This window comes from Massilia jejuensis (assembly GCF_042656795.1).
GTDB lineage: Bacteria > Pseudomonadota > Gammaproteobacteria > Burkholderiales > Burkholderiaceae_D > Telluria > Telluria jejuensis.
Genome location: NZ_JBHSMS010000036.1, coordinates 229786 through 316510, shown reverse-complemented (window position 1 = coordinate 316510; position 86725 = coordinate 229786). Strand labels below are relative to the sequence as shown.

Here is an 86725-nt window from a genome sequence, read left to right as displayed (position 1 = left end):
GCGAGGACACGGGCCGAAACCCAACCGATCGCGGCAAACTCGGCTGCAAACACCATTTGCTGGTGGATGAGCGTGGGCTTCCCCTAGTGGCCCAGATCTCGGCGCGCAAGGTGCACGACTCTCGTTTCCTCATCCCGTTGGTAGAGTCAATCCCGGCAGTTAAGGGGCTGGCAGGCCGTGCCCGCAAACGCCCAGGTAAGCTGCATGCCGATCGAGCGTACGCTTCGAGAGCCCATCGGGCTTGGCTGCGCAGTCGGGGCATCGCGGCTCGTATCGCGCGCTACGGCGTGGAGTCGCGCGAAAGGCTTGGACGGTGGCGTTGGGTCGTCGAGCGAACTTTGGGTTGGCTACACCGCTTCCGCAGATTGCGCATCCGGCATGAGCGACGAGCAGACGTACACCAGGCGTTCCTAACGCTTGCCTGCTCGCTCATCTGTTGGCGGTATGTCGAGAGGTTTTGTTAGGTGCTCTTAGCCATGTTGTGAAGCGTCTTGCCTGCATGCCAGACTCCGCTCGATGGTCGAATAGCAGTTCGACCTCGCTAGAGCCCAGCAGTTCAATTTCTACACGTAGCGGTGACAGCGCCTGGTTTTTCTGTTCGCTTTGCTGAAAAACGCCGAATGCCCGGCAAAACTGTTGTTTCGGGGTGGCCGGGCACGGGGCTAACGGTTACACTTGCGTCAGTTTTGATTCCGGCCGAGAAAGCGCATGATCAACGTATTTGTCCTACAAAATGGCCGTCTGAACCAGGTTCCCATCGCCTCGCGCGCGGACCTGGAGAACGCCGCGCCTGTCTGGGTCGATCTCACCGATCCGGATGACGACGAACGCGCGTGGGTCAAGGCCATCTACGGGGTCATCCTGCCGGGCGAAGACGAAGTGTCGGACATCGAAGCCTCGGCCCGCTACTACGAAGCCGAAAACGGCGACCTGCACCTGCGCACCGATTTCCTGCGCGAGGAAGACGACGGCCCCTCGCGCGTGGTCACCGTCGCCTTCATTTTGTCGGGCAAGATGCTGTTTTCGGTGCACAACGACGACCTGCCGGTGTTTCGCCTGGTGCGCATGCGCGCCCGTTCGCGTCCCGGCTCGATCGCCGACTACATGGACGTGCTGCTCGACCTGTACGCGACCGACGCCGAATACTCGGCAGATGCCCTGGAAGGCATCTACGAGAGCCTGGAAGAAGTCTCGACGCGCGTGCTGCAAAAGGAATTCACCGACCAGGACGCGGCCGCCGCGCTGAACTCGATCGCGCACGAGGAAGACTTGAACGGCCGCATCCGCCGCAACATGATGGACACGCGGCGCGCCGTCAGTTTCCTGATGCGCGGCCGGCTGCTGAACTCGGAACAGTTCGACGAAGCGCGCCAGATCCTGCGCGACATCGAATCGCTCGACGGCCACACTTCTTTCCTGTTCGACAAGGTCAACTTCCTGATGGATGCCACCGTCGGCTTCATCAACATCAACCAGAACAAGGTCATCAAGATGTTTTCGGTGGCCTCGGTCGTGTTCCTGCCGCCGACGATGATCGCCAGTATCTACGGCATGAACTTCCAGAAGTGGTTCCCGGAGCTGAACTGGACCTATGGCTATCCATTCGCGCTGGGACTGATGGTGGCGAGCGCGATCGCGCCGCTGTGGTATTTCAGGAAGCGGGGCTGGCTGAAGCTGGCGTAAGGCCGGGGCCAAGATGCACCCAGTTAATGAAATAAAATTTCAAAATAGTAAAATAAATGAAATTTTATTTCGCCGCCATCGGCGTCACGGGTTCGCGGAATCCTTCGCCGCCATCCTCGCAGCGCATCTTGCTGACCACCTTGCCGCGCCGCGCGACGATCACGCCATCCTCGAAGGCCGGCGTCGTGCCATCCTCTTCGCGCGCCACCTTGCTGTAGACGGTATAGGTGTAGGCGCCGCGCCGGAACGCCACCGTCGTCTCGCCCCCGCCCACCAGCGGCGCCGACTTCACCGTGAACGCCGCGCCGGCATGGCGCCCGGGTTCGGGATAGCTCAGTTCGAGCTTTTCCGGTCCGCCGTAGCGGTAGCTGAGCATGCCGCGGTCGCCGGCGGGGCGGCACAGCGAGACCAGCTTGCTGCCGACATGGCAGGCGAATACGACCGGTTCGTTCGGCGCGCACAGCGACGCGGCGCGCGCCGGGGCCGCGCAGCAGCAGCTGGCCGCCACGATCAGGCTAGATACCCAGGGCTTTCTTGATGCTCGCAAGGCGTGCTCCGCGATCTTCCAGTCCGTTCAAGGCGCCGTTGACGGCGCGGGTGACTTGCTCGAGGTCGTCCAGGTCGGCAAGCGCATTGACTGTACGCGCATCCCAGTAATAGAAAGCCGATTCGATGGCGTATTTGAGTTCGGTCATGAGCAGGTCGGGTTCGGCGACGAAATCGCGTGGGTCCTGTGGCGTGCGCGCATTGTGCGCTTGCGTGAAGGCCGCGTAATTGGTCTTGCCGGTCAGCTGGATCAGGCCGCGCCCGCGGTAGCGGTAGCCGTCGCCCGAGGCTTCGTCGCCGTTGCCGAGGCGGTTGGCGTAGACATAGGCCAGCAGGCGCTCGGGGTTGCCGGCATAGCTGTCCGCTTCCAGCCAGAGTTTCGGCCGCAGGCGCGCCGGCTGGCCGTCCGGTCCGAGGCGGCAGTCGTCGGCGAGGCGGTCGTAGTGACGGCGTCCGCCGCGGCAGCCGAAAATCTCGCGCATGCGCGGCGCCGAATAATGGCCGTTTTCCTCGGCCGCCCGAAAACCGCTTTCATGCCCGATCTGGGCCAGGAAATGGGCCAGGCGCAGGGCGGTATCGACTTCATAGCGGCGCGCGTAATCGTTCAGGGTCTCGGCGATGGCGGCATAGTATGCGTCGGCGTTGGATGGATCGGCCGCGCGCAGCAGCGCGACCGTGACCACCGCCGGCCCGGTCTGGGGCAGCGGCTGCTGCGAGCGCGCCACCCGCGAACGGGGCGCGCCGGGAGGAGAGCGTCGGAGTCGTGCCATGATCAAACCCAGCCGGAGTTGGGTCATCATGGCACAAGGCGGGGACGGCGCCGCGCGCCCGACGACGCCCCGTTTGCTTTGCCTTAAGCGATGCGGGCGAAGACTTTCCGCGCAGCTGCGATCGTTTCCGCAATGACCGCATCGTCGTGCGCGGCGGACACGAAACCGGCTTCGAACATGGCCGGCGCGAAATACACGCCTTCGTCCAGCATGCCGTGGAAGAAGGCATTGAAGCGGTCCTTGTCGCCGGCCATCATCTGGCCATAGGTCATCGGCACCGTCGCGCTGAAGTACATGCCGAACATGCCGCCCACCGCATCGCCGCAGAAAGCGATGCCGGCTTCGTGCGCCGCTTGCGTCAGGCCCTCGACCAGCTTTTCGCCGGTCGCGCTCAGCTTCTCGTAGAAGCCCGGCTCCTGCACGATCTTCAGGGTCGTCATGCCGGCGGCGACCGCGACCGGATTGCCCGACAGGGTGCCGGCCTGGTAGACCGGGCCGAGCGGGGCCATCTGCTGCATCAGTTCGCGCTTGCCGCCGAAGGCCGCGACCGGCAAGCCGCCGCCGATGACCTTGCCGAGGGCGGTCAGGTCGGGGGCGATGCCGTACATTGCCTGGGCGCCGCCGAGGCCGACGCGAAAGCCGCACATGACTTCGTCGAAGATCAGCACGGCGCCGTGTTCGGTACACAGCTCGCGCATGCGCTGCAGGAATGCCGGCGTGGCGCGGATCAGGTTCATGTTGCCGGCGACCGGTTCCACGATCACGCAGGCGATGGTGTCGCCCATCGACGCGAACGCGTCTTCCAGCTGGGGCACGTTGTTATAGTCGAGCACCAGCGTGTGTTTCACGAAATCTTCCGGCACGCCGGCCGAGGTCGGGTTGCCGAACGTGAGCAGGCCGGAGCCGGCTTTCACCAGCAGCGAATCGGCGTGGCCGTGGTAGCAGCCTTCGAACTTGACGATCTTGTCGCGGCCGGTGGCGCCGCGCGCCAGGCGCAGGGCGCTCATGGTCGCTTCGGTGCCGGAGGAGACCAGGCGCACCTGCTCGATCGAGGGCATCAGCTTGCAGATTTCCTCGGCGATGTCGATTTCGCCTTCGGTCGGCGCGCCGAACGAGAGGCCATGCGCGGCCGCCTCCTGCACCGCCTTGATCACTGCCGGATGGGCGTGGCCGACGATGGCCGGCCCCCAGGAGCCGATGTAGTCGATGTAGCGCTTGCCGTCGGCATCCCAGAAATACGGTCCCTCGGCGCGCGTGATGAAACGCGGCGTGCCGCCGACCGAGCGGAAGGCGCGCACCGGCGAGTTTACGCCGCCGGGGGTGGTTTCCTGGGCGCGGGCGAACAGGGTTTCGTTTCTGGAAACGGTAGGCTCAATCTTCATGTCTAGGAAACTTTCTTGATGCCGGCCTGCGGCAAGAGGCGGTAAAAACGGTTGGGAACGAGCTTGCCCATGCCGAAGCGCTGGGCATGGAGCAGGGCGCCGTAGGTATAGTCCTGGGCCGCGCGCAGCGCTTCGACGGCATCCATGCCGCGCGCCATGGCGGCGGCCAGGGCGCCCGAGAGCGTGCAGCCGGCGCCGACGAAATGCCCAGGCAGGTGCTGCCAGTCGAGGGTGGTGACGCCTTCGTCGCGGTCGAACAGGGTGTTGGTGCGCTTGTGGCCGCTGCCGGCGGTGCCGGTCACGAGCACGTACTGGCAGCCGCGCGCGGTCAGTTCGGCCACGTCGCTTGCGAGCGAGCCTTCGGCGCCGCTGTCGTTGCCCGCTTCGCGCCAGAGTTCGGCCATGCGCCCCAGCTCCGATTGCGACAGTTGCAATACCGTCGCCTGGGGGGCGAGGATTTGCCGGATCGAGGCGACGATGTCCTCGTCCGACATGCCCGAGTCGGGCAGGGCGGTCAGGAAGGGATCGACGATCAGCGGCACCTCGGCATAGTCCGAGACGATCTCGGCGATCGCGGCGGCCTGCTCGATGCTGGCGATGGCGCCGATCTTGACGGCGGCGATCGGCATGTCCTCGAGCACCTGGCGCGCCTGGTCGGCCATGACGCCGGTATCGACTTCATGCCATTCCTCCACGCGTGCGCTGTCCGATACCAGCAGCGCGGTGCTGATGGAGAGGGCGTGGCAGCCGTGGGCGGCGAAGGTGGCGATGTCGGCCTGCACGCCAAGGGCGCCGACCGGATCGGATACACCAAATGTGAGAATCAGCGGAGACGGTTGGTTTTGCACGACGGGTAGATTAAGATACCTGATTCTGCATTTTACTAGATCGAAGGAAGACAACGTGAGTAAAGAGATGAGCGCGGATGCGACCGTGGCGGCCTACCAGACCTGGATGTGCCTGATCTGCGGCTGGGTCTACGACGAAGAAGCGGGCGCACCCGAGGATAATATCGCGCCCGGTACCCGCTGGGCCGATGTGCCGATGAACTGGACCTGCCCGGAATGCGGTGCGCGCAAGGACGATTTCGAGATGACCGCGATCTGACCGGGAAACCGCGACAAACGGGTGCGCATCGGAGCGTGTCGGGGCCGCCCAGGCTTGCGATGCGCGCCAGCCGGCGCCCGCAAGGCCCGACACGCCATTTTTATTGCCAATCAATCAATTAGGTTATCAAGCACACCCCACCCGATAACGTAATTTCTAGCTCTTCCAGCAAGCTTTTCCCCTCCCCATTCCCTCGTAGTTACCTTCGTGCAACACTTCGCGCACAAGCCGATCTCCCTATGCTATCGTGGCAATCCATGCTGAAGTGAAACGAAAATGACGACATCGCAGCACTCGACGGAGCCGGGCGGCCTGACCGTCATGGTGGTCGACGACAGCAACACGATCCGCCGTTCGGCCGAGATTTTCCTCACCCAGGCGGGCTACCGCGTGGTGCTGGCCGAGGACGGTTTCGACGCGCTGGCCAAGATCAACGACCACCATCCGGCGCTCGTATTCTGCGACATCCTCATGCCGCGCCTGGACGGTTACCAGACCTGCGCCCTGATCAAGAAAAGCGCGCGCTTCCATGCGACGCCGGTGGTCATGCTGTCCTCGAAAGACGGCCTGTTCGACCGCGCGCGCGGCGCGATGGTCGGTTCGAGCGCCTATCTCACCAAGCCGTTTTCCAAAGATACCCTGCTCGCGGCGGTGCGCGAGCACACGGCCCCGAAAGCCTGAACCCCTGAATTGCGGAGCCCCCGTGGCCATACACAAGATCCTGATCGTCGACGACTCTCCGACCGAACGCTACTACCTGACCGACATCCTGGTCAAAAACGGCTTTTCCGTCGCCACCGCCGACAATGGCGAGGACGCCCTGGCCCAGATGCGCGCCGACCGCCCGCAGCTGATCCTGATGGATGTCGTCATGCCCGGCGCGAACGGCTTCCAGGTGACGCGCTCGATCGCGCGCGATCCCGAGCTGGCCGCCGTCCCGGTCATCATCTGCAGCAGCAAGAACCAGGAAACCGACCGTATCTGGGGCATGCGCCAGGGCGCCAGGGATTATTTCGTCAAGCCGGTCGACCCGGCCCGGCTGCTGGCGCGCATCGCCGCGCTCGGCGCCTGATGAACGCGCCCGCCGATAGCGCCGCGCCCGCGCCGCAAGCGGCGCGCCGCACCCGCCTGCGCGACTACCAGGCGCAGCTGCTGGCGCGGATGCAGGCCGCGCAAAGCGGCGCCGCCCAGGCCCATCACCAGCTGGGCGTGGCCATCGGCGCGGCGCGCTACCTGCTCGAGCTCACCGAAGCCGGCGAGATCGTGCCTCCAGGCCTGCTGGCCGGCGTGCCGCTGACCCAGCCCTGGTACCTGGGCCTGGCCAACGTGCGCGGCAGCCTGCTCGGCGTGATCGACCTGGCGCGCTATTTCGACGCCGGCGCCAGCGCGGCCGGGCCGGACGCGCGCCTGGTGTCGCTGGCGCCGCGTCTGGGCTTGAATTGCGCGCTGCTGGTCACGCGCGTGTACGGCCTGCGCCGCGCCGGCGCGATGCAGGCCGAGGGCGCCACGCTGCGCGATGCCGACGGCCACGCATGGACGCCGCTGTCGCTGGCGGCGCTGGTGCGCGAAGAACGCTTCCTGCATGTCGCATCCGCAGCACGCTAACCAATTAAAACCGCAGCACCAGGAGCCGCAATGGGCATCGCGTCAAAGATGAGTCTGAATTTCCTCCCGAACGGGAAGGGCGACAACGATACCGTGCTGGCGTCGCCCGACACACGTTTCGGGGCCGATGTCCTGCCCGAAGCGCCAGCCGCACCGCCACCCGCGGGCGGCTCGGCCGAGGAAGCCATGCTGCGGCTCGGGAACGTGATGCGGCGCCGCGTGCCGGCCGCCGAGGACAGCGAGGACGAGGAAAACCTCAGCCTGCCGCTGATCGGCCACATGTCGCTGCCGCGCCAGCTGCGCATCCTGCTCGCCGCCTTCGCCGCCGGCATCTTGCTGACCATCCTGGCGATGTGGCAGAACGCCGCCGACAACGCCAGGGTCGCGGCGCAGATCCAGGTTGCCGGCGACATCCTGATGCACACCCAGCGCGCCGGCAAGGCCGCGCCGAACGCGCTGGCCGGCAATCCCGATTCCTTCGCCCAGCTCGACGAAAGCCGCGCCGAAGTCGACCGCAACATGCGCCTGCTGGCCCGGGGCGGCGAGCTCGGCGGCGTCAGCATTCCCGGCGCCGGCGGCCGCCAGGCCGCCCAGCTGGGACGGGTGCGCAATACCTGGAACGCGTCCGAGCAGGGCGCGGCCAACATCCTGAAAATGAAGCCGGCGCTGGTCGCCTTCGACAAGAGCGTGCGCCAGCTCGACGCGCTGGCCTCGGAAATGCTGGTCCTGACCGAAGACCTGATGGCGCAGAACGTCGAGCGCGGCGCCAGCGCGCGCGAGCTGGCCGCGATCGGCCGCATGATGATGCTGACCCAGCGCCTGGCGCGCGGCGCCAACCAGTTCTTCGCCATCGGCGTGCCGGGCGACGACGCCGCGGTGCGCATCGGCGCCGACAGCGCCGCCTTCGAGCATGCGCTCGGCACCCTGCTCGGCGGCGCCGCGGCCCAGCGCAATGCCGACCTGCGCGACAAGCTGGTGCAGGTGCAGACCCGCTTCAATGCCTTCCGCAAGGATTTCTCGCCCTTCCTCGACAATCCGGTCGCGTACTCGCAGGCACGCGCCGCGGCGCGCACCATCCACCGCGACAACGAAGTCGTCAAGAAGGAAGTGACGGCCTTGCAGGGCGGCTACCGCATGCAGCAGTCCTCGCAGAGCGGCTGGTTCTGGCTGCTGGTGGTGGCCTCGATCTTCACCCTGGCCACGGCCGGCTCGATCAGCCGCGTGATGCTGCAGGATTCGCGCAACCGCACCCGCGGCGCCGACGCGCGCCGCCGCGAAGCCGAGGCGATGCGCCAGCTGGCCCAGGCCAAGGAAGAAGAAGCCAAGGCCACCAACAACCAGAACCAGGCCGCGATCCTGCGCCTGATGAACGAACTGCAGGAAGTGGCCGACGGCGACCTGACCGTGCACGCCACCGTCTCGGAAGACATCACCGGCGCGATCGCCGACTCGGTCAACTACACGGTCGAGGAATTGCGCGGCCTGGTGCAGCGCGTGACCACCACCGCCGAGCAGGTGACGCTGGCCTCGAACGAAGCGCAGACGATTTCCACGGGCCTGCTGGGCGCGACCGAACAGCAGTCGCGCGAGATCGAGGATGCATCGAGCACCGTGCTGCGCATGGCCGGCGAGATCACGGACGTGTCGAAGTCGGCCAACGAATCGGCCGACGTGGCGCGCCAGTCGGTGCTTGCTGCCGAGCAGGGCGCGACCGCGGTGCAGAATGCGATCCTCGGCATGCACGAGATCCGCGAGCAGATCCAGGAAACCTCGAAGCGCATCAAGCGCCTGGGCGAATCGTCGCAGGAGATCGGCGAGATCACCGAACTCATTTCCGACATCACCGAACAGACCAACGTGCTGGCGCTGAACGCGGCGATCCAGGCGGCGTCGGCCGGCGAGGCCGGACGCGGCTTCTCGGTCGTGGCCGAAGAAGTGCAGCGCCTGGCCGAACGCTCGGGCGAGGCGGCCAAGCAGATCGGCGCGCTGGTGCGCACGATTCAGACCGATACCCACGACGCGGCGGCGGCGATGGAAAAATCGACCCAGGGCGTGGTCGAGGGCGCGCGCCTGTCGGACGCGGCGGGGGCGGCGCTGGCCGATATCTCGCGCGTGTCGAACCGCCTCGCGGAACTGATCCAGGGGATCTCGTTCGCGACCGGCCTGCAGGCGACGTCGGCCAACGGCGTGGCGCACAACATGCAGCACATCCTGTCGGTGACGGAGCATACCCAGGCCGGCACCGAGCAGACCGCGCAATCGATCCGCCAGCTGGCCATGCTGGCGCAGGAACTGAAAAACTCGGTGTCGCGCTTCCGCGTCGCCGCCTGAGCCGGATTTTTACCCGATAACGACGATGACTTCATCCCTGCCTGCGCCTGTTTTTGACACCGGTCCCCTGTCCTGGGTGATCGGCGAGATCCGCGGCGCGCTCGAGCGTTCCAGCGCCGCCCTGAACGACGCGGCCACGCGCTCGGCCGAAGCCCAGCCGACCCTGCTGCTGCATGCGAAGACGCACCTGCACCAGGCGCACGGCGCGCTGCAGATGGTCGATGTCGACGGCGTCGGCTTGCTCACCGCTTGCGCCGAGGAGGCGCTGGACCGCTTCAAGGAGCGCACGCTCGATTGCACGCCCGAGCATGCCAGGGCGGTGCGCGACGCATTCGGCGCGATCGGGGAGTACCTCGATGAACTGGTGGCGGGCAGCGCACCGCAGCCGCTGCGCCTGTTCCCCTATTACCGCGCGCTGCAGGAACTGCTGGGCGCCGAGCGCGTGCACCCGGCCGACCTGCTCGCCATCGACGCCGGCGTGACGCTGGCGCTGCCCGGCGCCGCCGTCCCCGACCATGCGGCCTGCCGCGCCCAGTTCGAAAAGGCGCTGCTGCCTTACCTGAAAAGCCCGGATGCGGCGGCCCAGCGCGCCAATGCGGGCCTGCTGGCCGAGGCCATCGCGCCGCTTGCGCGGGCCGGCGCCGACGCCGGGGCGCGCACCGCCTGGCGCGCGCTGCACACGGTCGCCACCCTGGTGGCCGACGGCACCCTGGCCGGCGACCTGTACGTGAAACAGCTGTTCGGCCAGATCAACCTGCAGCTGCGCCGCCTGGCGCAGGGCCAGCCCGGCCTGCCCGAATCGATGCTGCGCGACGCCCTGTTCTTCATCGCGGCGGCAAGCGAGGCCGGGGGCGAGGCCGCGCTGCTGCGGCGCGCGTTCCGTCTCGATGGCGCCGTGCCGCCCGATTACGCGGCGCGCCGCTACGGCAAGGTCGACCCGGCCGCGCTGAAGGAAGCGAAGGAGGCGCTGGCGCGCTCGAAGTCGGACTGGGACCAGCTGGCGCTGCACGCCGACCCGCTGCGCGAAGCCGGCTTCAATGCGGCCCTCGCGACCCTGGCCGGCGCCAGCGACAAGCTGGGCGCGCCGGCGCTGGCGCAGCTGCTGCGCGAACTCGGCCAGGCCGCGCAGGATTCGATCGCGCAAGGGCGCAACGACCAGTTCAAGCTCGAGATGGCGGCCGCCATGCTGTTCGTCGAACATGGCCTGGACCAGGTGCGCAAGCTGCCCGACGATTTCGGCCAGCATGCCGCGCAGGTCGGCCAACGCCTGCTGGCGCTGGCCGCCGGCGAAACCCCGCCCGCGGCGCCCGATTGGCAGAATGAATTGGCGCACCGGATCCAGCAGGGCCAGACCGTGGCCGTGCTGGCGGGCGAGATCAAGTCGGGCCTGCGCCAGGTCGAAAAGCTGCTCGACGAATACTACGAAGCGCCGCAGCACAAGCGCGGCGCGCTCGTCGCGGCCGGCCCGGTGCTGCACCAGATCCAGGGTGCGCTCTCCATCCTCGACCAGGAAGCGGCGGCGCGCACCGCGCACCATGTGCGCGAGGCGGTGGCCACGCTGGCCGAGGGCGACGGCGACGTCCAGGCCCAGGCCGGCGCCTTGCACAACATCGCGCGCAACATCGGCGCCCTCGGCTTCTTCTCCGACATGCTCGCCCAGGACAGCGATGGCGCGCGCAGCCGTTTCATGTTCGACGACGAAGCCGGCCTGCTGCGCGAACTGACGCCCGAGCAGGCCGGCGCGCGGGCGCCGGCGGCCGCCGCCGCGCCCGGGCCGGTGGAAACGCCCGCCGCGATGCCGGACGCGGGCGGCATCGACGCCGAACTGCTTGAGATTTTCGTTGCCGAAGCCGGTGAAGTACTGGCGACGGTCGCCGCCACGCTGCCCGGCCTGCGCCAGCAGCCGGATGCGCAGGATGCGCTGACGATCGTGCGGCGCGCCTTCCACACGCTCAAGGGCAGCGCGCGCATGGTCAGCCTCGACGAATTCGCGGCCGGCGCCGCGGCGGTCGAGAAGACCATGAATGCCTGGCTGGCCGACGGCCGCGCCGCCACGCCCGATCTGCTCGACCTGGCCGAGCACGCGCATGCGGCCTTGACGCCGTGGGTGGCCGAACTGGCCGCTCACGCAAGCTCGGCCCGCCTCGGCGCGGACTTGATCGCGGCGGCCGAGCGCGTGCAGGCCGGCGCCGTCTTCGCGCTCGACGAAACGCCGGCGCCGGCGCAACCCGCCGCAGCGGCACCGGCCGTCGCGCCTGAAACACAGGAACAACGCGAAACGGCGAGCAACGTGATCGCGCTGCCGACCGCCACCCGTCCGGCGCCTGCGGCCGACGAGAACATGCATCGCGTCGGCAGCATCGAGATCGCGCTGGCCCTGTACAACATCTATGTCGCCGAGACCGACGAGCTGGTGCGCCTGCTCGAACGCGATTTCGGCGAGTGGCGCCACGAGGCCGGCCGCCCGGTCAGCCCCGAGGCCCTGAAGGCCGTGCACACCTTGTGCGGCATCTCGGGCACGGTCGGTTTCCTGGCCCTGCGCGACCTGGCCCAGGCGCTGGAGACGGCGCTCGAGATGCTGGCCGCGCCGGCCCCGGCGCTGGCGCCGGAACAGCATGACGTGCTCGATGCCGTCCTGGCGCGCCTGCGCCAGATGCTGCAAGCCTTCGGGCGCGACGAACTGGCCGGCCAGCAGCCGGACATGCTGGCCCGCCTCGACACCCTGTGCCAGGCCCTGGCGCGGCAGCAGGCCGCCGCCGCGTACGGCGGGGCCGATCCGGACCTGGCGCACCGGCTCGACGACCTGTTCGCGCAAGCCTACGGCAGCCTGCTGGCCGCGCCGCCGCCGGCGCACGACGACATCGCCCCTGCCGGGCCGGAAGGAATCCAGGCGCCGCAAGCCGGGACCGAAGCCCTGGCGCCGCCGGAAGCGATCGCGCGTTCCCTGGCCCTGCCGGCGGCCGGCGCGCCGCCGGCGGCCGAACCGCTGCCGCACGACGAGCTCGATCCCGACCTGCTGCCCGTGTTCCTGGAAGAGGCGGCCGACTTGCTGCCGCAGATCGGCAATGCCCTGCGCCAGTGGCAGCACAATCGGTTCGATCCGGCGCCGGCGCAAGGCTTGCTGCGCACGCTGCACACCGTGAAAGGCAGCGCGCGCATGGCCGGCGCGATGCGCATCGGCCAGCACACGCACGAACTCGAGACGCAAGTCGAGAACATGGTGCACGCGGGGACCACCGCGCCGGCCGCCTTCGACGAGCTGATGGCCAGCTACGACACGGCGCTGGCCTTGTTCGAGCAACTGGTCGAGCCGGCGCCGGCGACCGGCCCGGAAGCGGCGGCCAGCGAGGCGGCACCGGTCCCCGAGTCGCCGGCTCCGGCCGAGGCGCGCACGCCGCTGGTACGGGTGCGCGCCGACATCCTGGACCGCCTGGTGACCCAGGCCGGCGAGGTCTCGATCACGCGCTCGAAACTGGAAAACCAGATGGGCGTGCTCAAGGGCGCGCTGTCCGATTTCTCGGACAACCTGGGCCGCCTGCGGCGCCAGCTGCGCGAAGTCGAGATGCAGGCCGAGTCGCAGATCGCCTCGCGCATGTCGATCGCCGGCGAGCGCGAATTCGATCCGCTCGAATTCGACCGGTTTACGCGCCTGCAGGAATTGACGCGCATGATGGCCGAGAGCGTCAACGACGTGGCGTCCTTCCATGAATCGCTCTCGCGCACGGTCGACGGCGCTGGCGAGGAACTGGCCGCGCAGTCGCGCATGACGCGCGACCTGCAGCGCGACCTGATGCGGGTGCGGATGGTGCCCTTCGCCAGCCTGTCCGAGCGCCTGTTCCGGGTGGCGCGCCAGACGGCGAAAGAGACCGACAAGCGCGTCAACCTCGACGTGCATGGCGGCGCCGTGGAAATCGACCGCAGCGTGCTGGAACAGATGGCCGCCCCCTTCGAGCACCTGCTGCGCAACGCCATCGTGCACGGCATCGAGCCGCGCGGCGAACGCCTGGCCGCGGGCAAGCCCGAGACCGGCGAATTGCTGGTGCAGGTGAGCCAGGTCGGCAACGAAGTCGTGCTGCAGTTCAGCGACGACGGCGCCGGCCTCGACCTGGAACGGATTCGCGCCAAGGCAGCCGCCCTGGGCCTGGCCGCCCAGGATGCGCAACTGCGCGACGAGGACGCGGCCGAGCTGATCTTCGCGCCCGGGTTCTCGACCGCCGACACGCTCACCGAACTGGCCGGGCGCGGCGTCGGCATGGACGTGGTGCGTTCCGAGGCCCAGGCCCTGGGCGGACGCGTGGCGGTCGCCACCGTGCCCGGCCAGGGCGCGCGCTTCACGATCCGCCTGCCGCTGACGCTGGCGGTGACGCAGGTGGTGCTGGTGGCCAGTGCCGGCACCACCTACGCGCTGCCGTCGACCCTGGTCGAGCAGGTGCTGCAGGTGCGCGAGCCGGACCTGGCCGCGGCCGCGCTGGCGGGCACCCTGGAAGCGGGCGGGCGCCCGCTGCCCTTCCATTACCTGCCGGCCTTGCTGGGCGAAGGCGAGCGCTGCGAGCCGGGCCTGCGTGCGCGTCCGGTGCTGGTGCTGCACAGCGCGGGCGAGCGCATCGCCTTGCAGGTCGACGAGGTGCTGGGCAACCGCGAGGTGGTCATCAAGAACCTCGGGCCGCAGCTGGCGCGCGTGCCGGGCATCGCCGGTGCCACCGTGCTCGGCACGGGCGACATTGTCCTGATCCTCAATCCGCTGGCGCTGGGCCGCAATGCCGGCATCGTGACGGCGGCGCCCGTGGCCGGCCAGCCGGCGCCGGTGCAGCGCCCGACGGTGATGGTGGTCGACGATTCGCTGACCGTGCGCCGCGTGACCCAGCGCCTGCTCGAGCGCGAGGGTTACCGCGTCGCGCTGGCCAAGGATGGCGTCGACGCGCTGGAGCAGCTGCCGCAGGTGCGGCCCGACCTGATGCTGGTCGATATCGAGATGCCGCGCATGGACGGCTTCGACCTCGTGCGCCACGTGCGCAGCGACACGGCCACGGCGGCGCTGCCGGTCATCATGATCACCTCGCGCACGGCGGACAAGCACCGCAACGTGGCGCTGGGGCTGGGCGTGAATGCGTATTTCGGCAAGCCGTTCCAGGAGCCGGTGCTGCTGGGGGCGATTGCGGGCTTGTTGCAGCGCGAGGTGCCGCAAGGATAGCGTCGACGGCCCCGTCCGCCCCGCGTCAGCCGCCCCGCGTCAGCTGCCCTGCCGTTGCGCGGCCTGGACCACCGCAAACCGTTCCAGCGTCCGCTGCCGTGCCTGCGCATGGTCCACGATCGGCGCCGGATAATTCTCCCCCAGCACCACCCCGCACGCCTTCAGCTCCTCTGCCGGCGCCAGCCACGGCGCATGGATAGCGCGCGCCTCCAGCCTGGCCAGTTGCGGCAGGTATTGGCGGATGAACTCCCCGTGCCGGTCGAAGCGCTGCGACTGCGTGGTCGGATTGAAAATCCGGAACCACGGCTGCGCGTCGCACCCGGTCGAGGCGGCCCACTGCCAGCCGCCGACGTTCGACGCCAGGTCGTAGTCGTTGAGCTGGCGCGCGAAATAGCGTTCGCCCAGGCGCCAGTCGATGCCGAGATCCTTGACCAGGAAGCTGGCCGTCACCATGCGCAGCCGGTTATGCATGAAGCCGGTCGTATTCAGCTGGGCCATGGCCGCGTCCACCAGCGGATAACCGGTGCGCCCGTCGCACCAGGCCGCGAACAGCGCGTCGGCCTCGATGCCCGCTTCCCAGGCGACGGCATCGAAGGCCGGCTTGAAGGATTGTTGCGCGATGTGCGGGTGCTGGAACAGGATCATCGCGTAGAAGTCGCGCCAGATCAGTTCCGACAGCCACACCGGCGCGCCCGCGCCGCCGGCGCCGTTGGCCGTCATCTGGCGCAGCGTGCGCACCAGGTGGCGCACCGAGGTGGTGCCGAAGCGCAGGTGGATCGACAGGCGCGAGGTCGCGTCGAGCTGCGGAAAATCGCGCGCCGTGCCATAGTCGGAAAGGCGCGGCAGGAAAGCCTCGAACGCTTCGGTGGCGCCGGACATGCCGGGCGGGGCGGGCAGGGGGCCGTCGTCGAAGCCGAGCGCGGCGAGGCTGGGCAGCGCCAGCGCGGGCGCGGCGGCGAAGCCGGCCGCATACGGTTCGATCATCCAGGGCGCGGCGGCCTCGGGCTGGGCATCGAGCCGCTTGAGCCAGGCATTTTTATAGGGCGTGAAGACGCCGTAGACGCCGCCACCGAGGGTCAGCACCTCGCTTTTCTCGAAGATGACCTGGTCCTTGAAGCGCAGCAGGGCGCGCCCGTCGGCCGCCAGGAGCGCCGCCACGTGCGCGTCGCGGGCGAGCGCGGCGGGCTCGTAGTCGTCGTTGACGTACACGCTCGCCGCCCCGAGTTCGGCCGCCAGCCGGGGAATGAGTTCGTGCGCCGCGCCGTGGCGCACGATCAAGCCGCCGCCGAGCTGCCGCAACTCGGCATCGAGCTCGCGCAGGCTGGCGTGGATGAAACGCACGCGGCGGTCCGGCCGCGGCAGGCCGGCCAGGATGTCGGTGTCGAACACGAACGCGCAGTGGACGGCGCCGCCGTCTTGCACGGCGTCGCGCAGCGCGTGGTGCAGCGCGGCATGGTCGAAAGTGCGCAGGTCGCGCCGGAACCAGACGAGGGACTTGCTTTTCGGAATCATCGTGTTGTCAGTCAACAGGGCTGGCCATTTTACGGGCTAGGATCGACGCAGTGCGCCAGGAAATCGATGCGCCGGCCGCGCGCGCAACGGCGTTTGCGATGGCCGGTCGCGCGTTTCAGTGTAAACTATTGAAAAGCCTGATGTTGTAGTCTGGATACTAGTAGCAAAACAGAGGGGCTTCGGGAAACCGCGGCGAGTGCAGCATCGGATGCGCGGCCGGTCGATCGAGGTTCTCCCAGAGATTGAGCCAACAGAGAGTCAGCGTATGAAGAAAAGCAAAATCGGCACCACTCTGCCTATGGCCGGCCTGCCGCAAGGAGGCGAAACACTCGGCAATATCGGTCCGGCACCATCAGGCTTAGATTTGGCCAATCATTTCCTCATCGCCATGCCATCCATGCAAGACCCGATCTTCGGCGGCGCGGTGGTCTATGTGTGCGAGCACAACGAAAAAGGCGTGCTCGGCGTCGTCATCAACAAGCCGACCGACATGACGATGGAGGTGCTGTTCGACCGCATCGACCTGAAGCTGGCCGAGGGCTTGCGTTCCAACGTGGTCGACGAGCCGATCATGTTCGGCGGCCCGGTCCAGGATGACCGCGGCTTCGTGCTGCACAGCCCGGGCGGACGCTATTCTTCCTCGCTGAACGTCACCGACGAAGTCGCCTTCACCACCTCGATCGACGTGCTCGAGGCGGTCGCCAGCGGCGCCGGTCCCGCGCGCATGCTGGTCTCGATCGGCTACGCCGGCTGGAGCCCCGGCCAGCTCGAAGAAGAAATCTCGCGCAACGGCTGGCTCACCGTCGGCGCCGATGCCCACGTGCTGTTCGACCTGCCGATCGAGGAGCGCTACAACGCCGCCATCAAACTGCTGGGTATCGACCCGATGATGCTCGCCTCCGAGGCCGGCCATGCGTGACGATGGTTGATATCGTTCTGGGGTTCGACTTCGGCATCAAGCGGATCGGCATTGCGATGGGCAATACCTTGACGGGCCAGGCCCAGCCCCTCGCGGTCGTGGACGCCATCGACAACGCCACCCGCTTCACCACCATCGGCAAGCTGATCGACGAGTGGCGTCCCGCGCGCCTGGTCGTCGGCGAGCCGCGCCATCCGGACGGCGCGGAGCACGACATGACCTTGCGCGCGCGCCGCTTCGCCAACCAGCTCCATGGACGCTTCGACCTCCCGGTCGAGCTGGTCGACGAGCGCTACTCGTCCGTCGTGATTCCCGCCAAGCGCGGCGAGATCATCGATGCCAAGGCCGCCGCCATCATTTTGCAACAGTACTTTGACGATCATGCCAACAACTAATCAAGACTTCGATGCCGAGGCGCTGTACCGTGCCCTGCTCGGACAGGTGCGCGCCGCTTTCGCCGGCCTGCCCGACGCCGCCATCGTCGGCATCCATTCGGGCGGCGCCTGGCTGGCCGAGCGGCTCGCCGCCGACCTCGACCTGAAAGGGCGCCTCGGCTTCATCGACGTCTCGTTCTACCGCGACGACTACGCCAGGAAGGGCCTGCATCCGGATGTGAAGCCGACCCACATCGGCTTCAACGTCGACGGCGCCACCATCCTGCTGGTCGACGACGTGCTCTACACGGGACGCACCACGCGCGCCGCGATCAACGTGCTGTTCGACTATGGCCGCCCGGCCTGCATCAAGCTGGCGGCGCTGGCCGACCGCGGCGGGCGCGAACTCCCCGTGGCGCCGGATTTCGTCGGCGTGACCACCTCGCTTCCCGGCCACCAGCTGCTGTCGCTGACGCGTGACGGCGCCGGCCAACTCTCGCTCACGATCGAAGAAGACAATGCCGATTCTGCACAATAACCCGCAACTGGACAAAAACGGCGAGCTGCAGCACTTGCTCACCATCGAAGGCCTGCCCAAGGCGATCGTCAACCACATCCTCGACACCGCACAGAGCTTCGTCGGCATCTCCGACCGCGAAGTCAAGAAGGTGCCGCTGATGCGCGGGAAAAGCGTGTTCAACCTGTTTTTCGAAAACAGCACGCGCACCCGCACCACCTTCGAGATCGCCTCGAAACGCCTGTCGGCCGATGTCATCAACCTCAACATCCAGGCCTCGTCGACCACCAAGGGCGAGTCGCTGCTCGATACGATCGACAACCTGGCGGCCATGCATGCCGACATGTTCGTGGTACGCCACGCGCAGTCGGGCGCGCCCTACCTGATCGCCAAGCATCTCAACGACAGCGGCCGCAAGGAGATCCACGTCGTCAACGCCGGCGACGGGCGCCATGCGCATCCGACCCAGGGCCTGCTCGACATGTACACGATCCGCCACTACAAGCAGGATTTCACCAACCTGCGCGTGGCCATCGTCGGCGACATCCTGCATAGCCGCGTGGCGCGCTCGGACATCCATGCGCTGACCACCCTGGGCGTGCCGGAAGTGCGCGCCATCGGTCCGCAGACGCTGCTGCCGGGCGGCCTGGAACACATGGGCGTGCGCGTGTTCAACGACATGGACGCAGGCTTGAAGGACGTCGATGTCATCATCATGCTGCGCCTGCAGAACGAGCGCATGTCGGGTGCGCTGCTGCCTTCGGCCCAGGAGTATTTCAAGAGCTACGGCCTGACGCCCGAGCGCCTGGCGCTGGCCAGGCCGGACGCGATCGTGATGCACCCGGGGCCGATGAACCGCGGCGTCGAGATCGACTCGGCGGTGGCCGATGGCAAGCAGGCCGTGATCCTGCCGCAGGTAACCTTCGGTATCGCGGTGCGCATGGCAGTGATGAGTATTTTGGCGGGAGGCAGGGCTTGAACTTCGCACGGATGAAACTACATATCAAGAACGGGCGTCTGATCGACCCCGCAAACGGCGTCGACAGCGTCACGGACCTGTTCGTTGCGGACGGCAAGGTGCAGGCCATCGGCGCGGCCCCGGCCGGCTTCGTGGCCGACACCACCCTCGACGCCAGTGGCCTGGTGGTCGCGCCCGGACTGGTCGACCTCTCGGCGCGCCTGCGCGAGCCGGGCTACGAATACAAGGCGACGCTCGAATCGGAAATGCGCGCGGCGGTGCAGGGCGGCGTGACCACCCTGGTCTGCCCGCCCGATACCGATCCGGTGCTCGACGAGCCGGGCCTGGTGGAGATGCTCAAGCACCGCGCCCGCAACCTCGATCTGGCCCATGTGCACCCGCTGGGCGCGCTGACCATCGGTTTGAGGGGCGAGGCCCTCACCGAGATGGCGGAATTGACCGAGGCCGGCTGCATCGGCTTCGCCCAGGCCGAGGTGCCGATCCTGGACACCAACGTCCTGCTGCGCGCGCTGCAGTATGCCAAAACCTTCGGCTACACGGTCTGGCTGCGTCCGCAGGATCCGCACATCGGCCGCGGCGGCGTCGCCCATAGCGGCCCGCTGGCCTCGCGCCTGGGCCTGTCCGGCGTGCCGGTGATGGCCGAGACGATCGCGCTGCACACGATTTTCGAGCTGGTGCGCGCGACCGGCGCCCGGGTCCACCTGTGCCGCATCTCGTCCGCCGCGGGCCTCGACCTGATCCGCGCCGCCAAGAAGGAAGGCTTGCCCGTCACCTGCGACGTCGGCGTGCACCACCTGCACCTGACGGATGCCGACATCGGCTTCTTCGACTCCAACGCGCGCCTGACGCCGCCGCTCAGGAGCGGGCGCGACCGCGATGCGATCACGGCCGGCCTGCTCGACGGCACCATCGACGCGGTCTGCTCGGACCATACCCCGGTCGACGACGACGAGAAGCTACTGCCCTTCGGCGAAGCCTCGCCGGGCGCGACCGGCCTGGAACTGCTGCTGTCCCTGACCCTGAAATGGGCCGAGGAACAGCGCGGCATGGATGCCTTGCCGCGTGCGCTGGCCAAGATCACGGCCGACGCGGCGCGTACCGCCGGCCTGCCGGCGGGCCAACTGGGCGTGGGTGCGCCGGCCGATATCGTGCTGTTCGATCCGAACCTGCGCTGGCTGGTCAACGGCGCGGCCCTGGCCAGCCAGGGCAAGCACACGCCTTTCCTCGGCTATGAACTGAGCGGCCAGGTACAGGCCACCGTCGTCGGCGGGCGCATCGCCTACCAGCGCTGATTCCTGCGCGGGGCTGCGGCCCCGCTTTTTTTTTCGCGACCATGATCCGACTTCGCCTCGCCTGGCGCTTCGCGCGCCTGATCGTCCACCTGCTCGCCGGCCTGGCGACCTGCGCGCTCGTGTTCCCGTGGGCCGGGCGCGGCCTGCGCGACGCCGCCACGCGCCGCTGGTCGCGCCGGCTGCTTGCCATCTGCAACGTGCGCGTGGAAGACGCAAGCGGCATCGCCGCGCTCGAGCACGCGCTGTTCGTGTCGAACCACATCTCCTGGCTCGACATCTTCGTCATCAATTCGCTGCATCCCTGCCGTTTCGTGGCCAAGGCCGAGATCCGCGCCTGGCCGGTGCTCGGCTGGCTGGCCGCCGCCGCCGGCACCGTGTTCATCGCGCGCGGCAACCGGCGCGAGCTGCGCCATATCTTCAAGGGCCTGGTGCTGGTGCTGGGGCAGGGCGAGCGCGTCGCCTTCTTCCCGGAAGGGACCGTCGGCCAGCAGGGCAGCGTGCTGCCCTTCCACGCCAACCTGTTCGAGGCGGCCGTCGATGCGCGGGTGCCGGTGCAGCCCTGCGCGGTGGCCTATCTCGACGCGGCCGGCGCCTGGCACCGCAGCGTCGACTACACGGGCGACGTCAGTTTCGGCGACAGCATCGCGGCCATCCTGCAAGGCCCGCCGGTACGGGCGCGGCTGGCTTGCCTGGCGCCGCTGGCGGGCAGCGGCGCGCACCGCAGGGAACTGGCGCAGGCGGCGCATGACGCGATCCAGGCGGCCCTGGGGCCGGTCGACGCGAACGCGGCAGCCGCGCCGGTGCTGATTTCCTAGAACCCGGCTCGGTAGGAAGGCGGAAGTCGATGACGATGCATGGCAAGCGGGAGCAACGCAGCGCCCGTTTGTCAGGCGCGTCAGCAACGACTCACTTCCTGCTGGGATAGGTTCTCAAGCCTTGCCGGCGTGCGGCCGGTATTCCGGACAGTCGACCTGCAGCAGGCCGCGATCGTCCAGGCAGACCGCGGTCAGCTTGCCGCCCCAGACGCAGCCGCTGTCCAGGCCCACCAGGTTAGGACGCATGATCAGGCCCAGCGCCGACCAGTGGCCGAACACCACCGTCACATCCATCGTGCGCCGGCCCGGCAAATCGAACCAGGGCAGCAGTCCCGAGCCGGCCGGCCCGCTCTCGCTTTCCTTGTGCGCGAAATCCATGGTCCCGTCGGGCAGGCACAGGCGCATGCGCGTCAGGGCGTTGACGATGCAGCGCAGGCGTTCCATGCCTTGCAGGCGGTCGTCCCAGCGGGCCGGCTGGTTGCCGTACATGTGGGTCAGGAAAGCGACCCAATTGTCCCCGCGCAGCACCTCCTCGACTTCGCCGGCCAGCGCCATCGTCTGCGCCGCGTCCCATTGGGGCGCCACGCCGGCATGCACCAGCAGGTGGGCGTCGACGAACATCGCCAGGGGGCGGCCGCGCAGCCAGGCCAGCAGTTCGTCGCGGTCGGGCGCGGCCAGGATCTCGTCGAGGGTATCCGATTTGCTGGCCTGCTGCGCACCGGCGGCGACGGCCAGCAAATGCAGGTCGTGGTTGCCGAGCAGGGCTTCGACCCGGCCGCCGCTCGTTTCCGCCAGCGCCTTCATGCGCCGCAAGGCCAGCAGCGATTCCGGACCACGGTTGATCAGGTCGCCTACAAAAAGAATGCGCGCGTGAACTTCGGCGCCGGCATCGATGGCGATTTTTTCAAGCAGGGCTTGCGCCTCGTGGGCGCAACCTTGCAGGTCGCCGATGACATAGGTTTTCATGGTGGTTTCTTGTTCGCCGTTGCCGCCAACGCAGCCGTGCGGATGATTTACTGTGGAGGGCATACTAAATGATTTTGCCGGGCGATGTAGTGCGATGGGCCCGCATGCGGCCGATTCCGATGTAATCCGGTCGCGCAGGAATCGATTATCCGCCGAGCACGCTTGTCGGGGTGGAATCGGGGCGGTCCGGATTATCTCGGCCGATTGGAACCGGCCTGCATCGGCGCGCTTGCAAAGCAATCGCGCAGCCGGCTGGCGGCATGGGCAGGCCGCCGCGATATGGCAGGGGCAAATCCGGTATCGAAGACCGTGTCATGTCGGCAGCCGGTAAAAGGGAATAGCGAAAACCCGGCGGGCGCGGTCGGAGGAGATATTGGCGCGCCGGCGCGGCAGGCGATATCGGGACTCGGGCATTGCCTGCGGATGGCGCGAAAATCACCGATATCGAGCAGGCTTATCGGTCGACGCGGCAAATGAAAAGTTTCTCATGTTTAGTGCGCGTAGCGCACTCCATGGCTTATTACCGAACGTACCGTAAAGCATCGCAATCATTAAAAACGCCCGGCGGACCGGGTATGCGCCGCGGAGAAGGCGTCCGCCGCGGCGAGAAACGCGTATTTTCGATACGCCCTTGCATACGCTCCGGCGCAATGTCGAACACGGTACATGCGCTCGAGCGGACATTCCCGTGACGAGGGCGCCGATCCGGTTAGAATGGCACCGGAGTGCCCGCCAAAACCCCCATCGCCGCGTTGCGCCGCGGCGCTGCATCCTCGACTGCTTTCTGCGCTGCGCCTTGCAAGCCACGCGCGGGGCGGCTGTTGCCGGGCGCTCTACGAACGGACACGTTCTGAACCTTATTGCAAGCCCGATGGCGCATTCTCCACCGCCGCAGTGCGGCTTAGGGGCGGCCGCCCGTCGGGCCATGAACCGCGGGATATCCATGTTTTCATTTTTTGTCAGCTTCGTCTGCTCGGCCCTGCTGACCTTATTGGTGATCAAGCAGGCAAGATTGCACAGGCCGGCGCTCGACCGCGATTTCAAGGGCGTCCAGCGCGTCCATACGCACTTGGTGGCCCGTATCGGCGGGCTGCCGATCTTCCTGTCGGTGGTGTTCGCCGCCGCGATCTCCATCTGGCGCCAGCCGGCGCTGCTGGAGTCGCTACCCACGCTGCTGCTGTGCGCCTTCGTCGCCTTCATCGGGGGCGTGCTCGAGGACTATACGGGCGCGGTGCGGCCTTCGCGCAGGCTGTTGCTGACGATGGCAGGCGCCATGCTGGCCTACCTGTTGCTCGACGCAAAGATCCAGCGCATCGACCTGCCGTTCGGCCTGGTCATACTGGCCGCAGGCTGGATTGCGCTGCCCCTGACCGTCCTGGCGGTGGCGGGCATTGCGAATGCGATCAATATCATCGACGGGTTCAATGGCCTGGCCAGCATGGTCACTATCTGCATGCTGCTTTCATTGGCCTATGTCGCGCTGCAGGTGGGGGACATGTTTCTTCTCGTTACCGCGCTGATGGTCGCCGGTGCGACCGCCGGCTTCCTGATCTGGAATTACCCGGTAGGCCTGATATTCCTCGGCGACGGCGGTGCCTATTTTATCGGATTCATGCTCGGCGAACTGGCCTTGCTGCTGGTAATGCGTAACCCGGAAGTGTCGACCTGGTATGCGGCACTGCTGCTCATTTATCCGGCTTTCGAAACGATTTTCTCCGCTTACCGGCGTATGTTTGTGCGCGGAAAATCACCGGCGGTACCTGACGGTATTCACTTGCATAGCCTTATTTTCAGGCGTATCGTCAGGTGGACTGTCGGTAAAAAAGAGGCACGTGCCCTGCTCCAGCGAAATGCGCGCACCTCGCCCTATTTGTGGCTGTTTTCACTGATGGCTGTCATCCCTGCCACATTGTTTTGGCAGAACACCACCGTCTTGATAGTATTCTGTTTATTGTTCGTAATCAGCTATGTCTGGTTGTATGCGCGTATCGTTCGATTCAAGTCTCCCAGATGGCTGATTTGGCGCAAGAAGGACTGGCAATAAATTGCCAATGTAGTATATTGCGACATTTGGTGAGAATTCACCTGAATTGGATTAACCCAACTTTCGAGGAACAATGATGGATCTGTCAAATATGTCGGTTGGCGATTTGCGCAACCTGCAGGAGCAAATCAAGCAGGAAATGAAACAGCGTGAGCATCAGGAAGTGCAACAGGCACGCGAGCAAATCCTGGCCATCGCTCAAAAGGTTGGCGTACCGCTGAAAGACCTGATCAACACGCCGGCACGTGGCAGCAAAACCGGTTCGGTCGCCGTGCGTTATCGCCATCCGGACAATTCGTCGCAACAGTGGACCGGCCGTGGCCGCCAGCCTAAATGGGTCAAGGAATGGGTCGAAGGCGGCAAATCCCTGGACAAGCTGCGCGTCTGAGCCGTTAATTTCGCTTGCCGGCGCTCGCCGGCAAGGCACTCCAGCCGGCCATCGGGACCACCCAATGGCCGCGCTTGCCGCTACAATACTCCCTGTTTTGTCACCCTCCCATCATTTGGCGTTGCCGCCCTCCGTATCGACGGACCGGGCCGTGCATGACGGCGCCCGACTCTTCAAGGTAGAACATGGTTGCTCTCTCAAAAACGATTTTCAAAGCGTATGACATTCGCGGCGTCATCGACAGCACGCTCGACGCCGGCGTGGCGCGCAGCATCGGCCAGGCCTTCGGCCAGGCCGCCTTGGCCAAGGGAGAGCGCAGCGTCGTGATCGGCCGCGACGGCCGCCTGTCCGGCCCGGCGCTGACGGCCGCGCTGGCCGAAGGCTTGCAGGCCGCCGGCGTCGACGTCATCGACCTCGGCATGGTCGCCACGCCCATGGTCTATTTCGCCACCAACGTCCTGCAAGGGACGCGCTCGGGCATCATGGTCACCGGCAGCCACAATCCGCCCGACTACAACGGCTTCAAGATGGTGCTGGCGAGCGAAGCGATCCACGGCGAAGCGATCACCGCCCTGTACGACAGCATCGTCGCGCACGACGGCAGCAGCGCAGCCGAGCCGGGCCGCTACAGCACCCATGACATCCGCGCCGCCTACCTCGAGCGCATCATCGGCGACGTGAAAGTGGCGCGTCCGATCAAGATCGCGGTCGACTGCGGCAACGGCGTGGCCGGCGCCTTCGCGGGCGACCTGTACCGCGGCATGGGCTGCGAAGTGATCGAGCTGTTCTGCGAAGTCGACGGCACTTTCCCGAACCACCACCCGGACCCGGCGCACCCGGAAAACCTGCAGGACCTGATCCGCGCGCTGGAATCGAGCGACGCCGAAATCGGTCTGGCCTTCGACGGCGACGGCGACCGCCTCGGCATCGTTACCAAGAATGGCGAGATCATTTATCCGGACCGCCAGATGATGCTGTTCGCGGCCGACGTCCTCGAGCGTAATCCCGGCGCCGAGATCCTGTACGACGTCAAGTGCACGCGCCATCTCGGTCCCTGGATCGAACAGCATGGCGGCCGTGCGCTGATGTACAAGACCGGCCACTCGCTGGTCAAGGCCAAGCTGCGCGAGACGGGTTCCCCGCTGGGCGGCGAAATGAGCGGCCACGTCTTCTTCAAGGACCGCTGGTACGGTTTCGACGACGGCCTGTATGCGGGCGCGCGCATGCTCGAGCTGCTGACCAGGACGAGCGATCCGTCGGCGCTGCTGAACGCGTTGCCGATGGCGATCAGCACGCCCGAGCTGCACCTGCACCTGAACGAAGGCGAGAACTTCGCCCTGATCGAGAAGCTGCGCACCGATGCGACCTTCCCCACCTGCGAGAAGATCAACGACATCGACGGCCTGCGCGTCGAGTACCCGGACGGCTTCGGCCTGGCCCGTTCCTCGAACACGACCCCGGTCGTGGTGCTGCGTTTCGAGGGCGAGAACCAAGAAGCGCTGGCGCGCATCCAGGACGAGTTCCGCAGCGTGATCCTGGCCGCCAAGCCCGACGCCAAGCTGCCGTTCTGACGCGAGGCCGCGGTGAAAATCCTGCTGGTGCGGGTATCGTCGCTGGGCGACGTGCTGCACAACCTGCCGATGGTGGCCGACCTGTTGCGCCACCAGCCCGGGGCGACGATCGACTGGGTAGTGGAGGAGGGCTATGTCAGCCTCGTGCGCCTGAACCCGCATGTCCGCAAGATCATCCCGTTCGCCTTGCGGCGCTGGCGCAAGGGCTTGCGCACGCCCGCGGTGCGTGCCGAAATCAGGGCCTTCTTCCGTAGCTTGCGCGAAGAGGAATACGACCTCGTGTTCGATACCCAGGGCTTGCTGAAAACCGGCATCGTCATGGGCGCCGCGCGTATCCGGCGCGGCGGGCGCAAGGTGGGGCTGGCCAACGGCAGCGAGGGCTCCGGCTACGAAGGCATCTCGCGCCTGTTCCATACCGAGAGCATCGCGCTCGATCCGCGCACCCATGCGGTCGCGCGCGGGCGCATGGTCGCGGGCGCCGCTCTCGGCTATGCGGTCGACACGCCGCCCGACTTCGGGCTGCCGCCGCCTGCTGCCGTCCCGCGTCCCGACTGGCTGCCGCGCGAGGACTATGCCGTCTTCTTCCACGGTACCGCGCGCGACGCCAAGAAGTGGGCGCCTGACAACTGGATCGCCACCGGCCGCGCGCTGGCGCCGATGCCGGTGCTGCTGCCCTGGGGTTCCGACGCCGAGAAGCGCGACGCCGACGCGCTGGCCGCGCGCCTGCCGAACGCGCGGGTGCTGCCGAAACTGTCGATGATGGATGCCGTGACGCTGGCGCAGCAGGCTGCGCTGGCCATCGGCGTCGACACGGGCCTGACCCACATCGCCGCCGCCTTCTACAGGCCCACGGTGGAAATCTACGCCGACTCGCCGAAATGGAAGACCGAGGGCAACTGGTCGCCACGCATCGTCAACCTGGGCGACAAGGGCGCGCCGCCTTCGAGCGGCGAGGTCATCGCCGCCGCGCGCGGCCTGCTGGACGCCCGATGAACCGCCCCCTGTATTCCTTCCTGTGGTGGCTGGCGCTGCCGCCCGTGCTGGCGCGCCTCTGGTGGCGCGGACGCAAGGAGCCCGGTTACCGTGCCCATATCGGCGAGCGCCTCGGCATCTATGGCCCGCCGCCTCCTGTACGACCCACCTTCATGGTGCATGCGGTCTCGGTGGGCGAGACGCGCGCGGCCGAACCGCTGGTCGAAGCCTTGCTGGCCAGGTGGCCCGACAGCCGCGTCCTGCTGACCCACATGACGCCCACCGGCCGCGCCACCGGCCGCGCGCTGTTCGCGCACCACGGCGAGCGCGTGATCCAGTCCTATCTCCCGTACGACACCGGCTTCATGGTAAGGCGCTTCCTGCATCATTTCGCGCCGCGCATCTGCATCCTGATGGAGACCGAAGTCTGGCCGAACCTGATCGCCGGCTGCGCGCGGCAAGCGGTGCCGGTGGCGCTGGTGAACGCGCGCCTGTCGGAACGGTCGCTGCGCCGCGGCCGGAAGTTCGGCAGCCTGATGGTGCAGGCGGCGCGCGCGATCACGACCGTCGCCGCGCAGACCGAGGCGGACGCCGCGCGCATCCGCTCGCTGGGCGCGCCGAAGGTGGCGGTCAGCGGCAGCATCAAGTTCGACGTCGTGCCGCCGCAGGCCGCCCTGGACACCGGCGCCTGGCTGCGCGCGCGCTTTGCGGACCGCCCGGTGCTGTTGTGCGCCAGCACGCGCGAAGGGGAAGAAGCGCTGATCCTGGACGCCTATGCACGCCTGCCGAACCGTCCGGCCGGCATGCTGCTGGCGATCGTGCCGCGCCATCCGCAGCGTTTCGACGACGTCGCGCAGCTGGTGCGCGCGCGCGGCCTGTCGCTGCAGCTGCGCTCGCAGATGAGCGGCGGCGCCGTCGCCGCCGACGTCCTGCTGGGCGATTCGATGGGCGAGATGTTCGCCTATTACGCGGCCTGCGATTGCGCCTTCATCGGCGGCAGCCTGCTGCCGCTCGGCGGACAGAACCTGATCGAGGCTTGCGCGCTGGGCAAGCCGGTGCTGGTGGGCGAGCACACCTTCAATTTTCTCGATGCGACGGACGAAGCGGTCGCGGCCGGCGCAGCCGTGCGCGCAGCCGATGCGCAGGCCTTGCTGGCGCAGGCCGTGCGGCTCCTGTGCGACGCCGGTGCACGCGCCGATATGGGCAGCAGGGCGGCCGAATTCGCAAGCCGTCACCGTGGCGCGACCCTGCGCACTGTTGAACTCCTGCAACAGGAATTTGAGTAGCTTTTGTTACCATTGTTTTTTGAGTTCGGCAGAAGAAGGGGATGCGCATGTCGTCATTAAATCATCCGGGACCGGCCGGTAGCGGCAAGCCGGTGGCCATGGTGGCGCATGGAGCAGCAGCCGATGGCGCCGTCGACAATTTCTACGGTTCCGCCGGTGCTTCCGGCGCGGCCTCGCTGCCCTCGGTGGTCAGCGCGCTAGGCGACCTGCATTTCTTCGTCCGCTATTCGCTGCGCGAGTACATCGGTTTCATGTGGCAGCACGGCGGCTTCCTGATCCGCCGCCGGCGCATCCGCTGGCCGGCCAGCCTCTACCTGCGCGTGAAGAGCACCGCCTCCGCGGCCCTCAATTTCGTCCTGCTCGGACGCGGCCGCCGCACCTACGAATTCACCATCGACCAGCACGGCATCGTGCGCACCAGCGGCGGCGTTACCCTGATCAACTGGTCGGACGTAATGGCCGTGCGCACCTATTCGCGCGGTTTCATGATGGTTCTCAAGCGCGGCACCTTGCCGATTCCGTATCGCTGCCTGGACGAGGCGCAGCATGGCGCCATGCGCATGCTGGCGGAGGCGCGCCGGGATCATGCGCTGAGATAGGTTGACAGGCTGGCGGCCGTTGCGGCTTGCGCGCGGCCGATCGAACGCTCACTGCGTGAACAACACCGGCATTTCATGCGACCTGCGCCGCAACTCGCGCCGCGCGCCGTCGTAATCCGCGAACACCGATCCCACGACCGCCCAGAAGCGCGGGCTGTGGTTCATCTCGCGCAGGTGCGCCAGTTCGTGCACGACCACGTAGTCCAGCAGCGGCAGCGCGTAGTGCACCAGGCGCCAGTTCAGGCGAATGCTGCCGCCGATCGTGCAGGACCCCCAGCGCGTGCCGGCCGAGGACAGCGTCAGCGCGCTGTATTGCACGCCCAGTTGCGGCGCGTAGAAATCGAGGCGCTCGACGAACAGGCGCTTCGCCTCGGCGTGGAACCACAGTTTCACGCGCTCCTTGATCTGCCACTCCGACAGCCCGGCCGTCACGCCGACATTGAGCTCGCGCGTGCCGGCGTCGAACATGCAGTGGCTGCGCGGCGCCGGCTGCAGGCGCAGGGTGATCTCGCCGCCCAGGTAGGGCAGGCGGGCGCCGTCTTCCCATACGAGCGGCGCGCGCTCGGCGCGTTTTGCGCGGCGTTCGCCCCGTTCGTGCAGCTTGGTCAGGATCCAGCGCTGCTTGGCGCGAATCGCGTTGTCGATGTCGGGCAAGATCGCGCGCCGCGGCGCGGTGACGTGCAGGCCGTCGTCGTCGATCATGAAGCCGATCGAGCGCCGCGCGGAGCGTTTCAGTTCGTAGTCGACCGCGTAGTGGCCCAGCACGATGCGGCGCAGGGGTGGATCGTCGGGCGTGCGGGGCGGGGAAGGAAGGTTGATGCGTGGCGGCGCGGGCGGCGCCTTGAACAGCGGTTGCGGCGGCTGCGGCAGCGGCTTTGCGGCCGGCGCGGGGGGAGCGTCCAGGACCCGGTGAAAAGGGTCCGGCGCGCTGGCCGCTTGTCCGAACAGGTCGAGTTGGGCGCCGTTGACCGTGGAGGAAGTCATGTCATGCCGCGCTGGTGCCTTGATCAGGGCGCCAACTTCGTTGAGCCATCGGTGTAGACGTGGGGCGAAATGACGCGCATTTCTGATTCTATCCAATTTTCGACCTCTTGCATCAGGCTTTCGGGAGTGTGGTGTTGCGGCGAGATCGGTTTGCCGATCGAGACCGTCACGAGTCCTGGCCGCTTGATGAACGAATTCTTCGGCCAGCATTCACCTGAATTATGCGCGATCGGCACGACCACGGCTTGGGTTTCTACAGCCAGGCGGGCGCCGCCGCTCTTGTACTTGCCCTTTTTTCCAACAGGGATGCGCGTCCCCTCGGGGAACATGATGATCCACTGGCCGTCGGCCAGGCGCCGCTTGCCATGGCGGACCACGTGGGCAAAGGCGTTCTTGCCTTCCTTGCGGTCGATCGGGATCATGCGCAGCAGCGCCATCGCCCAGCCGAAGAAGGGAATGTAGAGGATTTCCTTCTTGAAGACGAAGACCAGGGGACGGGTCAGGTTGGGCAGCAGGAAAATCGTTTCCCAGGCCGACTGGTGTTTCGACAGCACCACGGCCGGCGCGTCCGGCAGGTTCTCGTAGCCCTTGAACTGGTAGCGGATGCCGCAAATGACTTTCGCGCACCAGATGATGAAGACGTTCCAGCGCGAGGTCACCCAGAAGCGCTTGTTGTACGGGAGCGGCGCGGCGAGGAAGCAGACGCAGGCCCAGACCACGGTGGCGAGCACCATGACGATGGTAAACAGCAGGGAACGCAGGAACGGGACGACAGTAGGCAAGAAGGACTCTCTTTGTTATTGGTTGGGCTGCTGGCTGGACTACTGAACGAGCTGAACGCGGGACGCCGTTTTCAGCAGGGCCGTGACCATCGCCGCCAGGTCGGGATAGACCTGGGTGCCGGGCGGAAGTCCGCCAACTTCGTGGGTTTTCCCGCCCTTGCCGGTCAGGACCAGGTTGGGCAGGCAGCCCTTGATGAAGCCGGCCTGCAGGTCGCGCAGCGAGTCGCCGACCGTCGGCACGCCTTTCAGGCTGACCTTGAAGCGCTTGCTGATCTCCTCGAACATACCGGCCTTGGGCTTCCTGCAATCGCAGTTGTCGGCGGCGGCATGGGGGCAGAAGAACACCGCGTCGATGTCGGCGCCGACCTGCTGGGCGGCGTTGTGCATCTTCTGGTGGATCGCGTTCAGGGTCGGCATGTCGAACAGTTCGCGCGCGATGCCGGACTGGTTGGAAGCGATGATGACGCGGTAGCCCGCCTGGTTCAGGCGGGCGATCGCCTCGAGCGAGCCGGGGATCGGAATCCACTCGGCCGGACTTTTGATGAATTCCGGCGAGTCGTGGTTGATGACGCCGTCGCGGTCGAGGATGATCAGCTTCACGATCACTCCTTACGCGGCCAGCTTCGAGATGTCGGCCACGCGGTTCATCATCCCGTGCAGCGATGACAGCAGTGCCAGGCGGTTATTGCGCAGCGCCGGGTCCTCGGCCATCACCATCACGTCGTTGAAGAAACCGTCGACGTCGTCGCGCAGCTGGGCCAGCGTCTTGAGGGTGCCCGCGAAATCGCCGGCGGCAAAGGCTGCGTCCACCTGCGGACGCACGCGTTCGATGGCGGCGGCCAGCTTGCGCTCGGCTTCTTCCTGCAGGAGATCCTGCGAGACGGTGCCGATGGCGGCCTCCGTCTTTTTCAGGATGTTGGTGATGCGCTTGTTGGCGGCGGCCAGCGATGCGGACTGCGGCAGTGCGGCAAAGGCCTGCACCGCTTCCAGGCGGCCCACGACGTCGTCGACGCGCTCCGGATTCTGGGCCAGTACCGCCTCGACCTCGTTCGGCGTGAAACCGCGTTCGCGCAGCATGCCGCGCAGGCGCTCGAGCATGAAGGCGGCGACTTCGGCGCGCGGATCCCGCAGTGCTCCACCCATGGCGGCCTGGCCCTCGAAGACACCGGCCGCGTCGGCCAGCAGGTCCGGGATCGACAGCGGCAGGCGCTTCTCGACGAGCATGCGCATCACGCCCAGGGCGTGGCGGCGCAGCGCGAACGGATCCTTTTCGCCCGTCGGCTGCAGGCCGATGGCCCAGATGCCGACCAGGGTTTCGAGCTTGTCGGCCAGGGCCACGACGAGACCGGTGTTCGTCGACGGCAGCTTGTCGCCGGCAAAGCGCGGCTGATAATGCTCCGAGGCTGCCAGGGCCACCTCATCGGGTTCGCCGTCATGGCGCGCGTAATACGTGCCCATGATGCCTTGCAGCTCGGGGAATTCGCCGACCATGTCGGTCAGCAGGTCGGCCTTGGCCAGGCGCGCGCCGCGTTCGGCCAGCGCCACGTCGTAACCGAGGCGGGTCGCGATGGCGGCGGCCAGGCGCGTGACGCGCCCGGTGCGTTCGGCCTGCGTGCCCAGCTTGTTGTGATAGACGACATTGGCCAGCAGCGGCAGGCGCGATGCGAGGGTCTTCTTCTTGTCCTGCTCGAAGAAGAACTTGGCGTCGGACAGGCGCGGGCGCACGACGCGCTCGTTGCCGCCGACGATGTGCCGCGGATCGTCGGTCGCGATGTTCGAGACGATCAGGAAGCGCGAACGCAGCTTGCCCTGGGCATCGGTCAGCGCGAAATACTTCTGGTTCGTCTGCATCGTCAGGATCAGGCATTCCTGCGGCACGGCCAGGAAGGCTTCCTCGAAATGGCACTCGTAGACGACCGGCCATTCGACCAGGGCCGCGACTTCGTCGAGCAGCGCTTCGGGCATCAGGACCTGGTCGGCGCCGGCCTTCTCCAGCAGCTGGGCGCGGATGCTGTCCTTGCGCGCGGCGGCGCAGGCAATTACCTTGCCCTCGTTTTCGAGGAGGGCGGCGTAGTCGTCCGCATGGCCGACCGCGATCGGCCGGCCATGCGACAGGAAGCGGTGGCCCATGGTCTGGCGCCCCGCGTCCAGGCCCAGCACGGTCAGTGGCAGCACCTGTTCGCCGAACAGCGCCAGCAGCAGGTGCGCCGGACGCACGAACTGCACGGTGTCGCCGTCGGGGCGCTGGTAGCTCATCAGTTTCGGAATCGGCAGCTTGGCGAGCGTTTCGCCGAGCACGTCCTGCAGGCCGCCGGCCAGGGCGCTGCCCGCCGCCGTATAGGTGTGGAAGAAGCTCTCGGCCTTGCCGTCCTGGGCACGTTCGAGGTCGGCGATCGTCAAGTCGGGAAAGCCGAGGGCGGCCAGCTTCTTGGCCAGCGGCGCACTCGGGTTGCCGTCCTTGTCGAGGGCGACCGAGACCGGCAGCACCTTTTCGCGGATCGTCTTGTCGGGCGAGGTGGCGCGCACGTCGGTGATCGAGACGGCCAGGCGGCGCGCAGTGGCGTAGGGCGTGACGACGCTGCCCTGATCGAGGAAGCCGCGGGCTTTCAAACCGTCGGCGATGCCGCCGGCAAAGGCCGCGCCCAGTTTGACGAGCGCTTTCGGAGGCAGTTCTTCGGTTTGCAGTTCGACGAGTAATGTTTGATTCATGGGAGTCTGTTCTTGTCCGGTCCGGGGCGCTCAGGCGGCGGCTTGGGTGGCTGGCGAGTTGGCGTCCGCTGCCAGCATCGGGAAGCCGAGCTTTTCGCGCGAGTCGTAATAGGCCTGGGCGACCAGGCGCGACAGCGTGCGCACGCGCCCGATGTAGGCGGCGCGTTCGGTCACCGAAATGGCCCCTCTGGCGTCGAGCATGTTGAAGCTGTGCGAGGCCTTCATGATCTGCTCGTAGGCCGGCAGCGTCAGCGCCAGTTCGATCAGGCGCTTGGCTTCGGCCTCGTGGTTGGCGAAGGCCTGGAACAGCAGGTCGGTATTCGCATGCTCGAAGTTATAGGTCGACTGCTCGACTTCGTTCTGGTGAAAGACGTCGCCATACGACAGCTTTTTCCTGACCGGCTCGCCGGCCGCGCCCTGTTCTTCCCACTCGGTCCAGACCAGGTCGTAGACGTTTTCCACGCCCTGCAGGTACATCGCCAGGCGCTCGATGCCGTAGGTGATCTCGCCCAGCACCGGCTTGCAGTCGAGGCCGCCAACTTGCTGGAAATAGGTGAATTGCGTCACTTCCATGCCGTTCAGCCAGACTTCCCAACCCAGGCCCCAGGCGCCCAGCGTCGGGCTTTCCCAGTCGTCCTCGACGAAGCGCACATCGTTCTTTTTCAGGTCCAGGCCGAGCGCTTCGAGCGAGCCGAGATAGAGGTCGAGGATGTTTTCCGGCGCCGGCTTCAGGACGACCTGGTACTGGTAATAGTGCTGCAGGCGGTTGGGATTCTCGCCATACCGGCCATCCTTGGGACGGCGCGAGGGCTGCACATAGGCGGCGCGCCATGGCTCCGGGCCGATCGCGCGCAAGAAGGTGCCGGTGTGGAAGGTGCCCGCGCCCACTTCCATGTCGTAAGGCTGGAGCAGGGCGCAACCTTGCTTGTCCCAATAGGATTGCAAGGTCAGGATGATTTGTTGGAATGTGAGCATCTTGGAGTAGCGCCGCGCGTTGCGAGTGTGTGAAAAACCCTCCTGGCAGCCTTGCATCGTCGCGCCTGGAATTTTTCACAGGCTCGCGAGGCGCGAACACGGTGAGTTTGCTAAATGACCAATTCTAGCGGATTCTGCCCGGCCTCTGGGACCAAGATGAGCTCAACTAAGCGACATTGGCCTTTTTCTTACGGTAATTGCGCCCAGAAAACCAGGCGCCCAGCAAGGCGAGCGCGCCCAGCACCAGGAAGCCAAGGTTGCCGAAACGGATATACGGTGTCATGCCGGTCGTACCGCGCACCGTTGCCGTCAGGACGCCCTCGGCGTAGAAGGGCAGCACGTGGCTGAGCTGGCCGCGGCCGTCGATGATGGCGGTGGCGCCGTCGTTGGTCGAACGCAGCATCGGGCGGCCGGTTTCCAGCGTCCGCATGCGCGAAATCTGCAGGTGTTGCGGGATCGCGTAGGACTGGCCATACCAGGACAGGTTCGACATGTTCAGCAGCAGCGTGGCCGGACGCGGCGCATTGCGCAGCTGGTAGGCGATCTCTTCGCCGAACACGTCTTCATAGCAGATGTTCGGCAGCACCAGCTGGTCCTTGACCGCGAACGGCGCCTGCATGAACTGGCCGCGGGTGGCGTCGTTCAGTGGAATGTTGAGCATGTCGGTAAACCAGCGGAAGCCCGGCGGGATGAATTCGCCGAAGGGCACCAGGTGCGCCTTGTCGTAGCGGTAGGGCGCCGGTTGCGGCGAGAGGGCGATGACGCTGTTGGCATACTTGCGCGGACCGTCGAGCAGGGGAATGCCGACCGCGAGCGTGCTGCCGCTGGCGCCGGCGAAGCGTTGCAGGCTTTCCAGGTAGTCGGGCGGCAATTCCTGTGGAAAGCTGGGAATCGCCGTTTCCGGGGTAGCGATCAGGTCGGCGGGCGCCGCCGTGATCATCGCCTGGTAGCGTTGCAGGATGCTCGACAGGAAGGCATCGTCGAATTTGCGGTCCTGCGGGATATTCCCCTGTAACAAGCGCACGGTGATCGGCTGGCCTGTCGGCTGGGTCCATTCGATGGTGCGCAGTGCGCCGCCCGACAGCAGCACCGCGCCCAGCAGTCCGATGGCCCAGGGCCGGGCGCGCTGGGTCAGCATGACCAGGCAGGCGCCGCAGAAGGCCGCCAGCACGCCGATGCCGTAGACGCCGATCAGTGGCGCAAAGCCGGCCAGCGGCGCCGTATCGTGGGCATAGCCCGAGACCGACCAGGGGAAACCGGTAAACACCCAGCCGCGCATCCATTCGGACAGGCCCCAGGTCACCGGCAGGACCAGCAGCACGAAAGTGGCGAGCGGCAGCGACCAGCGCCGGCGCAGCCAGGCGGCGACGCCGGTGGCGAAGGCGCCGAACAGGCCCATGTAGAGGCCGAGCAGGACGATGCCGATGACCCCGAGGATCGCCGGCAAATGGGCGAAGCGGGTCATCAGGATGTATAGCCAGTGCATGGCGCCGACCGACCAGCCGAAGCCGAAGGCCCAGCCGAGCAAGCTCGCGCGTTTGACGCTGGTGCCGAGTCCGACCTGGTAAAACAGCCAGCCGAGCAGCAGGAACTGCAGCGGCCACCAGCCGAAGGGCTCGAACGAGAAGAGGGAAGCGCCGCCGGCGAGCGCGGCGAGCGCCAGTTCGCGCAGGGCGGGACGGGTTCCCCGCACGGCGATTTCGCGAGCACCGCGGGGCGCGCTGGCGGAACGGCGGCGCAGCATCAATCGTCGTCGTCGCGGGCGTGCTGCGCGGGCGGCAGCTTTTCGACCAGCAATACGTGGATCTGGCGCGCATCGGCGCGCAGGACTTCGAAGCGCAAATTGCCCAGGGTGAACTCTTCACCCTTGTGCGGCATGCGGCCCAGGTGACCGGCGACAAAACCGCCGATGGTATCGGCTTCGTCTTCGGGCAGGTCGACGCCGATTTCTTCGTTGAACTGGTCGATTTCCGTCAGCGCTTTCACGCGCCAGCGCGGGCCAAGCTGACCTTCCTTGACCGACAACACGTTGTCTTCTTCTTCGTCGAAATCGTATTCGTCTTCGATGTCGCCGACGATCTGCTCGAGCACGTCTTCGATCGTGATCAGGCCGGCCACGCCGCTGTACTCGTCGACGACGATGGCCATGTGGTTGTGGTTGGCGCGGAAGTCGCGCAGCAGCACGTTCAGGCGTTTCGACTCGGGGATGAAGATTGCCGGGCGCAGCATGGCGCGTACGTCGAAGCTTTCCTCAGCGTAATACCGCAGCAAATCCTTGGCCAGCAAGATGCCGACTACCTTGTCGCGCTCGCCTTCGATGGCGGGGAAGCGGGAGTGGGCGGTTTGCAGCACGATCGGCAGCCATTCTTCGATCGGATCGGTAATGTCGATCACATCCATCTGGGAACGGGGCACCATGATGTCGCGCGCCGACAGGTCGGAGACCTGGAACACGCCTTCGATCATCGACAAGGCGTCGGCATCGATCAGGTTGCGCTCGTGTGCTTCGTGCAGCACTTCAAGCAGCTCGGTGCGGTTTTCTGGCTCTGGGGAGATGAAGGCGGTCAGTCGTTCGAAGAGCGACCTGTGGGGTTTGGCGTCCGATCGGACGTCAGCGGGATACTCGGGCATAGTTGGCGTGAAGCCGTTGTTGCGATGGGCGTAGCATACACCAAAAGCGGACCCGCCAGAGCGCGCGCGCCCGCGCGGGGCTGCGCTCAGCGCGCCGGACCTGCTTGCTTTATCATATTTCGATTAGTTAAAAAGCAAAAAGGAAACTGCATGCCCTCCCTCACCATCAACGGCGCCACCACCAAGCTCGACGTGCCCGACGACATGCCTTTGCTGTGGGTGCTGCGCGACGTGGCCGGCCTGACCGGTACCAAGTTCGGCTGCGGCCAGGCCCTGTGCGGCGCCTGCACTGTCCACCTCGACGGCCAGCCAATCCGCTCGTGCATCACACCGGTGTCGAGCGCGGCCGGCAAGCAGATCGTGACGATCGAGGGGATCGGCAAGGATCCGGTCGGCGCCAGGGTGCAGGACGCCTGGCGCCAGATCGACGTGGTGCAGTGCGGTTATTGCCAGTCGGGCCAGATCATGTCGGCCACCGCCTTGCTGCAAGCGACGCCGAAACCCACCGACGCCGACATTGACAATGCAATGTCCGGCAACATCTGCCGCTGCGGCACCTATGGGCGTATCCGCCAGGCGATCAAGATCGCCGCTGCCAAATAAGGAACGCAGATGAACCAGGATAATAAAATCACGCACGTTCCCAATGCCCGCCGCCGTTTCATGCAGCTCGGCGCCACCGCCGGCGGCGGCTTGCTGTTCGGGTTTTCTCTGTTCGGCTGCAACAAGGACAGCGACCGCAAGGATGTGCCGTCCGAAAAGGCGGTCGGCGAGGCCAGTACCGCGCATTCCGACACCCCGCCAGGCCTGGCGCGTGACGCCTTCATCCGCATTGACCGCGCCGGCATCGTGACCCTGGTCATCCACAAGGTCGAGATGGGGCAGGGTACGTTTACATCGATGCCGATGCTGCTGGCCGAGGAGCTCGGCGCCGACCTCTCGAAAGTCAAGCTGGAGCAGGCGCCGGCGAACAACGAGCTGTATGCCGACCCCTTGCTCGGCGGCCAGGTCACCGGCGGCTCGACCTCGGTGCGCGGGGCCTGGAAGCCGCTGCGCGAAGCCGGCGCCATGGTGCGCAGCGTGCTCGTCGCTGCCGCGGCCAAGAACTGGGAGGTCGATGCGGACGAATTGCAGGTCGTGGCCGGTGCCGTGCGCCACCAGGCCTCGGGCCGCTCGGCCCACTTCGGCGAACTGGTCGACGCGGCCTCGAAGATGGCGCTGCCGAAGAACGTCAAATTGAAGGCGCCGGAGCAATACGTGCTGATCGGTACGCCGATGAAACGCCTCGATTCGCCGGCCAAGACGAATGGCGAAGCCTTGTTCGGGATCGATGCGCGCCTGCCGAACATGGGCATTGCCGCCGTTGCCGCTTCGCCCGTGACCGGCGGCAAGCTGGTTGGCGTGGACGAGGCGAAAGCGATGGCGGTGAAGGGCGTGCGCCAGGTGCTGCGCCTGGAGGGCGCGGTGGCTGTCGTGGCCGACCATTTCTGGGCCGCCAAGCAGGGTCTCGCCGCCGCCGCGCCACGCTGGGACGACGGCGCCAACGGCAATGTGTCCTTGCCCGGCATCGTCGCCGACATGATGAAAGTGTCGGAAGGCACGGGCGCGGTCGCGAAGAATACCGGCGACGCCATCCAGGCGCTCGACCGGCAAGGTGGGCGCAAGATCGAAGCGGTCTACGAAATGCCGTTCCTGGCCCACGCGACCATGGAGCCGGTCAATTGCACGGTCGACCTGCGCGCGGACGGCTGCGACCTCTGGGTCGGCACCCAGGTGCCGGCGCTGGCGCAGGGCGCGGCGGCCAAGGTGGCCGGCATTCCGGTCGAGAAGGTCAAGGTTCATAACTATTATATTGGGGGCGGTTTCGGACGCCGTCTCGAAGTCGACTACGTGATCCAGGCGGTTGCGTTCGCAAAACTGACCAAGGGCCCGGTCAAGTTCATCTGGACCCGCGAGGAAGATATCCAGCACGACATGTTCCGTCCGTATTACGTGGACCGGCTGGCGGCGCGCCTGGACGACAAGGGCCGCGTGGCGGCCTGGTTCCACCGTGTAACGGGCTCATCCGTCATGGCGCGTTTCGCACCGCCCTTGGTGAAGAACGGCGTCGATCCGGATGCGGTCGAGGGCGCGGCCGAGTTGCAGTACACGATCCCCGACATGCGCGTGGAATACGTGCGCCACGAACCGCCGGGCGTGCCGACGGCGTTCTGGCGTGGCGTCGGACCGACCCACAACGTGTTTGTGGTGGAAAGCTTCATCGACGAGCTGGCGCAGGCGGCGAAGCAGGATCCGCTGGCTTTCCGTCGTGCCTTGCTCGACAAATCGCCGCGCACGCTCGGCGTGCTGAACCTGGCGGCCCAGAAGGCCGGCTGGGGCAAGCCCCTGGCGCCGGTGGCCGGACGCAAGGTCGGACGCGGCATCTCGACCCAGTTCGCTTTCGGCAGCTATCTGGCGCAGGTGGCGGAAGTCTCGGTCGGACCGGACGGCGACGTGCGCGTGCACCGCGTCGTGTGCGCGGTCGACTGCGGCCAGGCGATCAATCCGGATACGATCATCGCGCAGATGGAAGGCGGCATCATCTTCGGCGCGACGGCGGCGCTGTGGAACGAGATCACGATCGACAAGGGCCGGGTGCAGCAGACCAATTTCGGCGACTATCGCATGATGCGCATCAATGAAGCGCCCAGGGTCGAGGTGCACATCGTGACCAGCCGCGACGAGCCGGGCGGCATTGGCGAGCCGGGCACGTCGGGCATTGCGCCGGCGCTGACGAATGCCGTGTTCGCGGCGACCGGCAAGCGGATTCGCAAGCTGCCGATCGGGGAGCAGTTAAAAGGCGCGTAAATAAGCTGCGGAAGCTGCACGGGGGAGCCGGTTTCGCCGGCGCCCCGCCCCCATCATTGCTCTGCGTAGGGGTCGGGGTAGCCGAGCACTTCCATGATGTCGCGCTCGAACTGCTCCATCTCCTCGGCTTCCTCGTCATGCTCATGGTCGTAACCCTGGGCATGCAGCACGCCGTGCACCACCAGGTGCGCCGCGTGCTCCTCGACCGTCTTGTTCTGTTCCTCGGCTTCGCGCTGCAGCACGTCCGTGCACAGGATGATGTCGGCCTGGGTCGGTTCGTCCTCTCCCAGTTCCTCGCCCTCGTTGTAGGCGAAAGTCAGCACATTGGTCGCATAGTCCTTGCCGCGGTAATCGCGGTTCAGGGTTTGCCCCTCGGCACTGTCGACGAAACGGATCGTCAGTTCGGCCGGTCCGAGCAGGGTGGCGCGCACCCAGCGCTCGACCAGTGCCGGCGTGAGGGACGATTCGAGGCGGGCGTCCGGGTACTGGACGTCCAGGTCAAGCGGATGGTTTTTTTCTTGCATTGCGTACAGGGGTTGGTTTCGGCAGGGCGCCCATTTCCTGGACGGCATTCGATTTTTCATAGGCATCGACGATGCGGCCCACCAGCGGGTGGCGCACGACGTCGGCGCTCGAGAACTGGGTGAAGGCGATGCCGCGCACGTCTTTCAGCACGTGCATGGCGTCGACCAGGCCGCTGCGCTGGGTCTTGTGCAGGTCGACCTGGGTGACGTCGCCCGTCACCACGGCCTTGCTGCCGAAACCGATACGCGTCAGGAACATTTTCATTTGCTCGACGGTCGTATTCTGCGCTTCGTCGAGAATCACGAAAGCATGGTTCAGCGTGCGGCCGCGCATGTAGGCCAGCGGGGCGATCTCGATCACCTGTTTCTCGAACAGCTTTTGCGTGCGGTCAAAGCCGAGCAGGTCGTAGAGCGCGTCGTACAGGGGACGCAGGTAAGGATCGACCTTCTGGCTCATGTCGCCAGGCAGGAAGCCGAGGCGTTCGCCTGCTTCCACCGCGGGACGGGTCAGGATGATGCGCTTGACCGCGTCGCGCTCGAGCGCGTCGACCGCGCAGGCCACGGCGAGATAGGTCTTGCCGGTACCGGCGGGGCCGATGCCGAAACTGATGTCGTGCTCGAGCACGGCCTTCAGGTACTGGATCTGGTGTGGCGTGCGTCCGCGCAAGTCGCTGCGGCGGGTTTTCAGCATCGGGCTGACGAGTTCGGATTCGTCGCCTTCGACGGCCTCGTCGGCAACGGCCGCCGCTTTCGGCTCGGCGCCCTCGATGCTCGGTTTGAGGCCGGCGCGTTGTTCGACCAGGGCCAGTTGCACTTCCTCGATCGGCACGATCTTGTTGGCCACCGCATAGAAACGCTCGAGCAGTTCGACCGCGCGTTCGGCATTGGCGCCGCTGACGATAAATTTTTCTCCGCGGCGGAAGATGGTGACGTCAAGCGCCGCGCCGATCTGGCGCAGGTTTTCGTCGAGCGGCCCGCACAAGTGGGCCAGGCGCGTATTGTCGAGCGGCTCGGGAATGAAGTAGAACGGCTGGGTCGGTTGTGTTTTCAACTGGCTTTGGCAATCGTATCGAGATTGGCGACGAGTTCGCCGCGCACGGAATAATCCAGGCTCTCGGTGACGCGTACCTCGACCAGTTGGCCGATCAGCGCGTCGCCCGGGGCGCCGGGAGCGAAAATGACCACCCGGTTGTTCTCGGTGCGGCCCTGCAATTCGGATGCATCTTTTTTCGACGGTCCCTCGACCAGTACGCGCTGGACCGTGCCGACCATGGCGGCAGTGAACTTGCGCGTATTGGCATCGATCAGGGCTTGCAGGCGCTGCAGGCGCGCCAGCTTGACCTCGTGCGGGGTAGCGTCTTCCAGGTTCGCGGCCGGCGTGCCGGGGCGCTTGCTGAAGATGAAACTGAAACTGTTATCGAAGCCGACATCCTGCACCAGCTTCATCATGGCCTCGAAATCGGCATCGGTTTCACCGGGGAAGCCCACGATGAAGTCCGACGAGATCGCGATGTCCGGGCGCACGGCGCGGATGCGGCGGATGATCGATTTATACTCCAGCCCAGTATAACCGCGCTTCATGGCGCCGAGGATGCGGTCGGAACCATGCTGGACAGGCAGGTACAAGTGGTTCACCAGCTGCGGGATCCTGGCATAGGCGTCGATCAGGCGCTGGGTAAATTCCTTCGGATGGCTGGTCACGAAACGCAGGCGCTCGATGCCGGGAATGTCGGCCACGTATTCGAGCAGCAGGGCGAAGTCGGCCATGTCTCCGCCTTCCATCGGCCCGCGGTAGGCATTCACGTTCTGGCCGAGCAGCATGATTTCCTTCACGCCCTGGGCGGCCAGGCCCGCCACTTCGGTCAGCACATCCTCGAAGCGGCGCGACACTTCCTCGCCGCGGGTGTAAGGCACCACACAGTAACTGCAATACTTGCTGCAGCCTTCCATGATCGAGACATAAGCCACCGGCCCCTCGATCTTGGCTGGCGGCAAATGGTCGAATTTCTCGATTTCCGGGAAACTGATGTCGACCTGGGCCGTGCCAGTACTGCGGCGCGCATGGATCATTTGCGGCAGGCGATGCAGGGTTTGCGGCCCGAACACCATGTCGACATGAGGCGCGCGCTTGACGATGGCGTCGCCTTCCTGCGAAGCGACACATCCGCCTACACCAATGATGAGGTCGGGACGCGCGCGTTTCAAGGCGCGCAGACGCCCCAGGTCGGAAAAAACTTTCTCTTGAGCCTTTTCGCGGACAGAACAAGTATTCAACAGGATAACGTCGGCATCGTCCGGAGTATCGGTGCGAACCAGGCCGTCGGACGCGCCGAGGACGTCTGCCATCTTGTCCGAGTCGTACTCGTTCATCTGACAGCCGAAGGTCTTGATAAATACTTTTTTCTGCATGGGTACTTGGAAGGAAAGAAAAGCAGGGGGCTTTGACAGGTCGACAAGCCAGTTTACCGTAATTCGACCTGCCTTACCAAAAAACGGCATGCAGACGAGCGAGATTAGATGCCATTTGGAACCAAATGTTACTTACGTCGAAACGATTGTCATTCTGGCCAGATTGTTAAATTGCAGTAGGGAATGAAAAGGCAGCGGCTAAGGTAGAGTCAGCGTTTGCTCAATATATTTCCTGTTGTAAATCAAGACCTTCGCTCCAAATTCTTTTACATAAATTAGTAAAAGAAATCTCTTGCGTGCGCCACAAATCATCCCCATGTGTTGAAATGCCTATGTGACAAGCTTTCCACACGATAGCTTGATTTCTAACAATGAATCATGTGCTCAGGACGGACACGAAAGGTTCGCAGGGGTCTGATAATTTGTTTGAAAGACAAGTGCGTTCGTGGGGCATCGAGCAGGACGCATGAAAGCCGGCATTGTTTTTAAGCTAGGACTCAGACTCGTTCTGTTTAATGGCCCAGGAGCGTGTCCGGGAACTTATGTTGACGAAAGGTAGTCAATCATTAACAAAGTTCGTAACGGAACTATTTCTTTCACTTTACGAGGTAAACCATCATGGCACACCATGCTTTGTCATCGCAGGAAAGCTACAACCCCAACCACCTGCTCGACATCTTGCTCGGCAAGATGCAGCTGAAGAATGACGCGGCCCTGTCGCGCATGCTCGAAGTGGCGCCACCGGTCATCAGCAAGATCCGCCACCACCGTCTCCCGGTCGGCGCCTCGCTCCTGATTCGCATGCACGAAGTCACCGGCATGAGCATTCGGGACCTGCGCGACCTGATGGGCGACCGCCGCACCAAGTATCGCCTGTCGGACGCCCAGGGTCGTCCGAAGCCAGAAGAGAAGGCAGCAGCGGCAGCCGCTCAACAGCAGCAACAACAGCAAGCACAGAGCAACGAGGCAACGCCTTCGTCCGGCAACTATGCGCACTAAGTCCGTCGGCATGGCAAGCTGTACTGCCGTGCCTTCGGTCATGCCAGGCAGCGGCCCGGCGTCCTGAACGACGCTGCGTCCGCTGCATTTTTTTTTGCGCGTCCCGTCGGCATCGGTCCGCCGGATGCGTCGTCATTTCCGTTTCACACAATGTCGGCCGTCGGCCTGTCCCAGGCGCGCCCGGTGCGTTCTTCCCATCGGCGAGCGGGTCGTCTTCCATCGCCACAGCACGGCTTTCCTGATCGCTCTCTCCCCGCAGCGGCCTGCCCGACCTGGTGACCGCCGCCCGCGCATTGCCGCGCGCCGTGCAGCAGCCCCGGCGAAGAAGGCCTGCTCGAGTAAGCGGACGCCGCCCGGTCGCCACGGACGCTACCATGCAACCATGACGAGTCAACGCTACATTGCCCTGATCCGCGGGATCAACGTCGGTCGCGCCAAGCGCGTGGCCATGGCCGACCTGCGCGCGCTGGTCGCCGAACTCGGTTTCCGCGACGTGCGCAGCGTCCTCAACAGCGGCAACCTCGTGTTCACGGCCGACGCTGCCGCACCCGGCGCCTTCGCTGCCGCCATCGAGGAGCAACTGGTGCTCAAGCTGGGTGTGGCGGCGCGCGTCATGGTGCTCGGCAGCGCGGACCTGGCCGCCGTGCTGGCCGAGAACACCCTGCTGGAGCAGGCGGTCGACCATGCCCGCTTGCTGGTGTTCGTCCTGGGCGACACGGCGATGCGGGCAGCCATTGCGCCGCTGTGCGAGCGCAGCTGGGGCGCCGAGGCGCTGGCGGTGGGGCAGCGCGCGGCTTATGTCTGGTGCCCGGATGGCGTCCTGGCCAGTGCCGCGGCCACGGCGCTTGGCAGGCAGTTGGGCGATAACACGACCGCGCGCAACTGGACTACCTTATGCAAGCTTTACGCACTGTGCAACGAACCGGCCGCGGTGGCGCCGGGCGCCTGACGGCTGCTGCACGCCAGTACCGCCTGCCTGTCTACTTGAACTTCTCGCTGCTGTCGCGGCGGGCCCGATAGCCAAGCAGGACCAGGCCGACCAGCATCATGGCAAAGACCTCGGGCTCAGGCAGTTCGGAAATGCCCGACGGCAGGGAAAATGGATGCCGGGGAGAAGGGACATCGGCGGCGCGGGCCTGGACCGGCACCGCGCCGGCCGCGGCTTCCGGTACCAGCTCGACGACCTTCGCCTGTGCGATGCTGCTTAGCCCAATGGCAAGCGCTGCTACGAGTGCGACACTGTTCACGATTCTTCCTTCCTTGCAAGCGTACCGGTACGAGGAAAGCGGGCAGGGCGTCTCGGGTGACGCCACCATGACCAGCATAGCAAAACGCTGCGTCGCTCCCATGTTCGATTCGTGTAGAAAAGGGCGGCAGGGCACGCACGCAGGCGCCAGCCAATACGCGGCCGCGCCGTGTGAAATAAATGCGACAGCGAGCCAATTCGACAATGCCAAAGCACCAAGCCTTTTGGCGCTGTTTGATGAAATAGTATTAACAGTTTTTCATATTCGCCAAGCTTGTACCTGCAATCTTTGCCAACCCTGCAACGAATTGCGTTGTCAGGTTTTCCAGCGATGAGAACAATCAAGAAATTTTAAGCCTGGCGTATACATCTGCGTTTTCTTTACAGGTATAGTCTCCCTATCCCTATTGCCTCAGAGCATCAAAATGATGTCGAACGTATACGTCCGGCATTGTCACGGCCTTCAAGAGCCGCCGCCTTTCCACACGCAGCATCCGGAACGGCACCAGCTGTTTGCACTGTCGCATACGCATCCAACTATTTGCAGGCTCGATAATGCCCAACTTTGCCAGACTTCAAATTGCCTTTAAGAACGTTTATGTGCGCATTGCCGCCGCTGTCCTGCTGGGCGCCGCAACCGGCGTAGCGATCTATTCGGCCGATGCGCCGCAGGATCCGAGCCCGGTCGTGCATTCGCAAGACATTTCCGAAATCACCCGCCTGGCTGGCCAGAAGGACAAGCTCGACTACCTGATGGTGGCCAAGCCGCTGTCGGAGTCGCCACGCTATGTCTTCAAATTCAAGGATGCGCCGGCGCTGCACGTGGTCAAGGTGCCAAGCACCTCGCACCTCTCGCTGGAGCGCGAAGTGCTGCTCAAGAACGCGATTCCCTATTCGATCGCCAAGGACGAGTTCCTCGCTTCGCACAAGGCCGTCATGGACGAAGGCGGGTCGGTGGGTGCCGACACGGCCGACTTCCTCAAGCGCCACGCCTTCGAGATCGTGCTGCTGCTCCTGGTCGTCTACTGCCTGAAGTTCGGCATCCCGGGAGTCGGTGCCAGCGCGACCATGATCATGCCCGACAAGCTCAAGGGCAGCATGGACGACCTGATCGGCATGGACGACATCAAGCAGGAAGTGCTGCACCTGGAAGACATGATCCGCAACCGCGATGAATATGCCTCGCACAACATCGACAAGCCATTCAACGTGATGCTGACCGGTCCTGCCGGTACCGGTAAAACCAAGCTGGTCGGCTACCTGGCCAAGCGCCTCGACATGCCGCTGATCCAGGCCTCCGGCTCGGCGCTCGAATCGGGCTATGTCGGCGGCGGCTCGAAAGCCCTGAACGCCCTCTACCGCAAGGCTTGCGCCAAGGGCAAATGCATCATCTTCCTCGATGAGGCGCAGAGCCTGTTCATGCCGCGCGGCCGCAGCGAAAAGAAATGGGAAGACGATACCGCCAACACCCTGCTGGGCCTGCTGGATGGCGTGAAGAGCGACAAGGGCCAGGGCGTGATCTGGGTGGTAGCCTCGAACTTCGACGACGCCTCGACCGACATGGACGAAGCGATGCTGCGCCGCTTCTCGGTGAAGATCAACTTCCGCCTGCCGAACAAGGCCGAGCGCCGCGAACTCCTGCGCAGCTTCCTGTCGCGCAAGAAGGATGGCCTCGTCGACTATGCCGATCTCGACCTGGACCAGGTGGCCGACATCACCCAGAACCTGAGCCCGGCGCTGCTGGAAACCGTGGTCGAGCGCGCATCGATGCTGTCGATCCAGGAAAAGACGATCATCAACACCGACTTGCTGTTCCGTGCTTACGAACGCGCCACGATCGGCCTGACCGACCGCGCCACCACGGCCGAGAAGCACAAGCAGCGCGAGCGCATTGCCCTGCACGAACTGGGCCACTTCTTCATGCAGATCGACCCGTACCTGCGCGCCGGCCTGTCGCTCGAAGAAGTGAAGGAAAAGTCGCACCTGCTGAAGATCAGCACCGAAGCGGTCTCGAAAATCGGCGCCCTCGGCTACGTGCTGCAGTCGGGTGACGACATGTCGCTGCGCACGCTGGAAGAACTCGAGCACGACGTGGTCGGCCTGTACGGCGGCATGGCGGCCGAAGAGCTGTTCTACGGTGCCCGCGGCATCTCGGTCGGCGCCCAGAACGACATCGAGAAAGTGACCAGGATGCTGAACCTGATGGTCAACCGCCTGTCGATGTACTCGCGCTCGAAGATCGATTACAGCCAGCTCAAGAACGATGCCAGCGGCGAGCACACGCTGCGCCAGATGGAAGAGAAGGCCGATGAACTCTACAGCTATACGCTGGGTGCGATGCGCGACTACCGCGCGCTGATCGAGTCGCTCAAGGACACGCTGCTCGAGCAGTACGTGCTGTCGAAAGATGCCGTCTTCGCGCTGCTCGAAGAGCGCAAGGACCTGCTGAGCTTCGCGCCGAAGCAGGCGAACCTGAAGCTGTGCTCCGAGACCGGCGAGATGGTGGCGGCCTGAGCCAATAGCCGTAACTAGGAATGCCCGCCTGGAGCGATCCACGGCGGGCATTTTTTTTGCAGGCCCAGATGGGCCCACGGGGCGGGTGGCCCCCCATGCGCTCAACGCACCGGTGCCACGGGTGCATGTTGCGGCAGGGGCGACGCTGCTGGCAGCGCCGGAAAATAGAGGACTGCCTCGGCACGCCGTCCCGTTCGTGCCTGTCCGCGCTGGCTATAATCGGTTCGATCGAGGCCGCCGGCGGCCGGGAACGCACACACAGGAGACAGCATGAACAAGGTATTCGTCACGGGCGTGGGCATGATCCCGTTCGCCAAGCCGGGCGCGAGCGCCCCCTACCACCGGATGGCCGCCGAGGCCACGCGCGCCGCGCTGCAGGACGCCGGCATCGGCTATGCCGATATCGAACAGGCCTATGCCGGCTATGTGTACGGCGACTCGACCTGCGGCCAGAAAGCGCTGTACGGCGTCGGCATGACCGGCATCCCGATCGTCAACGTCAACAACAACTGCTCGACCGGCTCCACCGCCCTGTTCCTGGCGCGCCAGGCGATCGCCAGCGGCGCGGCCGACTGCGTGCTGGTGCTCGGCTTCGAACAGATGAGTCCCGGCGCCCTCGGTTCGGTGTTCACCGACCGTCCGGCCCCGTTCGACGATTTCGACGCCGTCACCGACCGTCTGGTCGGCAAGCCGGAAATTCCGCTGGCGCTGCGCTACTTCGGTGGCGCCGGCCTGGCGCACATGGAAAAATACGGCACGCCCCTGGAAGCCTTCGCCCGCATCCGCGCCAAGGCCAGCCGCCATGCGGCCAACAACCCGCTGGCGCTGTTCCGCAAGGAAGTCACGGCCCAGGACGTGCTCGACGCGCCCATGATCTGGCCCGGCGTGATGACGCGCCTGATGGCCTGCCCGCCGACCTGCGGCGCGGCCGCCGCGGTGCTGGTTTCCGAAGCCTACGCAAAAAAGCACGGGTTGCGCGCCGACGTGTTCATTGCCGCCCAGGCCATGACGACCGACCGCCCGAGCACCTTCGAGGCCAACGACATGATGCGCCTGGTCGGCTATGAGATGAGCCGCGAAGCGGCCGACAAGGTCTACCGGCAGGCCGGCATCGGCCCGGACGACCTCGACGTGATCGAACTGCACGACTGCTTCGCCCACAACGAACTCATTACCTACGAAGCCCTCGGCCTGTGCCCGGAAGGCGGGGCGGATAAATTCATCGTCGAGGGCGACAACACCTATGGCGGCAAGGTCGTCACGAATCCATCCGGCGGCCTGCTGTCGAAAGGCCATCCGCTCGGCGCCACGGGCCTGGCCCAGTGTTTCGAATTGACCCAGCAGCTGCGCGGCAGCGCCGGCGCGCGCCAGGTCGAGGGCGCGCGCACCGCCCTGCAGCACAACCTGGGCCTGGGCGGCGCCTGCGTCGTGACCCTGTACCAGGCGGCGTGAGGGTGGCGATGGACATTACTCCTTCCTGGATGAACCCGGAACTGGAAAGTTTTCGCGACGCGGTACGCCGTTTCGTCGCCAGCGAAGTCGCGCCGCACGGCGAGCGCTGGCGCCACCAGCAGCACGTCGACCGCGACCTGTGGACGAAGGCCGGCGCAATGGGCCTGCTGGCGGCCGACATCCCGGACGCATACGGCGGCTCGGGCGGCAATTTCGCCCACATGGCGATCGTATTCGAAGAACTCGGCTACGCCGGCGACATGGCCTTCGGCTTGCACGTGCACGCGATCGTCGCCCATTACCTGCTGAACCAGGGCACCGAAGAACAGAAACGGCGTTACCTGCCTAAACTCGCCAGCGGCGAGATGATCGCCGCCATCGCCATGTCGGAGCCGGGCGCCGGCTCCGACCTGAAAGGCATCCGCACCACCGCCATCGAAGGCGTCGATGGCTACCGCGTGAACGGTTCCAAGACCTTCATCTCGAACGGCTACCTGGCCGACCTGGTGCTGGTGGTGGCGAAGACCGACCCCGCCGCCGGCGCCAAGGGCATCTCGCTGATGCTGGTGGAAACGCGCGGCAACCCGGGCTTTCGGGTCGGGCGCATCCTGGAAAAAGTCGGGCAGAAGGGGCAGGACACCTGCGAGCTGTTTTTCGATGACGCCCACGTGTCTCTCGACGGCGTGCTCGGCGGCGAAGCCGGCAAGGGGTTTGTCCAGCTGATGTCGGAGTTGCCGTACGAGCGCACCATCATCGGCGTGGCCGGCGTGGCCGCCATCGAGCGCGCCCTGCAGCTCACCGTCGAGCACACGAAGCAGCGCCGGGCCTTCGGCCAGGCCCTGATCGAGATGCAGAACACGCGATTCGTCCTGGCCGAAATCAAGACCGAAGCGACGGTCGCGCGCGTCTTCATCGACCGCTGCATCGAAGACATGCTGGCCGGCCGCATGGACACCGTGCTCGCCTCGATGGCGAAGTACTGGATCTCGGACTTGCAATGCAAGGTGGTCGACCAGTGCGTGCAGCTGTTCGGCGGCTACGGCTACATGCTCGAATACCCGATCGCCCAGATGTACGTCGATGCGCGCGTGCAGCGCATCTACGGCGGCGCCAACGAAATCATGAAAGAAATCATCGCCAGGTCGTTATAAGGAGCGATTCATGCCCGGACCCCTCGCCGGTATTAAAATCATCGAAATGGTCGGCCTCGGCCCCTGTCCCTTTGCCGCCATGATGCTGGCCGACATGGGCGCCGAGGTCATCCGCATTGACCGCAAGGCCAAGCCCGGCGCCGCCAACCCGTTCCCGATGCTGGGGACGAAATTCGACGTCATGGCGCGCGGGCGCCGCTCGCTCGCGCTCGACCTGAAGCATCCGCAGGCGCGCGAGGTCGTGCTGCAACTGGCCGGACAGGCCGACATCCTCATCGAGGGCTTTCGCCCCGGCGTGATGGAACGCCTCGGCCTCGGCCCCGACGCCTGCCATGCGCGCAATCCCAAGCTCGTGTTCGGACGCATCACCGGCTGGGGCCAGACCGGCCCTCTGGCGCAGGCGGCCGGCCATGACCTCAACTACATCGCCCTGTCCGGCATGCTGCACGCCATGGGCCGCGCCGGCACGCCGCCCGCGCCGCCCCTGAACCTGGTCGGCGACTTCGGCGGCGGCGCCATGATGCTGGCCTTCGGCGTCGTCTGCGCGGTCCTCGAAGCGCGCAGTTCGGGCAAGGGGCAGGTGGTCGACGCCGCCATGACCGACGGCTCCGCGCTGCTGGGCGCCATGATGTACGGCCTGCGCGCCTTCGGTTCATGGAACGACAGGCGTGAAGCGAACATGCTCGATGGCGGCGCGCCCTTCTACGATACCTATGCCTGCCTGGACGGCAAGTTCCTGTCGGTGGGCGCGATCGAGCCGCAGTTCTATGCCCGGCTGCTGGCGCTCTGCGGCGCGGCCGACCCGGAATTCACACAGCAATGGAGCCAGGAACGCTGGCCGCAGCTGAAAGCGAAATTCGCCGCGCTGTTCGCCACCCGCACGCGCGCGCACTGGTGCCAGCTGCTGGAAGGCACCGATGCCTGCGTCGCGCCCGTGCTCGACATGGCGGAAGCGCCGCTGCACCCGCACAACCGGGCGCGCGCCGCCTTCGTCGAGATCGACGGCGTGACCCAGCCGGCGCCGGCGCCGCGTTTCAGCCGCAGCGTGCCCGCGGCAGGGCAGGCCGCGGCCGCACCCGGGCAGCACAGCGCCGAGGTGCTGGCGGACTGGGGCTGGTCGAGCGAGGCAATCGAATCGCTGAAAACGGCCCAGGTCATATAGGATTGCTCTGGTAACGATGAGCTACCGGGAGCAGCATGACCAAGGAATTCGAACTCGACAGATCGAAGCGGCTGGCGCTGGCCTTTTTCGTCGGCGCGGCGCTGCTGTTCGTGCTCAGTTTCTACCTGCCGCCCTCCTGGTGGACGGGCTTGCTCAAAGCCTTCGCCGAAGCGGCCATGGTCGGCGCCCTGGCCGACTGGTTCGCGGTCGTCGCCCTGTTCAAGCGGGTGCCGATTCCGATCGTGTCGCGGCATACGAACATCATCCCGAACAACAAGGTCAAGATTGCGGACAACCTGGCCCTGTTCGTGCGCGAGAAATTCCTCGATACCGACTCGATCGTCCGCCTGATCCAGAAGCACGACCCGGCCCGCAAGGTGGCCGACTGGCTCGTCAAACCCGCCAATACCGAACTGATGGGGAGCTACCTGGTGAAAGTGGCGACCTGGATGCTCGACTTCACCGAGGATGCGGCGATCCAGAATTTCCTCAGGAAAGCGGTGCACACGATGGTCGGCAGCGTCGACCTGTCGAAGTCGGCCGGCACCATCCTGGAGAGCTTGACGAAGGGCGGCCGGCACCAGGAATTGCTGAACGAAGGCATTCGCCAGCTGGCGCTGCTGTTAGACAACAGCGATACCCAGTCGGCGATCTCGCAAGGCATCGTCGACTGGCTGAAAGAGGAATATGCCTTCATCGAAAGGATGCTGCCTTCGGAACTCATCGGCCGCAAAGGCGCCGATATCGCGGTGCGCCTGGCGTCCGGCATCCTGAACAAGGTCGCGGCCGATCCCGGGCACCCGCTGCGCGCGCGTTTCGATGGGTTCACCGCCGAATTCATCGAACGCCTGAAAAGCGATCCGCAATTTTCCAGCAAGAGCGAAGAGATCAAGCACTACCTGCTCAACGATGACACGCTCAACAATTACCTGAAATCGCTGTGGGGCGACCTGAAGGGCTGGCTGAAAGCCGACCTGGCGAGCGAACACTCGACCCTGCGCACGCGCATGCAGGCCACCGGCGCCTGGCTCGGCAAGACCCTGGCCGACGATCCGGTACTGCGCCAGTCCCTGAACGACAACCTGGAACTGGCTGCCCGCGCGGCGGCGCCGGAGTTTGCCGTCTATCTCACGCGGCACATCGCCGACACCGTCAAGAACTGGGACAGCGCCGAAATGTCGGAACAAATCGAACTCAATATCGGCAAGGATCTACAATTTATCCGCATAAATGGCACGATCGTCGGTGGCCTCATCGGCGTGATCCTGTATTCGTTGTCGTCGCTGCCGGGCGTGCTGCACTGACGCGCTCAAGCGCGCGTCGAACGGGCCGGGCAAGGCGTACTATCGGCTCATCCGTTCACGAGGAAGCATCATGGAACAGGCACTGACTGCATGGCTGGCCGCCCATCCCGATATCGAAGCCGTTCCCGGACGCGATCTGTTCATCGTGGCGCGCTACCTGATCCCGATGGAGGCGACGCTGATGCAGGGTTGCCTGGAAGCGTCCGGCATTCCGGCGGTATTGGCCGACGCCCACCTGATGCAGACCGATCTGCTGCTGGCGCCGGCGCTGGGCGGCGTGCGCATCCTGGTGCCGGCCGATTTCGTGCAGCAGGCGCAGGCGGTCATCGACGCGTTCAAGCGCGGCGACTACGCGCTCGACGACAACGCCGACGTCAGCGGCCTGCCTTGATGCCGTCCCGGTCCTTGCGCCGGCGCTTGCCGAGCCAGTGCCGCAGCTGCGCATACACTTCCGGGCGGCTCAGCAGATCCAGGTGGTGGATGCCGAAACCGGTCCACTGGTGCGAGGCCGGAAACACCAGGCTGCGCGCCGGATCGGCATGCCGGCCGAGCGCCGTATCGAGCGGCACCAGGCCGTCGCCCAGCAGGCGGTCGCGCAGGTCGCCCGCGCGCCGGCCCGTGCTGCCGGCCACCGTGTAGCAGCGCACGCCGGCCGGCAGCGCCAGCGCGCGCGGCAGCGTGCCGTCCTGGTCGAAGCGGTTGCGCCCGCGCCAATCCTCGTCCACCAGGTTGGCATGGCGCAGGTCGGTGATGCCGGCGCTGCGCAGCTCGCCCAGCCGGGCAAAGGGCGCGGTGATCATGCTGCGTCCGAGCACTGCCGTGAGCCAGTTGCCGTGGCGTTCGAGCGGCGCCCCATGGTGCGGGGTGCCCAGAAATACCAGGTGGCGCAGTTGCGCGCGCCAGCCGTAGCCGGCCTGTTCCGCGTAGTGGCAGGCGCTGCGCGCCACCAGCCCGCCCATGCTGTGCGTCAGGAGCGTGATTTCCTCGACGCGCCGGGGCCAGGCGCCGACCAGCTCTTCGAGCAGGAGCGCCAGCGCGCGGCCGTTGGTCGAGATATGGCGGCCGCTGTTGTAGTGCAGGTAGAGCGTGGTATAGCCCAGGTCGCGCGCCAGCGCGGCGCCGTGGTCGTGGCCGGCGCGCTGCCATTGCAGGTCGCAGCGGCACAGTCCATGCACCAGGATCAGCAGCTTCGGCCCGGCATCGGGCAGCGCCGCCAGCGCCGCCGCCGTCGTCGCCAGCGGCTGGCCCCCGATGCGCAGGCGCATCGGAATGGCCAGCGGGTTGCCGGTGCGGGCCAGCAGGTCGCCGAACAGGCCGTTGAGCGCGGCCAGCACCGCCTCGCGCTGGGCCGTCGAATGGCGCGGCGCGCCCGCGCCCGGGCGCCGCCTGCCGATCCAGTGGCCGGTGATGCGGATCGTCGACTTGACGCGCCGGTAGACGATCCCGGTGACGCCGCCGGCGCCCGGCGGCGCCAGCGGCCGGCCCAGCAGCTTCAGGTGCAGCACCTCGACCTGGTCGACCAGTACTTCGATGCCCAGCAGCAGCAGGCGCCCGGCGCCATCCAGGTCGGCCGCATGGACATGGCGCGGACGCGCTTCAGGCGGCGATTTCCTGGCGCGCGCGTTCAATGTCGAGCCTTTCCATCGCATCGTGCGGGGTGCCGGCGGCCGCCTCCTCGCACAGCGCCAGCGCCTCATGGGCGCGCGCCCGGCCGCCCAGCATGACGAGCGCGCGCGCGTATTCGATGCGCGCGATGGCCGAACCGGGATTGAGCGCGAGCGCCTGGCGGAAGTGCTCCAGCGCCGCCTCCCGTTTGGCGCCGTAGGTGAGGCCGGCCACCAGGGCGCCGGCCTTGTCGATGATCTCGGCGTGGTAGACGCCCAGGGCGACGTGGGCGTCGGCATGGCGCGGGGCCAGGCGCAGTGTGGTTTCCAGGCTGGCCTTGACCTTGCCGGCCACGCCCGCGGCCAGCGCCTCGAGCACCGAGATCTCCTGCGCCAGCCGGCCCAGGGCGTACGCTTGCCAATAGAATGCCGCGGCATTGGCGGGCTGCGTGTGCTGCTGGCGCTCGCAGCGTTCGGCCACTTCGCGCAGGAGCGCGCACTTGTCGGGCTGGCGCGTGGCCAGGTAGACGGCATGCACGCAGGTGGCCTTGCTGGCCACCGCATAGCCGTCCAGGCCTGCGGCCAGCCCGGCGCGCGCCGCCTGCTCGAAGCGCCCGGCGTGGAAATCGATCCAGGCGTCCACCAGCGCCGTCGCGCGCGGCCATGGTTCGGCGTCGCCCGCATGCAGGCCGGCCCAGGCGCGCCTGAGGCGTGCGCCCGTGTACTCGAACCCGGCGCTGGGATAGGGAAAGGGGGGCCAGGCCACGGCGGTCTCCGGCGCGCCGGCGGCGTCAATGGTGGCGCGCGGCGGCTTTCGGCTGGCGCTTGGCGGCGGCGCGCGCCGGCGCCTTGAGCGCGGGCTTCGGCGTCGCCTTGGCTGCCGGCGCGGGCTTGGCCGCCGCGCTGCGGCGCGCCGGTTTTGGTGGCGGCGCCGCCGCGAAGGCCGCTTTCAGCTCCGCCAGTTCCCGCCGCAAGGCATCGAGCTCGTCGTGCGACGGCACGCCCAGCGCGCGCATCGCACGGGCCACGCGCTCCTCGAACAGCTTTTCGATCCGGTCCCACGAGCCGCTGGCCTGCCTGCCGACGCGCTCGGCCACGCCCGACACCCGGTCGCCGGCCAGTTTCTGGGTCAGCTCGTGCAAGTCCACGCCGTCGCGCACCAGCTTGTCGAACAGTTCGCTGCCTTCCTGCTGGGCGCGGGCAAAAGCGCCGAGCCCGGCTTGCCAGATCTGCTGCGCCGAGCCGACCACCGCGTCGACGATCGCATGCTGGTCCGCAGCCGCCATTTCCTTGAGTTTCTTTGCCATGTCGTTCCCCCGATGGGTGTTGGTTGTCCGCGGCGCGCGGGTTTTCAGCCGGCCGCCGCCCGTGCGGTGGCGCCTTGCGCTTCTTCGTCGGCCACGACCCGGCGCAGGATCTTGCCAATGTTCGACTTCGGCAGCGGCGTATCGCGGAACACGACGTATTTCGGCACCTTGTAGGCGCCCAGGGATTGCCGGCAGTGATCGAGCAGCGCCGCGGCCGTGAGCGCCGGGTCGCGCCGCACGACGACGATCTTGACCACTTCGCCGGCGCGTTCGTCCGGCGCCCGGATGGCAGCCACTTCCGACACGCCCGGATGCATTGCCACCACCTGTTCGACTTCGTTCGGGTAGACCTTGAAGCCGGAGACGACGATCATGTCCTTCTTGCGGTCGACCAGGCGCACATAGCCGTGTTCGTCGATCAGGCCGAGGTCGCCGGTGCGCAGCCAGCCGTCGGCGGTGAAGACGCGCGCGCTTTCCTCGGGCATGTTCCAGTAGCCCTGCATCACTTGCGGGCCGCGCACGCAGATCTCGCCGGTCTGGCCCGGCGCGACGGCCCGCCCGTCGTCGTCGAGGATGGCGACGTCGGTCGATGGCAGCGGCAGGCCCACCGCACCAGAGAAGCGCGGCAAATCGAGCGGATTGGCGCAGACGATGGGCGAGGTCTCGGTCAGCCCGTAGCCTTCGATCAGGGGCGCACCGAACACCTGCTGCCAGCGCTCGGCCACGGCGCGCTGCACCGCCATGCCGCCGGCCACCGCCAGCTTCATGCCGGCCGGGTGCAGCTGGCCGATGGACGGCGCCTCCAGCAGCGCCTTGAACAAGGTGTTCACGCCGATGATGACGCTGAACGGCGTGCGCCGCATCTGGCCGATCAGGCCGCCGATGTCGCGCGGGTCGGTCACCAGCACGACATGGGCGCCCAGGCGGCAGAAGGTGAGGGTGGCGGTGAGCGCGAACACGTGGTACAGCGGCAGCGGGATGATCGCTGTTTCCTTTCCCTCTTCCAGGAAGCCGCGCACCCAGGCCGCGGTCTGCTCGACGTTGGCCAGCACGTTGGCATGCGTGAGGATGGCGCCTTTCGGCACGCCCGTGGTGCCGCCGGTGTACTGCAGGAAGGCGATATCGGCAGGCGCCAGCGGCACCTGGTCCAAGCCCGCCTGCTTGCCGCGCGCCAGCGCGTCGCGCCACGCGAGCGCGTCCGGGATATGCCATGGCGGCACCATGTGGCGCACATGCCTGACCACCAGGTCGACGATCTGCGCCTTGGGAAAGGGCAGCAGGTCGCCGACCGCGGTGACGACGACATGACGCACCTGGGTGCGCGCCAGCACCTGCTCCAGCGTGCGCGCGAAATTCTCCAGCACGACGATGGCGCGCGCGCCGGCGTCGTTGAGCTGGTATTCCAGCTCGCGCGGCGTGTACTGGGGATTGACGTTGACGACCGTGCAGCCGGCATGGAAGGCGCCGAACAGCGCGACCGGATACTGCAGCAGGTTGGGCAGCATCAGCGCGACCCGCTCGCCCCGGCCGAGACCGGCTTGCTGGAGATGGGCGCCGAAGCGCGCCGCCAGCTGCGCCAGCGCGTTCCAGCTCAGGGTGGCGCCCTGGTTGCTGAAGGCCGGCTGCGCGCCGTAGCGTTCGACGATCCAGGCCAGCAAGGCGTTGAACGAGCCGAACTTGCCGACATCGACCTCCGCGGGAATGCCGGGAGGATAACTACTGAGCCAAGGGCGTTGCATACCGGGCCTCGTGGTGCACAGGCAGGTGGATCCCTGCTTCTTCGATAGTAGGGCGGGGCCGCACTTGGCATCTTTGATGTATATCAAGCGGGGGCAGGCCAGGGCAGCATCAGCGCATGCAGCAGCAAGGACTCGAACTCGGCCGCGAAATGCGGCGCCAGGGCGTGCGGGTCGGGCACGCGGCGGGCGTCGGCGATGACGCCGACATCGACCCGGCCGGCGTAGCTGAGCATGCTGACACCGAGCCCGATCCCGCCCGATTGCGGCACCCAGAACATCTGGCGCGCGATGCGGCGCCCGGCCAGGTAGCGCGGCGTGTCGGCGCCGCGCACGTTGGTGACGACCAGGCTGGCGTTGGCGGCCAGCGTCTCGAGCACGCGCTCCTTGATCGATTCCGGCGCCACCCCCATGGCGGCCAGAATGGCGAGGGCGACCAGCGGCTGGCGCGAATGCTTCAATGCGTCCATGCGGCGCCGCACTTCGGCCATCCGTTCGAGTGGATCGTCGATGCCGACGGGCAGGCTCAGGAACACCATCCCGAAGCGGTTGCCCAGTTCGTGCACCGGGCCCGGCGGGCGCAGGTTGACCGGCACCAGCGCGCGCAGCGCGACACCGTCGACCGGCTCGCCCCGTTCGCGCAGCCAGGCGCGCAGGGCGCCGGCCAGGCAGGCGACGAGCAGGTCGTTGACGCTGCAGCCGAACACCGCGCAGACGGCCTTGACGTCGTCCAGCGCCAGCGGGTCGGCCCAGGTCACCCGCTTCATGACGCCCAGTTCGCCCTTCAGGCTGGTGGCGGCATCGGGCGTCATGGCCGCGATCGTGCCGGCCTGCTGCAGCAGGTCGGCCGCCCCGGCGGCGAGGGCGAGCGCGTCGCGCGGCGAGGCCAGCATGGCGGCGCCGGCGCCGGCGGCATCGAACATGGCGCGCAGCGCGTCGCCCGCCGATTCGGCGACGCCGCCGGCCAGGCGCTCCCAGGCGCTGTGCGGCGGCGCCGGCGCGCCGTCGCCGCACGCGGCATGCGGGTGCGCCGGATCGGCGTCGGTCAGCGCGTCGAGCACGTGCAGCAGCGCGAAGCCGTCCCCATAGCAGTGGTGGATGCGCAGGATCAGCGCGCTGGCGTGGGCGCCTTCGGCCAGGTGGAATTGCCACATCGGCTTGCGCGGGTCGAGCGCCGTACTGGCCAGGTCGCCCACCAGTTCCTCCAGCGCGCCGCGTCCGGGCGGCAGGGCGACCCGCCGCACATGCCAGTCCAGGTCGAACTGCGGATCGGTTTCCCAGCAGGGCGCCTCGGGCGAACCGGCCACGCGCAGCAGGAAACGGTGAAAGCACAGCATGCGCGTCCTGATCGCCTCGCGCAGCGCGTGCAGGTCGAGGCGGCTCTCGAACAGCATCATCGCGCAGATCATCATCAAGTTCGTCGGCCGGTCCATGCGCAGCCAGGCCGCGTCGAGCGCCGACATCGGCTCGCGCGGCGTGTCGTGCGGCGCCATCACAAGTGCACGCCGTGCAGCAGGTGCTGCATGGCGCGCAGTTCGGGCGAGGCCGGCGCGTGCTCGGCCTCTTCGGCCGCCCCCGAGAGGCGGTAGGCGCTGTTCATGACGATTTGCGCCATGCGCGGCGCGGCCAGCTGCACGCCCAGGCCGAGCAGGCCGACCTCGGTGGCGATGCGCGCCGGCGCCTCGACGATGGCTCGCACCACCAGCTCGGCGGCCGCTTCCGGCGTGAGCGCGGGGGCGTCGCGGTAGGCCGCGGTGGGCGCGATCATCGGGGTGCGCACCAGCGGCATGTTGATGGTGGTGAAGGCAATGCCTTCGTCGGCCAGTTCGGCGGCGGCGCAGTACGACCAGGCTTCCAGCGCCGCCTTGGACGCCACGTAGCCGGAAAAGCGCGGCGCGTTGGTCAGCACCCCGATCGACGAAATGTTGACGATATGGCCGGCGCGGCGCGCCAGCATGGCCGGCAGCAGGCCCATGCTCACGCGCAGGGCGCCGAAATAATTCAGCTGCATCATGCGCTCGAAGTCGTGCAGGCGCTCGAAGCTGTCCACGAGTGCGCGCCGGATCGAGCGTCCGGCGTTGTTGACCAGGATGTCGACATGGCCGTGCTCGGCCAGCAGCGCCTGCACCAGGCGCGCGCAGTCGGCGCCGTCGGCCAGGTCGGCGCGGTAGGTGGCAAGGTCGAAGCCGCGCGCCCGTACCGCCGCGCGCGCCGCGGCCAGCCTGGCTTCGTCGCGCCCGCAAATGACGGTGACGGCGCCGGCTTCGGCCAGCCGCTGCGCGGTGGCCAGGCCGATGCCGGAAGAGCCGCCCGTCACCAGGACCACCTTGCCCGCCACGTGCGCGCGCAGGCTGCGGTCGACGTGCAGGGCCGGATCGAGGTGGCGCTCCCAGTAATCCCAGACGGCGGCGGCATAGTCTTCCAGCGGTGGGCACGCGATGCCGCTGCCGGCCAGCGCGGCGGCGGCGGCGCGGTTGTCGAAGCGGGTCGGCCAGTTCAGCAGCTGCAGGATGCCTTCCGGCAGGCCGAGCTCGTTCATCAGGGCCTGGTGCAGCCGGCGCAGCGGGGCCAGCGCGCCGATGCTGCCGCGCAGCCAGGCCGGCAGCAGGTTCAGGACGGCGGCATTGACGTGCAGGCGCAGCGGCGGCGCATGCGCCGCACGCGCGAAGATGTCGAGCACCTCGCCGACGCGCCGGGTGGCCGGATCGGTCAGGTGGAAGCACCCGCGGTCGAGGCCGGGCAGGTGGGCGATATGGACCAGCGCATCGACGACATAGTCGACCGGGACGATGTTGACCCGTCCGCCCTCGATGCCGAGCATGGGCAGCCAGGGCGGCACCAGCGCGCGGATGCGCTGGATCAGCTTGAAGAAATAATAGGGGCCGTCGGCCTTGTCGGTGTCGCCGCCGTGCGAGTCGCCCACCACCAGGCCGGGACGATAGATGCGCCAGGGCAACTGAACGCAGGCGCGCACCAGGCCTTCGGCGGCGTGCTTGGTCGCGAAATACGGATGCTCGAGCCGCTCGGCTTCGTCGAACATGTCTTCGCGGAACGTGCCGTCGTACAGGCCGGCGGCTGCCACCGAGCTCATGTGGTGAAAGCAGCCGGCGCCGAGGACGGCGGCCAGGTCGAGCGCGTGGCGTGTGCCGTCCACGTTCGCCGCCGCCTGCGGCGCGGCCGCCGCGCGCAGGTCGTACAGGGCGGCCAGGTGAAAGAAGTGCTCGACCTGGCCTGCCAGCGCCGCGCGCGCGGCCTCCGAGGTGCCCAGCAGCGGCTGCAGCAGGTCGCCGTACACCGGCGTGACGCGCGCCGCGTCGGCGCCCCAGAAGGCCTGCGCCTGCGCGAACGTGGCGCCGCTGCCTGGGCGTACCAGCACCGATACCGTATTGCCGCGCACGGCCAGCAGCTTGCGCACCAGGCGCTTGCCGATGAAGCCGGTCGCTCCCGTGACGAAGTAGCGCATCGTGACCCCTTCGCTCAGTGCCCGCGCCTGTCGGTCGCCGCGCTGCCGGCACCACGATAGTGATCCGCCTGGCACGGATTGTAAAGCCGATCGCGGCGTGTGCAGGGAAGGGACTGCGCGTTTGCTGGCGATTCCCGCCCGCTTGATCTGGATCAAAGGCTGCAGGCTCGTCGGAGCGCTAGCATGACCCGGTACGCATCGAACAACATGCTGGTAAAGGAGATGGCCATGACGATCCAACCCAGGAAGCACGCGGCCGCGTGCGCCTGCGCCACCGCGCTGGCGCTGTGCGGCGCGGCCCAGGCCCAGGCACCGGCGTCGGCCACCGAACGCGCGCAAGCCGATCTCGTTGCAAAATCGCAACAAAGCGCCGCCGGGCGCGTCACGGCGGCCCTGGAGGTGGTGCCCCAGCTCGAAGCCGAACCGCGCATGAAGCAGTTGCTGCAACAAGCCAAGGGCATCCTGATCGTTCCCAAGTTTGGGCGCGCGGCGCTCGGCGTCGGCGCCCAGGGCGGCGCCGGCCTGCTGCTGCTCAAGCGTGCCGACGGCAGCTGGAGCGGACCGGCCTTCTACGATCTCGGCGGATTGACCGTGGGCCTGCAGGCGGGCGGCGAGGGCGGTGCGATCGCCATGGTCTTGAACAACGACAAGGCGGTCGCCGAGTTCATGAAACGGACCAATTTTTCGCTCAGCGCGGAAGCCGGCCTGACCGTGATCAACTGGTCGAAACTGGCCATGGGCACGGCGGGCACCGGCGACGTCGTCGCCTGGAGCGGCACCAAGGGCTTGTTCGGCGACGCGGTCGCGATCGGCCTGACCGGCGTCCGCTTCAACGAAAGGCTCACCAACGCCTACTACGGACGCACGCTCGCGCCCAAGGACATCACTAGTGCCGGCCTGAACAATGCCCAGGCCAAACCCTTGCAAGAAGCGCTCGGCCGCGCCTCGGGCCGCGCCGGGTAGCGGCGGGCAGCGACGATGAACCCCGGCAGCCGCCACATCCGCTGGTTCGCCGAACTGGGCAACGCCGACGTCGCCCTGGTCGGCGGCAAGAATGCCTCGCTCGGCGAAATGTTCCGCGAATTGACGGCGCGCGGGGTGCGCGTGCCGAACGGTTTCGCCATTACCGCCGAAGCCTACCGCTACGTGCTCGACCGCGCCGGCGCCTGGCCGGCGCTGCATGCGGCGCTCGACGGCCTGGACGTGCGCGACATCGACGACCTGGCGCGCCGCGCGCGCCGCGCGCGCGACATCGTCTACGGCGCGCCGCTGCCGCCCGACCTGGCCGACGCCATTACAGCTGCCTACGCGCAACTGCAAGCCGAATACGGCGAACATCTGACGGTGGCGGTGCGCAGTTCGGCCACCGCCGAGGATTTGCCGACGGCGAGCTTTGCCGGCCAGCACGAAACCTATCTCAACATCGGCGGCGAGGCGCGCCTGCTCGACGCGGTGCGCCGCTGTTTCGCCAGCCTGTTCAAGGACCGCGCCCTCAGCTACCGCGCCGAGAACGGCTTCGACCATTTCAAGGTGTTCCTGTCGGTCGGGGTGATGAAGATGGTGCGCGCGGACCTGGACGCGAGCGGCGTCATGTTCACGCTCGATACCGAGTCCGGGTTTCGCGACGTCGTCTTCGTCACCGGCGCCTGGGGCCTGGGTGAAAACGTGGTGCAGGGCACGGTCGACCCCGACGAATTCTATGTGTTCAAGCCGACCTTGCGCCAGGGCCGCCGCTGCGTGCTGCGGCGCGCGCTGGGCAGCAAGCAGGTCAAGATGGTGTACGGGGGCGATGCGACGCGCGAAAGCACGCGCAACCTGCCGACCCCGCTGCAGGACCAGCGCCGCTTCTGCCTGTCCGACGAGGATGTGCTGGCGCTGGCCGACACCGCCGTCGTGATCGAGGACCACTACAGCGCGCGCGCCGGCCACCCGATGCCGATGGACATCGAATGGGCCAGGGACGGCATCGACGGCCAGCTCTACATCGTGCAGGCGCGGCCCGAGACGGTGGCCTCGCAAGCATCGCGGGCCAGCTACGACGAGTACCGGCTGGCGGCCACCGGCCCGGCGCGCGCCAGCGGACGCGCCGTCGGCGCCCGCGTCGCGTCCGGGGTGGCGCGCGTGATCACCGACGTGGCCCACCTGAACCAGTTCCAGGCCGGCGAGATCCTGGTGGCCGACACCACCATGCCCGACTGGGGCACGGTCATGAAGATGGCGGCGGCGGTGGTGACCAACCGCGGCGGGCGAACCTGCCATGCCGCCATCGTGGCGCGCGAGCTCGGCATCCCGGCCGTGGTCGGCTGCGAGAACGCGACCGAGACCATCCATACCGGCGATGAAGTCACTGTCTCCTGCGCCGAGGGCGACCGCGGCCACGTCTACGGCGGACGCATCCCCTTCGAAAAAACCACGATCGACCTGGCCGGCCTGGGCCAGCCGGCCACCCACCTGATGGTCAACATCGGCAACCCCGACCTGGCCTTCCAGACCGCGTTGCTGCCCAACGACGGCGTCGGCCTGGCGCGCATGGAATTCATCATCGCCGACCAGATCAAGGCCCATCCGATGGCGCTGGCCCATCCGGAACGCGTGGCCGACCCGGCCGCGCGCGCGGCGATCGAGCGGCTCACGCATGCGTTCGCGCGGCCGGCCGACTACTTCGTGCGCCATTTGTCCGAAGGCGTGGGTACGATCGCCGCCGCCTTCTACCCGAAACCGGTGATCGTGCGCATGTCCGACTTCAAGACCAACGAGTACGCCGGCCTGATCGGCGGCGCGCAGTTCGAGCCGAAGGAAGACAATCCGATGCTGGGCTTTCGCGGCGCCGCCCGCTACACCCATCCGGCCTACGCCGACGGCTTTGCGCTGGAATGCCAGGCCATGCTGCGGGTGCGCCGCGAGATGGGCCTGGACAATGTCAGGCTGATGATTCCGTTCTGCCGCCGGGTGGCACAAGCCGAGCAGGTACTGGCCGCGCTGGCCGCGCATGGCCTGGAACGGGGCGTCGACGGCCTCGAGATCTATGTGATGTGCGAAATACCGAACAACGTGATCCAGATCGATGCCTTCGCCAGGCTGTTCGACGGCTTCTCGATCGGCTCGAACGACCTGACGCAACTGGTGCTGGGCGTGGACCGCGATTCCGATATCGTCGCGGCCGATTTCGACGAACGCGATCCCGGTGTCCTGGCGCTGATCCGCCAGGCGGTCGAGGGCGGGCGGCGCAATGGCCGGCATGTCGGCATCTGCGGCCAGGCGCCATCCGATTACCCCGAGATGGCGGACTACCTGGTCGGGCTCGGCATCGACGCCATCAGCCTCAACCCCGATACCATCATCCGGACCACGCGGCTGGTGCTCGCATGCGAACAGCGGCTCGGCCGCGTCCCGCGCAGGGAAGCGCCAGAGCCGGGGAGGACGCCATGAGCAAGCCGATTGCATCGATCATGCGCACCCAGGCGACGACGGTCGCCATGGATGCGACGCTCGCGCAGGTCGAGGACACGCTGCGTCTGCATCATTTGTCGGCCGTGCCGGTCATCGAACGGCCCCGTGGCGCCGTGCTCGGCATCATCAGCGCACGCGACCTGGCCCAGGCGCACCACGACAAACGAAAGGCGGGGGAAGTACGCGCCTGGGAAATCTGTTCATACAAGCCGGTCGAAGTCGACCCCTCCGCCTCCCTCAGCGAGGTCGCACGCTTGATGGTGGCGCGCGACATCCATCACGTCCTCGTTACCGACAACAAGGCCATCGTCGGCATCGTGTCGGCGCTCGACTTCGTCAGGCAATTCATCGAGGAGGACACCGGAAATCCCTCCTGATCCCAACAAAAAAGGCCCGGCTCGATGCGAGCGGGGCCTTGCTTCTTGCGGATCGACCTGGTGGTGATAGGTGGACTTGAACCACCGACCCCAGCATTATGAGTGCTGTGCTCTAACCAGCTGAGCTATATCACCGAAAGCGTAAAGCAAAATGGCCCGGCTCGTAGAGCCAAGCCATGTGCCTGAATTCTGTGGTGGTGATAGGTGGACTTGAACCACCGACCCCAGCATTATGAGTGCTGTGCTCTAACCAGCTGAGCTATATCACCAAAAGAGAACGCTATTATCCAAGGCGCCGCGTCTTGTGTCAAGGCTGTGTACGCCGAGCAACCACGGTTTTTTGCGGCGCTATCAGCTTGGCAAGCCCTTCAAGTGCCTCAACAGTTCGCCGGTCGGGTCGGGGCCCAGGCAGTCGACGACGATCCGGTTCGGCATCGCGCGCAGCCAGGTCAGCTGGCGTTTGGCCAGCTGGCGCGTGGCGGCGATGCCCGTTTCGCGCAGCGCCGCGCGGTCGATCGTGCCGTCCAGGTAGTCCCAGCTCTGGCGGTAGCCGACGCAGCGCATCGAAGGCAGATGCGGCGACAAGTCGCCGCGGGCGCGCAGGCGCGCCACTTCGGCCACGATCCCCGCCTCGTCCGACTCGCCCAGCATCGCGTCGAAACGCTGCGCGATCCGCTGGTGCAGCACGCTGCGGTCCGAGGGCTCGAGCGCGAACGAGACCAGCTCGAAGGGCAGCGCCGGTTTCGCGCGCAGCGCCAGCAGGGCCGACATCGGTTTGCCGGTCAATTCGATGATCTCGAGGGCACGGTTGATGCGCTGGGCGTCGGCGGGCGCCAGGCGTGCGGCGGTGACCGGGTCGAGCGCGCGCAGTTTCGCGTGCATGCCGGGCCAGCCGATGCGCGCCGCTTCCTCGTCGATGGCGGCGCGTACGCCCGCGTCGGCCGTCGGCAGGTCGTCGAGGCCGTCGATCAGCCCTTTGAAATACATCATCGTGCCTCCCACCAGCAGCGGCAGCGCGCCGCGCGCGCCGATCTCGGCCACCAGGCGCAGCGCGTCGAGACGGAACTGCATGACCGAATACGCATCCAGCGGATCGATGATGTCGATCAGGTGGTGCGGCGCGCTGGCCAGTTCCCCGGCGGTGGGCTTGGCGGTGCCGATGTCCATCCCGCGGTAGACGAGGGCGGAGTCGACCGAGATGATCTCGACCTGGCGTTCGCGCGCGATCGCCAGGGCGGCGGCGGTCTTGCCGGAAGCGGTCGGGCCCATGATCGCCACTGCCCGCGGCTTCGCGTTTCGTACTTCGTTCTTCATGCTTGGAACCTATCCCAGTAGGAAGTGCGTCGTTGCCGACGCGCCTGACAAGCGGGTGCTGCGTTGCCCGTCGTCGCGTGGCGCGCCACGCGGCCTCCTCGCGCCTTGCGACCGCTTGCATGCATCGTCATCCACTTCCTTCTTTCTACTGAAACAGGTTCTTATTGGCCGCGCAGGAACAGCTTGTCGAGCGCCGAGATGTCGAGCTGGACCCAGGTAGGGCGGCCGTGGTTGCACTGGTCGGCGCGCTCGGTGTTCTCCATCTGGCGCAGCAGCGCGTTCATCTCGGGCGTGCTCAGGATGCGGTTGGCGCGCACGGCCGTGTGGCAGGCGAGGGTGCCGAGCAGTTCGTTGCGGCGCTCGATCAGCACGCGCGAGCCGCCGAATTCGCGCACGTCGCGCAGCACGTCGCGCGCCAGCGTCTGGGCGTCGGCGTTCTTCAGCAGCATCGGCACGGCGCGCACGGCCAGGGTCGTGGGCGAGAGGGCGGCGATGTCGAAGCCGAGCGCTTTCAAGGTGTCCTGATGGTCGGTGGCGGTCGCGACCTCGATCGCGTCGGCGAAGAAGGTGACGGGAATCAGGAGCGGCTGCACCCCCATGTCCTGGCCGTCGACCTGGGCGTCGAGCGCGTTTTTCAGCTGCTCGTACAGGATGCGCTCGTGCGCGGCATGCATGTCGACCAGTACCAGGCCGCGGGTGTTCTGGGCCAGGATGTAGATGCCGTGCAGCTGGGCCAGCGCGAAGCCGAGCGGGAAGTCGTCGTTGCCGGGCGCGGCCGTCGGCGCGGGCATCGGCGCCACGCCTGCTGCCGGACGCGGCTCCGCGAACAGCGCGCCATAGTTTGCCGTGCTCTGCGCGACGCCCTGGCCGGCGGGCGCGTCCCAACGGCTGCCCGGGGGGAAGGGAGAAGGAGAAAACGTCTGGGTCAGTTGCTTGCCGAAGGTGGTCTGCTCGTGCGGGCGGCGCCATTGCGCATCCGACGGCGCGATCTCGGCCGCGCTGATCGGCGCCGGCGTGCTGCCGTGCGCGGTGGCCGAGGTGGCCGCCAGCGAGCGCTGCACCGCGTGGAATACGAACTGGTGCACCGCGCGGCTGTCGCGAAAGCGCACTTCGATCTTCGACGGATGGACGTTGACGTCGACCAGCGCCGGGTCGAGATCGAGCGCCAGCACGTAGGACGGGAAGCGGTCCCCGTGCAGCACGTCCTGGTAGGCCGCGCGCACCGCGTGCACCAGGAGCTTGTCGCGCACGTAGCGCCCGTTGACGTAGAAGAACTGGCCGTCGGCGCGCGCCTTCGAGGCCGTCGGCAAGCCGGCATAGCCGTGCAGGCGCAAGGGGCCGGCCGATTCGTCGATCGGCAGCCTCGCCTCGGCGAAATCGTTGCCCAGGATCTGGCTGCTCCTGCGCGCCATCTCGCACACGTTCCAATGGTCGATGGTGCGGCCGTTGTGCGTCAGGCTGAACGAAACGTCCGGACGCGCCAGCGCGATGCGGCGCACGACCTCGGCGCAGTGGCCGTATTCGGTCTGTTCGGATTTCAGGAATTTGCGGCGCGCCGGGGTATTGAAGTAGAGGTCCTGGACGTCGATCGTGGTCCCGCAGGGACCGGACGAGGGCGCCACGGTGCCCTGGTGCGAGCCGACGATTTGCCAGGCGTGCGCTGCGTCCGCCGTGCGCGTGGTGATCGACACCGCCGCCACCGAGGCGATCGAGGCCAGCGCCTCGCCGCGAAAGCCCAGCGTCGCCACATTCTCGAGGTCGGTCAGCGAAGCGATCTTCGAGGTCGCATGGCGCGCCAGGGCCAGCGGCAGCTGCTCGGGCGCGATGCCGCGGCCGTTGTCGCTGATCGCGATGCGCTTGACGCCGCCTTCTTCCAGGCGGATCGTGATCTGGGTCGCGCCGGCGTCGAGCGCGTTTTCGAGCAGTTCTTTCACCACGGCCGAGGGGCGCTCGACCACTTCGCCGGCGGCGATCTGCGAGATCAGCTGGTCGTTGAGCTGCTGGATGGGGCGGTGGGTAGGGACGGGCGCGTTCATGCCACGATTATATCCCGTGCCCCGGGTGCGGTTTGCCGCGCGCGCTTCGTTTGGAACCTATTCTTGTTTCGCTTCCCGCACCGGAATCGGCGCCGCGCACAGATCGACGTGACCGGCCGCGACCTTGGTCCACGGCCCGCCGCGGTTGCGCTGCGCCTCGACCACTTTCTGGAAGGCGGCGCTCTCGGTGCGCATGACTTCGAGGCGTGTACGCTGCGCTTCGGGCACGTCGGCCGCCACCCGGAAGGACTTGATCGGCACCTGCATCTCCGGCTTGTCGAAAAAGCCCATCGGCGCCGGGCCGCGCGCCACGGTCGACAGCAGCGGCATGCCGGACACGACGCGGCCGACCAAGGTGATGTTGCGGTCCAGCTGGCGCGGAGCATGGCCGGTGACGACGTACAGGGCGGTGCCGCCGCCGCTGTCGGCATCGGCATCGCGCCCTACGCCCACCATCGCGTAGCAGTGCGCCAGCCAGGTCTCGCCCGCCTTCGGATCGCGCCCGACCGGGAAACCGTTCGAGTGGCCGACCTGCGGCGCGTAGCCGTCGATGTCCTTCAGGCGCGTGAACCCGGTGTCGTTCTTCAGCGGCACCGTGAACTCGCCCTTGAGCTTGTCCCTGGCCTTCTTGACCGGACGCGGATTCTTTTCGTCCGGATCGCCCCACTGGACGACGAAATTGTCTTGCGAGCGCAGGATGACGAGACCGTCGAAATAGCGTTCACGCGCCAGGGCCTTGATATTGACGGCGTGGTTCGGTGCGAAGGTGGGTGCCAATTCGATCACGACGCGTCCATCTGGCAAGTCCATGTACAGGGTGTGCTCCGGATCGAGCGCGCGCCAGTCGGACGCTGTCGACTCCCTGACGATGTCGCCCACGCCCGGTTTCGGCGCCAGTTCCTTCTTCGGCGCGGCGGCCTGGACGGCGGCGCTGGCCACGATGGCCATGGCCACGCCGGCCTGGACTGCGATCTGAACTGCCTTCATCTATGGCTCCGCAAGTTGTTAATGTTGAGTAATTGTAATGGCGAAATTGGACCGGTCTGCAAAACTTAGCAGTCCCTTAAAATCTCGCTGGCGCCCGGCCGCCGCCGCGGTTTGGCCTGGCTGTCTGGTGGTATGATTCGGCGTTACCGTTTAGGAAAATTATGGATCTGATGCAATTTTTCGACATGATTCTTCATGTCGATAAGACGCTGGGTGTGCTGCTGGCCGAGTATGGCACCTATGTCTACATCGTCCTGTTCGCGATCGTGTTTTGCGAAACGGGTCTCGTGGTCCTCTTTTTCTTCCCGGGCGACACCCTGCTGTTCATTGCTGGCGCCTTCTGCGCCACCGGCGAGATGAGCTATCCATTGTTGATGGCGCTGCTCATCGTCGCAGCCATTACGGGCAATACGCTCAATTACTATATCGGCGAGGCCGTCGGCCAGCGCATGTTCACCAACAACTACCGCTGGCTGAACAAGGATGCGCTGCACCGCACCCACAATTTCTTTGAAAAGCATGGCGGCAAGACCATTATCCTGGCGCGCTTCGTGCCGGTGGTGCGCACCTTCGCCCCTTTCGTGGCGGGCGTGTCGGACATGACCCACTGGCGCTTCCAGCTCTACAACGTGACTGGCGCCGTGCTGTGGGTGACTAGCCTGGTAACCGCTGGCTACTTCTTCGGCAACATCCCGATCGTGCGCAACCACCTTACCGAAATCGTCATCGTCGGCGTCAGCGTGGCCCTGGTGCCGCTCGCCCTCGGCGGGCTGTACAAGTTCGGGCGCAAGGTGCTCAGCCGCTGATGGCACGATAGCAAGCTTCTTGCCCCATTCGACCAGCGCGCCGCGATTTTGCGGCGCGTTTGCGTTGAGGCCCTCAAGTTTCCGCGTGCAAGCGTCGTTAAGGCAGGGTGAGTTCACTTTTCCCCAGCCCCATGCGTAACCTGATCGCCCTGTTTGCCTGCAGTATCGCCATGCTCGGCGCGAGCGCCGCCGAACCGGCGCCCGCCGCCAAGCCCGCGCCCGCCGCCAAGCCCGCGCCCGATACGGCCAAGCCCGCGCCGGATACGGCCAAGCTGGCGGCCGACCTGGCCAAGCCGGCCAAGCTGGTCGACAAGCCGACCCTCGACAAGGCCGGCATGGTGGCGGCGGCCGCCGACAAGGCGCACGCGCCGCCGGCCGAGAAGCCGCCGGCCGACAAGCCGTCCAAGGCGAGCGCTGCCACCGCCGACCGCGTGGCCGCCGCCGTCTCCGCCGGCGAGGACGACGCCCAGGTCGACCTGTCGGTGAAGATCGCCGAGCGCCTGGCCGAGATGCGCGCCAAGCAGGCCGCGCGCGCGGCCGCCGCGGCCAAGGCGCGCAAGGCGGCCGACGCGAAACGCAGGAAGCTGGCGGCCGTCGCCGCCGCCCCGAAGATCAGCCACCACTGGAACTACGACGGCGAATTCGGCCCCGAAAACTGGGGCAAGGTCAATCCGGCCTGGGCCCAGTGCGGCAAGGGCAGCCGCCAGTCGCCGATCGATATCCGCGACGGCATGAAGGTCAACCTGGACGAGATCGATTTCGATTACCGTCCCTCGACCTTCAGCGAGATCGACAACGGCCACACGGTGCAGGTGAATGTTGCCGGCGGCAGCTTCATCCAGGTCGGCGCCGAGCGCTATGAACTGGTGCAGTTCCACTTCCACCGTCCGTCGGAAGAGCGCATCAACGGCAAGGGCACCGAGATGGTGATCCATCTCGTGCACCGTGGCATGGGCGGCAAGCTGGCCGTGGTCGCCGTGCTGCTCGAACGCGGCAAGGGCAACGACGCGATCCAGCTTGTATGGAACAACATCCCGCTGGAAAAGGGCCAGCTCGGTTCGCCCGGGCTCGAACTCGACCCGCTGGAACTGCTGCCCAACCGGCGCGAGTACTACACCTACATGGGCTCCTTGACCACGCCGCCCTGCACCGAGAACGTCCTGTGGCTGGTGATGAAGCAGCCGATGACGGCCTCGCCGGCGCAGATGGCGCTGTTCTCTCGCCTGTACCCGCTCAATGCGCGGCCGGTGCAGGCCAGCGAAGGGCGGATGGTGAAGGAATCGAATTAAAGGAAAAAGCCGGCGCTGCCGGCTTGTTGATCGGCGATGTCCGCGCGGCCCGGGCCGCGCCGCATCCCATCAACTGACGTGGTACTCCCCGCGCCAGCTCTGGCCCGGCCCCAGCGCCGGCGCGTGCAGCAAGGCCGGCTCGATACAGACGAAGCGCCGGTATTCCCCGTCCGCCATGTCCGCCAGCGCCGCCGCATCCTCCAGCCCCGGATTCCACACGACCGCATCCGGAAACCCCTGCTGGCGCAGCGTCAGCACGACATCGCCATCGACCAGCGCCAGGCGCGGCTCGGCGTTGTCGTACACGCGGTCGATCTTGCCGTGGATCGCCAGCTCTTCGCGCTCGACGCCGAGGATGCGCACGCCGGCCACGTCGTCGACCAGGAAATAGGTATGCAGCGCCGCCGCGAACGGGAAGGGCGCCGCGCCGGTATTGCGCACTTCCAGCCCCATGGTCAGCTCGTTGGCGCGGATCGCCACCCGCAAGGCCAGTTCGAAGCCGTGCGGCCAGGCCTGCGCATGGCCTGGCGCCAGGTCCACGGGCGCCAGCGCAAGGACGGCGTAGGCCCAGCCGTCGTCGACGCCGGACTCGCTCACGCGCCAGGTGCTCACGCGCGCGAAGCCGTGGCGCATGCCGCTGCCGCGTTCGGCGAACTGGGGAAAGATGACGGGCACGCCGCCGCGGATCGCCTTGCTGCCGTCCAGGCTTGATTTGGCGCTGCAGAACAGGCGTTCGCGCCCGTCGGCGCCGCGCCAGGAGACCAGGTGGGCGCCGTACAGCGTGATGCTGGCCTGGGCGCCGTCCGCCGCGCTGAGCAGCAGGGCGGGAAGGTGACCGAAGGTGGTGGAGATGACGGCGTCGCTAGGGCTCATGTCGGAAACGGATCGGAGATGGGCCGGGTAGTATGCCATGCCCGCCGCAGCCGGCGCGCCAAGGACTGCCGGACGTTCTCGCGCGTCTCAGCTCAGCCGGCTCTTGGCCATCGGCGGATTGGCCGCGAAATAACGCTTGATGCCCTTGGTGATGGCATCGGCCAGCTGTCCCTGGTAGCCGTCGTCCTTGAGTTTCGCTTCCTCTTCCGGATTCGAAATGAAGGCCGTCTCGACCAGGATCGATGGAATGTCCGGCGCCTTCAACACGGCAAACCCGGCCTGCTCGACGGCCGCCTTGTGCAGGCGGTTGATGCCGCCGATCTCGCCCAGCACGGCCTTGCCGAGCTTCATGCTGTCGTTGATCTGGGCCGTGGTCGACAGGTCGAACAGCACGCTCGCCAGCTGGCGGTCGTGCTTGGCGAAGTTGACGCCGCCGATCAGGTCGGCCTTGTTCTGGTCGGTCGCGAGCCAGCGTGCGGCGGTCGAACTGGCGCCTTTTTCGCTCAGGACAAAGACCGAGGAGCCGCGCGCGCGCGCTTCGATGAAGGCGTCGGCGTGGATCGAGACGAACAGGTCGGCCTGCACCTTGCGCGCCTTTTCCACGCGGGTGCCGAGCGGGACGAAATAATCGCCGTCGCGGGTGAGCATGACGCGCGTGTTCGGCAGCGCTTCCAGGCGCGCCTTCAGTTTCTTGGCCACCGCCAGCACGATATCCTTTTCGCGCGTGCCGCTCGGGCCGATCGCGCCCGGGTCTTCGCCACCGTGGCCGGGGTCGAGCGCGATCGTCACCATCCGCACCACGTTGTTGGCGGGCAGTTGCGGCTTGGCGGCGGACGGCGCCGGGGGCGGCACCGGCTGGGTCGCGCGCGGCGCCGCGTTGCCGCTCATGGCGGCGATTTCCGCCTCCAGGCGCGCCACCGGATCGGGCGCAACCGGCTGGCTTGACGGCACCGGCACGGCGGGCACGGCGGTGGCCGTGCCGTCGCCCGGCGACCATTCTCCCTTTTCGATCAGCGCCGCGATCGGGTCGGGCGCCTCGACCGGGTACAGGTCGAAGATCAGGCGGTGCTTGTATTCGGCCACGGGCGCCAGCGTAAACACCTGCGGCTTGATCTCTTCCTTCAGGTCGAACACCAGGCGCACCACGTTCGGGCGGTTCTGGCCGACGCGCACCTGCTTGATGTAGGGGTCGTTCGATTCGATCTTGGCGACCAGGCCCTTCAGGGTGTCGTTCAGGGCCAGGCCGTCGATGTCGACCACCAGCCGCGGCGGGTCGGGCACGAGGAAATGCTCGGCTTTCAGGTCGGTATCGTTTTCCAGCGTGACGCGCGTGTAGTCGTCGGCCGGCCAGACGCGCACGGCCAGGATCTGGGCGGCGCGCGCGGGCAGCGGACTGAACACCGACAGCAGCAGCGTGCCGCCCGCTTTCAGGACGGTACGGCGGCGGGCAGAAGGGGTCAACCGGCGGGGAAGGAGAGGCGATCGAGGCATAACAGGCCCTGTGGGGACAACGCCTGCAATTCTACAGTACGTCCGGCGCCGCTGACGGTGAGCAGGACCCGGACGTCGGGTGGCGGCAACACCGGCTCGCCCTTTTCGGGCCACTCGACGATGCAGATGTTCTTGCCGTCGAAGTCTTCGCGGAAACCGGCATCCAGGAATTCTTCCGGACTGGCCATGCGGTACAGGTCGTAGTGGATGAGGTTCACGGGCGCGCCAGCGAGTTGCACGCGATAGGGTTCGGACAGGGTGTAGGTCGGGCTCTTGACGGTGCCCTGGTGGCCGCAAGCGCGCAGCAGGGCGCGCGTCAGCGCCGTCTTGCCGGCGCCGAGGTCGCCGTGCAGGTAGATGACGAGGCCCGGCGCCACCGCGCGCGCCAGCGCGGCGCCGAGGGCCAGGGTCGCCGATTCGTCCGGCAGGTAGGCTGTGAAGTGCTGCATCAATTAAAATGGTAAGTTCGGCGGCGCACCTGCACGCCGCAATTTTCTGTGCTTGCCTGAATGTCCACACCGCTCCCCGACCTCGAGAACCTGTCCCGCGCCATCAAGGCCTGGGGACGCGAACTCGGCTTTGCCGACGTCCGCATCGCCGACGTCGACCTGGCGCACGCCGAGGACGGCCTGCGTGCCTGGCTGGCGGCCGGGCACCACGGCGAGATGGATTATATGGCAAGCCACGGCATGAAGCGCGCCCGGCCGGCCGAACTGGTGCCCGGTACGGTGCGCGCCATCGTCGCGCGCATGGATTATCTGCCGCTGCAGGACGGCTGGCGCGAGCGCGAGGCGGCACGCCAGCGCGAACCCGGCGCCGCCGTGGTATCGGTGTATGCGCGCGGGCGCGACTATCACAAGGTGCTGCGCACGCGCCTGGCGCAGCTGGCCGAGCGCGTGAAGGAGGAAGTCGGCGAGTACGGCTACCGGGTGTTTACCGATTCGGCACCGGTGATGGAATTGCCGCTGGCGGAAAAGGCGGGCCTGGGCTGGCGCGGCAAGCACACGCTGCTGCTCTCGCGCGACGCCGGCTCGACCTTTTTCATCGGCGAGATCCTGGTCGACTTGCCGCTGCCGGTCGATGCGCCCACCACCGGCCACTGCGGCGCCTGCAGCAGCTGCATCGACGTCTGCCCGACGCAAGCCATCCTCGGTCCCGGCCGCCTGGACGCGCGGCGCTGCATTTCCTATCTCACGATCGAACTGAAGGGCAGTATTCCAGTCGCGCTGCGGCCCCTGATCGGCAACCGCATCTATGGCTGCGACGATTGCCAGCTGGTCTGTCCCTGGAACAAGTTCGCCCAGCGCGCGACGGTGCCCGATTTCGACGAAAGGAATGGCCTTGGCGGGTCCAGCCTGGCTGACTTGTTCGCGTGGGACGAAGACGAATTCAACCGCCGCATGGAAGGCAGTCCGATCCGGCGCATCGGTCACGAGCGCTGGCTGCGTAATCTGGCCGTCGGACTGGGCAATGCGGCGCAAGGGCGGCGCGGCGACGCGCTCATCGTGGCGGCCCTGAAGGCGCGCGCGCAGCACCCGTCCGCGCTGGTGCGCGAACACGTGCAATGGGCACTTGGATGCCACCTGTCATAGTTCGATACGTCTTGCGCGCATGGCCGACCAGTCGCCGTCGATCGAGATCATCGCCACGGCTGTGATACCGTTTTCCTTCAGATACGCGTTGATCGAGTCGCGATTGATATCAGTGGCTTTCGAAGCGGTCTGCTTCAGGTAGGCGATCCAGAGCGACCCCTTGTCGCCGAGCCGTTCCTTGGCTTGCGGCAGGTACTGCTCGAGGTCCTTGCGATTCATGCAGAACATCATGATGACGTCGAAGGGGCCGTCGCCTTCCCTGATCAGTTCTTGCGGCAACTGCGACACGACCGCCGGATGGACGCCGCCGTTGATGATCTGCATCGCTTTCGCATTGCGCAAAAACATCCTGTCTGCAACTGTCTTCTCGTTCATCTGCTTTCCCTAAAGAAGTTGACGTCGCAAGCCGCGGGCGGCGACGTGTTCAATGTGGATTTTACAAGCGATTTTTCAAAACAGCGGGCACGCTGGTACACCCGTGTGCATGGCGGGGCAACCGATCGTCGTGGCCGGGCCGAAGGCGGCGTAGGCCCGGACGCGCCGCCTTACTTGAGCAAGCCGGCCAGCTCCACCGCCGTCTTGACCTGCATCTTGTCGAAAATATGCGCCCGATGCACCTCGACCGTGCGCATGCTGATGCCGAGCTCGTCGGCGACGACCTTGTTCATCTTGCCGGCCAAGATCAGGTCGAGCACCTCGCGCTCGCGCGCCGACAGCGTGGCCAGCCGGGCCTGCACCCGGGCCGCGCTGGCAGCCTGGCGCGAGGCGGCCAGGGCCTGGTCGACGCGGTCCATCAGGTCGTTGTCGTTGAAGGGTTTTTCGAAGAAGTCGAAGGCGCCGCGCTTGAGCGAGTCGACCGCCATCGGCACGTCGCCATGGCCGGTGAGGAAAATGACGGGCATGCGCGCCAGCCAGCCGCGGTGGATGATCTGGTCGAACACGGCGATGCCGTTCATGCCGGGCATGCGCACATCGAGCAGCACGCAGTCGCCATCGGCGTCGGGTTCGCCGACGCCGGCGAGGAAATCCTGGCCGCCCGCATGGCAGCGCACCGCCAGTCCGCGCGACTGCGCCAGCCATGCGAGGGCGTCGCGGATCACGTCTTCGTCGTCGACGATATGCAGCATGCGGCTCTCCTAATTTCCCTCATTGTAGCTCGGCCACGGCCGGCGTGGCGGGGCGCGGCAGGCTGAAAGTGAAGACGGTGCCCCCGCCCGGATTCGGCGCATGGTTCAGCGTGCCGCCATGGAACTCGATCGCGGTGCGGCAAATCGACAAGCCCATGCCCATGCCTTCGGCCTTGGTCGAGAAGAAGGGCGAGAACAGGCGCTCGGCCACCTCGGGCGGGATGCCGTGGCCATTGTCGATCACGGACACCGATACCTGGGCCGCGTCGGCGGCGGCCGCGATGCGCAGGATGCGGCGCGCGGGCGGCACGCCGGCCATGGCTTCGATGCCGTTGCGGGTCAGGTTCAGCAGGACTTGCTCGAGCATGACCCGGTCGGCCAGCACCGGGGGCAAGTGCGCCGGCAACTCCAGCTGCAGCGCCACGTAGGACTGGCGCGTCTGCAATTCGATCAGCGCGCGCACGCCTTCGATGACGTCGCCGATGGCCACCGGTTCGCGGTGCGGCTCGCTCTTCTTGACGAACTCGTGCACGCTCCTGATGATCTGGCCGGCGCGCTGGGCCTGCTGACGGGCCTGCTCCAGTGCGCGCCGCAGCAGGGTCGGCTCGATCGGCACGCCCTTGTCGGCCCGTTCGAGCACGTTCAGGGCGCCGGCCGTGTAGCTCGAGATCGCCGCCAGCGGCTGGTTCAATTCGTGCGCCAGCATCGAAGAAATTTCGCCCATCGTTGCCAGGCGCGCGCTCGTTTCCAGCTTTTCCTGCTGCTGGCGGTTGAGTTCCTCGGCCTTCTTGCGGTCGGTGATGTCGAGGATCGAACTCATCCAGCCGGTCTGGTCGCCACGGCTGTCGACCAGGGGCGCCTCGAAGATCAGCACCGGCACCCGCATGCCGTCCGAGCGCTGGAACACGGTCTCGAACTGCGGCGTGGCGGTGCCGGCCAGCACGCCGGCGAAGCGCTCCTCGTATTCGCCGCGCACTTCCGGCGCCCAGTAGGGCATCGGGGGCTTGGTGCCGACCAGCTCTTCCGGCGGCAAGCCCACCATCGTGCAGAAGGCCTTGTTGACATAGGTGACGCGCCCTTCGAGGTCGCGCGCCCGCAAACCCGTCATGAGGGAATTTTCCATCGCCGTGCGAAACGCCATCTGCTGGCGCAGGGCGGTCTCGGCGGCCAGCGTGCGCGAGATGTGGCGCCACAGCGTCAGCAGGCTCCACAACAGGCCCAGCGCCAGCACGATCACCGAGCCGACCAGCAGGTTCGGCAGCAGGCGCGGCGCACCCTTGACGCTGTCGGTGGCCAGCACGATCGAGGCGCCCGGCAAGTCGAACGGACGGCGGTGGGTGTAGACGCCGCGTCCCGGCCCGCCGTCGGCGCGCCCGGCGACGGGGAAGTCGTTGCGGTCGAGCAAAGCCAGGGCGTTGTCCTGGGCAAACCACCAGGGCACGGTTTCGCTCAGCAGCACTTGCAGGTTGTAGGTCGCCACCAGGCTGCCGGCATGGACGCCATCGCGATACAAGGGTAAATGGTAATCGAGCAAGCCCGGCATGCGGGCGCTGGCGCCGTAGGGCTCGGTATACCGGCCGGCCTTCGTCAGGTGTGCCATCTCCCGGGTTTCGCTGGAGGCGGGCCGGGCGGTGGCCGGCTCGCTGCCGTGGCGCGCCAGCACGCCGCCATCCGGTCCCAGCCAGAGCACGCGGCGCAGTGCCGGTCCGTTCTTGAACATTTGCGCCAGGCGCGCTTGCAGCACGTCCGGGGCCGGCGGCTTGCCGACCAGGTCGGCACCGAGCGTGGCCAGGGCTTCCTCGCTGCGCGCCAGCTCGAAGCGCAGGGTTTGTTCGACCCACAGCGTGTCAGCAATCAATTGCTCTTGACGCTCGTTGGTTTCCATCTGGCGCGCCTGCCATGGCAGCCAGAACAGGACCGCGAGAAAGAGCAGCACCAGCAGGACCGGCACCAGCCAGCGCCAGGGGCGGGCCAGGTTGGCGCGGCGGCGCAGCGAGAACGGGTTTTTCATGGAGATAGTGGAAGGTTTTCTTGGGCGATGCTATTGTGGACTGTTGCAGCGGCAATGCAACTACAGCCTGTCCATTCAATTCAATCCGATCGACGCATGACCCTTCAATTCCTGGCCGCGGCACTGGCCCTCGCCACCGTCCTCGACAGCGCCTGGGCCCAGGCCCCGATCGTCATCAAGTTCAGCCACGTGGTGGCGCCGGAGACGCCGAAAGGGCAGGCGGCCGAGCGCTTCAAGCTGCTCGCCGAACGGCTCACGCGCGGGCGTGTCAAAGTGGAAGTGTATCCGAACAGCCAGCTCTACAAGGACAAGGAAGAGCTCGAAGCCCTGCAGCTGGGCGCGGTCCAGATGCTGGCGCCTTCGCTGGCCAAGTTCGGTCCGCTCGGCGTGAAGGAATTCGAAGCCTTCGACCTGCCGTATATCTTCCCCTCGAAAGCGGCGCTGTACGCCGTCACCGAAGGCCCGATCGGTCGCGGCCTGCTGCACAAGCTGCGCTCGAAAGGCATCACCGGACTGGCCTACTGGGACAACGGCTTCAAGGTGATGTCGGCGAATCGCCCGCTGCGCGTGCCGGCCGATTTCCGCGGCCTGCGCATGCGTATCCAGGCCTCGACCGTGCTGGACGCGCAAATGCGCGCGCTCGGCGCCCGGCCGCAGGTGATGGCCTTCTCCGAGGCATACCAGGCACTGCAGACGGGCGTGGTCGACGGCACCGAGAATCCGCCTTCGAACATGTACACCCAGCGCATGCACGAGGTGCAACAGCACCTGACGGTGTCGCACCACGGCTACCTGGGCTATGCGGTGATCGTCAACCGCAAATTCTGGGACGGCTTGCCCGGCGACGTGCGCGCGGCGCTGGAGCGGGCCATGCGCGACGCGACCCTGTTCGAGAAAACGATTGCCCAGCGCGACAATGACCGTGCACTGGAGGCGATCCGCAAGGCCGGCAAGACCCGCATCCACTACCTGACGCCCCAGGAACAGGCACAGTGGCGCGCCGCGCTGCTGCCGGTGCACCGCCAGATGGAGCGCCGTATCGGCAGGGATGTGATCGACGCGATCGCCCGCGAAACAGCCAGGAAATAATGACGCGGCGGTCAGCAATGCGGGGCGTCAGGGCTGTGTTGTGGCGAACAAACCTCGTCCGTGTTTGGTTTTCGAAAACCGTATATAAAAAAACTATTCTCTGTCAGCACAGTTGCGTTATGATTGGGCGCTGCGGCACCAAAGCGGTGCAGGCAAACCCGGATACAGTTTGGAGAGGGGCAGAAAAAGCACGGTAGTCCATACCGGAGATCATGAGAGGAGACACACGTTCGACAGAAGCCGTTGGCATGACCAAACGGCCGGGACGTGCCTGATGATTGGAGCGCACCTCAGGGTGCGCTTTTTTTTCCTTCGTTCGCTGGAAGTCCCTACGCCGCCAGCGCTTCCAGGGTCCGCGCATCGACCGGCCGGCTGAACAAATACCCTTGCCAGTGATCGCAGCCGATGCCCGCCAGGAACGAGCGCTGGGCCTCGGTCTCCACGCCTTCCGCGATAATCTTGAGTCCCAGCGATTTACCCAGCGCCACCACGCTGCGCGCGATCGATGCGTCATTCGGGTCGATCAGGACGTCGCGCACGAAACTCTGGTCGATTTTCAATTGGTCGAGCGGCAGCAGCTTCAGGTAGCTCAGCGACGAGTAGCCGGTGCCGAAGTCGTCCAGCGAGAAGCAGATGCCGTGTTCGCGTAGGATGCGCATCTTGCCGATCGTTTCTTCGACGCCCTCGATCATCAAGGTCTCGGTCAATTCCAGCTTCAGGCGCGACGGATCGGCGCCGCTGGCCGCGACGATGGCCAGCGTCTCCTCGACGAAGTCGCTCTGCAGGAACTGGCGCACGCTGACGTTCACGGCCAGCGTGAAATGGGCCGTGGCCGGGGACGCCGCCCACAAGGCCAGCTGGTCGCAGGCGGTGCGCAGCACCCAGCGCCCGAGCGGGACGATCAGCCCGGAGGTCTCGGCGATGCCGATGAAGCCGGCCGGACCGAGCATGCCGCGCGTCGGATGCTGCCAGCGTACCAGCGCCTCGGCGCCGGTCATGATGCCGTCGCCATCGACCTGCCCCTGGTAGTGCAGCACGAACTGGCTGTGCTGCAGCGCCGCCCGCAGTTCGGTCTCGACCACGGTGCGGTAGGTGACTTCGCTTTCCATCGACGGATGGAAGAAGCTCAGCGTATTGCGGCCCTGGCGCTTGGCTTCATACATGGCCAGGTCGCCGCGCCGCATCAGGTCGTCGAGTCCGCCTTCATGGCCGGTGCACAGCGCGATGCCGATGCTGCAGCTGGCGTGGTGCACGGCGCCGCCGACCTCGAACGGCTCGCGCAGGGCCGCCAGGATCTTCTGGCCGACCGTCTCGGCATACGCCTGCGCCCGGGCTTCGTCGGCGCCGATCGATTCGAGCAGGATCACGAATTCGTCGCCGCCCAATCGCGCCACGGTATCGGACTCGCGCGCGCAGGCCAGCAGGCGCGTCGCGACCTGCTGCAGCAGGTGGTCGCCGACGACGTGGCCGCGGCTGTCGTTGAGGTCCTTGAAATTGTCCATGTCGAGAAACAGCAGGGCGCCACGGTCCTGGTTGCGCTCGTGGCTGTCGAGGCAGTGCTTGACGCGGTCGTAGAGCAGGCGCCGGTTCGGCAGGCCGGTCAGCGAATCGAAATAGGCCAGCTGGACGATCTTCTCGTCGGCCTGCTTGCGCGCGCTGATGTCGGACTGGGTGCAGACGAAATTGGTCAGGATGCCGTCCGCGTCGCGCACGGCGCTGACGGTCAGCCAGGCCGGATAGCAGCGGCCGTCGTGGCGCCGCATCCAGACTTCGCCCTGCCAGGATTGCGCGTCACGGACGCTGTCCCACATCCGCTCGCGGTAGTCGTCGCCGTCGCTGTCGAGCGAAAAATGCGGGAAGGCGGTGCCCGGGAGTTCGTCGGCGCTTTGGCCATAGAGCGCGGCCCAGGCCTGGTTGGCCTCGATGATCACGGCGTCCGGATTGAGTACGCACATGCCTTCGCCCGACTGGAACACGATGGCGGCGATGCGCAGCGATTCCTCGGCCTGCTTGTGCGAGGTGATGTCGGTCGTGATGCCGCACAGTTCCGTTACCTTTTCGCCGCGCACGAGCGGGATCTTGGTAGTGAGGTAGACCTTGCCGTTGAGGACCTCTTCCGTCTCGAAGCGCTGGTGGCCTTCGATGACGGCCAGGTCGGCGGCGCGCGTCATCCTGGCCTGCTCGGGACCGAACAGGATCTCGTCGGTCTGGCCGATAATGGCGGCCGCCGGACGGTTGAACAGCCGGCAGGTGGCGCCGTTCACGTACTGGAAACGCGACTGCGCATCCTTGATGTAGATGAGGCTATCGACGCTGTCGAGGATGGTGGCGAGCTTGTGCTCGTTGTCGCGCAGCTCGCGCGTGCGCACGGCTACCTCGTTGCGCAGCCAGTTGGCCACGGCCAGCGCCGAGAGCAGCAGGCCGACGGTGGCGGCCAGCACCCACAGCAGGCCCGATGGCACGCCGCCTTCCGACCCGACCGCCCGCCAGTGCTGCAGGGTGGCGAAATAGACCGAGTTCGGGCCGGTGCGCCAGCCCGTCAGGCGGCGGTCGATGGCGTCGAGCACCGCTTGCTGGCGTCCCGGCATGGCGGCGTAGTACAGGCGGGCCGGATTGAACACGATCGGCGTCGCCTCGAGCCGGTGGGCGGCGGCGTTGGCGTCGCCGAAATAGTGGCTGGCGGCGGCCGCATCGGCCTCTTTGTCGGCAACCAGCGAAAAAGCGGCGTCGAGCGACACGGTCGGCACCAGCACGGCGCCGTAGCCGGCCAGGACGCTGGCGAGCGCCTGGGCCTGGATCGAACCGCCCAGCACGGCGATGCGGCGGCCTTTCAGGTCGAGCAGCGAGCGGATCTTGTTGCCGCGCCGCGCGTACAGCTGCGACCAGCTGTGCAGGGCCGGCACCTGGTGGAAGGCGTAGCGGCGCGCGCGGTCCTCGGACCAGGCCATGTCGGGCAGCAGGTCGATGCGGCCGGCCTCCAGCGCCGCGATGCAGGCCTGCCATTCGCAGGCGACGAATTCGAGCTGCCAGCGCTCGGCGCTGGCCACTTCGCGCAGCAAGTCGACGAAAATGCCCGAAGCCTTGCCGCTCTCGCCCATGAACACCTTCGGTGCGTTCTGATAGACCCCGACCCGCAGCGGCGCCTGTGGCACGGCACCGGCCCGGCCCATGCAGCCAAGCAGGAACAGAAGTACCAGGAAGCGGTGTGCGCGCGGCATGGGGTCCCCTTTCGGTCGTCGCTACAGCATAGTCGTTTTCCGAACAGGCAGCCGCCACGGACGAGTCCGCTGGAGCGAAATAGGGGTGGTGGCCGGTCTCGCCGAGGAGTAAACTGCGGGAATGACAGCACAACAAGGCAGCGAGCTCTTTTCCGCCATCGTGGCGGCCCCGTTCGGCGCGATCGGCATCCGCACCGAGGATGGGCGGCTGCGCGAGATGGTCTATCTGCATCCACGTTTCCAGGCGCAGGATGCGCGGGACGCCGTGGCCGAGGCGGCCGCGCGCCAGGTCGAGCGCTACCTGGCCGACCCCGATTTCGCCTTCGAGCTGCCGCTGTTCGAGGCCGGCAGCGCTTTCCAGAAGCGCGTATGGGACGCGATCAGCGCCATCCCTCGCGGGACGGTTCGCACCTACGGCAGGATCGCCAAGGACATCGGTTCGGCCCCGCGCGCGGTCGGCCAGGCCTGCGGCGCCAACTGGTTCCCGCTCGTCATTCCCTGCCACCGCGTGACCGCGGCCGGCGGCCTGGGCGGCTTTGCCAGCAACGACGACGAGAACGGCTTTCATTTGTCGGTCAAGCGCTGGCTGCTGCGTCACGAAGGCGCCACCGCATCCCCATGGCAGCAGCAGGCGATCTGGGACTGATCGACGAGTTCTGCGACACGCTCTGGCTCGAACAGGGCCTGGCGAAGAACTCGCTCGACGCCTACCGGCGCGACCTGCGCATGTTCTCGCACTGGCTCGCGCTGGAGCGGCCCGGACGCGGCCTGCTCGGCGCCGGCGCGCAAGACCTGGCCGCCTATTTCGCCGAACGCCATCCCGACACCAAGCCGAGCACGGCGAACCGGCGCCTATCGGTACTCAAGCGCTTCTATGCGCTGGCGCTGCGGCGCAGCCAGGTCAGCGCAGACCCTTGCCTGAGCATGGCCACGGCGCGCCAGCCGACGCGCTTCGTGCATACGCTCAGTGAAGAGCAGGTCGAGGCTTTACTGGGCGCGCCCGATGTCGCCACGCCGCTCGGCCTGCGCGAACGGACGATGCTCGAACTCATATACGCGAGCGGGCTGCGCGTATCGGAACTGGTGGCGCTGAAAATGGTCGAACTGAGCCTCAACGATGGCGTGCTGCGGGTGACCGGCAAGGGCGCCAAGACGCGCCTGGTGCCCTTCGGCGGCGAGGCGCGTGCCTGGCTCGAGCGCTACCTGAAGGATGCGCGCGGCATCATCCTCAACGGCCAGGTCGACGATGCCTTGTTCGTGACCGGCCGCGGCGGGCCGATGACGCGCCAGATGTTCTGGGTCGTGATCAAGAAGCACGCCGTCAAGGCCGGCATCCGCGCGCCGCTGTCGCCGCACACGCTACGCCATGCCTTCGCGACCCACCTGCTCAACCACGGCGCCGACTTGCGCGTGGTGCAACTGCTACTGGGACACGCGGACATTTCCACCACACAGATCTATACCCATGTTGCGCGCGAGCGCCTGAAACACTTGCACGCGCAGCACCACCCACGTGGTTAATTCAAATCCTGAAAGCTTAACTGGGTCATAATAGCTGCGCACCACATTAACCAAGCACACGAGGTGATCATGGCCAAAACCAACTTCAGTTACGAGAAGCGGCAACGCGAACTGGAAAAGAAGCGCAAAGCAGAAGAAAAAGCCAAGCGTAAAGCAGAAGCAAAGAATCATCCGAGTGGGGACGCGCATGCATTCCCGGCAGGGGCGGCAGACGATGCCGATGCCGAAGTAAGTGCGGATGCGCAGGAAACGCAGACGCCGTAATGCACCTGGATTGGCCGTTGCCGTGCATGCCGCCTGCCGGCGGCGTGCGCTGCCCGGCCGGGCAGGCGCACTCGGTTACACGTTCTCCTTGGCCAGGACCGGCACCATCCCGGCGACTTCCTCGTGTCCCTTGCCGAACCGGCGCCGCGCGCGCTTGCCGAGACTGTCGAGATAACTGTAGGCCACCGGCACCACGACCAGGGTCAGCAGCGTCGAGGTAATCACGCCGCCGATCACCGCGCGGCCCATCGGGGCTTGCGTTTCGCCGCCGTCGCCGGCGCCGATCGCCATCGGCAGCATGCCGAAGATCATGGCCAGCGTCGTCATCAGGATCGGCCGCAGGCGCACCTGGCCGGCGTCGAGGATCGCGGCCAATTGCGCCTTGCCTTCGCGCTGGCCGTGGTTGGCGAAGTCGACCAGCAGGATCGCATTCTTGGTCACCAGCCCCATCAGCATGACGACGCCGATCACCGAGAACACATTCAAGGTGCTGCCCGTGGCCAGCAGCGCCAGCAGCACGCCGATGAGCGACATCGGCAGCGACATCATGATCGCGATCGGCTGCAGGAAGCTGCCGAACTGCGAGGCCAGCACCAGGTAGATGAAGATGATCGCGATGACGATGGCGGAACCGAAGTTGGCCATCGTCTCGGCCATCTGCTGGGCGTCGCCGCCGACGTCGAAGCGCACGCCTTCGGGCAGGTCGATCGCGTCCATCGCCTTCTTGATGTCGGCATTGACGTCGCCCGAGGGCCGGCCTTCGATGCCGGCGTAGATCGCCACCCGGCGTTCCAGCGCCTGGCGTTTCAGCACCTGGGGGCTGAACGAGGGCACGAATGTGACCACCTGGCGCAGCGGTACCATGATCGGGTTGCCGGCGGCATCCATGCGCGAGGACGCCAGCGACAGGTCGGCCAGGTCCGCGACCTTCTGGCGGCTGCTGCGCGGCAGCTGCACGTTCACTTCGTAGTTCTGGCCGTCCGGCGCCAGCCACTGGCTGACCTGGTCGCCGCCGACGAAGGGACGCAGCGCCGCGCCGACCTGCGCCACCGACAGGCCCAGGTCGCTGGCCAGCTCGTTGTCGATCTTGACGACGGTAGCCGGGTTCGCCCCTTCCTGGCTGTACTCGATATCGGCCACGCCCTTGATGGCGCGCATCCTGTCCATCAGCTTGTGGGCGGCGGCGTCGAGCTTGGCTTCGTCGCGGCCGAGGATCGCGATGAAGATCGGCTTGTTACCGACCGACATCGTGATACCGGCGATCGACTGCAGGCGCGCGCGGATCACGGCTTCCATCGTTTCCTGCGAGCGGCGTCCGGTCTTGCGTACGTCCGTCAGTTTCAGGACGACCTGGGCGCTGTTGTGGCCCTCGTACACGCCGATGGCGCTGCTGACCGCTTCGATCTCGGGATAGGCGCGCAGCGCCTCTTCCACCTGCTTCACTTTGCCGTCGGTGTAGGCCAGGCTCGAGCCGACCGGGGTCTTGAAACGCATCTCGATGAAGCCGTTGTCGGTTTTTGGCGCGAACTCGCCGCCGATCAGCGGGATCAGGAACAGGCTGCCCACGAAAATGCCCAGCGCCAGCGCCAGGGTCGACTTGCGCCAGGCAAGGGCCAGCGCCAGCACCCGGCCATAGATGCCGTGCACGTGCTCGATGCCGGCTTCGATCCGCGCCATGATGCGCCCCAGCCACGGCGCATACTTGAAACGGTCCTTGACGGGATCGGGCCACACCGAGGAGAGCATCGGGTCGAGCGTGAAGCTGACGAACAGCGACACCAGCACGGCGACCGCCACCGTCACCCCGAACTGCAGGAAGAAGCGGCCGATGATGCCGTCCATGAAGGCGATCGGCACGAACACGGCGACGATGGCGAAGGTGGTCGCCATCACCGCCAGGCCGATTTCGTTGGTGCCTTCCTCGGCAGCGCGCAGGTGGCTCTTGCCCATGCCGAGATGGCGCACGATGTTCTCGCGCACGACGATGGCGTCGTCGATCAGCAGGCCGATGCACAGCGACAGCGCCATCAGCGTCAGGAAGTTCAGCGTGAAGCCGAAGTAGCGCATCGCGATGAAGGACGCGAGCACCGAGATCGGCAGGGTCAGGCCGGTGATGACCGTGCTGCGCCAGGAATGCAGGAACAGGAACACGATCACCATCGTCAGGATCGCGCCTTCGATGATGGTGCGTTTCACGTTGTCGAGCTGGTTCTGGACCGTGGCCGACTGGTCGTCCATCACGCGGAACTGCACGTCCGCCGGCATGGTCTGCCTCAGCTGCTCGACCATCTTCATGATGCCGCTGCCGACCTGCACCGTGTTGGCGTCCTGCACCTTGGTGATGTCGAGCGAAATGGCGCGCACGCCGTTCACGCGCGAGATCGAGGTTTCTTCGCGCTCGCCGTCGACGACGTCGGCCACCTGCGACAGGTAGACCGGGCCGCTCGCGCGGCGCGCCACGATGATGTTCCTGAACTGGCGCGCGTCGCGCATCTTGCCCTCGACCCGCACCAGGCGCTCGGCCGCGCCGTACTGCAGGTTGCCGGCCGGAAGATTGGCGTTGGTCGCCTGGATCGCGCGCAGCACTTCGTCGATGCCGATGTGGTGGCTGTGCAGCTGGTCGGGCTTCACC

At 66.6% G+C, this 86725-nt stretch carries 73 protein-coding genes, 2 tRNA genes and 1 pseudogene (1 of these 76 cut by a window edge); 40 read left to right on the top strand and 36 right to left on the bottom strand.

Annotation, left to right across the window (positions count from 1 at the left end; all coding sequences use genetic code 11):
• The coding region (locus ACFPOU_RS11985; RefSeq protein WP_379721225.1) for an IS5 family transposase at window positions 1-464 on the top strand (464 nt) is incomplete at its 5' end.
• Between the two features lie 244 nt (window positions 465-708).
• The gene (gene corA, locus ACFPOU_RS11980; RefSeq protein ID WP_379721223.1) at window positions 709-1683 is read left to right on the top strand and encodes a magnesium/cobalt transporter CorA; all 975 of its coding nucleotides are present in this window, start codon (window positions 709-711) and stop codon (window positions 1681-1683) included.
• Window positions 1684-1747: 64 nt separating this feature from the next.
• Here corA and ACFPOU_RS11975 read toward each other — a convergent pair whose 3' ends face one another.
• The 4 genes from ACFPOU_RS11975 to thiD all read right to left on the bottom strand — a co-directional run bounded on the left by ACFPOU_RS11975 (window position 1748) and on the right by thiD (window position 5229).
• A complete protein-coding gene (locus tag ACFPOU_RS11975; protein ID WP_379721221.1) occupies window positions 1748-2230 on the bottom strand; it encodes a hypothetical protein in 483 nt (160 codons plus the stop codon).
• Window positions 2199-2999, bottom strand: coding sequence for a glycoside hydrolase family 19 protein (locus ACFPOU_RS11970; RefSeq protein ID WP_379721219.1), 801 nt, complete (start codon window positions 2997-2999; stop codon window positions 2199-2201). Before ACFPOU_RS11970 ends, ACFPOU_RS11975 begins: the two co-directional genes overlap by 32 nt.
• Before the next feature lie 83 nt (window positions 3000-3082).
• Window positions 3083-4381 carry a glutamate-1-semialdehyde 2,1-aminomutase gene (hemL, locus tag ACFPOU_RS11965; RefSeq protein ID WP_379721218.1) on the bottom strand — a complete coding sequence of 433 codons (1299 nt, stop codon included), beginning with the start codon at window positions 4379-4381 and terminating at the stop codon, window positions 3083-3085.
• A gap of 2 nt (window positions 4382-4383) precedes the next feature.
• Window positions 4384-5229: a bifunctional hydroxymethylpyrimidine kinase/phosphomethylpyrimidine kinase gene (thiD, locus tag ACFPOU_RS11960; RefSeq protein ID WP_379721216.1), complete on the bottom strand. Its 846-nt coding sequence runs from the start codon at window positions 5227-5229 to the stop codon at window positions 4384-4386.
• 67 nt (window positions 5230-5296) lie between these two features.
• Here thiD and ACFPOU_RS11955 point away from each other — a divergent pair, with 67 nt between their 5' ends.
• The 6 genes from ACFPOU_RS11955 to ACFPOU_RS11930 all read left to right on the top strand — a co-directional run bounded on the left by ACFPOU_RS11955 (window position 5297) and on the right by ACFPOU_RS11930 (window position 14615).
• Window positions 5297-5488, top strand: a complete 192-nt coding sequence (locus ACFPOU_RS11955) for a rubredoxin (protein WP_379721252.1) — start codon at window positions 5297-5299, stop codon at window positions 5486-5488.
• Between the two features lie 276 nt (window positions 5489-5764).
• Complete coding sequence (locus ACFPOU_RS11950) at window positions 5765-6169, top strand: response regulator (RefSeq protein WP_379721214.1); 405 nt, start codon at window positions 5765-5767, stop codon at window positions 6167-6169.
• Between the two features lie 22 nt (window positions 6170-6191).
• On the top strand, window positions 6192-6560 hold the full coding sequence (locus tag ACFPOU_RS11945) for a response regulator transcription factor (protein WP_379721212.1): 369 nt from the start codon (window positions 6192-6194) through the stop codon (window positions 6558-6560).
• Entirely contained in the window at window positions 6560-7093 is a 534-nt protein-coding gene (locus tag ACFPOU_RS11940) for a chemotaxis protein CheW (protein WP_379721210.1), read from the top strand. The genes ACFPOU_RS11945 and ACFPOU_RS11940 overlap by 1 nt, the downstream gene beginning before the upstream one ends.
• Window positions 7094-7123: 30 nt before the next feature.
• A complete protein-coding gene (locus tag ACFPOU_RS11935; RefSeq protein WP_379721208.1) occupies window positions 7124-9424 on the top strand; it encodes a methyl-accepting chemotaxis protein in 2301 nt (766 codons plus the stop codon).
• Window positions 9425-9449: 25 nt separating this feature from the next.
• Complete coding sequence (locus tag ACFPOU_RS11930; RefSeq protein ID WP_379721206.1) at window positions 9450-14615, top strand: hybrid sensor histidine kinase/response regulator; 5166 nt, start codon at window positions 9450-9452, stop codon at window positions 14613-14615.
• A 39-nt stretch (window positions 14616-14654) separates the two neighbouring features.
• Here the strand turns inward: ACFPOU_RS11930 and ACFPOU_RS11925 are convergent, their stop codons facing one another.
• Complete coding sequence (locus ACFPOU_RS11925; RefSeq protein ID WP_379721204.1) at window positions 14655-16127, bottom strand: cryptochrome/photolyase family protein; 1473 nt, start codon at window positions 16125-16127, stop codon at window positions 14655-14657.
• Window positions 16128-16425: 298 nt separating this feature from the next.
• Between ACFPOU_RS11925 and ACFPOU_RS11920 the strand changes: the two genes are divergently transcribed.
• The 6 genes and pseudogenes from ACFPOU_RS11920 (at window position 16426) to ACFPOU_RS11895 (ending at window position 21023) form a co-directional block, all read left to right on the top strand.
• On the top strand, window positions 16426-17046 hold the full coding sequence (locus ACFPOU_RS11920) for a YqgE/AlgH family protein (RefSeq protein ID WP_379721249.1): 621 nt from the start codon (window positions 16426-16428) through the stop codon (window positions 17044-17046).
• Window positions 17047-17048: 2 nt separating this feature from the next.
• Window positions 17049-17441 carry a Holliday junction resolvase RuvX gene (gene ruvX / locus ACFPOU_RS11915; protein WP_379721202.1) on the top strand — a complete coding sequence of 131 codons (393 nt, stop codon included), beginning with the start codon at window positions 17049-17051 and terminating at the stop codon, window positions 17439-17441.
• A complete protein-coding gene (gene pyrR / locus ACFPOU_RS11910) occupies window positions 17428-17958 on the top strand; it encodes a bifunctional pyr operon transcriptional regulator/uracil phosphoribosyltransferase PyrR (protein ID WP_379721199.1) in 531 nt (176 codons plus the stop codon). The genes ruvX and pyrR overlap by 14 nt, the downstream gene beginning before the upstream one ends.
• Window positions 17948-18916, top strand: a pseudogene (locus ACFPOU_RS11905) (aspartate carbamoyltransferase catalytic subunit); the annotation flags it as partial. The gene pyrR and the pseudogene ACFPOU_RS11905, both read left to right, overlap by 11 nt.
• A gap of 11 nt (window positions 18917-18927) precedes the next feature.
• The gene (locus ACFPOU_RS11900) at window positions 18928-20208 is read left to right on the top strand and encodes a dihydroorotase (RefSeq protein WP_379721196.1); all 1281 of its coding nucleotides are present in this window, start codon (window positions 18928-18930) and stop codon (window positions 20206-20208) included.
• A 41-nt stretch (window positions 20209-20249) separates the two neighbouring features.
• The gene (locus ACFPOU_RS11895; protein WP_379721193.1) at window positions 20250-21023 is read left to right on the top strand and encodes a lysophospholipid acyltransferase family protein; all 774 of its coding nucleotides are present in this window, start codon (window positions 20250-20252) and stop codon (window positions 21021-21023) included.
• A gap of 114 nt (window positions 21024-21137) precedes the next feature.
• Here ACFPOU_RS11895 and ACFPOU_RS11890 read toward each other — a convergent pair whose 3' ends face one another.
• Window positions 21138-21989: a symmetrical bis(5'-nucleosyl)-tetraphosphatase gene (locus ACFPOU_RS11890; RefSeq protein ID WP_379721190.1), complete on the bottom strand. Its 852-nt coding sequence runs from the start codon at window positions 21987-21989 to the stop codon at window positions 21138-21140.
• Window positions 21990-22932: 943 nt separating this feature from the next.
• Here ACFPOU_RS11890 and ACFPOU_RS11885 point away from each other — a divergent pair.
• The 6 genes from ACFPOU_RS11885 to ACFPOU_RS11860 all read left to right on the top strand — a co-directional run bounded on the left by ACFPOU_RS11885 (window position 22933) and on the right by ACFPOU_RS11860 (window position 28849).
• Window positions 22933-24033, top strand: a complete 1101-nt coding sequence (locus ACFPOU_RS11885) for an MraY family glycosyltransferase (protein WP_379721187.1) — start codon at window positions 22933-22935, stop codon at window positions 24031-24033.
• A 76-nt stretch (window positions 24034-24109) separates the two neighbouring features.
• A complete protein-coding gene (locus tag ACFPOU_RS11880; protein WP_136221252.1) occupies window positions 24110-24421 on the top strand; it encodes an H-NS histone family protein in 312 nt (103 codons plus the stop codon).
• Between the two features lie 185 nt (window positions 24422-24606).
• Window positions 24607-25992 (top strand): phosphomannomutase/phosphoglucomutase, encoded by a 1386-nt coding sequence (locus ACFPOU_RS11875; protein WP_379721184.1) that lies wholly within the window; start codon window positions 24607-24609, stop codon window positions 25990-25992.
• Between the two features lie 12 nt (window positions 25993-26004).
• Window positions 26005-26985 (top strand): lipopolysaccharide heptosyltransferase I, encoded by a 981-nt coding sequence (gene waaC / locus ACFPOU_RS11870; protein WP_379721181.1) that lies wholly within the window; start codon window positions 26005-26007, stop codon window positions 26983-26985.
• The gene (gene waaA, locus ACFPOU_RS11865) at window positions 26982-28250 is read left to right on the top strand and encodes a lipid IV(A) 3-deoxy-D-manno-octulosonic acid transferase (protein ID WP_379721178.1); all 1269 of its coding nucleotides are present in this window, start codon (window positions 26982-26984) and stop codon (window positions 28248-28250) included. Before waaC ends, waaA begins: the two co-directional genes overlap by 4 nt.
• 47 nt (window positions 28251-28297) lie before the next feature.
• Window positions 28298-28849 (top strand): YcxB family protein, encoded by a 552-nt coding sequence (locus ACFPOU_RS11860; RefSeq protein WP_379721175.1) that lies wholly within the window; start codon window positions 28298-28300, stop codon window positions 28847-28849.
• A gap of 48 nt (window positions 28850-28897) precedes the next feature.
• Here ACFPOU_RS11860 and ACFPOU_RS11855 read toward each other — a convergent pair whose 3' ends face one another.
• The 7 genes from ACFPOU_RS11855 to ACFPOU_RS11825 all read right to left on the bottom strand — a co-directional run bounded on the left by ACFPOU_RS11855 (window position 28898) and on the right by ACFPOU_RS11825 (window position 36930).
• Window positions 28898-29833, bottom strand: coding sequence for a M48 family metallopeptidase (locus ACFPOU_RS11855; RefSeq protein WP_379721172.1), 936 nt, complete (start codon window positions 29831-29833; stop codon window positions 28898-28900).
• A gap of 23 nt (window positions 29834-29856) precedes the next feature.
• Window positions 29857-30567, bottom strand: coding sequence for a lysophospholipid acyltransferase family protein (locus tag ACFPOU_RS11850; protein WP_379721246.1), 711 nt, complete (start codon window positions 30565-30567; stop codon window positions 29857-29859).
• Window positions 30568-30654: 87 nt separating this feature from the next.
• Window positions 30655-31215: a D-glycero-beta-D-manno-heptose 1,7-bisphosphate 7-phosphatase gene (gene gmhB / locus ACFPOU_RS11845; RefSeq protein WP_379721169.1), complete on the bottom strand. Its 561-nt coding sequence runs from the start codon at window positions 31213-31215 to the stop codon at window positions 30655-30657.
• Between the two features lie 9 nt (window positions 31216-31224).
• Window positions 31225-33324 (bottom strand): glycine--tRNA ligase subunit beta, encoded by a 2100-nt coding sequence (gene glyS / locus ACFPOU_RS11840; protein WP_379721166.1) that lies wholly within the window; start codon window positions 33322-33324, stop codon window positions 31225-31227.
• Between the two features lie 30 nt (window positions 33325-33354).
• On the bottom strand, window positions 33355-34299 hold the full coding sequence (gene glyQ / locus ACFPOU_RS11835) for a glycine--tRNA ligase subunit alpha (protein ID WP_379721163.1): 945 nt from the start codon (window positions 34297-34299) through the stop codon (window positions 33355-33357).
• Window positions 34300-34465: 166 nt separating this feature from the next.
• The gene (lnt, locus tag ACFPOU_RS11830; RefSeq protein ID WP_379721160.1) at window positions 34466-36043 is read right to left on the bottom strand and encodes an apolipoprotein N-acyltransferase; all 1578 of its coding nucleotides are present in this window, start codon (window positions 36041-36043) and stop codon (window positions 34466-34468) included.
• A complete protein-coding gene (locus ACFPOU_RS11825) occupies window positions 36043-36930 on the bottom strand; it encodes an HlyC/CorC family transporter (RefSeq protein WP_379721157.1) in 888 nt (295 codons plus the stop codon). The genes lnt and ACFPOU_RS11825 overlap by 1 nt, the downstream gene beginning before the upstream one ends.
• Before the next feature lie 150 nt (window positions 36931-37080).
• On the opposite strand from ACFPOU_RS11825, the gene ACFPOU_RS11820 reads away from it, so the two are divergent.
• Window positions 37081-37533: a (2Fe-2S)-binding protein gene (locus ACFPOU_RS11820; RefSeq protein WP_379721154.1), complete on the top strand. Its 453-nt coding sequence runs from the start codon at window positions 37081-37083 to the stop codon at window positions 37531-37533.
• A gap of 9 nt (window positions 37534-37542) precedes the next feature.
• Window positions 37543-39777 (top strand): xanthine dehydrogenase family protein molybdopterin-binding subunit, encoded by a 2235-nt coding sequence (locus ACFPOU_RS11815; protein WP_379721151.1) that lies wholly within the window; start codon window positions 37543-37545, stop codon window positions 39775-39777.
• Between the two features lie 53 nt (window positions 39778-39830).
• Here ACFPOU_RS11815 and ybeY read toward each other — a convergent pair whose 3' ends face one another.
• Genes ybeY through miaB form a run of 3 tightly spaced genes read right to left on the bottom strand, consistent with a single transcriptional unit; the run spans window position 39831 to window position 42710 of the window.
• Window positions 39831-40301 carry an rRNA maturation RNase YbeY gene (ybeY, locus tag ACFPOU_RS11810; protein WP_379721148.1) on the bottom strand — a complete coding sequence of 157 codons (471 nt, stop codon included), beginning with the start codon at window positions 40299-40301 and terminating at the stop codon, window positions 39831-39833.
• Entirely contained in the window at window positions 40276-41352 is a 1077-nt protein-coding gene (locus tag ACFPOU_RS11805) for a PhoH family protein (protein ID WP_379721145.1), read from the bottom strand. Before ACFPOU_RS11805 ends, ybeY begins: the two co-directional genes overlap by 26 nt.
• Window positions 41349-42710, bottom strand: coding sequence for a tRNA (N6-isopentenyl adenosine(37)-C2)-methylthiotransferase MiaB (gene miaB, locus ACFPOU_RS11800; protein WP_379721142.1), 1362 nt, complete (start codon window positions 42708-42710; stop codon window positions 41349-41351). Before miaB ends, ACFPOU_RS11805 begins: the two co-directional genes overlap by 4 nt.
• A gap of 618 nt (window positions 42711-43328) precedes the next feature.
• On the opposite strand from miaB, the gene ACFPOU_RS11795 reads away from it, so the two are divergent.
• The gene (locus tag ACFPOU_RS11795; protein ID WP_379721139.1) at window positions 43329-43709 is read left to right on the top strand and encodes a hypothetical protein; all 381 of its coding nucleotides are present in this window, start codon (window positions 43329-43331) and stop codon (window positions 43707-43709) included.
• A gap of 382 nt (window positions 43710-44091) precedes the next feature.
• Entirely contained in the window at window positions 44092-44658 is a 567-nt protein-coding gene (locus ACFPOU_RS11790; RefSeq protein ID WP_379721136.1) for a DUF1697 domain-containing protein, read from the top strand.
• Window positions 44659-44689: 31 nt separating this feature from the next.
• Here the strand turns inward: ACFPOU_RS11790 and ACFPOU_RS11785 are convergent, their stop codons facing one another.
• Window positions 44690-44956, bottom strand: a complete 267-nt coding sequence (locus tag ACFPOU_RS11785) for a PEP-CTERM sorting domain-containing protein (protein ID WP_379721133.1) — start codon at window positions 44954-44956, stop codon at window positions 44690-44692.
• 554 nt (window positions 44957-45510) lie between these two features.
• Between ACFPOU_RS11785 and ACFPOU_RS11780 the strand changes: the two genes are divergently transcribed.
• From ACFPOU_RS11780 to ACFPOU_RS11755, 6 genes are all read left to right on the top strand, one after another.
• Window positions 45511-47469 (top strand): AAA family ATPase, encoded by a 1959-nt coding sequence (locus tag ACFPOU_RS11780; protein ID WP_379721130.1) that lies wholly within the window; start codon window positions 45511-45513, stop codon window positions 47467-47469.
• 270 nt (window positions 47470-47739) lie between these two features.
• Window positions 47740-48921, top strand: a complete 1182-nt coding sequence (locus tag ACFPOU_RS11775; RefSeq protein ID WP_379721127.1) for a lipid-transfer protein — start codon at window positions 47740-47742, stop codon at window positions 48919-48921.
• A gap of 8 nt (window positions 48922-48929) precedes the next feature.
• A complete protein-coding gene (locus ACFPOU_RS11770) occupies window positions 48930-50072 on the top strand; it encodes an acyl-CoA dehydrogenase family protein (RefSeq protein ID WP_379721124.1) in 1143 nt (380 codons plus the stop codon).
• Window positions 50073-50082: 10 nt separating this feature from the next.
• Window positions 50083-51234 carry a CaiB/BaiF CoA transferase family protein gene (locus ACFPOU_RS11765; protein WP_379721121.1) on the top strand — a complete coding sequence of 384 codons (1152 nt, stop codon included), beginning with the start codon at window positions 50083-50085 and terminating at the stop codon, window positions 51232-51234.
• A gap of 35 nt (window positions 51235-51269) precedes the next feature.
• On the top strand, window positions 51270-52538 hold the full coding sequence (locus tag ACFPOU_RS11760; protein WP_379721118.1) for a DUF445 domain-containing protein: 1269 nt from the start codon (window positions 51270-51272) through the stop codon (window positions 52536-52538).
• 70 nt (window positions 52539-52608) lie between these two features.
• A complete protein-coding gene (locus tag ACFPOU_RS11755) occupies window positions 52609-52929 on the top strand; it encodes a putative signal transducing protein (RefSeq protein ID WP_379721115.1) in 321 nt (106 codons plus the stop codon).
• On the opposite strand, the gene ACFPOU_RS11750 is transcribed toward ACFPOU_RS11755, so the two are convergent.
• From ACFPOU_RS11750 to ACFPOU_RS11725, 6 genes are all read right to left on the bottom strand, one after another.
• Window positions 52913-54166, bottom strand: coding sequence for an esterase/lipase family protein (locus ACFPOU_RS11750; RefSeq protein ID WP_379721112.1), 1254 nt, complete (start codon window positions 54164-54166; stop codon window positions 52913-52915). The genes ACFPOU_RS11755 and ACFPOU_RS11750 overlap by 17 nt on opposite strands.
• On the bottom strand, window positions 54135-54908 hold the full coding sequence (locus tag ACFPOU_RS11745; protein ID WP_379721109.1) for a tetratricopeptide repeat protein: 774 nt from the start codon (window positions 54906-54908) through the stop codon (window positions 54135-54137). The genes ACFPOU_RS11750 and ACFPOU_RS11745 overlap by 32 nt, the downstream gene beginning before the upstream one ends.
• 25 nt (window positions 54909-54933) lie before the next feature.
• Window positions 54934-55449, bottom strand: coding sequence for a phasin family protein (locus ACFPOU_RS11740; protein ID WP_379721106.1), 516 nt, complete (start codon window positions 55447-55449; stop codon window positions 54934-54936).
• Between the two features lie 44 nt (window positions 55450-55493).
• A complete protein-coding gene (locus ACFPOU_RS11735; protein ID WP_379721103.1) occupies window positions 55494-57188 on the bottom strand; it encodes an AMP-binding protein in 1695 nt (564 codons plus the stop codon).
• 83 nt (window positions 57189-57271) lie between these two features.
• Entirely contained in the window at window positions 57272-58678 is a 1407-nt protein-coding gene (locus ACFPOU_RS11730; RefSeq protein WP_379721100.1) for a wax ester/triacylglycerol synthase family O-acyltransferase, read from the bottom strand.
• Window positions 58678-60648, bottom strand: coding sequence for an SDR family oxidoreductase (locus ACFPOU_RS11725; RefSeq protein WP_379721097.1), 1971 nt, complete (start codon window positions 60646-60648; stop codon window positions 58678-58680). Before ACFPOU_RS11725 ends, ACFPOU_RS11730 begins: the two co-directional genes overlap by 1 nt.
• 228 nt (window positions 60649-60876) lie before the next feature.
• On the opposite strand from ACFPOU_RS11725, the gene ACFPOU_RS11720 reads away from it, so the two are divergent.
• The 3 genes from ACFPOU_RS11720 to ACFPOU_RS11710 are packed head-to-tail and all read left to right on the top strand — an operon-like array spanning window position 60877 to window position 64475.
• The gene (locus tag ACFPOU_RS11720; RefSeq protein WP_379721094.1) at window positions 60877-61611 is read left to right on the top strand and encodes a lipid-binding SYLF domain-containing protein; all 735 of its coding nucleotides are present in this window, start codon (window positions 60877-60879) and stop codon (window positions 61609-61611) included.
• A gap of 15 nt (window positions 61612-61626) precedes the next feature.
• The gene (gene ppsA / locus ACFPOU_RS11715; protein ID WP_379721091.1) at window positions 61627-64077 is read left to right on the top strand and encodes a phosphoenolpyruvate synthase; all 2451 of its coding nucleotides are present in this window, start codon (window positions 61627-61629) and stop codon (window positions 64075-64077) included.
• Window positions 64074-64475, top strand: a complete 402-nt coding sequence (locus ACFPOU_RS11710; protein WP_379721088.1) for a CBS domain-containing protein — start codon at window positions 64074-64076, stop codon at window positions 64473-64475. The genes ppsA and ACFPOU_RS11710 overlap by 4 nt, the downstream gene beginning before the upstream one ends.
• A gap of 58 nt (window positions 64476-64533) precedes the next feature.
• Here the strand turns inward: ACFPOU_RS11710 and ACFPOU_RS11705 are convergent.
• From ACFPOU_RS11705 to ACFPOU_RS11685, 5 genes are all read right to left on the bottom strand, one after another.
• Window positions 64534-64610: transfer RNA gene (locus tag ACFPOU_RS11705), tRNA-Met, on the bottom strand.
• Between the two features lie 57 nt (window positions 64611-64667).
• Window positions 64668-64744, bottom strand: a tRNA-Met gene (locus tag ACFPOU_RS11700).
• A gap of 82 nt (window positions 64745-64826) precedes the next feature.
• Window positions 64827-65789: a tRNA (adenosine(37)-N6)-dimethylallyltransferase MiaA gene (gene miaA / locus ACFPOU_RS11695; protein WP_379721085.1), complete on the bottom strand. Its 963-nt coding sequence runs from the start codon at window positions 65787-65789 to the stop codon at window positions 64827-64829.
• A gap of 161 nt (window positions 65790-65950) precedes the next feature.
• A complete protein-coding gene (mutL, locus tag ACFPOU_RS11690) occupies window positions 65951-67825 on the bottom strand; it encodes a DNA mismatch repair endonuclease MutL (RefSeq protein WP_379721082.1) in 1875 nt (624 codons plus the stop codon).
• Window positions 67826-67882: 57 nt separating this feature from the next.
• Complete coding sequence (locus tag ACFPOU_RS11685; protein WP_379721079.1) at window positions 67883-68812, bottom strand: peptidylprolyl isomerase; 930 nt, start codon at window positions 68810-68812, stop codon at window positions 67883-67885.
• Window positions 68813-68973: 161 nt separating this feature from the next.
• Here ACFPOU_RS11685 and ACFPOU_RS11680 point away from each other — a divergent pair, with 161 nt between their 5' ends.
• Both ACFPOU_RS11680 and ACFPOU_RS11675 read left to right on the top strand, forming a co-directional pair.
• Complete coding sequence (locus tag ACFPOU_RS11680; protein WP_379721076.1) at window positions 68974-69618, top strand: VTT domain-containing protein; 645 nt, start codon at window positions 68974-68976, stop codon at window positions 69616-69618.
• A 131-nt stretch (window positions 69619-69749) separates the two neighbouring features.
• On the top strand, window positions 69750-70907 hold the full coding sequence (locus tag ACFPOU_RS11675) for a carbonic anhydrase (RefSeq protein ID WP_379721073.1): 1158 nt from the start codon (window positions 69750-69752) through the stop codon (window positions 70905-70907).
• A gap of 69 nt (window positions 70908-70976) precedes the next feature.
• Here ACFPOU_RS11675 and ACFPOU_RS11670 read toward each other — a convergent pair whose 3' ends face one another.
• The 3 genes from ACFPOU_RS11670 to tsaE all read right to left on the bottom strand — a co-directional run bounded on the left by ACFPOU_RS11670 (window position 70977) and on the right by tsaE (window position 73720).
• On the bottom strand, window positions 70977-71780 hold the full coding sequence (locus ACFPOU_RS11670; protein ID WP_379721070.1) for an aldose epimerase family protein: 804 nt from the start codon (window positions 71778-71780) through the stop codon (window positions 70977-70979).
• Between the two features lie 87 nt (window positions 71781-71867).
• Window positions 71868-73271 (bottom strand): N-acetylmuramoyl-L-alanine amidase, encoded by a 1404-nt coding sequence (locus ACFPOU_RS11665; RefSeq protein ID WP_379721067.1) that lies wholly within the window; start codon window positions 73269-73271, stop codon window positions 71868-71870.
• On the bottom strand, window positions 73238-73720 hold the full coding sequence (gene tsaE / locus ACFPOU_RS11660; RefSeq protein WP_379721064.1) for a tRNA (adenosine(37)-N6)-threonylcarbamoyltransferase complex ATPase subunit type 1 TsaE: 483 nt from the start codon (window positions 73718-73720) through the stop codon (window positions 73238-73240). The genes ACFPOU_RS11665 and tsaE overlap by 34 nt, the downstream gene beginning before the upstream one ends.
• A 60-nt stretch (window positions 73721-73780) precedes the next feature.
• Between tsaE and queG the strand changes: the two genes are divergently transcribed.
• Window positions 73781-74863 (top strand): tRNA epoxyqueuosine(34) reductase QueG, encoded by a 1083-nt coding sequence (gene queG / locus ACFPOU_RS11655; RefSeq protein ID WP_379721061.1) that lies wholly within the window; start codon window positions 73781-73783, stop codon window positions 74861-74863.
• Here queG and ACFPOU_RS11650 read toward each other — a convergent pair.
• The 3 genes from ACFPOU_RS11650 to ACFPOU_RS11640 form a co-directional block, all read right to left on the bottom strand.
• On the bottom strand, window positions 74858-75238 hold the full coding sequence (locus ACFPOU_RS11650; protein ID WP_379721058.1) for a DUF3052 family protein: 381 nt from the start codon (window positions 75236-75238) through the stop codon (window positions 74858-74860). The two genes, queG and ACFPOU_RS11650, sit on opposite strands and share 6 nt — an antisense overlap.
• Before the next feature lie 170 nt (window positions 75239-75408).
• Entirely contained in the window at window positions 75409-75990 is a 582-nt protein-coding gene (locus ACFPOU_RS11645) for a response regulator transcription factor (RefSeq protein WP_379721055.1), read from the bottom strand.
• A 19-nt stretch (window positions 75991-76009) separates the two neighbouring features.
• Entirely contained in the window at window positions 76010-78001 is a 1992-nt protein-coding gene (locus ACFPOU_RS11640) for a sensor histidine kinase (RefSeq protein ID WP_379721052.1), read from the bottom strand.
• Between the two features lie 96 nt (window positions 78002-78097).
• Between ACFPOU_RS11640 and ACFPOU_RS11635 the strand changes: the two genes are divergently transcribed.
• Window positions 78098-79090, top strand: a complete 993-nt coding sequence (locus tag ACFPOU_RS11635) for a TRAP transporter substrate-binding protein (protein WP_379721049.1) — start codon at window positions 78098-78100, stop codon at window positions 79088-79090.
• Window positions 79091-79419: 329 nt separating this feature from the next.
• On the opposite strand, the gene ACFPOU_RS11630 is transcribed toward ACFPOU_RS11635, so the two are convergent.
• Complete coding sequence (locus tag ACFPOU_RS11630; protein WP_379721046.1) at window positions 79420-82308, bottom strand: EAL domain-containing protein; 2889 nt, start codon at window positions 82306-82308, stop codon at window positions 79420-79422.
• Window positions 82309-82429: 121 nt separating this feature from the next.
• On the opposite strand from ACFPOU_RS11630, the gene ACFPOU_RS11625 reads away from it, so the two are divergent.
• The 3 genes from ACFPOU_RS11625 to ACFPOU_RS11615 all read left to right on the top strand — a co-directional run bounded on the left by ACFPOU_RS11625 (window position 82430) and on the right by ACFPOU_RS11615 (window position 84093).
• Window positions 82430-82954, top strand: coding sequence for a methylated-DNA--[protein]-cysteine S-methyltransferase (locus ACFPOU_RS11625; RefSeq protein ID WP_379721043.1), 525 nt, complete (start codon window positions 82430-82432; stop codon window positions 82952-82954).
• On the top strand, window positions 82927-83829 hold the full coding sequence (gene xerD / locus ACFPOU_RS11620) for a site-specific tyrosine recombinase XerD (protein WP_379721040.1): 903 nt from the start codon (window positions 82927-82929) through the stop codon (window positions 83827-83829). The genes ACFPOU_RS11625 and xerD overlap by 28 nt, the downstream gene beginning before the upstream one ends.
• Window positions 83830-83898: 69 nt before the next feature.
• Window positions 83899-84093 (top strand): hypothetical protein, encoded by a 195-nt coding sequence (locus tag ACFPOU_RS11615; protein ID WP_379721037.1) that lies wholly within the window; start codon window positions 83899-83901, stop codon window positions 84091-84093.
• Window positions 84094-84168: 75 nt separating this feature from the next.
• Here ACFPOU_RS11615 and ACFPOU_RS11610 read toward each other — a convergent pair whose 3' ends face one another.
• A protein-coding gene (locus ACFPOU_RS11610) for an efflux RND transporter permease subunit (protein ID WP_379721034.1) crosses the window boundary here: on the bottom strand, window positions 84169-86725 show its 3' portion. 563 nt of this gene lie beyond the right edge of the window; the window shows 2557 of its 3120 coding nt (coding positions 564-3120); its start codon lies off the right edge, out of view — the gene reads right to left on this strand; the stop codon is at window positions 84169-84171.

Coding starts and splice junctions, on each gene's coding strand:
- ACFPOU_RS11650 (WP_379721058.1), bottom strand. CDS start 75,238: ATGAACGAGAAGACAGTTGCAGACAGGATGTTTTTGCGCAATGCGAAA.
- ACFPOU_RS11895 (WP_379721193.1), top strand. CDS start 20,250: ATGATCCGACTTCGCCTCGCCTGGCGCTTCGCGCGCCTGATCGTCCAC.
- ACFPOU_RS11710 (WP_379721088.1), top strand. CDS start 64,074: ATGAGCAAGCCGATTGCATCGATCATGCGCACCCAGGCGACGACGGTC.
- ACFPOU_RS11635 (WP_379721049.1), top strand. CDS start 78,098: ATGACCCTTCAATTCCTGGCCGCGGCACTGGCCCTCGCCACCGTCCTC.
- ACFPOU_RS11970 (WP_379721219.1), bottom strand. CDS start 2,999: ATGGCACGACTCCGACGCTCTCCTCCCGGCGCGCCCCGTTCGCGGGTG.
- ACFPOU_RS11855 (WP_379721172.1), bottom strand. CDS start 29,833: ATGACTTCCTCCACGGTCAACGGCGCCCAACTCGACCTGTTCGGACAA.
- lnt (WP_379721160.1), bottom strand. CDS start 36,043: ATGCTGCGCCGCCGTTCCGCCAGCGCGCCCCGCGGTGCTCGCGAAATC.
- hemL (WP_379721218.1), bottom strand. CDS start 4,381: ATGAAGATTGAGCCTACCGTTTCCAGAAACGAAACCCTGTTCGCCCGC.
- ACFPOU_RS11720 (WP_379721094.1), top strand. CDS start 60,877: ATGACGATCCAACCCAGGAAGCACGCGGCCGCGTGCGCCTGCGCCACC.
- ACFPOU_RS11670 (WP_379721070.1), bottom strand. CDS start 71,780: ATGAGCCCTAGCGACGCCGTCATCTCCACCACCTTCGGTCACCTTCCC.
- ACFPOU_RS11860 (WP_379721175.1), top strand. CDS start 28,298: ATGTCGTCATTAAATCATCCGGGACCGGCCGGTAGCGGCAAGCCGGTG.
- ACFPOU_RS11755 (WP_379721115.1), top strand. CDS start 52,609: ATGGAACAGGCACTGACTGCATGGCTGGCCGCCCATCCCGATATCGAA.
- ACFPOU_RS11765 (WP_379721121.1), top strand. CDS start 50,083: ATGCCCGGACCCCTCGCCGGTATTAAAATCATCGAAATGGTCGGCCTC.
- ACFPOU_RS11725 (WP_379721097.1), bottom strand. CDS start 60,648: ATGCGCTACTTCGTCACGGGAGCGACCGGCTTCATCGGCAAGCGCCTG.
- tsaE (WP_379721064.1), bottom strand. CDS start 73,720: ATGCAGCACTTCACAGCCTACCTGCCGGACGAATCGGCGACCCTGGCC.
- ACFPOU_RS11875 (WP_379721184.1), top strand. CDS start 24,607: ATGGTTGCTCTCTCAAAAACGATTTTCAAAGCGTATGACATTCGCGGC.
- ACFPOU_RS11790 (WP_379721136.1), top strand. CDS start 44,092: ATGACGAGTCAACGCTACATTGCCCTGATCCGCGGGATCAACGTCGGT.
- corA (WP_379721223.1), top strand. CDS start 709: ATGATCAACGTATTTGTCCTACAAAATGGCCGTCTGAACCAGGTTCCC.
- ACFPOU_RS11615 (WP_379721037.1), top strand. CDS start 83,899: ATGGCCAAAACCAACTTCAGTTACGAGAAGCGGCAACGCGAACTGGAA.
- ACFPOU_RS11935 (WP_379721208.1), top strand. CDS start 7,124: ATGGGCATCGCGTCAAAGATGAGTCTGAATTTCCTCCCGAACGGGAAG.
- ACFPOU_RS11825 (WP_379721157.1), bottom strand. CDS start 36,930: ATGCCCGAGTATCCCGCTGACGTCCGATCGGACGCCAAACCCCACAGG.
- ACFPOU_RS11890 (WP_379721190.1), bottom strand. CDS start 21,989: ATGAAAACCTATGTCATCGGCGACCTGCAAGGTTGCGCCCACGAGGCG.
- ACFPOU_RS11625 (WP_379721043.1), top strand. CDS start 82,430: ATGACAGCACAACAAGGCAGCGAGCTCTTTTCCGCCATCGTGGCGGCC.
- ACFPOU_RS11815 (WP_379721151.1), top strand. CDS start 37,543: ATGAACCAGGATAATAAAATCACGCACGTTCCCAATGCCCGCCGCCGT.
- ACFPOU_RS11820 (WP_379721154.1), top strand. CDS start 37,081: ATGCCCTCCCTCACCATCAACGGCGCCACCACCAAGCTCGACGTGCCC.
- ACFPOU_RS11950 (WP_379721214.1), top strand. CDS start 5,765: ATGACGACATCGCAGCACTCGACGGAGCCGGGCGGCCTGACCGTCATG.
- ACFPOU_RS11925 (WP_379721204.1), bottom strand. CDS start 16,127: ATGATTCCGAAAAGCAAGTCCCTCGTCTGGTTCCGGCGCGACCTGCGC.
- ACFPOU_RS11740 (WP_379721106.1), bottom strand. CDS start 55,449: ATGGCAAAGAAACTCAAGGAAATGGCGGCTGCGGACCAGCATGCGATC.
- ppsA (WP_379721091.1), top strand. CDS start 61,627: ATGAACCCCGGCAGCCGCCACATCCGCTGGTTCGCCGAACTGGGCAAC.
- ACFPOU_RS11900 (WP_379721196.1), top strand. CDS start 18,928: ATGAAACTACATATCAAGAACGGGCGTCTGATCGACCCCGCAAACGGC.
- ACFPOU_RS11665 (WP_379721067.1), bottom strand. CDS start 73,271: ATGCCTCGATCGCCTCTCCTTCCCCGCCGGTTGACCCCTTCTGCCCGC.
- ACFPOU_RS11940 (WP_379721210.1), top strand. CDS start 6,560: ATGAACGCGCCCGCCGATAGCGCCGCGCCCGCGCCGCAAGCGGCGCGC.
- ruvX (WP_379721202.1), top strand. CDS start 17,049: ATGGTTGATATCGTTCTGGGGTTCGACTTCGGCATCAAGCGGATCGGC.
- xerD (WP_379721040.1), top strand. CDS start 82,927: ATGGCAGCAGCAGGCGATCTGGGACTGATCGACGAGTTCTGCGACACG.
- ACFPOU_RS11930 (WP_379721206.1), top strand. CDS start 9,450: ATGACTTCATCCCTGCCTGCGCCTGTTTTTGACACCGGTCCCCTGTCC.
- ACFPOU_RS11760 (WP_379721118.1), top strand. CDS start 51,270: ATGACCAAGGAATTCGAACTCGACAGATCGAAGCGGCTGGCGCTGGCC.
- ACFPOU_RS11780 (WP_379721130.1), top strand. CDS start 45,511: ATGCCCAACTTTGCCAGACTTCAAATTGCCTTTAAGAACGTTTATGTG.
- waaA (WP_379721178.1), top strand. CDS start 26,982: ATGAACCGCCCCCTGTATTCCTTCCTGTGGTGGCTGGCGCTGCCGCCC.
- ACFPOU_RS11685 (WP_379721079.1), bottom strand. CDS start 68,812: ATGAAGGCAGTTCAGATCGCAGTCCAGGCCGGCGTGGCCATGGCCATC.
- ACFPOU_RS11920 (WP_379721249.1), top strand. CDS start 16,426: ATGGCCGGCCTGCCGCAAGGAGGCGAAACACTCGGCAATATCGGTCCG.
- glyQ (WP_379721163.1), bottom strand. CDS start 34,299: ATGCTCACATTCCAACAAATCATCCTGACCTTGCAATCCTATTGGGAC.
- ACFPOU_RS11735 (WP_379721103.1), bottom strand. CDS start 57,188: ATGCAACGCCCTTGGCTCAGTAGTTATCCTCCCGGCATTCCCGCGGAG.
- glyS (WP_379721166.1), bottom strand. CDS start 33,324: ATGAATCAAACATTACTCGTCGAACTGCAAACCGAAGAACTGCCTCCG.
- ACFPOU_RS11955 (WP_379721252.1), top strand. CDS start 5,297: ATGAGCGCGGATGCGACCGTGGCGGCCTACCAGACCTGGATGTGCCTG.
- pyrR (WP_379721199.1), top strand. CDS start 17,428: ATGCCAACAACTAATCAAGACTTCGATGCCGAGGCGCTGTACCGTGCC.
- ACFPOU_RS11645 (WP_379721055.1), bottom strand. CDS start 75,990: ATGCTGCATATCGTCGACGACGAAGACGTGATCCGCGACGCCCTCGCA.
- ACFPOU_RS11885 (WP_379721187.1), top strand. CDS start 22,933: ATGTTTTCATTTTTTGTCAGCTTCGTCTGCTCGGCCCTGCTGACCTTA.
- queG (WP_379721061.1), top strand. CDS start 73,781: ATGTCCACACCGCTCCCCGACCTCGAGAACCTGTCCCGCGCCATCAAG.
- ACFPOU_RS11795 (WP_379721139.1), top strand. CDS start 43,329: ATGGCACACCATGCTTTGTCATCGCAGGAAAGCTACAACCCCAACCAC.
- ACFPOU_RS11730 (WP_379721100.1), bottom strand. CDS start 58,678: ATGGCGCCGCACGACACGCCGCGCGAGCCGATGTCGGCGCTCGACGCG.
- ACFPOU_RS11850 (WP_379721246.1), bottom strand. CDS start 30,567: ATGGTGCTCGCCACCGTGGTCTGGGCCTGCGTCTGCTTCCTCGCCGCG.
- ACFPOU_RS11880 (WP_136221252.1), top strand. CDS start 24,110: ATGGATCTGTCAAATATGTCGGTTGGCGATTTGCGCAACCTGCAGGAG.
- ybeY (WP_379721148.1), bottom strand. CDS start 40,301: ATGCAAGAAAAAAACCATCCGCTTGACCTGGACGTCCAGTACCCGGAC.
- mutL (WP_379721082.1), bottom strand. CDS start 67,825: ATGAACGCGCCCGTCCCTACCCACCGCCCCATCCAGCAGCTCAACGAC.
- ACFPOU_RS11630 (WP_379721046.1), bottom strand. CDS start 82,308: ATGCCGCGCGCACACCGCTTCCTGGTACTTCTGTTCCTGCTTGGCTGC.
- ACFPOU_RS11675 (WP_379721073.1), top strand. CDS start 69,750: ATGCGTAACCTGATCGCCCTGTTTGCCTGCAGTATCGCCATGCTCGGC.
- ACFPOU_RS11640 (WP_379721052.1), bottom strand. CDS start 78,001: ATGAAAAACCCGTTCTCGCTGCGCCGCCGCGCCAACCTGGCCCGCCCC.
- miaB (WP_379721142.1), bottom strand. CDS start 42,710: ATGCAGAAAAAAGTATTTATCAAGACCTTCGGCTGTCAGATGAACGAG.
- miaA (WP_379721085.1), bottom strand. CDS start 65,789: ATGAAGAACGAAGTACGAAACGCGAAGCCGCGGGCAGTGGCGATCATG.
- ACFPOU_RS11770 (WP_379721124.1), top strand. CDS start 48,930: ATGGACATTACTCCTTCCTGGATGAACCCGGAACTGGAAAGTTTTCGC.
- ACFPOU_RS11775 (WP_379721127.1), top strand. CDS start 47,740: ATGAACAAGGTATTCGTCACGGGCGTGGGCATGATCCCGTTCGCCAAG.
- ACFPOU_RS11680 (WP_379721076.1), top strand. CDS start 68,974: ATGGATCTGATGCAATTTTTCGACATGATTCTTCATGTCGATAAGACG.